We start from the raw sequence: 109,996 nt of genomic DNA on the forward strand, positions 1-109,996 counted from the left end.
GCTGCTGAGCAATTTCTACCAGCGCCGCAGCCTGGAGCAGGCTTACTTGAATGCGCTGGCGCTGTTGCCTGAGGACAGTGCACCGTCCCCCGAGGAGCGCTGGTTGCTGCTGGAAACCCTGCAAATGCTCGACGAACTGCTCGACGGGCTGCCGCCGGTGGTGCGCCGGGCATTTCTCTGGAGCCAGCTGGAAGGCCTAAGCTATCAACAGATCGCTGAGCGTTTGCGGGTGTCGGAGCGCACGATCAAACGCTACATGGCGCAAGCCTACGAGCATTGCCTGCTGGTGGCGCTGTGATCAAGCCGGGGCTCTCGGCCGAAGCCCGCCAAGTGGCGCGGGCTGCCGCGCAGTGGCTGGCATTGCTGGAATCCGGCGGCGCCAGTGAGCAGGATCGAGCCGCCCTGCAGCACTGGCGCGACAGCTGTGCCAGCCACGAACAGGCCTGGCAGAAAGCCCAACTCTTGCGTCAACGCTTTGCCGCGCTGCCTTCGGCCCTGGCCATGGGCAGCCTGGATCGCCCGGACTCGGGACGGCGCACGCTGCTCAAACGTGCCCTGGGCGTGGCGGTGCTAGTGCCGACCGCCGTGCTGCTCAGTCGGCAATTGCCCCTGGACACCTGGCGGGCTGACCTGCACACCGCCACTGGGGAACGCAGGCAAGTACTGCTGGCCGATGGCAGTACCCTGCATCTCAATACCGCCACTGCCGTCAATGTCGATCTGCCGAGCCGGCGCCTGACGCTGGTGGCCGGCGAAATCGCGCTGAAGGTATCAGGGGCTTCACTGTTGACGATCCAGACCCGGTATGGGCAGGTCATTGTCAGCCAGAGCGAAGTCTGTGTTCGCCAGAACCCGCACGGCTGCAGGGTGTCGGTGCTCAAGGGCGCGGTGCAATTGCGGCCATTGCAGGGCCCGGCCTTGACGTTGCGCGCAGGTCAGCAGGTCAACCTTCAGATTGCCGGCGTAGGCGTGCCGGAGCCATTCGATGTGCTTGCGCCAAGTTGGCGCGAGGGTGTGTTGGTGGTGCAGAACCAGCCTTTGGGGGAGTTCTTGCGCGAGCTGAGCAGTTATCGGCCGGGCGTGCTGCGCTGGGAACCGGAGCTTGAATCCCTGCGGGTCACCGGCAGTTTCCGCCTGGAAGACACCGATCGCATCCTCGCCTTGCTGGCGGCCAGCTTGCCGCTGGAGGTGCATTCACGTACTCGTTATTGGGTCACGCTGCTGCCGCGAAAAAATAGTGTGTAAAGCGTGACCCCTTTTTTCGCTTCGCTTGTCATTAAGGCAAGTGAAACGAAATCAGAGAGATTCTCAATGCCCGCATCGCCCTGCAGTACGCGTCTGGCTTCTTCCAGGTTGCGCCCGTTGTTGCACCTGAGTCTGCTGTTGAGTCTGAGTGCCTGCCCGTTGTTTGTCTCGGTCAGTTCGGCCGAAGACAGCCCTCGGCGCAGCTACCAGGTGCCCGCCGGTAGCCTCAGCGCCGCGTTGACCCGCTTCGCCGGATTGGCCGGGGTCAACCTTTCGTTGGACCCCGCACTGGTCAGCGGTCGCAGCAGTCCCGGGCTTTCCGGGGAGTATGCGGTCGAGGAGGGCTTTGCCCGGTTGCTGCAGGGTTCCGGTCTGCAACTGCAGCCGGTGGGCGAACAGGCGTACACCCTGACCCCGGCGCCAGAAGGCAGCAGCCTGCAACTGGCCCCCACCTCGATTCTCGGTACCACTGGCTCGGCGGACGGCGATCCGTATGCCGGAGGCCAGGTCGCGCGCCGCGGTTCGCAAGGCTTGCTGGGCTCGCGAGACTTCATGGAAACGCCGTTCAGCATGACCACCTACACCAGCGAGGCGGTCAAAAACCTGCAGGCTCGTACCTTGGGCGACCTGATCGCCAGCGATCCCTCGGTTCGCGCCACCAACCCGGCGGGTGGGCGTTATGAGCAGTTCACCATTCGCGGGTTGAGCCTGTTCAACAGTGATGTCGCCTACAACGGTCTCTACGGCGTCCTGCCGACCTATACGATCGACATGGAGATGGCCGACCGCGTCGACGTCATCAAAGGCCCGACCCAGCTCATCAATGGCATCTCGCCGCGGGGCAGCGTGGGTGGCGGGATCAACGTGGTGCCCAAGCGCGCGACCGACAAGCCCATCACTTCGTTTACCGGTATGTACGCTTCCGACAGCCAGGTCGGCGGTGCCGTGGATGTCGGCCGGCGCTTTGGTGAAGACAACAAGTTCGGCATTCGTTTCAACGGCGTCAAGCAGTCCGGCGACACCGATTGGGATCACCAGAATGTCGATCGCGAGATGGCCGTGCTGGGCCTGGATTTTCGCGGTGAACGCCTGCGGCTCTCGACGGATATCGGGCGCACCGAGCGTGATACCGACGCCCCGCAGGAGCGCGTGCAGGTCGGCCCCAACGCGCGGGTTCCGCATGCCAGCGATGTGCGCCACAACTATGCGCAGCCCTGGAGCAAGGCGAGTACCAACGACACTTTCGGCACGGTGAACGGCGAATTCGATGTCAGCGATTCCGTCATGCTGTACGGCGGTGTGGGGGCGCGTAAAAGTAACCATGACTTTCTCCGACATGCCGTTGCGGTCACCAACGACGCTGGCGATTTCAGCGTTCTACCGCGTGACTTCACCCGTGACGAAAATGTCCGGACGGCCACGGCGGGGGTGCGCAACTGGTTCCATACCGGCCCGGTGAGCCATGAAGTCAACCTGGCTGCCAGCTATTTCTACATGGACTTCGAAAATGGCGGCGCCCGTTATGGGGCGGCCCCCAGCAACATCTATGACCCGGTGGTAACCCCGACCCCAAACATTCAAACGCGACCGGATGACAAGGTCTACACCGAGAACCGCTTCAGCAGCGTGGCATTGTCCGACACCCTGGGCTTCTTCGATGACCGGCTGCTGCTGACCCTCGGCGCCCGCTGGCAGCGGGTGAAGGTTGACGACTGGAAGAATGACGTCAAAGGCGCCACCGCCTACGATGAGGAAAAAGTTTCGCCGTCGGGCGGCCTCCTGTTCAAGGCCACCGACAAGCTATCGCTGTATGCCAACTACATGGAAGGCCTGAGCCAAGGCAAGATCGCGCCGACGGCCTCTGTGAACAGCGACGAGATCTTCCCGCCGTTCATCAGCCGCCAGGTCGAGGTCGGCGCCAAGTATGACGCCGGTGCGTTCGCCATGACCGCCGCGGTGTTCCGGATCAAGCAGCCAGCCTACGAGACCAACGCCACGACGCGCGTCTTCGGCCCGAACGGCAAGCGTGAAAACACCGGTGTGGAACTGAGCGTGTTCGGTGAGCCGCTCGACGGTTTCCGCCTGCTCGGCGGTGTCATGTACATCGACAGCGAGTTGAACGACACCACCAATGGCACCTTCGACGGCAACCGGGCGCCTGCCACGCCGAAATACAACGTCAACCTGGGCGCCGAGTGGGACGTGCCGACCGTACAGGGCCTGACCCTGACCAGCCGCGGCCTCTATTCCAGCTCGCAGTTTCTGGACCAGTCCAACAACAAGGAAATCGATTCCTGGGAACGTTTCGACGTGGGCGCACGCTACGCGTTCAAGGTCGACCAAAAGAACATCACCCTGCGTGCCAATGTCGAGAACGTGGCGAACAAGGCCTACTGGAGTTCGGCCGGGGCCTCGGATGACAGCGAGCCTGGCTTGACGCTGGCAACCCCGCGCACTTACCTCCTTTCGGCAACCGTCGATTTCTGATTCGCCCATACCGAGTCGAAAATCTGCTGACTGCGGATCGCCTTATGGCGATCCGCAGGGCAGGAGTAACTAATAGGCTGGGTAATGTTATTTTGCAATCATCCATTTTGTTTAAGTTTGTGATGGGCGTCATGAAATAAGGAAGTTACTGTAGGTAATTTCCTTATTTGATTATGAACTTTTCACTGAATACCAAGTCGCCGGCCTGGTTTTATCTGTATCCGGATGATCTCCGGGCTCTGGTGATTGCGTGAAAGTTGCAGTTGGTTCGGAAATACCTTGCCATGCGCAATTGATAATGATAATAATTCCGCTATGGATCTTATCAGGAGTCGACATATGTTTAGTGAAAGCTTGTTGCAGTCTGCTCAGCTTCATCGAAGTAACGCTGATTATCTGGCTCGCCAGGGCAAGTTCGAATCCAATGTCCGCAGCTATCCGCGCAAACTGCCATTGGCTATTGCCAAGGCGCAGGGTGTTTGGGTAACGGATGTTGAAGGAAAGACCTACCTTGATTGCCTGGCTGGGGCCGGCACTTTGGCATTGGGGCACAATCACGATGAAGTTGTCAGCAGCATCCAGAACTTCCTGGCGACGGGAATGCCCATGCATACCCTCGACCTCACGACTCCGCTGAAAGATGCCTTCAGTGAAGTGTTGCTGGCATTGTTGCCGGGCAATGGGCGCGACTACTGCCTGCAGTTCTGCGGGCCCTCCGGTGCCGACGCGGTAGAGGCGGCGTTGAAGCTGGCGAAAACCGTCACCGGGCGCAGCAACATCATCAGCTTCTCGGGTGGCTACCACGGCATGACCCATGGTGCGCTGGCGGTGACCGGCAATACCGGGCCGAAGAACGCCATCCATACGCTGATGGCAGGCGTCCAGTTCCTGCCGTATCCCCACGAGTACCGTTGCCCGCTGGGCATTGGCGCAGAAGCCGGGGCACAGGCCCTCGCGTACTATTTCACGCAGTTTATCGAAGACGTTGAAAGCGGCGTTTCCTTGCCGGCCGCGGTGATCCTCGAGGCCATCCAGGGCGAGGGTGGAGTGAACCCCGCGCCAATCGCCTGGTTGCGCAAGATTCGCGAAGTGACCCGCAAGCACGGCATTGTGCTGATCATCGATGAGGTACAGACCGGCTTTGCCCGTACCGGCGACATGTTTGCTTATGAACATGCCGGCATCGAGCCCGATATCATCGTGATGTCGAAGGCCATTGGCGGCGGACTGCCCCTGGCGCTGCTGGGCATCAAGCGCGAGTTTGACGCATGGGGGCCGGGCAACCACAGCGGCACCTTCCGTGGCAATCAGATGGCCATGGCCACTGGCATGGCGACCCTCAAGGTCCTGCAACAAGAGGATCTGGCGGCTCAGGCTGCGCAGCGCGGCGGCTGGCTGAAACAGCAGCTTATGCTTTTGCAGCAACGCTATCCGGCACTCGGCCAGGTCCGGGGCCGCGGGTTGATGCTGGGGATCGAAATTGTCGACGAGCGCCAGACAGCGGATGCGCTGAACAGCTTCCCGATGGATGCCGCGCTGGCCGTAGCCATTCAACAACACTGTTTCAAGCAGGGCTTATTGCTTGAACGCGGCGGACGCAACGGCAATGTGATGCGCCTGCTACCGCCTTTGATTATTGACGACGAGCAGTGTGGATTGGTTATTGCCCGATTCGAAAAAGGGCTGACTTCGGCGCTGGCACAACTGCGGGCGTGATGATTGTTGCTGCACATCAAGTTTAACTAATGAACTTTCGTAACGGGCCGCTTATATCCAGTGATGCTGGTTATCGGGCTGATGCTTTGCTGTGCATTGAATAGTTCATTACTTCCGGCGCACAGATCGGACCTGAGTTGAATTTCTCCGGTCGCGATAGAAGTTGGTGCCGGGATGGCACATTGATTTTTGATGGTATTAAAAGGCCACTTAGTCTTCACCGCTAAATAGCGTACCGGTGTCCTCGAATGCTACTGCGGAGCAGATATGAATAATCCAGATCGTGCAATTTTATCCAGAATAGTGAGTGAGTCGGCGACTGCCCATGCCTTGCTTAATTGTCTGATAAAAGAGTTCGCGTTACCCGAAAACTGCCTGAGTTATACCTGGCCGCAAGACATGAATGGCATCGCGCCAGGCAGTTACTTCGATGGTGCCGAGTTGAAGGGCATACCGCTGACCATCAGCCTGCCCAACCAGCAGCAGTTCTTCGTGCTGGTCGATCGTCGTGACTTGCTCGGCAGTCATCGGTATCTGTCCGATGTCTACGCCCAGCAGGAAAATGACCCATGGCTGTGCCCGGATTTTCCGGCTTTTGCTGAACAGTTGCTGACAGCCTGCGAACACATGACCAGCGCCCGTAACGATGAGCTGATGAATCAGATCCTGCAGAGCCAGGGCCTGACTGCAGATATAGTCCGGCACAATCTGCTAACGAAGTGCCCGGACCCGCTGAGCGGCTACCTGGCCAGCGAACAGGGTTTGTGGTTCGGCCACCCGAACCACCCGGCACCCAAGGCCCGGCTGTGGCCGGAGCACCTGGCACAGGAAACCTATGCCCCGGAATTCCAGGCCCGCACCCCGTTGCACCTGTTCGAAGTGCCGCTGGAAGGGCTGAGCATCGGCGCCAATGGCCTGAGCGATGCGCAAGTGCTGGCCGGTTTTGCCGATCAGCGCCCGGCGCGGGTAGGGCACGCGATCATCTGCATGCATCCGGTGCAGGCAGAGCTGTTCATGCAGGACGACCGCGTGCAGCGTCTGCTGGAGTCCGGCGCCATCGTTGATCGCGGCGCCACGGGACTGATGGCCAATCCCACCGCGTCGATCCGCACCTGGTACATCGAGGGCCATGATTACTTCATCAAGGGCTCGCTGAATGTCCGTATCACCAACTGCGTGAGGAAAAACGCCTGGTACGAACTGGAAAGCTCGCTGATTATCGACCGATTATTCCGGCAATTGCAGCGCACCCAACCTGACACCCTCGGCGGGCTTTCGGTGGTGGCCGAACCGGGCCTGTTGAGTTGGGCTCCAGAGCACGCCAGCGAAGCCGATGGCCACTGGTTCCGCGAGCAAACCGGGGCGATCCTGCGGGAGAATTTCTGCCTCGATACCGGTACCGACTGCAGCATCATGGCCGGTACCTTGTTCGCCCGCGGGCTGCATTTACGGCCGCTGGTGCATGAATTCCTGCAGCGCTTCAACGGTAACGAGATCAACGACAAGCAGCTGTTGAGCTGGTTCAGCGACTACCAGGCGCTATTGCTGCGCCCGGTGCTGGCGCTGTTCTTCAATCATGGCATCGTGATGGAGCCGCACTTGCAGAACAGCGTGCTGACCCATGACAACGGCCGCCCGCAACAGCTGCTGCTGCGGGATTTCGAGGGGGTCAAACTCACCGATGAACTGGGCATCTCGCGGATTGATGCCGAGATTCACCCGCGGGTACGCCAGTCGCTGCTCTATTCCCGCGAGCAGGGCTGGAATCGCATCGTGTATTGCCTGTTGGTCAACAACCTTTCCGAGGCCGTGCTGGCCCTGAGTTGGGAGCGCCCGCACCTGGCGCCGCTGATGTGGCAGCGCGTCGAGCAGCAGCTGGTGAGCATCCGCGCCGAATTGAAGGGTGCCGCGCCCGAGCTGGACGCACTGATCGCCGGCCAGCCGATTGCCTGCAAAACCAACCTGAAAGTCCGTCTGGCGGCCAAGGCCGATCGCCAGGCCAGTTACGTCCGTCTGGTGTCCCCGTGGGGCAAGGCGGCCAATCATGGATAAGTTGCCCGCAGCGGTATTGGCCGCGATTGATCAGGCGCGGGTGCAGCATGAGGACCCGCTGGCATTGTTCATCTACGATCTGGACGCGCTGAAACAGCACGTCACTCAAGTGATGGCGGCGTTGCCGGTTGGGGTCGAGTTGTACTACGCCATCAAGGCCAACAGCGAAGCGCAAATTCTGTCCGCTCTGGCGCCGCTGGTGGACGGATTCGAGATCTCGTCCGGCGGTGAAATCGATCGCCTCAAGGACTGCCCGACACCCAAGCCTTTTGTCTTCTCCGGCCCCGGCAAACTGGATTCCGATTTGCGCGCGGCACTGGCGCAGCAGGTCGAAGCCATTCATATCGAAAGCCTGAATGAAATCGCGCGACTGCAGCGCCTGGCGCAGGAGGCGGGGCGGGTACAGGCGGTCTATCTGCGAATCAACCCTGAACTGCCGCCGCCGCTTTCCAGCAAGCTGGCGATGGCCGGCGTGGCCACGCCGTTCGGGATCGATGAGTCGGAATTGGCGCTGGCGGTGCAGCAGGTCGACAAGGCCAGCCATTTGCTGCTCAAGGGTTTCCATGTGCATGCGATGTCCCATCAGCCGCTGGTGGAGCGCCATGAGCAGTTGCTCGATCTCTACTTGCAGCGCTGGCCGCAATGGAAGGCGCTGTCGGCAAACCCTGAACAGATTACCCATCTCAATGTCGGCGGTGGCATCGGGGTCAATTATCTCGGCGCGCAGCAGTTCGACTGGCAGCGGTTGTGCGCGCACTTGGAGCAGAGCCTGGCGGCCTGTACCGATGCGCCGATCGTGCGCTTTGAACCCGGTCGCTTCATCAGCGCCTTTTGTGGCTATTACGCCATTGAAGTGCTGGACATGAAAGTCAGCCACGGCAAGCACTTCCTGGTGTGCCGTGGCGGCACCCACCAGTTCCGCCTGCCGGTCGCCCAGGGGCATGATCACCCGGTCATTCACCTGCCACGGCATCCACAAACAGCGGCCATGGTGACGCAGGCCTGGACAGTCGTCGGCCAGCTCTGCACACCCAAGGATGTACTGAGCCGCGATTGCCCGCTCAGGGGCGTCAGTATCGGCGACATGCTGGTGCTGCCGTTGGCCGGTGCCTATGGTTACAACATCTCCCATGCCGATTTCCTCTGTCATCCACGGCCGCTGCAACTGTTCCTCGGAGCAACGCCAAATACAGGAGCCGCGCAGTGCGATTGATGGTGACAGCACCGCGCTGGTTGGTGGTGGTCAATGTGCTGCTGGGCACACTGACGGTGAGCCTCAACAACAGTTCGCTCAACCCGGCGCTGCCGGCGTTCATGAGCGCCTTCGATATCGGTCCGCTGCTGGCCACCTGGATCGTTGCGGCCTTCATGGTGAGCATGGGTATGACCATGCCCCTGACCAGCTTTCTCGCCCAGCGAGTGGGGCGCAAGCGCCTTTACCTGTGGGGCGTGGCGCTGTTTGTCTGCGGATCGCTGCTGGGGGCAATGGCCAATTCCATCGCGCTGGTGATTGCCGCCCGCGTGGTGCAAGGCATTGCCAGCGGGCTGATGATTCCGCTGTCGCTGGCGATCATCTTCTCGGTCTATGCCAAAGGCGAGCGGGGCAGGGTCACTGGTTTGTGGGGGGCGGCGGTGATGCTGGCGCCGGCACTGGGGCCCTTGTGCGGCAGCCTGATGCTGGAGTGGTTCAGTTGGCGCTCGCTGTTCCTGATGAATGTGCCCATCGGACTGCTGGCGCTGATCCTCGGCATCGGCGTGCTTCCCGTATCCGCTGCGACCGAGCGCAAACCTTTCGACCTGGCCGGCTACCTGCTGATCGCCACCGGCATCGGCTTGCTGATGGTCGCCATCGGCCGGCTGCGCCACGCCCAGGCGCTGCTCGATCCACTCAACCTCGGAATGTTGCTGGTGGCGATCCTGTGCCTGGTGGCGTTTGTGCGGCTGGAACTGCGCCGTTCGGCACCGCTGCTCAACCTGCGGATTTTTGCCCTGCGCGGTTATCGCCTGAGTGTGATTATCGCCGTGGTGCAGTCGGTCGGCATGTTCGAGTGCCTGGTCCTGCTGCCGTTGCTGATTCAGCTGGTGTTGGGCTACAGCGCCATCTGGACCGGCCTGGCGCTGCTGTGCACGGCAGTCTTCGCCAGTCTGTTCGGGCATATCGGCGGCAAGCTGCTGGACCGTCATGGTCCGCGCGGCGTGGTGTTCTGGGGCCTGCTGCTGACCGGTGCCTCCACCCTTGCAATCGGCATGCTCGGTAGCGAGGCGACGATCGGGATGATCTTTTTCCTGATGATGGTCCGTGGTGCGGGGCTGGGACTTTCCTACATTCCGGTCACTACCGCCGGACTCAATGCACTCCCCGAACCGATGGTCACCCAGGGCGCGGCGATGAACAACATTTCGCGGCGCCTGGTGGCCTCGCTGGCCATCGTCATCGCTTCGTTATGGCTGGAGTTTCGTCTGGCCGCCGAAGTGGGAAGCGCGACTTATCAGGCCGGCACCCTCGGGGCCATCAGCGAGGTTTTCGTCGCGACCGGCATCCTGATTCTGCTGGCCTTGCCCTGTGCCTGGCGTTTTCCGGTCCGCACAGCCGACGAGCCGGCGCAAGTGCTGCCAAAAGCCATCGAACAACCCTGATTTTTCAACTTACAAGGTATCAACATGACCACCTCTACACAGGCAACACCGCAGGGCGCGGGTTCCACGCCAGGCTTCTGGTTGGCAAATGCCGACGCCCGACACTATCAGCAAGTAGAGCAGCGTGTAGTAGGGCAACTGCTGCAAACCCTGCTGTATGAAAATGTGCTGCCGTACCGCCATTCGCCTTTGGCGGACAACCAGCAGCGTTTTATCGTCAGCGCTATCGATGCGCAGCAGGCGAGGGTGGAGTACCACTGCAATGGATTTCTCAGCGCCAGCTTTGATCTGATCCGCCTCGATTGCGCCAGCCTGGAACGCGTGGATGCCGCGGGTGTGCGCAGCAAGCCGCAACTTCATCAGGCGTTGGCCGAGCTGTTGAGCGAGCTACAGGACAGCCCGCACCTGCCGCGGTTCACCCATGAGCTGGAGCAGACCTTGCTCAAGGATTTGCAGTCGCGCAGCCAGCATTACCGGGCGGCGAAACCGGCTCATGAACTGGATGCCGATGCGCTGGAACAGCATTTCATGGACGCCCACAGCTATCACCCTTGCTACAAATCGCGCATCGGCTTCTCGTTGGCGGACAACGCCCGTTACGGGCCGGAGTTCGCCGCGCCGATCGCCATTGTCTGGCTGGCGGTGGCCAAGTCCTGCGGGGTGATGAACCATTCGCGGCACTTGAGTTTCGACACGTTTATCCAGCAGGAATTCGGCGCTCAGCGCTGGCAGCAACTGTCCACGGCGCTGACCAGCCAGGGCAAGGCGCTGGATGATTATTGGTTGCTCCCGGTGCATCCATGGCAGTGGGAAAACATCATTGCGCCGACGTTCTACCCTGAATTGCTCAGCGCCGAGCTGGTCTATCTGGGAACCTCGGATGATCGCTATCAGGCGCAGCAGTCGATCCGCACCCTGGCTAATGTCAGCGAAAAACAGCGACCTTATGTGAAGCTGGCACTGAGCATTACCAACACCTCGAGTACGCGAATCCTGGCCAGGCACACGGTCATGAACGGGCCGATCATCACCGACTGGCTGCACCAGTTGATCGCCAGCGACAGCACGGCTCGGGACCTCGGCTTCGTGATCCTCGGCGAAGTGGTCGGTGTCAGTTTCGACTATCAACACCTGCCCGCCACCCGCATGCCCCAGGCCTACGGGACCCTGGGAAGCCTGTGGCGCGAAAGCATTCACCAGTATCTGCAGGACGATGAGCAGGCGGTGCCCTTCAACGGGTTGAGCTCGGTGGAAAATCGTTATGCGCAGGCAGCGCAGAAACCCTTCATCGACGCCTGGATTACTCAATACGGCCTGCAAGCCTGGACGCAACAGTTGTTGCAGGTCACGGTCTCGCCGATCATTCACATGCTGTATGCCGAAGGTATCGGCATGGAGTCCCATGGTCAGAACATTGTCCTGATCGTCAAGCAGGGATGGCCGCAACGCATTGCGCTGAAAGATTTCCATGACGGCGTGCGCTATTCACCGCAGCACCTGGCACGCCCCGAGCTGTGCCCGACGCTCGTGCCGCTGCCCGCCAGCCATGCCAAGCTCAACCGCAATTCGTTCATCCTCACCGATGACGTGAATGCGGTGCGCGACTTCTCTTGTGATTCTTTCTTCTTTATCTGCCTGGCCGAGCTGGCGATCTTCCTGCATCAGCAGTATCAGCTGGAGGAGGCCGCGTTCTGGCAGATGACCGCCGAAGTGATCATCGATTACCAGGCCGCGCATCCGCAGCACCAGGCGCGTTACGCGCTGTTTGATGTGTTCGCGCCTTTCTATGAGGTGGAAGAATTGACCAAGCGCCGGCTATTGGGCGATGGCGAAAGCCGGATCAAAGCCGTGCCGAATCCACTGCATGCTTTGCGGCCGCAAGCATGCTGAGGACTAATCAGCTCAAGCTGAAACTCGCCACGGGTGAGCCGGCTTACGGCCTGATCAGTTCGATTCCTTCGCCGGCGGCAATCGAGCTGATTGCCGAGGCGGGTTTCGATTTCGTGATCATCGATACGGAACACGTGCTGATCAATCCTGAAACCGTGGAGAACATGATCCGCACCGCGGAGAGTTACGCCATCACGCCACTGGTGCGGGTGGCGGATCTCAATCCGAAGACCATGCTGCGCCTGCTCGATGGCGGGGCCCAGGGCATCGTTCTGCCGATGATCGAATCGCCCGAACAGCTCGCCGAGAGCGTTCGCGCCTGCAAATACCATCCGTTGGGCAGCCGCAGTCTGAATGCCGGACGCCCCGGGGCATTCGGCAAGCACAGCCTGGCCGAGTACATCGGTCTGGCCAACGCCCAGATCCTGCTGGTAGCGATGATCGAAAGCGCCGAAGGCGTGCGACGTGCGGCTGAAATTGCCGAGGTGCCCGGTCTGGACATGATCCTTGAAGGCGCTGCCGATTTATCGCAATCGCTGGGCATGCCCTGGCAGATCGACCAGCCGCCAGTGCAGCAAGCGCTGCTCGCCAGTTGGCAGGCGGCCAGCGCCGCGGGAGTGCCGTACTGCGCCATCCCGCGCCAGCCTGGCGACCACGAACGCTGGTTGGCTCGCGGTGTGAAAAGCTTTGTTTTGGGGGACGAACGCGGCATCGCCTTTCGCGCCCTTCAGGCCAGATTGGCCACAACTTCAGTAGAAGGAAAGTAATCCGATGAACCTCAGCACAACAGCCGCCGATAAGGTGATGCAGGATCTGCTTGATTGCCTGCTGGCAGAACATTTTTTCGGCACTGAGCCGCTGCAACTGGTGACGCCGGTGCAATGGCAATCGGCGCATCAGCAGACGCTGCCGTTTACTGGTTTGAGTGCCGGGCAGGTTGTCTGGGAATGGTGCTGCGAAGTGGATGAGCAGCGTTTTATCGTTGTGGCACTGCGTCCGGGCATCACCCAGCAATGGGAGAAAGTACCGGGGACACCGGTACTGGCTCGTCAGGGCGAAAGCCTGACGGCGTTGTCACCGGAAGACTTCATGACGCTGGTGCTGGCCGGGATGACCGATCGTTACCCGGGTAATGAAAAGGGCTTTGCGCTGTTTCAGGATGTACTGCGCACCAGCGTCAAGCAAACCGGGCTGTCCCTGACCCATCGGGTCGATAGCGAAGGCTTGCTGGAAAAAGACAACTGGCAGTTTTTCCTGACGATGGAGCAGTGGGCTTCACTGCGCGATCGTCCCTATCATCCCTTGGCAAAAGCCAAGCAGGGGTTGAGCGAGACCGAGTATCAGCACTATCAGGCGGAGTTTGCCCGGCCGGTGGCGCTCAACTGGGTCGCGGTGGCCAGTACCCTGCTGCAATGCGGGGACGGCGTTGCGGACCTGACCCAGAGTTATCCGGCGCACTATCTGTTGCCGCAGGCGCTGCAAGCCAGCCTGCAACAAGAGATGCAGGCGCGTGGCATTGCCGACAGCCATATCGCGCTGCCGGTTCATCCATGGCAGCTCGAACATGTGTTGCAAGCACAGCTCGGTGCCGCGTTCGACAAGGGTGACTGCCAGCGCCTGGACTTCACTGAAGGCGATTTTTTCCCTACCTCGTCGTTGCGCTCGATGACGCCCTGCTTCAACAGCGCCGATTACCTCAAGTTGCCGATGGCCATCTATTCACTGGGTGCCTCGCGGTATTTGCCCGCGGTGAAAATGATCAACGGCGGCCTGAGCGAGACGCTGCTGCGCCAGGCGCTGGGCAAGGATGAAACCCTGCAACAGTCGCTGCACCTGTGCGACGAGAGCAAATGGTGGGCGTTCATGCCGCCCGATGCCACGCTGTTCGATGAAGCACCGCGACATCTGGCGGCCATGGTGCGCGGCTATCCGCCAGCGTTGCTCGAGGATGCCGATTGTCGTCTGATACCCATGGCCGCGCTGGGAACGCCGTTGCCTGACAGCGACCGGCACTTCTTCGATGACTGGATGCACTACCGCAACCTGCCAGCCGATGCCACGTCGGTGATGACGCTGTTCCGCGAACTGTGCCACAGCTTCTTCGACATCAACCTGCGGATGTTCCGCCTCGGCATGCTCGGTGAGGTTCACGGGCAGAATGCGCTGCTGGTATGGAAGGCCGGTCATGCCCAAGGCCTGCTGCTGCGCGATCACGATTCATTGCGCATCTACGTGCCGTGGCTGGAACGCAATGGCATGGCCGATCCGGTTTACCGGCTCAAGAAAGGCCACACCAACACGCTGTATCATGAGCGCGCAGAAGATTTGCTGTTCTGGTTGCAGACGCTGGGAATTCAGGTCAACCTCCGCGCGATTATCGATACGCTTGCGCAGATCTACTCACTGCCGGTCACAACGTTGTGGACAGCGATGGGCGAGGTGCTGAACGAGCTGATCGACACCATAGATTTTGACGCTGACGCTCGGGCCATGCTCAAGCAACAGCTGTTCGAATCGACTCACTGGCCACAGAAGCTCTTGCTGACGCCGATGATTGAACGCGCAGGCGGCCCGGGCAGCATGCCGTTCGGCAAAGGCGAAGTGGTAAACCCTTTTCACAGGCTGACTCGTGAAGCATGAAAACCCGCTGAAACCCTCCAGGCGCACGTTGTTGCGCCTGTCCCTGGGCCTGCTCGCATTCAGGTCGCTCGCGCCAGAGTTCGCGCAGGCGGGCGTTGCCCCTTTGCGGGTGATCACCCTGTTCCAAGGGGCTACCGACAGTGCCGTGGCACTGGGGGTAATCCCCTGCGGCATTGTCGACTCCTGGAGCGAGAAACCGACTTATCGCTATTTGCGCTCCGCGTTGGAACATGTCCCCCATGTCGGGCTGGAAACCCAGCCCAGCCTGGAAGACATTGTCTTGCTGAAGCCGGACGTGATTGTCGCCTCGCGTTTTCGCCACCAGCGCATAGTGCCGTTACTCGAACAGATCGCCCCGGTGGTGATGCTGGAGGAAGTGTTTGAATTCAAAAAAACCCTGGCGCTGATGGGCGCGGCACTGCACCGGCAGCAGGCGGCCATGGATATTCTGGCGCAATGGCAGCAACGGGTGACGCTACTGCGTCAGCAACTGCAGGAAAAACTTGCCGGACGCTGGCCGCTCACGGTGTCGATTCTGGATATTCGTGAAGACCACATTCGCAGTTATCTGCCCGTCAGTTTCGCCGGTTCGGTGCTCAGCGAACTGGGCTTCATCTGGAGTGAGGCCAGCCGGGAGGCGAGTGGGGTGTCGTTGAAACTCACCAGCAAGGAGAGCCTTCCCGTGGTGGATGCCGAGCTGTTTTTTGTTTTCATGCACGGGTCGAGCGCGGCGGTGCAGCGCAACTATGAAAGCCTGGTGCAGCACCCGCTGTGGCAGCAAATGCGCGCGCCGCGGGAGCAGCAGGTCTGGCAGGTCGATGGCGTGGCCTGGAGCCTGGCGGGCGGGATGCTCGGGGCGAATCTGATGCTCGACGACATTGCTCGCCTGACCGCCGCGGGTGCCTCATGAGCAATGCTTTGAAACTGGGGTTCGCGGCGATAGGGCTGCTGGTGTGCAGTGTCTTGAGCCTGGCCGTCGGCGCCACCTGGATTCCGCTGTCGCAGGTAGCTGCGGCCTTTGTCCATCCGGATGCCTTGAGCACCAGTCATACACTGGTGACCACCACGCGCCTGTCACGCACCTTGATGGCCATTGCCGTAGGAGCCAGCCTGGCGGTGGCCGGGGCATTGATGCAGGCGCTGACCCGCAACCCGCTGGCCTCTCCCGGGTTGTTTGGAGTCAATGCCGGGGCGACCTTCTTTATCATCCTGTTTTCCTCGATCTTCTCTTTGTCATCACCGGATGCCTGGTTGTGGTGCGCGTTCCTCGGTGCCGCGCTTGCCGGTTGTCTGGTGTGGCTGATTGGCAACATGGGGCAGGGCAGTCTCAGCCCGCTGCGCATCGTGCTGGCCGGCGCTGCGATTGCCGCGCTGTTTTCCGCCTTCAGCCAGGCGCTGCTGGTGGTCAATCAGGATGGACTGGACACCGTGTTGTTCTGGATGGCTGGTTCGCTGACCGAACGCAGCCTGTCGATCGCCGCGCCGCTACTGATGTGCAGCGTGCTCGCGTTGCTGGGGTCACTGTTGGTGGCGGGGCAGGTCAATGTGTTGAACGCCGGGGAGGAAATCGCCACCAGTCTCGGACAGCGCACCGGTTTGATTCGTCTGCTGCTGAGCGTGCTGATCGTCTGCCTGGCGGGCAGCGCCGTGGCATTGGCCGGCAGCATCGGCTTCATTGGCCTGCTGGTGCCGCATATGGTGCGCAAAGGGCTGTCCATCGATCATCGCTGGCTGCTGCCGGGCTGCGCGTTGCTCGGCGCGATCCTGCTGCTGTTGGCCGATACCCTGTCGCGGGTGTTGATTCTGCCCCAGGAGGTGCCGGTCGGGGTGATGACCGCACTGTTCGGTGCACCGTTCTTTATTCTCCTGGCCCGCCGTGGAGGTCGTTATGGATAAGGTACTGACCTGGCGCCTTGGCGGGTTTTCCCGCCGGGTCAATTTTTCCAGCGTGTCGCGGCTGGTGGGGGCATTGGCGATGACCTTGCTGGTGGTCCTCGGCTCGCTATCCCTGGGAAAAATCACGCTGTCGCCCATGGCGGTGCTGCGGATCCTGTTTTCCAGCGAGGACCCGAGCCTGACGTTTATCGTCGAGCAACTGCGTTTTCCGCGCATCGTGCTGGCCGCGCTGGTCGGTGCCGCGCTGGCGATCTCCGGGCTGATCCTGCAAGGCATCATCCGCAATCCGCTGGCGTCACCTGATCTGCTGGGGATTACCAGCGGTGCCAGTGCCGCGGCGGTGCTTTACCTGTCGTTTTTCTCCGTGGCCCTGGGCCAACAGTTCCTGCCCCTGGCGGCGATGCTCGGTGCGGGGCTGGCTACGCTGGCGATCTATCTGCTGGCCTGGAAACAGGGCGCATCGCCACTGCGGCTGGTGTTGATCGGGGTGGGTGTTTCGGCGATGTTGACGGCTGCCACCACCTTCATTCTGGTGTTCAGTCCGCTGACCACCACGCTGTCGGCCTACGTCTGGCTGACAGGCAGCGTCTACGGTGCCAGTTGGCCGGAACCGCTGGCGCTGGCTGGCTGGTTGCTGGGGATATTCCCGCTGTTGGTGCTGCTTGCCCGTCAGGTGATGGTGCAACAGCTGGATGACAGCCTGGCCCAGGGCATCGGCGTGCGCGTGCAGTGGCTGCGGGCCGGGTTATTGCTGGTGAGCGTGGCGTTGGCCGGTGCGGCCATTGCCTGGGGCGGGGCGATTGCCTTTGTCGGCTTGATTGCCCCGCATATTGCCAAACGCCTGGTCGGGCCGGGTTTCGCCGGGCAGGCAGTGATGGCGGCATTGGTCGGGGCGAACCTGGTGATGCTCGCGGATCTGGCCGGGCGCACGCTGTTTTTGCCACTGGATTTGCCGGCGGGCATTTTTGTCGCGGTGCTCGGCACACCGTTCTTTCTTTATCTGTTGATCAAGCAGCGTCATTAAGGAATCCAACGCATGACGTCGATTGCAAGTCGCGGCCTGACCCTGAGTTATCAGCGCCAGGTGATTATAGATGAGCTGGATCTGCAACTGCCCAAGGGCAAGGTCTCGGTGCTGATTGGCAGTAACGGGTGTGGCAAAAGCACCTTGCTCAAATCCTTTGCCCGGCTGCTCAAACCGACCCACGGCACGGTGATTCTCAATGGTGTGGATATTCGCCAGAAATCCACCGCGACCGTGGCCCGTGAGTTGGCGATTCTGCCCCAGATGCCCACGGCGCCGGAGGGCATTACTGTCCGCCAACTGGTGGGTCTGGGCCGTTACCCTTATCAGAGCTGGATGCAGCAGTGGTCGGCTGAAGATGAAGCCATGGTCCAGCGAGCGCTGACCCAGACCGGGCTGGAGGCACTGGCCGATCGGCCGGTGGATGCGCTGTCCGGCGGGCAGCGCCAGCGGGCGTGGATTGCCATGACGCTGGCGCAGGATACCGGCATCGTGCTGCTGGATGAGCCGACGACCTTTCTCGATCTGTCGCACCAGATCGAGGTGCTGGACCTGTTGCGCGACCTCAACCGGCGCGAGAACAAAACCATCGTCATGGTCTTGCACGACCTCAATCTGGCCTGTCGCTACGCCGACCACATGGTCGCGGTGCATAACCGCAGCGCCTTTGCCCAGGGCCGGCCCGAGGAGGTCTTGACCGAGGCGCTGGTCAAGACGGTGTTCGACCTCAATTGCCGGATTATCCCCGATCCGTTCTTTGGTACGCCGATGTGCATTCCGTTTGGCCGGGAACTGCCGCAATGAGTCTGGCCCGTCATTTCACAGCGCCAGAGTGGGCAGTGCTTAGCGCAGGTCTGCGTCTGAAGGAAGCGGCAGAGCGCGATCCGCTACGTTCGCTGACGGCACGGGCCTTGTTGCAGGAGGATGTCTGTTTACGTCTGCTGGACGAACTGACGCCAGTCATCGGTTCACCCTCGCGCAAGGTCACCGCCTCGTTGCTGGGCAAACGGCTGTCATTTCTGGCGACCGGCGCTTGTTTGTACGCCATGTCGGTGTACGACAAGGGGCTGCTGCTGTCGCTGGACAACACGGTGATCGAATACGGGCACGACGAGGGCCTCTGGACTTCCTCGATGCCACTCCATCAAGAGCTGCCGTTTGCCTATGCGGCCGGTGAACGCGATGCCTGGCGCGAAGCCATTGTGCACTCACTGTTTGCCGGATTGCTGCAACCGCTTTGGCAAACCTTCTACAGCGTCAGCGGCGTTTCCCGGCGTATTTTGTGGGACAACACCGCGGTGCGGGTGTATTCGCTGTATGAAAAGCGCATGGCAAAGATCGAGGAGTCGCCGATACGTGAACGCCATGAAGCGGATTTCAGCTGGCTGCTGACCCAGGCACAGCCGGCCTTGTTTGGCCTTGATTACAATCCGCTGAGCCATTTTCGCCTTCCACCCACGCTGGTTGACGATGGACAGCGCAGCATTCGCTTTCGTCGAACCTGTTGCTTCTACTATCAAGCCAGCGAGCCGGTTGAATACTGTTCGACCTGTCCATTGTTACGCCCGAGGAAATGCCGATGAATGACCGGGTAGCGCCGCGCCGCCAGCTCGTCAGCGATGAGTTGCTGGGCGAATACCGCAAAATTGCGTCATCGACCATCGGCCATTTGACGGGCAGTGGTTTCCTGCGAGGCATCAAGCCGCTGTTCAACGGCATCCGGATGGTCGGCAATGTGGTCACCGTCAAGGTCTTTACCCCCGATGGCAGCGTTCTGCGCGAGGCGTTGTTGCTCAGTCAGCCGGGTGACGTTCTGGTCATCGAGTGCGTTGGCGATGCCGAATGTGCCTGTTGGGGCGAGTTGCGCACCTTGGCCGGATTGATCAAAGGGCTGGCGGGGGTGGTGGTGTCGGGTGCCGTTACCGACGTCAACGCATTGCGTCTGCACAAGCTGCCGGTGTTTTGCCGCGAGGTCAGCGCTTTCACCACCCGCAGCATCGGCTTGCAGGGAGAGGTCAACCAGCCGATCAGCGTCGGCGAGGTCCGGGTGCAGCCAGGGGACATCGCCATCGGTGACGATGACGGAGTGTTTATCCTTGATCCGCAACAGGCTAATGCATTGCTTCCCGAGCTGTTGGCCAAAGAGACAATGGACCGGGTTCGCCGGGAGGAGTTTTTGCAGAGGTTGGCTGCCACATCCCCGGTCGGTTCCGGCGAAGAGTGAGCATCCGGCAATCGCCCCGTGACGACTTCGCTTGCTTGGCCATCTCCCGCTTCAAAATGCCCTTGGCAAGGACATTCGGGACGCAAAGCCCATGTCAGCGGAGGTTGCAGATACGATAGGTGGCTGTCGCCGTTGCCAGGACCTTGCCGGCTTCATTGATCAGCCTGCCTGAGGTGAAGCAAATCGCGCCCATTGCATGATCGACCCGGCCCCATCCGATAATTCGACCTGGCGATGCGGGGCTGACGAAATTGGTTTTCGATTCGATCGTCACGGCGATTTGGTTAATCGGCAAGTTTGCGTATACGGCTGGACCCATGCAGTCGTCCAGCATGGCTGAAAGCATTCCGCCCTGAATATCGCCCATTGGATTGGTCAACGAAGCCGTGGCGTCAAACTCGATATGCGCTTCGCATTGGTCTTCATCGTAATCGACGAATTTCCACCCCAGCAAGAGGGCGGCATTCGGCAACGGAAGTTCACCAGTGACTACTTTCCAAAATAACGCATCGCGATTCATGGTTGGCTACCTTCGACTGTGGGGGATCGGGGTGTCTTACGTCGGTGCTATAGGTACCGACCTGAAAGCACTGCAAACGTGAATCCAAGTAATGACAGAATCACTAGAAAAACAGCGCTTCGAATAGGCGTCGGTGCATTGGTTTTCTTTCGCACATAGGCGGCCACCGCTACGGAAGGGGAAAGGGCAATCAGGCAGAACAATTGAAATACGATCAATTGGACGAACTTCCCATTACCGGAGAACAACAGGTACAGGAGGAAAAATCCCGCCAGCGCCAATGCCAGCCAAGCCGCCCCGGTGACCTTGATCAGCGCCAGGAGCAGCACCTGAGTACGGGGTTCGACTTCGCTCCAACGACGGCCAATGGCGATGCCGTGGTAGGGCATGAAGTCAGATCGCTTCAAGTAAGCAATCGAGAAAGCTACAACGATCAGAAAAGCCAGCGAGTAGCTGACGAGCGCAAGCCAGGCAAACATGTTCATGGCAAGTTCTCCGGTCAGTATGACAGGGGACACGATTGACGATCGCGGAGCACCTGTCTGGAAGACTGCGCCGTTATGTGCTCATCGGTACGGGGAGGCGTGTCAGAGGCGTGCGCATGCCATCTCTGGAATCGAGCCCGCTTGTGCGAATGATAAACCCCGGTTTTCAGCCAAACGCCGTCCTGGCTGAGGTCAATGGGCGTTAACAAACCACTTTGACTGGTTTCCATAGCGTTCACCTCGTTCGAAAGCCTGTCTGGCCCGAGCACGATCTAACCTAATTTGTGGTTTTACGGTTGTCTACTGTCAGAAATAACAGGTGGTTAGCTATCCATGGGTTCAGAAATGTGGGACGAACACATGTTTTTTTGCACAACAGGTCGTGTTTTTTTGCGCGGTATTATTTTGCCAGCGTCCACCTATACTCGGCTTCGTCTGGCTTGAACCAGGCCCGCACAGAATATAAATGGGCACACAGGATGAACCCATCCACCCGTTCCGACGCTTGCGCCGTCTGAATCCACCTGGCACCAACGCCGGGGTTGTCTGATATTTCTGTTCGCTTTTTGATCTGCTGGTCCGTATTAGACTTTCGTAGCGTGTTGTCGTTTACGTAAACGTAATAGTGTCTGCAGCGCCATAACCAATAAAAACAATCAAGGTTAGAGGGCTCCACATGTCACCAGAGATCGTGTTGGAAACACGTGGCTTGACCAAGGAATTTCGCGGTTTCACCGCAGTGGATTCGGTCGATCTACGTGTGCAGAAGGGGCATATCCACGCACTGATCGGACCCAATGGGGCCGGTAAGACCACTGTTTTCAATCTCCTCACCAAGTTCCTCCCGCCCACTCGTGGCGAAATCCTCTACCTTGGCGAGCCGATTACCCATCTCAAACCCAATGAAATCGCGCGTCTGGGACTGGTGCGGTCATTCCAGATATCCGCAGTGTTCGGCCACATGAGTGTGGTGGAGAACGTCCGCGTGGCGCTGCAGCGCAAACAGGGCAACTCCTTCCATTTCTGGAAGTCCGAGCGCAGCCTCGATGCACTCAATGAGCGGGCGCTGCAGATGCTCGATGAGGTCGGTCTGCTCGACTACGCCGACACCCTGACTATCGAGCTGCCGTATGGCCGCAAGCGCGCTCTGGAACTGGCCACCACCCTGGCACTCGACCCCACGGTGCTGCTGCTCGACGAGCCGACTCAAGGCATGGGCCGCGAGGACGTGAACATGGTCATTGGCCTGGTGCGCCGTGCCGCTGTAGGGCGCACGGTGTTGATGGTCGAACACAATCTCGGGGTGGTCAGCGAACTGTGCGACCGCATTACCGTGTTGGCCCGGGGTGCGATTCTCGCCGAAGGCGACTATGCCAGCGTTTCCGCCAATGCACAGGTGCGCGAGGCCTATCTGGGCAGCGAAGCCGTCAGTCTTGAGGGGGCACACCCATGAGCAGTCTGCACACCCCGGATTTCGAGCAACTGCGGGTCGGCGACCTGCATGCCTTTTATGGTGAATCGCACATCCTGCATGGCATCGACCTGCAGGTGCGGCGCGGCGAGCTGGTCACCCTGCTTGGACGCAACGGCTCGGGGCGTTCCACCACCCTGCGCGCGATCATGAATATGGTCGGCCGTCGCACCGGTTCGATCGTGGTCAACGGCAACGAGACCATTGGCCTCGCCGCGCATTTGATCCCGCGTCTGGGCGTTGGCTACTGCCCGGAAGAACGCGGTATTTTCGCCAGCCTCAATGTCGAGGAAAACCTCCTGCTGCCACCGATGGTGCGCAGCGACGGCATGAGCCTCGACGAAATCTACGAGATGTTTCCCAATCTTTACGAGCGACGTTTCAGCCAGGGCACACGCCTGTCCGGCGGCGAGCAGCAAATGCTGGCCATGGCGCGGATCCTGCGCACCGGCGCCAATCTGTTGCTGCTGGACGAGATCACCGAAGGCCTGGCCCCGGTGATCGTGCAGAAACTGGCCGAGGTGCTGATCAAGCTCAAGAAGAAGGGCCTGACCATTGTGTTGGTGGAGCAGAACTTCCGCTTCGCCGCACCTCTGGCTGACCGCCATTACTTGATGGACCACGGTCAGATCGTGGAAGAAATCAGCGCCGCTGAACTGGAGTCGAAACAGGAGCTCCTGCAGAGCTGTCTCGGCGTCTGAGACCCGTTTTACCCCTCGCAATGTATATGTCGGCGCGGCTCCCTGCCTGCCGGCACGGGGTTGCTTTGCCCGGAACAACAACAATAACTGTGGAAAGTGGGTGAACTAGATGAAGGTTTTTCAGAAGACTGCACGTGCCATCCTCGTCTCCAGCCTGATCGTCAGCGCCGCCCAGGCACAGATCAGCAACGACGAGATTCGAATCGGCTACCTGGCCGATATGTCCGGGACTTACCGCGACCTCTCAGGCCCCGGTGGCCTGGAAGCGCTGAATATGGCCGTCGAGGACTTCGGCGGTGAGGTCAACGGCAAGAAGATCGTGGTCTTCAGTGCCGACGACCTGAACAAGCCGGATGTCGGCGCCAATACCGTGCGCCAGTGGGTCGATGAGCGCAATGTCGACATGGTCACCGGCATGGTTGCGTCGTCGGTGGTGCTGGCGGCGAGCAAGGTGGTGGAGCAGGCCGGCAAACTGGCGCTGATTTCCGGCGCGGCGGCTTCCAGCCTGACCAACGAATTCTGCTCGCCCAATCACATCCACTGGACCTACGATTCCTACTCGCTGGCCAACGGCACCGCCAAGGCCGTGCTCGCTTCCGGCGGCAAGAACTGGTTCATCCTGACGGCTGACTATGCCTTCGGCCATGCGATGGAATCGGACATTACCAAGGTCGTCGAGGCCGATGGCGGCAAGGTGCTCGGCAAGGTTCGCCACCCGTTCCCGAGCAGCGATTTTTCTTCCTATATCTTGCAGGCCCAAGGGTCTGGCGCTGATGTGATCGCCTTTGCCAACGCCGGTTCCGACACCATCAATTCGCTGATGACCGCCAGCCAGTTCGGCATTGCGCAGTCCGGGCAGAAGCTGGCCGGCATGGTGGTGTTCCTCAACGACATCCATGCCATGGGCCTGGCCGTGACCCAGGGGCTGATGCTGACCACCGGCTGGTATTGGGACATGAACGAGGAGAGCCGCGCCTGGGCTCAGCGCTACTTCAAGCGGACCGGCAAGATGCCGGGCATGGTTCCGGCGGGCATCTACTCGGCGACCATGAACTACCTGAGCGCGGTCAAGGCCAGCGGTAGCGACGATGCGCCGACGGTTCGCACGCAGATGATGGCGACCCCGGTCAACGACATGTTTGCCAAGAACGGCACGATCCGCGCCGATGGCCGCATGGTCCACGACATGTATCTGGTCCAGGTCAAGACCCCGGCCGAATCGAAGGGGGAGTGGGACCTGTACAAAATCGTCCGGACCATTCCGGGGGAAGAAGCCTACCGTCCGCTAGCCGAAAGCAAGTGCAAGCTGCTGACGAAAAGCTGATCGGCATGTGACTCCAGCTACTTACCCGGCTGCTGGCAGCCGGGTGTCACGGACTTTCAGCGGGTGGTAAATCATGACGATCGTATTCGGTATTCCCCTGAGCGTGCTGTTCGGCCAGGTGCTCCTGGGGCTGATCAACGGGGCCTTCTATGCCTTGCTCAGCCTGGGCCTGGCAATCATCTTCGGGCTGTTGCGGATCATCAACTTCGCCCATGGTGCCCAATACATGCTCGGGGCTTTCACTGCCGTGCTCGGGCTCAACTACCTGGGCGTGAATTATTGGCTCGCGTTGGTGCTGGCGCCGCTGGTGGTCGGCGTCCTCGGCATGCTCATCGAGCGCGGCCTGTTGCGGCGGATCGCCGGTGAGGATCATCTCTACGGCCTGCTGCTGACCTTTGGCCTGGCGCTGATCGTCGAGGGCTCCTTCGTCAAGCTGTTCGGCGTCTCCGGGTCCTCCTACCCGATGCCGGAACTGCTCAAGGGCGGCTACAACCTTGGCTTCATGTTCCTGCCTGCCTACCGCGCCTGGGTGGTAGTGGCGGCGCTGGTGGTGTGTCTGGCCACCTGGTTCATGATCGAGCGCACTCGTCTGGGCTCCTATCTGCGTGCCGGTACCGAGAATCCGAAGCTGATGCAGGCGTTCGGCATCAACGTGCCGCTGTTGATCACTCTGACCTATGGCTATGGCGCAGCCCTGGCGGCGTTCGCCGGCGTGCTGGCCGCGCCGATCTACTCGGTCACGCCGACCATGGGCGCCAACCTGTTGATCGTGGTGTTCGCCGTGGTGGTGATTGGCGGCATGGGCTCGATCATGGGCGCCATCGTTACCGGCCTGGCCATGGGTCTGATCGAGGGGGTGACCAAGGTCTTTTATCCTGAAGCGGCCAATACCGTGGTGTTCCTGGTCATGGTGCTGGTGCTGCTGGTTCGTCCCGCGGGACTGTTCGGAAAGGAGGCATAAACATGACGAGTCTGGAAATCAAGCAGGGCGCTCCGGTTCTGCAACCGCAGGTGGTCCAGGAGCGGCGTCAGGCTGCCGTACGGCGCAAGCGTTGGTTCTATCTGGCGCTGTTTGCCGTAGCGCTGGCCGCGCCGCTGGCGGTGTACCCGGTGTTCCTGATGAAGCTGCTGTGCTTTGCCCTGTTCGCCTGCGCCTTCAACCTGTTGCTCGGCTACGCCGGTCTGCTGTCATTCGGTCATGCCGCCTTTCTCGCCAGCGGCGGCTATGTCACCGGTTATTTGCTCAGTCACTACAGCGGCCTGGGGACCGAGTTGGGCATTCTCGCCGGGACCCTGGCATCCGCCGCGCTCGGCCTGCTGTTCGGCCTGCTGGCGATCCGGCGCCAAGGCATCTACTTCGCGATGATTACCCTGGCGTTGGCGCAGTTGGTGTTCTTCATCTACGTGCAGGCGCCTTTCACCGGCGGCGAGAACGGTTTGCACGGCGTACCTCGTGGCCAATTGCTTGGCCTGTTCGACCTGAACAACAACCTGACGATGTACTACTTCGTTCTTGCGGTTTTCGTGTTCGGCTACGCCGTCATCCAGCGCACCATCCACTCGCCCTACGGTCAGGTGCTCAAGGCGATCCGCGAGAACGAGCCACGGGCGATTTCCCTCGGTTACAACGTCGATGCGCACAAGCTGTTGGCCTTCGTCATCTCCGCCGCGCTGACCGGCCTGGCCGGCTCGACCAAGACGGTGGTGTTCCAGCTGGCGTCGTTGACTGACGCCCATTGGCACATGTCCGGCGAGGTGATCCTGATGACCCTGCTCGGTGGAGTGGGCACCGTGCTCGGCCCGTTCGTTGGCGCCACGGTAGTGGTCACTCTGCAGAGCTACCTGTCCAACGGACCGCTGGGCGAATGGGTGCATGTGATCCTCGGAATGATCTTCGTCATCTGCGTGCTGCTGTTCCGGGTCGGCATCGTTGGCTGGGTACTGAAGCTGGCTCGGCGAAATTTCTAGGGATTGACCTGCTCCTGCCTTGACCGACACAAATCCAGTTATCTAACAAGAAGAGAGATTTATGCACGTCATTCGTTCTGCCCGTGTTCTTCTGTTGCCCGGCCTTGCCGGAGCCATTGGGGTCTGTTCACCCGCGTCGGCCGAGTTCCTCGCCGACAGCAAGGCCAGTCTGGACATGCGCAACTTCTATATGAACCGAGACTTCCGTCAGCCAGCGGCCCCACAAAGCAAGGGTGAGGAGTGGGCGCAAGGGTTCTTGTTGCGCTACGAGTCCGGTTACACCGAGGGGCCCGTGGGCGTCGGCGTCGATGCTCTGGGTCTGCTCGGCATCAAACTCGATTCGAGCCCGGATCGCGCCGGTGCCACCGGCCTGCTGCCACGTGGCGCCGAGTCGAGGCGGGCAGCCGATGACAACAGCGAGCTTGGCCTGACCGCCAAGCTAAGGGTCTCCAAGTCCACCCTCAAGGCGGGGACCTTGATTCCCAAGTTGTCGGTATTGCAGCCCAACGATTCGCGCCTGCTGCCGCAGACCTTCCAGGGTGGTTGGCTGAACTCGACGGACCTCGCGGGTCTGACCTTCGACGCCGGTCGCCTGACTCAGGTGAACCAGCGCGACTCGACCAACCGCGAAGACATGACTCTCATGAAAGGCCCTCGGCGCAACATCGTGACCGGGGCGAAGGCTACCACCGACCAGTTCGATTTTATCGGTGGCAGCTATATGTGGAGCAAAGCGCTGAGCACGGGCTACCACTATGCGCAGCTGGACGATCTGTACAAGCAGCATTACCTGACGCTGGTGCATGTGTTGCCGGTTGCCGAAGGGCAAGCGTTGAAATCCGATTTGCGTTGGGCACGTTCGACCGATGACGGCAACAGCAATGTCGACAACAACATGCTCGGCGCCATGTTCACCTACTCACTGGGCGCGCATGCCTTTGGCCTGAGTTACCAGAAAATGAGCGGCGATACCGGGTTCGCCAACGTTCAGGGCACTGACCCGTATCTGGTCAACCTGTTGCAGATCAACGACTTCGGCAATCAGGACGAGCGCTCCATGCAAGCCCGTTACGATTTCAACTTCGCCGGCCTCGGCATTCCCGGCCTGACCTTCATGACTCGCTATGTAAAAGGCGATCAGGTCGATCTGGGGGCCGCGTCGGGAACCGGCAAGGAGTGGGAGCGTAATACCGACATCGGCTACGTGATCCAGAGTGGCTCGCTGAAAAACCTTGGGATCAAATGGCGCAACGCGACCTATCGCTCCAGCTTTGCCAGTGACATCGACGAGAATCGCTTGATCCTCAGCTACAGCCTGCCGATCTGGTAGGGCTGTCTCGTCAGTCAAATGAAAGTCGGGTACTGGACTTTTACTCCAGTACCCTCTTGAGCACCATTCTGGCGGGGCTCTGCTGGCTCGTAATCATCTTCCGGTTCAATAATGCCGTCCTCGCTTTCCGAGTGAAGCCTTAATTGCGATATGACTTGCTTGCCGTTGGCATCATATTCACTTTTATAGCTCTCAATGGTCACACTGCCAGCAAAGTATTCATCATATCCCATCGCATAAACAGGCATGGCCGCGATCATTATTGCTGCTCCTCTTGTAAGTTGTTTGCCAATCCACAGCAAAGCAGAATCGTTCACTTTGGTCTCCTCGCAATAGGTGCGTATAAAATTGATACTTGATTGAATTTCAAGCCTTCATCAGGAGGATTGCTGACCCTGGTCTTGATTTTTTCCGGTCTCGATGTGTGTCGAGACGGCCGTCGGGGAATAATCAATGACCCAGCCGAATGCCATGCCACTCGAATAGGCAAGAATAGACAGGATGATTTTATGCTTGAGTGATAGATTTTTTCGACGAAATTTATACATGGCAACCTCCAGATAAATGCCTGAGGGGTAGCAGGCAGAGTGGAGGTGGTATTTTGCGAGCGGAGGTGGATGAATAAAAATTATTAATTGTGATTTGTGTGGTGCGCAGGAGCTTGATCAAGATTGCAGCGCAAGGAGATAGATGTCGGAATTTATCTGTGGTAGCTATGTCGGTAGGGAGGTGTGTGTTGTTGAATGCCATTTCCGAACCGTTAATGTGACGTGTTGGAAAATGGCGTTTCGTATGTTGACGAAATGAGCGGCTCAGAGATTCATGCAGCGTGTTCGTTTGAATTCAAGGATGTAATAGCATATGGCTTTTTCATCGTTCGATGGGAGGAACACATGCGTTATAATGGATCCTTCTTGAAAGGCATATTGGCGTCGGAAAAAAAGCTCCGGAGTTTTTTCAATGGCAAACAGTTCGGTGTCCTGGCTGAGTTTCACATTGGTGATTTTAAGCTGGATACCATTTTTGTCGGTTCGAATAACCTCTGCCGATAAGGTTGCATTTCGGGTCTTGCCATTCATGCTTTCGATAGTGGATTGTGTGAAGCGGTCACGGCCAATGGTGAGGTATTCTTTTGTACTTAGCTGGTTCTGGCCTTCAAGCCAATGCCGACTGACGGTGTGATAACCCGTGTTCTCTTTGTAGGGGGGCGAAGGGCGGTTCAGGATGGCAATGCAGGCGAGGGTGACAATGCCCAAGGCTATCCAGTGAGCGGTCTGTTTTGACAACGGCTTCATAGGGGTAGCTCCAGACATTGTTGAACCATCTCGACCATTGCCTGGTCCTTGCTGAATTGCAGGTTGACGGTGCTGTGATCCGGACGAATGCAGGAAACCGTATAATTGGCTTGAAACTGACTAATCCAGACGTCACCCTTTAGCTGTTTTGGGAGTTGTTGTAGCTGGTTGCTCAAAGTGTCCAGGAGTGATTGTGCATCGCTGAGGTCTTCGTCTACGGCATGCAACTTCACATCACCACTCTGGAAATTGACGATCTGGATTTTTGGTGTTTCGACGGAGAGACCAAACTGGATCAAGGTGGCGGCGATCAGTATGACTGTCGCGGCATAAGCGATCATCAGCTTTTTTGCCGGATAGTCCGATTTTTTCAACGCGTCAGGTGGAAGATTATCGGCTGTGCTGTCCACGTGAGGTTGTTCCGGCGCGGCTGGGCTGTTCGGTTCATCCTCATCTGGCATTGTTGTTTGATGCACTGATTCATCGATTAAACAGTTTCGATTGAAGCGATAACCGCGACGAGGCACCGTCATTAAAATTTCATGTTCCCGGCCATCGTTGAGTGCGTTTCTAAGAGAAAATACCGCTTGATTGAGGCTGCCCGAGGCAACGATACGGTCATTCCAGGTGTAGTCGACGATTTCATCGCGGGTTCTGGTAACGCCCGGTTCCATGAGTAACAAGTTGAGCAGGCGGGATTCGGCTCTGCCAAGCGTGGATTGACGAACCTCGCCATGGCTGCTGGTAATGGAGAGTATAGAGTTCTCCGGGTCGAAAATAGCGACATCACCATTTTTCAACTTGAAAGAGTAGCTCATCTGCGGTCTTCCGTTCAGAAAATCAAATCTTGATTCGCGTTAATAGAGAGTGGTAGTGGTGTGCTTGAGAGGCGTTCTATTGACTTCCTGAAATGATAATTTTTGATTTGATCTTTTAACTCTCGCGGCGGATATTACCAGTTAACGTACGCTCAGGATAGGTTTTCATGGCCGGCTCATTGCTTCCACTTCACGGTATTGTTGAAGCGTTACACGAAAACAAGTCTGTGATTGTGTCCAGCTCAACGGTCGGATGCAGCGCTCATACGTGGCGGGGCTGAGCCGGTTGATGGTGAATATACCCGTTTCGATACTGTGCCCGGAAGTACCGTTGCTCCATGAAGGAGTCGAAGTCAACCTGGGAGCAAGTCAGTACATTCGCTTAAGGCGAGAGGCTTGGGCGTGGTGGTGGGCCGAATTGACAGGCGAGGTAACTTATCGTTATCCCGTTAGTTGAAGTGATGTTGATCGCGGACTGGTTCTGGATTGAACGGGATGGCTGTTTGGCCAGATGTGGCATCAAGGAGTATTAGTTAGAGATGATGACCCTGGCTGTACGTGAGAGCAGTGCCATTGCCGGACGAGTCAAGACAATCCGTTGTCTTGACGTTGCCAGAGAGGATTATTGGCTGGCGAAGGCTTTGTCCGCTCGCTCTCTCAACTGTATGGCCCAAGCGTCAAGGGCCGGGTAGATGTCCTCGACTTTTGCCTTGCTTGAAGGAGAAATCTCGTTGCCTGTGGTCGCGCTGACGGACTGGGCCAGTAACTCCCCGGTTTGAGCATCGCGCAATTCGCTTTCAAAGAAGATGCGGATGCTCTCATCGCGAGTGCCAGTCAGGTGCATGACGCCACCCACCACAAAGCCGATCGGGAGGTATTCCGGCACCGACAGGTCTCGAGGTGTGCGTTCGCTACCGGTGATAGCGGTGCGCAGCCGAAGGGCTTGTGGTTCAGGTTTGGCGGCCACTTCATAGCCTGAGGTCAGGAATTGATGAAGGATGGCCTGGTTCAGGTATTTAAGCATCGCATTCACATCGGATGGACGCTCTGTCGCGAGTTGCAGATCCTTGCCTGTGAAATAGTAACGAGGCGGTTCCAGAAAGATTATTTTTTTATAGGTGTGTTTTATATCCAGCGTTGGTTTGACCCAGTATTCGCTCTTGGACCATTGCGGATCTTTACTCAGGCGACTGTAATCATCGAGAAACCCCGAATGGTGGGTTTCAGGATCCGGCATTGTGGTACAACCCGCCAGGCTCACTAGAAGTATTGCGGGAATCACACGATAGATGCGCATTGCCAGGGTACCCATGGGGTTTTAATAGTGAAGTGGCTGTGGTGCTCGTGTTACAGGCACTCGATACCGAGGCGGGTTACCAAAGAAGAAATACCGACGCCGACGTTTGATTCAGATTGATGTTTCCAACTTCCAGTATTTCATATTCGGCGCGTATACCCACGTTGCGAAACACCTCCAGTTCGACACCGGCGCCATAGGTCAGGTCGAACCCGCGGTCGTCGCCAGCCATAGTGCTGTCGGAGTCCCATCCATGAGCGCCAACACTGCCGAACATACGTACTCTTTGCCCAATAGGGAAACCGATATGGGCTGCAACTTGTGCGGATTTCCCTTCGAATTCCATAGCATGTTCCTTGAACTTCCCGAGGTTGACGATGGCACCTTCAAAGGCCAGGTATTCATTAGCCCGATAGCCGGCATAGAGTTTGTAACTGTTGTCCTCATCACCCAGGGCGCGCTCATCAATTTCAAGGCGGGTCACACCTGCGCCAACATACAATCCCTTGTCATCGGCGAACGCCTGGAGTGGCAACAATGAAAGCAGCGATGCGAGTGTGAGGTTTTTCAGTTGCATGTGCAGAGGGTCCCTTGTTAGCGGTTTTGGAGAGTGGGCATTTTCTGCTGTCGGGTGCTTTTGATTGAAATTAATAAGCATTATTTATAGTGGTCGGTTGGCCAGACGGAGGGATATCCGGATTATTGATTTCAATCCGCACAGTGGCGCGTGTAAGTTTTTGCCAAGTGCTGATTATCAGCTGATGGGGTGTTGGACTGTGTGGGTGACGGCAGGCGATGAGGTTGGGTGTTTTGCGAGTGCCAGGTAAAAAATACAGCATGGCAGGGGCGATCTTGATGGTTCTTGGATTCTCGTTGTTCATGGTGCGTGTTGATATAGTGAAGGGCTATCAAATGTTGCATGCTCAGGTTGCACCGGGTGGGTTGGCAGAAAAAAAGGCGCCTGCGAAAGTAGACCCGGGGGCGTTGCAGTTTACACGGAATTTGCTTGAAGATGATTATCTGGTGGCACTTGCAGGAGGCGAAAAATCAATCCTGGAGAGGGTTAATATCGTCAAGCCAGTCACCCGGATTTCAAGTCGCGAGTTAGTCGGTCGTTTTGAGGATAATGAGCTGGTTGCCCATCATCTTTTCGCTGACAAGTCATTTGTGGTCACGGGTTATATTGCCAGCGTGAGAAAAAATACTTCAAACAAACCGGTAGTAGAACTTGAAGGGGTGAGGGATTTGTTTGAAGTTCAAGCCGAAATTGCAGCGCCTCACGAAGCGGCAGCCTATGAGTTGCATGCAGGGAATGAAGTGCAAATGGTTTGTACAGTCAAAGCCTATCGGCTCCAGGTGTTGCATTTGGCCGATTGTTCACCGGTGAACTTTCGCGAAGAGGCAAAAGTGTTCGCGGATGACACGGTCGAGAAATTGCGCGTATGGCTGGTGAACGGCGGGCAACCTCACTTTGAACATGATCAATATGATGATCTGGCGCGATTTCTTGTCTCGCTGTACCTGGTAGGTACCGGTCTTCCAAAAGACAGTCCCTGTGTTCTGGACAGTTCAAACCTGTCGCAAGCCTGTGCAGTTGTGTTGTCTGGATTTGACTTCAATACGTTCTTTGCAAGCGTGAACGATGACGTTGCCCCCTGGTTCGAATGGCTTTCTCTGTCAAAACCATGGAGCGATGCGTCGTAGACAGCCCGGCCAGAGCAAGTAACCGCCTTATCCCGGCAACCCTATTGAGCGTCTATGCTGGGCTTACCCCTCTCAAACCTTTGCAGCGATCTTCCAGGAGGCATTAAATGGTGCCCACGACCACTTCCCAGAAAGCCTTTTCCAGCGGTCTGCTCGATGTCCTGATTCGAGCCGGACTGATTGTCGTTCTGGTGCTGTTCTGCTTCGAGATATTCCGTCCGTTCCGTGACCTATTGCTCTGGTCGCTGATCCTGGCGATCACCCTCTATCCACTGCAAGGCCGGCTCAAGGGCATGCTCGGCTACAAGGACGGGCTTGTCGCGACGCTGATTGTGTTGATCGCCATCGCTATCCTCATGGTGCCGATCTACCTGTTGGGCACCTCGATTGCCGACTCGGTCGAACATGCCATAGGCGTGGTCAAGAGTGGCAGTTTCCATATTGCTCTGCCGGCCGATTCAGTCGCCGATTGGCCGCTGGTGGGCAAGCGCCTGCATGGCCTCTGGCTGCAGGCTGCCACCGACCTTCCGGGGCTGACAGAGAAGTACATACCGCAGATCAAAGGTATCAGCCTGATCCTGTTGAGCAAGCTCGCCGGGATCGGTATGGGTTTCCTGATTTTCATCTGCGCCCTGATCATCGCCGGGATCTTCATGGCCTATGGCGAGGGTGGCAGCCGCAGTGCGGTGCAGATCGCTTCGCGCATCAGCGGTCCGGTCAAGGGGCCGCAAATCGCCGCGCTGTGCACCGCGACCATCCGTGCGGTAGCGCTGGGGGTGGTCGGCATCGCGTTTATCCAGATGCTGCTGGTTGGCGTCGGCTTCGTGCTCAAGGGCATCCCCGGCGCCGGCCTGCTGGCCCTGGCGGTGTTGCTGCTGGGCATCATGCAGTTACCGGCAACGCTGATTACCATTCCGGTGATCGTCTTCGTTTTCGCCACCGAGGGGATCAGCACGGCGGGCATCGTATTTTCCATTTATGTCTTTGTTGCCGGCCTGGTGGATAACGTGCTCAAGCCATTGCTGTTGGGGCGCGGCGTCGATGTGCCGATGCCAGTGGTGTTGATCGGGGCCTTGGGGGGCATGGTCACTGGTGGCATCATCGGCCTGTTTATCGGCCCGGTGGTGCTTGCGGTCGGCTATCAGCTGTTCTGGCAGTGGGTGCAGGACCAGCCGCAAGGTGTACCAGACGACCAGCCAAAGACCTGACGGGCCCATGTTTCCTTCATTTCACCGAGGCCGGTTACTCCTGATGGGAGGGCTCCTGATGGGGGGACTGGGCCTCAGTGGCTGCGTGCGCCTGGGACCGGATTTCCAGGCGCCAGGCGAGGCCTGGATCGAGCACTGGAACAGCCCTGCGCTCGAGCAGGCCAGCCAGCAGCGTCGACAACCCGATATACGTGAGTGGTGGCAGGTGTTCGCCGATCCGGTGCTCGACCGTCTGATTGCCGAAACCGATGCCCATAATTCCAGCCTGAAAATTGCCGGCCTGCGGGTGATGGAAGCCCGTGCCCAATTGGGCATTGCCCAAAGCGGGCGTTATCCGCAACTGCAGCAGGCCAGCGCCGACAGCCTGTACTTCGACCGCAATCAATCCGGTGGGCGCAACCCGCAGGACAGCCATTTCTGGCAACACAGCGCCGGCTTCGACATCGGTTGGGAGCTGGATTTCTGGGGGCGCTTCAGTCGTGCCATCGAGTCGTCCGATGCCAGTTACTTCGCCGCCCAGGCCAACTATGAGGACGTGCTGGTGCTGCTGCGGGCCCAGGTCGCCGACACTTACTTTGTGCTGCGTACCACTGAAGCGCGTTTGCGCGTCGCCCGCGAAAACGCCGGGCAGCAAAAGCGCAGCTATGAGATCACCGAGAAGTTGTTCAACAGCGGGCAGACGGCCGAGCTAGACCTGCAACAGGCCAAGACCCAGTACCTGGGCACCCTGAGCAGCATCCCGGATTTCGAAGACCAGGTACTGCGTACCCGTAATGCCCTGGCGGTGCTGATCGGCCGACCGCCCGGACCGCTGCCGCAACTCGCCGAGCAAGAAGGGCTGATCCCGCTGGTCGACCGTTCGGTGCTGCAGGATGTACCGGCCAACCTGCTGCTGCGGCGGCCGGACGTACGCGCCGCCGAACTGAATGTCGCGGCCCAGTCCGCGCTTATCGGTGTGGCCGAAAGCGATTTCTACCCGTCACTGACCCTGCTGGGCAGCATCGTCTGGTCCACCACCTCACTGAGCGGTGCCTCCAACACCCTCGACCTGGTCGGCGGGCCCAGCCTGCGCTGGAATCTGTTCGATCACGGACAAATCAGCAATAACGTACGGGTGCAGGATGCCCGTTTGCAGCAGTTGATCGAGGTTTACCGCGACCAGGTGCGCCAGGCGGCGCGCGAGGCCGACGATGCCGCCAGCGGCCTGATCAAGTCGCTGGAACGCGAGCGCATCCTGCGCGAGGCGGCAGTGTCCGCCCAGCGTTCGCTGGTTCTGGCCAACGCCCAGTATCGCGAAGGCTACTCGGACTTCCAACGGGTGCTGGATGCCCAGCGTGCGCTGCTCCAGCAACAGGACAACTACCTGCTCAGCCGCAGCAATGCCGTGAGCAATCTGATCGCCCTGTACAAGGCCCTGGGGGGTGGCTGGTACAGCGCCCTGCCGAGAGTTGATCAGGCCACCCGCGAGCAGATGCAGCAACGGACTGACTGGGGTGATTTGCTGGATGAGCCCGCACCCCCAGCCAGCCTCGTCCCGACTCCACACAAGGTAAGAAACGATGAGTGAAGCCTCGCAGCCCGTCCCCGGGGAGCCCGCCACCCAAGCGCCTGAACCTGCTGCCGATCCGGTGCGCAAGGGCACGAAACGGGTGGTGTTGCTGATCGTCCTCAGCCTGCTCTGGTACCTGCTGGCTGACCGCTACACGCCCTATACGCAACAGGCCCGGGTGCAGGCTTTTGTCATTCCGGTGGCGGCGGAGGTGGCAGGAAGGGTGACCAGCGTGCAGGTGCGCAACAATCAGGACGTCAAGGCCGGGCAGGTGCTCTTCGAGGTGGACCAGCAGCCGTACCAGATCGCCGTCGACCGTGCGCGCGCCGACCTCGAGTCGACCCGCCGACAGATCGGTGCCAGCACCGCCGGTATTGCCTCGGCGCAAGCTTCCTTGCGGGCCGCCCAGGCCAATGAACTCAAGACGCGCCAGGACAATCAGCGCCTTGAAGGCTTGTATCGCGAAGACCGCGGAACCATTTCCGTGCGCCTGCTTGAAGTGTCTCGTGCCAATCTCTCACAGGCCGTCAGTCAGGTGGCGGCCGCCCGTGCCGAAGTTCAGCGTGCACGTGAGCAAGAGGGTGGCAGCGAGGAAGACAACGCCCTGCTGCGCAGCGCCACCACCACCCTGGAAAAAGCCCGGCTGGACCTGGCCAACACTCAGGTGCGCGCACGCTCCGCCGGGTTGATCACCGATCTGCGCACCGATGTCGGACTGTTCGCCGCGGCCGGCAGTCCGGTCATGACCCTGATTGCGATCCACGATGTATGGATCAGTGCGGAAATGACCGAGAACAACCTGGGCCTGGTCAAGCTGGATACCCCGGTTGCGATTGTGCTGGATGCGCTGCCCGGCGAGGTGTTCGAGGGGCGTGTGCGCAGCGTCGGTTACGGTGTCAGCGTAGGACAGAGCACAGCGCCCGGAACCTTGCCCAGCGTGCAGAACAGCCGCGACTGGCTGCGTCCGGCCCAGCGCTTCCCGGTGATTATCGAATTTTCCCCTGACGCGTTGGCCAGGCTGCGCGATATCCGCGGCGTCCGCGCCGGTGGGCAGGCCGAAGTCATGGCCTTCCCCAGTCCCGGCAATCCGCTGAATCCGCTCGGGCGCTTGTTCCTGCATCTGATGAGCTGGTTGTCCTATGCCTACTAAACGCGAGCCGCGGGTTCAGCGTGCGCTGCGCCTGGCCAGCGGCACCGCGTTGTGTCTGGCGGCCAGCTTCGGACTGGAACTGCCGCTCCCATTTATCGCTCCGGTGCTGAGTCTGCTGCTCGCCATGGGCAACCGCCCGCTGTCACTCAAGGCCGGGCTGGGCCTGGCGCTGGTGGCGATGCTGACCACTGGCTGCGGCCTAGTGTTAATTCCGGTGCTGCATTATTACCCCGTCAGCGGCGTGCTGTTGATCGGCCTGGGGCTGTTTCTGGCCTTTCGCTTCGGTCTGCGTGGCGGTAATAACCTGATTGTGACCTTTCTGGTGATGGGCCTGACCATGATCAGTGCAGCCGGCACTGCCGATTTCGGCCTGGCCGTGATGGTTATCAGTGCCCTGGTCAAAGGCCTGCTCCTTGCCGTTGTGGCGTTGTCCCTCAGCCATTGGCTGTTTCCCGAACCGGTCAGCGGGCAGGCGTTGCCGGTCGCCCCGGCCGCACCCAGCGAAGAACAGCTCGGTTGGTTGGCTCTGCGGGCCGCCCTGGTGGTGCTACCGGCCTACCTGTTGGCGCTGATCGATCCCGCCAGCTACCTGGCGATCATCCTCAAGTCGGTCAGCCTCGGCCAGCAAAGCTGCAGCACCACGGCTCGCAACGCCGGCCGTGAGCTGCTCGGCTCGACCCTGCTCGGCGGCCTGCTGGCGATCCTGTTCTGGTGTGCCCTCAGCCTGTTTGTGCATCTGTGGATGTTCTTCCTGTGGATGCTGCTGTTCGGGCTGCTGTTGGCGCGCCGGCTGTATGCCTTGAGCCCGACCCGGCAAAGCCCGGGTTTCTGGCTTAACACCATGATCACCCTGATTATCCTGCTCGGTCAGTCGGTACAGGACAGCGCGGCCGGCAAGGACGTCTACACCGCTTTCGCCGTGCGCATGGGCCTGTTCATACTTGTGACTTTATACGCTTGCCTGATGGTCCATCTGCTCGACCAGCGCCGCCGCGTGCGCCAGTCCGTCCGCTGAAGCGCTGATCAAAGAAGCGCTGCTCTAGCGCGGAGAATCCGAAGCCAAGCCATTTCTTGAGTGAAGCACGGCTTTCAATCGAACCCCACTTTACCTTGCATACGAAAAAACATATATTCGAAAAAACATATATAAATTTGGGTTTCTTCATCAACACATCAAGATGTTCGTCCTGATGAAGTTCAGCCCCCTCGAGAACTGCAATGGCAGACCACCTGACCCCGACCACTATTTTCAAATGCCTGGCCGACGACAACCGGGTGCGCATGATGCTGCTCATCGCCCACGAAGGAGAGCTCTGCGTCTGTGAGCTGACCTGTGCACTGAATGAGAGCCAGCCCAAGGTCTCCCGGCACCTGGCCCAGCTGCGCAGTGGCGGATTGCTGATGGATCGTCGGCAAGGCCAATGGGTTTACTACCGTTTGCATCCGAACCTGCCGGATTGGGTGCGCGGCGTTCTAGACACCACCTTGCAAGCCAACAAACACTGGCTGGACCCTGAAGCGAAACGCCTCGGTGAAATGGGCGACCGCCCGCAGCGCACCGCTGCTTGTTGTTGAACCATAATCATCAGATTTGACCTCGGGTCGAACTCCCACTGACAGCAGATACAGAGCACAACAACATGGCTATCAAAGTTGGCATCAATGGTTTTGGTCGAATCGGTCGGCTTGCGCTGCGTGCAGCCTGGGGTTGGCCGGAGTTTGAATTCGTGCAAATCAACGATCCGGCAGGTGATGCGGTGACCCATGCGCACCTGTTGAACTTCGACTCGGTGCATGGTCGCTGGCAGCATGAGGCCGGCGCCGAAGACAGCTGCATTGTCATCGACGACAAACGGATCAAGGTCAGTGCCAATAAAGCGCTTGCCGATACCGATTGGTCGGGCTGCGATCTGGTGATCGAGGCCAGCGGCAAGATGAAGACCGTTGCCGTGCTCCAGGCCTACCTCGACCAGGGCGTGAAACGCGTGGTGGTCAGTGCCCCGGTGAAAGAAGCGGGCGCGTTGAACATCGTCATGGGGGTCAATCATCAGCTGTTCGATTCCGCTGTTCATCCGATCGTCACGGCCGCGTCATGCACCACCAACTGTCTGGCACCGGTGGTCAAGGTGATCCACGAGAAGCTCGGTATCCGCCACGGCTCGATCACCACCATTCATGACCTGACCAATACCCAGAGCATCCTCGATCAGCCACACAAGGATCTGCGACGTGCCCGGGCATCGGGGATGAGCCTGATCCCGACCAGCACCGGTTCGGCCACCGCCATTGCGGAAATTTTCCCGGAGCTGCGCGGACGCCTGAATGGACATGCGGTACGAGTGCCGCTGGCCAACGCTTCGCTGACCGATTGTGTGTTCGAGGTCGAGCGCGTCACCTCCGTCGAGGAAGTCAATCAACTGCTGAAGAACGCCTCGGAAAACGAACTCAAGGACATCCTCGGCTACGAGGAGCGGCCGCTGGTCTCGATCGATTACCGTACCGACCCGCGCTCGGCGATCATCGATGCGCTGTCGACCTTGGTCATCAGTGGCACCCAGGTCAAAATCTATGCCTGGTACGACAACGAATGGGCCTACGCCAACCGCACTGTCGAACTGGCCAGGATGGTTGGTCTGGCGGTCGAAGGGAGCGGCCAGTAAGGTGTTGTCGGCTCTCGCTCCAGAAGTGCGGCAGTACCTGCTCGTCACCGGCAATTACTGGGCTTTCACCCTCACCGACGGTGCCTTGCGGATGTTGGTGGTGCTGCACTTTCACGCCTTGGGCTACAGCCCGCTGCAAATTGCCGCGCTGTTTCTGTTCTATGAACTGTTTGGGGTGATCACCAATCTGCTGGGCGGTTATTTAGGGGCACGGCTGGGCTTGAACCGGACCATGAATATCGGTCTGGCGATTCAGGTCGTGGCCTTGCTGATGTTGACGGTTCCGGCGGCCTGGCTGAGCATCCCCTGGGTGATGGGGGCCCAGGCGTTGTCGGGGATCGCCAAAGACCTGAACAAGATGAGCGCCAAAAGCTCGATCAAGCTGCTGGTGCCCGATGGACAACAGGGCAAACTCTATCAATGGGTGGCGATCCTCACCGGTTCGAAAAACGCACTCAAGGGCGTCGGGTTCTTTCTCGGCGGGGCCTTGCTGGCGCTGCTGGGCTTCAAGGGCGCGGTGCTGGCCATGGCCGCCGTTCTGGCGCTGATCTGGATCGGTAGCCTGGTGTTCCTGAAGAAGGATCTGGGCAAGGCTAAGGCCAAACCCAGGTTTCGCGAAATCCTTTCCAAGAGCCGGGCAGTAAATATTCTCTCGGCGGCACGAATGTTTCTGTTCGGTGCCCGCGATGTCTGGTTCGTGGTGGCCTTGCCGGTTTACCTGAGCAGCGTCTTTGGCTGGGATTTCTGGAGCGTCGGCGGGTTTCTGGCACTGTGGGTGATTGGCTACGGCGTCGTGCAATCCCTCGCGCCGAGGATCACCGGCAAGCGCGGAGGGCAGTTACCTGATGGTCGCACCGCTGGTGTCTGGGCGCTGGCACTGGCCGGGCTGCCTGCCGCGATAGCCCTGGGGTTGAATACGGAGCTGTCCGAACCGCTGGTGCTGGTTGGTGGATTACTGGTCTTTGGTGCGTTGTTCGCGGTGAACTCTTCGCTGCACAGCTACCTGATCGTTTCCTACGCCAAGGAAGACGGTGTGTCGCTGGACGTGGGTTTCTACTACATGTCCAACGCCATGGGGCGTTTGATCGGTACAGTGCTCTCCGGGTGGGTCTACCAGGTTCATGGACTGGTGGCGTGCTTGTGGATTTCGAGCGCTTTTGTGTTGCTGGCAGCGTTGATCTCCATGGCATTGCCCAGGCATCCCGAGTAGTTGCATGAGAGTGACTGGCTGTCCTCCACTCAAGGACAGCCACCTGCTCATCCAGTTGTCAGAGACTGAACGCCCTTGACTCAGCTTGATTGAACGCTGTCGTCCTCGGCGCGTTCGTCCAATGGGTCGGGTTGCTCTGGCGATTCGGTAGTCACGCTGAATTCGCTCACTTCGATGGCGCCCAGTCCATGGCCCAGCAGGTGGAAGGAGAAGGCCTTGCGGGTTTGCGGATTGTCGAAAGCGAAGTCCATTTCCAGCGGTTGGTCGGGCGTCAGAACGATCTTCGCCGGGAAGTCCAGCGCCACGTCCTGCTCAAGTTCCTTGGCCTTGAGCAGCTGATAGGCATTCTCTTGGGTCCCTACGGAACGAACCTTGATCCGCACACGGGTCTGCGAGCCTTTGGGCATCTCCAGGTATTGCGCGCCAATGAGGTTGTCGGCCCAGTCGTCCTTGATCCGCTCGTGGAGGGGGATCTGGTCGGTGCTGCCAAACTGGTAGCGCTGGTTCAGCTGGGTCCGCAGCAACGAATGATCCAGCGCCGCGGCGCGTGCGCTGATCTGCCGAGCGCGCTGGCTGCTGGATTGGCCAAGGAAGGCCGTGCGCTCACCGAGAAAACCCTCACTGGCATAGTGCCGGCAGCGTTGCTGGAAGTCGCATTCGGTAAAGGTCCCCTGGCCATCGTGGTAGCGCAGCATGCCGTTGGTGAAGGACATGATTTCCCGACCCTGCGCGTAGTCGCGAAACAGTGAGCGGCCACTCAGGGTTGAAGGCACCGCAAAGTCGAAATAGTCGAGAACCGACGCACTCAGATCGACATGGCCGTAGACCCCGGACTTGACCCTCGGCAATTGGGCTTGCTCCGGCGCCAGGAGCAGGTTGAAACCCCAGGCCGACGCCAGGCGCACGTCATCGATACCGTGGGACTCGTCGGAGGTGATGATCACCAGCGTATCCTGCAAGACACCCTGGCGCTCCAGAGCCGCCAGGAACTGCTCGAGGGCATCGTCCAGATAGCCTACCGCCGCCTGCTTGGGCGTGGCATGGCGTTGCAGATAGTCTTCGGGGGCGGAGTAGGGTTGATGGGTGCCGACCGTCAGCAAAGTGAGCATCCAGGGCTGATCATGCTGCTGCAATTGCCCGACGTAGTTCAGCGCTCCTTCGAAAAACGCCTTGTCGTCCATGCCCCAGGGGAAATCCAGGTAGCGAGGATTGCTGAACCACTCCAGACCGAGGGTGGTGTCGAAGCCAATGTGCGGCATGATCTTGTCTTTGGCCATGAAACGCAGGCCAGCGCCTTGCAGATAGTGAGTAGCAAAGCCGTGCTCGCGCAACTGGGCCGGCAGGCACGCCTGGTTGCGCTGGCTCAGGTTGAGCATCTCGACGCCCTTGGGGGTGCCGTTGTCGAGCTTGTCGTAGTCACCGCACAACATGGAGTAGAGGCCGCGAATGGTCTGGTGGGTGTGCAACACATAGTCAGGAGTGTTCATGCCGCGCTCGGCCCAGCGGCTCAGGTGCGGCATCAGGTTTTCCTGATAGCCACTGTTCAACGCCTGGCGGTCGACGCCGACATAGGCGCCCGGAATGCCTTCCAGGGCCACGATCAGCACATTGCGTGCGCGCCCGGGGGCTTGCAGCAACTTTTGTCCATTCAGGTCAAGCCGGGTGAGGCCGGCCATCTGCGCAGGGAGGTCAACCTCAGGGTCGCCGAACCATTCCCGGGCGCGGTCCTGGCCCTCTCCAAGGCCGGCCATCAGCAGCTGATGCGGCAGATTGAACTGGCGCCATTGATCCGCTTCACTGGGATGCAGGTATTGCACCCCGCCATGGGCCAGCAATAGCAGCAGCGGCACGCTCCAGGCATGTCGAGGCAAGGCCGCGGTATCGCGGCGACTGGCGCCCCACTGGGTCCCTAGCCAGATCAACAGAGCTAGCAGCAGCGCTCCGGCGAGCCATGGATGGCCAAGGCCGCCGCCGCCGGTGGAGTTTTCCAGAAATTGCGGATCGATCAGGTAGTTAATGTCGGCCAGGGTCGGTAGCCGGCCGACCGCGCTGACCAGTTCGGTTGCCGCCAGGCTCAGCAGGCACCAGACCATCAGCACCGGCAACGCCAGCCACCATGGGCGCCGATACAGCAGTACGATCAGCAAGCCGGCAATGCCCAGGTCCGATAGATGACCCAGCGGGTTGTTCCAGCCCAGGGCCATTCGAGTGCCCAGCGGCACCAGCAGAACCAGCCCGGTCAGGCTCACGAGAGAGGCCATGGGATGTCGTAACCAGCGCTGGATGAAATTCACAAAAAACCTGCTCTTCATTAAAATGTAATACAGATGTGCAGGATGGTATCAAAGGTGGGGAGCAGCAGCAGAGGTTAAGCGTGTGCAGATGCGTAGGCTCGCGACTCCGTTCGACAGGGGGGCTCATCAATAATCCAGCCAGCTCCTTGCGACGCGAATCAATCGGGTTTACCGGCTTCAGGAGGTCTTCAATGTCCTATTCTTCTTCTTCGCAATCCGCTCTGAGAGACAGGAGGGCCGCAGGCCAAAGTCTGATACAGCCACTGCTCGGATACCGTCGCAGAGCCGATGTCATCGTCCTCGGCTTGCCCCGTGGCGGCGTTCCGGTCGCTTATGAAGTCGCCACCGCCCTGGAGGTACGCCTGGACCTGATGCTGGTCCGCAAACTCGGTGTTCCTTCTCATCAGGAATACGCCATGGGTGCCATCGCCAGTGGCGGCATACGGGTACTCAATGAGGAAGCGCTGCGTTATCACCATGTTGATCAACACACGCTCGAAGAGGTTGTCGCGCGGGAAGCCCGGGAGCTGCTGCGTCGCGAGAGCGTCTACCGCGCAGAGCGTCCACCGCTGCAGCTGCAGGACCAGGTGGTAATCCTGGTCGACGACGGGCTGGCCACCGGGTCGACGATGCTGGCGGCGATACAGGCTGTGCGCCAGCAACAGCCATCACGCATCGTCGTCGCCGTACCGGTGGCGCCGCCTGATACCGTGGCGGCGCTACGCCGTAAAGTGGATGAGCTGGTGTGTCCGCTCATCCCCGACTGGATGATGTCCATCGGTCATTGGTACCTGGACTTTACCCAGACCTCGGACAAAGAGGTCATTGACCTGTTGCAGCGCGCCTGGGAACGCGAATCGCAGGCGGGGCAGTGAATGCTTTGAGGTAGATCCAATGCTGAATTCACAGAGTCGAATACTGGATCTGGCTGACGTCGAGTTAGCCGCTGATTTACGTTTGCCTGCATACGCCAGCGGATTGGTAGTGTTTGTCCATGGCAGTGGCAGCAGTCGTTCTAGCCCACGCAACCAGCAGGTTGCACAATCTCTGGCCGAACGAGGGCTGGGCACGCTGCTGTTCGATCTGCTCACAGAGCCGGAACAACGCGTGGACCACCTGACCGGGGAGTTGCGCTTTGATATCGCTCTGCTTTCCAGGCGGCTGGTGGAAGTGATCGACTGGATAGGGCGTAGCGCGCAATTGCAATCGTTGCGCATCGGACTGTTCGGCGCGAGCACCGGGGCCGCAGCGGCGTTGTTGGCAGCGGCGCTACGCCCGGACGTGGTGCACGCGGTGGTTAGCCGAGGAGGGCGGACCGACCTGGCCGGAGCCGCGCTGGCCTTGGTGAAGGCACCCACCTTGCAAATTGTGGGAGGCCAGGACCTGACGGTGCTCGGCCTGAACCGCCAAAGCGCCCATGCCCTGCAGTGTGAACAGCGGCTGGAGGTCATAGCCGGCGCCACCCACCTGTTTGAAGAACCAGGGACCCTTGAGGCGGTTGCCAGACTGGCGGGCGACTGGTTTGAGCTGCATCTGCACACAGCGGTAAAAAAAGCTCCGGGCGAATGAAGCGCCCCTCCGTTGCCGATTATCACACACCAAACGGAAAGGTTTCGTCTTCCGGTTCCAGTTCCTGGCTTTTTGGCAGGTGCAGTGCCGTCACCGCGTGCGTCTGTTCAATCCAGACCATGGCGTCGAACTGCTCGGCCAGCACCGCCTGGAAATAGTGGCTGCTGCGCTCGCTTTCCGGCCGGTAAATCACCCCGATGGCCCGTTCCAGCAGCGGCTCGCAGAGGGCCTGGCGCAACGTTTCACGCTGGGGATCGCGCCAGTCGGTCAGTGACGCGGCGACGCCCGCCTCAACGAACTGATGCTCCCAACTGTCCGCACGAGAGGGCAGGACGGTCTTGATGCGCATTTCGCCATCCCAGTCATCGGCCGCCGCCACCTGGCCACGGTCGGTGCTCATGCCGATCAGCACCACGTCACGCCCATAGGCGCTGCGGCACAGTTGGCCGATATTGAACTGGCCCTTCCAGCCCATTTCCGTGGCGGCGGCGTTGCCGATATGAGAGTTGTGCGCCCACACCACCGCCTTGGCTTGAGGCCCTCGATGTTCGAGTAACGCCCCCAACGTGTCGAACATGTGCCGGTCACGCAGGTTCCAGGAAGCGGTCGAGCCTTGATAAATGGCTCGGTAGTATTGCTCGGCGGCCCGAACGACCTGGGCGTTTTGTGTCGCATTAAACACCGCTTCATCGTCCTGGGTACGGTCCGCCAACTGTTCCGCGAGCATGATATCGAGCTGCTCGACCACCGCTTGCTCACAGGGCATCGCGCCGCCACGTTCGACAAAATGGCCGTACAACGCCGGATCATCCTGCCAGGGCGTCAGACAGCCATAGCGCTGCCGTGCTTCGTGGGCGAGCTGAGAATCGACCCCGTCCAGGTAGTTCAAGACTTCGCGAATGGAGTTATGCAGGCTATATACATCCAGCCCGCGAAACTCGACACGCAGCCCGGGCGCTTGCTGGTGGTTGTGCTGATGAAGCCAGTGGGCGAAAGCTCTTACATCGGTATTGCGCCACATCCAGGTCGGGAACCGGCTGAAGATGTGGCGTTTCCAGGCCGTAGGTGCCAGCCCGCGGACATAACGGTCAACCTGGCCCGCATCCGGCCAGTCCGCCTCGACGGCAACGATATTGAAGCCATGCTGCTCGATCAGCCGCCGGGTGATGGCGGCGCGGGCGCAATAGAACTCGGCGGTACCATGGCTGGACTCACCGATCATCACCACCCGCGCATCGGCATAACGGTCGAACATTGCGCCAAAGGCCTCTGAGCTCCGTTCCGGCAGCGGCTCGGCGTATTGGCGCAGCAGGGGGACAATGGCGGTCGACGCACCGTTGGTACGGGAACCGTAGCGTTTTTTCAAAAAATCCTGGCAAGAGTTCATGAGCGTCATCCCCGTGAGAGGGCGAGCCGACGTCACCGCTTGAAGCGTACCTGTACCTGAATGCCGGCGGGTCAGTTCAGTTGTATCAATGTTACACCTCCGGCGGGGATAAGCCGGGCGGTCGAAAGAATGGCCGATACGGTTGATTTTTTGTTGCTTGAATTCGCCATGGTCTGTATTTGTCTGCGCCTGGACCAAGGCAGACCCCATGAAAAAGATCTTCACCGTTTTATCAGCGCTTGCCATCGCCGCCGCGCTCGCCGGTTGCATTAGTCAGCCGATCGCACTGACGTCGCAAACCGAACAACGTTTGCAATCGCAACCGCCAATCCGTTTTCTGCTGACCTTTGACGACGGCCCAAGCGCCTCCGGGTTTTACAATCCGACTCAATCGATTCTCGATGACCTTGCCGAGAATCCGCTGCAACCGGGCATCAAGGCGGTGTTTTTTGTGCAGACTCGTGCGTCGCGGGCGGGGGGCAGTGAACTGGGCGGCAAAATAATGCGCCGCGAACAGGATGAAGGTCATGTGCTCGGCTTGCACACGGCCACGCCGGGGCACACCAATCATCGTTCGCTGAGCCCGGAGGCGCTGGAACAGTCGCTCACCGATGGCAGCGCGGACATAGCCGCCATCACCGGAGCGGCGCCGACACTGGTGCGCCCGCCATTCTGGAACTACGACAAACGCACCTTCGCCGCGTATCAGCGCCATGGCCTGCATGTCTTGCTGACCGACCTGAGCGCCAATGACGGCAAGATCTGGGGCTACAATTTCAGCCTGCGCAGACGTTCGAACATGCTCAGGCAATTATCCGAGGTCCGCGAACGAATCGCCGCTGGCGAGCTACCGGTGGTCGATGCGGCTATTCCGGTGGTGGTGACCTTTCACGACCTCAATCGCTACACCTCCCGGCATATGCAGGAGTATCTGCAAATCCTGCTCGACAGTGCCCGCGCGACGGGTCTGGCCACCGCCGCCAAACCGTTTTACGACGATCGATCAGCGTTGCAGCGTGCCGCCATGGCCCGCACGGTCAGCGCCAGCTCCGAACCCGTGCAGTTGCCGGGATTCTGGAACTGGCTGTGGAAGGGCAATTCGGATTAATGACCCAGGCCGAACCTGTCCAGAGCCGTTGGGAGCAGCGTCGGCACTGCTTGCGCAAGCGTTGTTATAGTGGTCGGGCACGGGCGCGAGCCAGACGTGCGCCTCAAGTGGAGGTTTCGTCATGCAGATCACTCCCTACCTGTTCTTCGCCGGACGTTGTGAAGAAGCGCTGAAATTCTACGAGTCCGCCGTTGGCGCCAAAATCGAATTCCTGTTCCATTCCCGGGAAGCTCCTGAAAGGCAGCAGATGCCCGATCCGAACAGTGTCATGCACGCCAGTTTCCGTCTTGGCGAAAGCCTTATGTATGCCTCCGATGGCTGTGGCGACAACAGCTCGACGACCCGGGTGTTCCTCTCCATCGGGGTAAAGGACACTACCGAGGGGCAGCGGGTGTTCGATGCGCTGGCGGTCGGTGGCACCGTCAGCATGCCATTCGGCAAAACCTTCTGGGCGGAAGGTTTTGGCATGCTGGTCGATCAGTTCGGCATCAGTTGGATGGTCAACTGTGAATCGGGGAAACCCTGAAAGGACCTCGTCCGGTTTGAACAGGCCGTCTTGCTGTCGATCACATCCCGCTGGCGAGCAGTTTCAAGTACTCCGGGCTTTGCGATATAGAATTGTGGTCGGTGCCGGCAATCACCTTGAGCGAGGCCACGCCAGGGGAGAACTGCGCGTAGAGTTTCTCGGAATTGGCCCGAGGTATGATTTCGTCGTGTTCCGCGGCGATCAACAGCGTCGGGATGCTGATGCGCGGGGCGTACTTCGAGGATTCGAACTTGTCCTTGAGCAGCCAGCGCACCGGGAAAAGCGGCATTTTGATTGCGGCCAGGTCTTCCAGGCTGCTGTATGGCGTGATCAGGATCAGCCGCGATGCTGGCCGCTGGCTCGCCAACTGAACGGCGAGGCCGGTGCCCAGGCTGCGGCCGACAACCACTATATCGGGATGCTCGGCGTGGACCCTGTCAAACAACGCCAGGGCATCACGCTGGAGGGCCTCCTCGGAAGGCGATCCGGAACTGCCGCCGAAACCTCGGTAATGCAGCAGAAAGATCGCCCGATTCGGGAACGCTTGCGAAAACTCGGGCAAGTTCCGCGACACATCCTCGGCATTGCCGCCGAAATAGATCAACGCATCCGGACCGTCGCGGGGCCTGGTTGAAACCAGCACCTGGGCGTCGGCCACCGGCAGCGTCAGAATCGTCGCAGCAATGCCCGGGGTGCGAGGTTGCGGAAAGTAGATGAGCGCACGCTGAAACACAAACAAGGCGGCACACAGCCCGAGGTACAAGGCTGCAATCACTGCGAGAAGTACGATGACGGTTCGTGGCATGGGACTGAATTCTTCCAGGGCTATCCATCACAAGCCTGATCCACAGTAAAAGCTGGCGCTGGCAGCGCAAGTGTAGTGTTATCTTCGGGGCATCAGTATTTCCCCATTGATCAGCTATTGGCTGTCGCAAATGTGCCAGCAGTCGCCTGACGCAGGGGCAGAGGCGTCAGCCGTTTGACCTGTTATTAATTTTTTTCTGACGGTTCTTGACATGTCCTGCGAACAGGTCCAGAATTGCGTCCATTCCTGGTACAGGAAATAGAAAAACCCCTTAGATTTCAAAGGGTTGAGAGCTAGATTAGAGTCTCGTTTTCAGCTCTAATGTGTACACGTTTGATGTAGATGGAAATGACATCGAACGTTTGAGGCCGAGTAGCAAAATGGTTATGCAGCGGATTGCAAATCCGCCTACGCCGGTTCGATTCCGACCTCGGCCTCCATCATAAACAGGCTCCGTAGATCTATGATTTACGGAGCTTTTTTATTTAAGCTTCGGCGCAAGATTTTGTCTCGTATTTGACGTCGACAAACTTGCTTCGAAGGGAAGGGATGTATATATTTCTTCCTTTGCTGCACAAACGTTTAAGCTGCTTAATCGTTATTTAAAGTGCTGCAGACCGCTTCACCGCGCTACCGCCCGAATGGCGAAACTGGTAGACGCATGGGACTTAAAATCCCCCGCTCGTAAGGGCGTGCCGGTTCGATTCCGGCTTCGGGCACCATCTTAAATCAAGGGTTTGCGGGCGAAAGCTAATGCAAACCCTTGTTTGTTTCTGGTCCGCTATTTTGGAGTTGGCCCCCGCAATTCACTTGGTAGGAGTGACTTTCTTGCCCATGCGGTTCCGGATGTACTGCTCCGTCATCACCACCGTCGTATGCCCAAGTTGATCTCTCGCCTGCAAGATATCGCCGCTGGATTCGGCTTTATCCGTACCCGCCTTGGCGCGCAAATCCCGCATCTGAAACTCAGATTTTGCGACACCGGCCGCTTCCCTGGCCAAATCAAACCTTCTCCGCAGCATCGCCACCGTCATTGGTGTGCCGTCCTCTGTAACGATCAGCCGCGTCGAGCGGACCTTGTGTTCTGACTTTCTGGACATGATTCGATCAATCAAAACCTTAAGCTCGCCCGTTACCTCAATACGGCGCTTCGCCTTCGTTTTGCCCTGCAACACCCAAATCTGCCCGTCGCGCACATCTCGTTCATCCATCAGCCTGGTGTCGGTCACCCGCTGCCTGAACAGCTTTACAGATACCGCACAGGCTAAGCACTGGTCTGTAAAGATCACGCCAGTCGAGGAAGCCTTGTTGTTTCTTCTGATTCTCGATCTCAAGTGATCGCCGGCTGGCGCGATTCGTTGAAGTGGGGTATTTGTGTTCGGCCCGGCATGGAGCCGGATCATGCCAAACACAGCAAATGTGCTCATGGTGTATCTCCAGTCAGGCGCCGCTCTCCGAGATCGGATACGGTGGCGAGATTTGAGTTTGTGGGCTATTGGTTGATGACCCGGCATGAGCCAGGAAGACAGGGAGCTACTAATGAAAACGCTGATAGTTGATCACTCTTGGACCAAAATCATCGAGCGAGATGAGTTCGCCAAGGTCACGCTGGCGGCAAAGATTGAGCAGATCGAAGAAATCGAAGATGCCATTCGAGCGGTTGAAGGTGAAGAGGCAGCCCGCAATGCTCTAAAGGATGGCTTGATAAAGCATGCATTAACGCGCTGCCTGGAGAACTTGCAGGGATCCGCATCCGTAACAGAGCAGGACTACTGGGTCTGTTACGAGTTTGCGACAACCGCTGCGAAGAATGCAGAGCGAATCATTGACGAAGAGCTTTCGCACGTAGGGTCGTGATGGTAGGCGCCGCCCTCCGTGACCGGATGCGACAAATTGGCGAGGCTATTCGTAGTGGCAACGTGCTATAAGTTTCCGCTTCGATCACGCCTGCATGGCGACAACCTGAAGGGATTAACATGAAGTCGATTTTTGCTGTGCTTGCGTTGGCCGCCGTCTTGGCTGGTTGTTCAACTGCCGGCCCGTATATCACCAGTATTTCGAGTGACGGCCGCAACGGCCTGAATATCGAGAAGTGCTCCATGCAGATGAATGCATTCATGAATACGGTGAGCAACACCGACTGCACTACCCAGAATCTCCAGTTGAGCCGCAGTAACTGATCGTAGGAAATCACCGATCAGGGCGCGAGGTCTTGCAGTCCTCGGTCATTGGATGCGACAGGGTATAAGTAAGCTATAGGTTGAAGGGGCAATCCGTTGTAACGAACGGGTCACCTATTCTTCACTTTGGATCGAAGGTATCCAGCGTCAGCTTGGCGTGGATATCGACGGCAGCATCCAGAACAGACTTAAACTCCTGCGCGATCTCTTCGCGCTGAACTTCTTCACCAACCCAGCGCAGTTTCAGCACCGGCTGTGCGCCACTGGTGATGACCGACACGCGGAAAGTGAAGTCACGAGCCTACAGTCCTTCGAATGGAACCGCCGAGAACACCAGGTTCGCTGGCAAGCTCTCTTTGCTGCGGGCTTCGATCTGATCCATCGAGCTGCGGCTGGAGCTGGTCTCGCCTACGGCGTGCTCGTTTTCCGAAGACGCTTTGATCGTAATGGTTCGAACAGCGGCGATCGCCTTCACGATACTCATCGTCTCGCCGGTTTCGCTGGTCGCGCGGAGAACGGTGTTCCAGTCCTTGATCCAGTCACTCAAATCCTTCTGCGACATGGCGCGTCCGCCGATTGCCTGGACCGCCTTGTATGCCGCGGTTGGCTTCAGCTTCAGCACTGCACGGTCATCAGCGTGGCCGGGGAGGCTGTCGGTGCCGAGCTCCGTGGGATAGGCCGGAGGAACGATCGACCACATCAACGGTGTTCTTGCCCAGTGGCACGACGTTGAAGCGTGGCGCACTTACCGGCTCTTCGCGACCGATCATCTGGTACATCTCCGAGGTAGACAGAGAGAGGCGATCCCGCAACACCCGCAGGACTGCTTGTTTTTGGCGAATGGTCTGATTCATGACGATTCCTTTTGGTGGGTTGCGGTTATTCGTCAACACTCGGGCCTCCTGCTGGTTGCCGTTGCGCGCAGGGGTGAGTGCTGACGAATAAAGGCAGGCGTAAAAAAGCCCGATCGGAACCGGGCTTTTGTCTCGCTCATGGTTGATTACCTGTCGGTTGTCATCCCAAGCAGCCCTCAGTGGAAGGCTGCTCAGTGATGCTGTCCATCAGCGGCACGGCTGCTACCCGTAGCGCGCGGTTGGGGCCGGTCATCACTCCGGCTTTTGATCGACCGTCACTTCCTTCCAGCTGTTGTCCGGATCAAAGCGCTTCATCGACTGCGCCAGTTTGTCACCGTGGGGGCCCAGGTCTTTCTCGAACACTTGTCCTTCATGGCTGATCATGAAGCTCATCACCCCGGTGTCATCGTATTTTGCCGGCCAGGCGACCAGTGCGAAGCCGCGGCTCATTTTGTCTCCGATCAGGTAGCTGTAGGCACCCCCCGGTGCCGAGGGGCCTTGTCCCTTGAGAATGCGAAAGTGGTAACCGTGCCAGTCTTCACCGACAGTGGCGTTGCCGAACAACGGACCCAGCGGGCTGATTTGACCACTGTCGTCATCCGCCCAATAGAGTCCGTCGTGTGTGCCGGGTGTACTGAAGATGTTCTGCGCGTATTCGAGCGCGCCGTCACCGTCACGGTCCACCGAGGCATAGTCCATCTGGGTGTCGTGATAGGTCAGCACCGATTGCACCGTGGAGAGTTCGTTGCGGCCGATTCGACGTGCACGGATTTCAACGCTGCCGGCCTTCATGTCGAACCGCCAACCGTTTGCCCCTTTAACCATGGCGATAGGCAGTGTCCAGTGGTCACTGCCGACCGACAGGATTGCCTTGCGATCACTGGGTTTTTCGATGTGGTGTTGCTCGTGATATTGCTTCAAAAACGCATCCACATCGCTGCGTTGCACACCTTCGCGGGGAATGACGCTGCGCCAGTCTTCTCCCAGCAACTCTGTCAGGCGTGCCTGATCGGCGTGTTCCTTGCCGAGCGCCTTGACGAACGCTTCAGCGGCCTTTTCCGGCGTTGAGAATGCCTGCTGCGCCGTCGCCATGCACGACCACGCCAAGCCTGCGGTGATCGCCAGAGCCGATGGCAGCAGGTTCATGGGCATTTTTACTCGGCGTTGGCTTTTCACCGACGGCCCCCCCTCGAACGCATTGGGCTGGACGGCCGGCTGATCTGATGGCCGGCAGAACGCATGGCGCTCGGACGCTGGGCGGAAGCCTGGCTGGCCCGGCCACGCAAGGCTTGCGCATTGGACTGGGACGGTGAACGCACGCCGGCGAATGCATTGTTTCGGGCACTGCCGGGACTGACGGCCGGTCGATTGTGCGTACCCCGGCGCGTCTGGGAGAGGTCCTGCCTGCGCTGATTCACCTGAGCATCCTGTCTCCTGGGCTGCTGGTTTTCGCGAATGTTTCTGGCATCGCCCTGGCTTCTGTCAGCCATTCTCGGTCTGTCTGCGCCTGCCTGCATTCGATTGCCTGCCGAGATTCCCGACTGCGCCTGGCGTGCTTGATCACGGGCCTGTCGGTTGCTGGTGGCCGGTCTCTCGAAACCGCTTCTGTCCATGGCGCTACGGGCATTCTCACGGGCCTTGGCGCGCTGAGCATCGTCCCCCCGATAGGCCTGGCGCTGGTTGGCACCGTTGAGTTGGCGGCCGTATTCCTGGCGGCTTCTGTTGTCTCGATAGGGAACGCCATCGCGATGTACTGCGTTGTGCTGCCACTTGTTCTGATTATTGGTGATCTGGTTGTTGCGATTAATGTTGTTGTAGCGATTGACGTCGATGTCGATGTCGTTATTGCCCCAGTCACAGTCGCCCCATAGCGAGCCGATGATCGCTACGCCGGTACCGAACGCCAGCCCGGCCAGCAATGCCGAACCCGGGTAATAGGCGGGTGGCGGTGGGTAGTAGACGGGGGGCGACGCCGGATAGGCCCAGGTGCCGTAGGTGGTTGTCGGGTTGTAAGTGGGAACGTACACCACCTGCGGATCGGCGGGCTGAATGATGATGGTGGAGGAGCTCGCCGGGGCCAAGGATGTGGTTGTCGATGGCGATGCAGGTGCCGGGGCGGGGGCCGTCACATTCTGCACCGTCACGTTCTGATACTGGTTGCTCTGCAGGTTGCCCGCGGCCTGCGCTTGATGCCGCAAGCGTTGCACGCCCCCCATCACATCGTCGGGCTGCGCCAGAAAGGCATCGCCCAGTCGCTGAACCCAAACGGGATCCTGCCCCAGGGTCGCCAGCACCTGCGGGAAGGCGACCAGCGCTTGCACGCTTGGGTCCCAAGGCTGACTTGCCACTTGTTTGACCGCATCATCGCCTTTGGCTTTGGGGTTCGCTTTAGACCAGGTGACGGCCTCGGCGACTTCCCCTGGGTAGGTGCTGGCCATCAGCACCTGTGCAAGGAGTGGGTCAGGATAAAGGGCAATGGGAGCCAGCATCTGATCCAGCTGCTCCTGAGTGAAGACCGCATCCTTGGCAGCCGCCGCGACGGGTGGCGTATCGGCAGCGGTGGCATCCGATGGCTGCGCCAGGCAAGCAGAACCATGTAAAAACAGTACAACTGACACCGCGTAAAACAATGGAATGCGCATCGCGCCCCCCATGTGGCCAGGCAGGCTGGCGATGATCGGATAACTCTCAGTACAGCTGACTTTCAGACGCTTTGCAGAGTAAAACCCGGCCATTCATCCAGCGGTACTCATAGAAAAGGCTCTCGAAATTACTGAGGGCGGAGCAGGTGAGCGTTACTGTCGATGATGGTTTGGATTATTTCCACCGAGCCATTAATGGCGAATTGCGCGCCCATGCATACCAGAAGGAAACCCATCAGCCGTGATATGGCATCAATGCCGGACTGTCCCATTATTCTCATGATTACTCCTGAGCCACGCAGACATACCCAAAGAATAAGAGCGGTAAACAGGAAGATTAACGGAGGGGCTATTAATAAGACCCAGGCAGGAAATAACGTACTGTGTTTGATAGTGGCGGCGGAACTTATGATCATTGCAATGGTGCCAGGCCCGGCCGTACTGGGCATGGCCAGCGGGATGAAGGCAAAGTTCGGTTGTTCAGTTGCGCCGTGGCTGGAAGCAGAGGGCTGAAGAGACGGCGGAAACAGCATCTTCAAGCCCATGATGATGAGAATTCCGCCACCGGCCATACGCAAGCCCGGTATGGAGATATTAAACGCATCCATAACAAACGCGCCTACATAGTAAGTGAGCGTCATGATCAGAAAGACATAGAGTGACGTCAGAAAAGCCTGTGAATTTTTTTCCTTGTGACTCAGCCCCTTACTCAGGGCGAGAAACAGCGCAACTGTCGTGGGAGGGTTAGTCAATGGCAGCAACGCCAGTAACCCAAGGCCGATTGCATTGAACAGATCTGTCATGTCGAACTCAAGTCCTGTTGTTCGAGGCCACGCTTGTCGGCGAACGTCGCTAGCGTGAAGTTTTGACCTTCAGGACTTCGGTATAAATGGCATCGATCGTTTGACCCACCTGGAGTTTCTTCATTCGTTCCTGAAGCTTCGGGTCTTCGACTTTCAGGACAGTCACTTTTCCCTCTGGCGGAAGCAAGGTCACCTCATGCTTTTTCAAGTCAATGTGAGTGATCTTCGACGTGACCTTGACCTGGCGAACCGCTTCACCTCCGGGATTGGGATTGTCCTTGGTGGCGCGGATGGTCATAGATTCATTAGTGACGCCCGGTGCACTGCCAACATCGGTGTCAAGCACATAGGCGACCGAGCGAATCACATGAATATCGACAGTGTCGCCGACTTTCAAATTGTGCAGGTTTTTGGCCTGGTCGGTGAGCTGGATGGGCACTGGATTCTTGTCGCGACCTTCGATGGTGACCTGGTAGTTCGCGGGATCAACGGCCAGTACGCGTGAAACGATGTGACCTTCCATGGCACTGCTGCCCAACGGTATATCAGCGGCATGGGCCGACAGGCAGGCGGTTGAGAGGAGTGAGGCGAGGGCAACGGCGCAGGCAAGGGAGCGGATTGGTTTCATGGGTCTGCTTTTCCATAGATGGTTGACAGAACGAATCCAGGCATCGCGATAGTCATACCCGTGTAACGTGCGTCGACTTCGACCTGGGTCAGCAGGGTGGCGAAAGGGACTTCGAAGGCCAACAGGTTGCCTATTCGATGATGTAGCCGATCATGCCTTCGGTTTCGGCACCGAGCACGTCCAGCGGGTGAGGGGACACAGGTCACGAATGGCCTCCTCAATCGTCTTGTCGGTCCAGCTGCTGATGGCCTTTGCTCCTGACTCTGTGTCTATTGCGTATCGGTTAGGCGCTGGTCACTGGCGAACACAAGCGAACAGATAAACATAGAGGATAAGACAAGACCATTGATTTACAAGGGAGTTTCCTAGACTTAAAAACACTGGCGAACATAGCCGGACGGCATTAACAGGGACTTAAGATTTCCCCGCCCGTAAGGGCGTGCCGGTTCGATTCCGGCTTCGGCACCATCTAAAATCAAGGGGTTGCGAGCGAAAGCTAACGCAAACCCTTGTTCGTTCTGGTCCGCAATTCACTTTGTTGGCGATACTTTTTTCCCTTTGCGGTTGCGAATGTACATAACAACTGTCGTATGTCGGCGCTTGATTCGGCCTTGTCCGTGCCGGCCTTTGCGCGCAAATCCCGCATTTGGAACGCGCGCGCCAGTGAGCTCGCAAACATCATCGAGGGAAAGAAACTGAATGGTCATGGAGCCACCCTCCGGCCCCAGACACAAACAGGGCTATCCTGGGTTTGAAAGAGAGACCTCTAAAGAGAGGTCTGCTCGGATGCGTCAGTTGCAGCCGAATGGGTTACACCGGTAGTTGTAGGTGTTTCCTTTGGAGTTCGTACCGTTGTGAAAGGTCGTATTAACGCCAAAAGCGCTCCGACCGGTCAGCCCTTCACGCACACGACTTGGCGCAAGGTATGAACGATCTCAATCAGATCGGCTTGAGCGGCCATCACCGCGTCGATGTCCTTGTACGCGGCCGGAGTTTCGTCGATGACGTCCTTATCCTTGCGGCATTCGATGCCCTTGGTGGCTTCGATGTGGTCCTCAACCGTGAATCGGCGGAAAGCATCGCCACGGCTCATGGCCCGGCCAGCACCGTGGGAACATGAGCAGAAAGAGTCCTTGTTGCCCTTGCCGCGCACGATGAACGATCGAGCGCCCATGCTGCCGGGGATGATGCCGAAGTCGCCTTCCCGCGCACGCACCGCACCTTTGCGGGTAACCATCACGTTCTCGCCGAAGTGGTTTTCATGGGCGACATAGTTGTGGTGGCAGTTCACCGCATGCTTGCCGATGGCGAACGGCTTCAAGTGCTCGCGCAGCACGCGCAGGACCGCCTCCATCATCTGGTTCCGGTTTTCGAGGGCATATTCCTGCGCCCAGTCCAACGCCTCGAAGTAGTCGTCGAAAAGCGCTGTGCCCTCAACCAGGTAGGACAGGTTATTGTCTGGCAGGTTGATGAAGTGGCGACGCATATCCTCTTTGGCCTTCTCGATGAAGTACCGGCCGATGATGTTGCCAGGCCCGCGACTCCCCGAGTGCAGCATTACCCAGACGGTGTCACGTTCGTCGAGGCAGACCTCGATAAAGTGGTTGCCCCCGCCCAGGGTGCCCATCTGGGAAAGCGGGCTCTTGTGGTCGATCTTTGGGTGCTTGGCGACCATCTCTGCATGGCGCTCGCCAAGGCTGCGGTAGCGGGTGATCGCCGAGTCTGGCGCGACGTGCCAGCCGCCCTTGATAGCCCGGCCCGGGGTGGTGACGAAACCGTGCGGGACTGCGCGCTCAATGCTGGTTCGGATCGCCAGCAGCGAGTCAGGCAGGTCTGATGCCGTCAAGGTGGTTTCAACCGCCATCATGCCGCAGCCTATGTCCACGCCCACGGCGGCCGGAATGATGGCCGCTTTGGTTGCAATGACGCTTCCGATGGTGGCGCCCATGCCCCAGTGAACATCCGGCATGACCGCGATGTGAGAGTGTATGAAGGGCAGGCCCGACAGGTTGCGCAGTTGCTGCTTCGCCGAGTCCTCGACTGGAACGCCGCGAGTCCAGGCCTTGATCGGCTTACCATTGCTTTCGATGAGTTCAAAACTACGTGTGGTCACGGTAGATCCTTCGCGCACTTGACGCCGCTCTCGATTGGTTGCGCTTGAAAGGCCCGAGCATGGCGGGCCTGCCGTGGATATATTAACTTCCTACAGCATTTCGACCATCCGCTCAGGCCTTCGAATGGCACCACCGGGAAGATCAGCGACGTGGGCAGCGTTTCTTTGCTGGTTGCCTAGCTGGTGCCCACGCTGGCTGCCGTGCGCAGCATCGAAGCGCGCTTCGGCGGCCTGCGCGGCGCCTCTCAGGCAATCAATGCCCTGAGTGTCGACGGTTGGGCGGCAATAGTTATTTCCGGTGCTAATCTCTCCGGTAAGGACGCCGACGCGGTGCCCGAGAAAGTTTGGCAAGCTGGTGTGTTGGATGTGTCCGTGCAGCTCAACACTTACCACGCGGCACTGTACAACCCTGAGGGCCCTGATTCGGGAAAGGCTCCGGCGGTGAAGGAGTAAACGTTGTCGAGGACAGCAGTTATGTCGATCGGCTTTACTCGATTGCCACCGGCTGGCTTGGATGGTCTCCGGATCTCGCCTGGCGCATGCCGCTCCCGAGTTGTTCCTGGCGGTGGATGCGCGAATCGAATGGGCGCGGATGACCAACCCCTTCGGCGGCGGCAAGGCCGGAGCGAAAAAGGACAAGCCGAAGCCCTCGACTGTGGCCGCTAAGTTGCGGCAGGCACTCACGGGCCGCCGTAGCGGATGACTGAGGTGTCGCGAAGTAATTTAATAGGCTGGCTGTTGAATGGGGGCAAATCCGATGCTGATCCTGATATTTTTTGCGCTTCTGGTACTTATTGCTTTCCTGGCGCCGTGGCTGATCAGTGCATTCACCGCTCTTTTAGCATCAGTCGCAACGTTGGCTCTTTTCGGGGTTGTTTTGGCCTGTGGGGTAATAGCTTGGAAGAACTACTCCAGCGACCTTGAAAAGCAGCAAGCGAGGTTGGAAAAGCGCATAAAGAAAATCACTGATGCGGCCAATAAGGCCAACAGTCAAAAGGACTGATGCCTCGAGTTTCCGGGCTATGCGATCACGATCTACCGCAAAGAGATACGGGTGCGAGTTGCTGTTCCAAAATCGGGGTTCTGGGCAACGTCATTCTTGAAAAATCCATTACCTTAACGCAATGAAAAATAAGTACAGAGACATGGTTTATTCTTCACTTGGGACCCTGGAAGAAAATACAAACGAATTAAAATTTTTAGTTGTCAACCCTTCAGGTGTCGACCTGAGTCAGGTTATATTAGCTATTCGCAATGGACACAATAGGCGTGATCCCGATCGATGTAGTCAAACTTCTGACCCGGTACCAGGTGATTGCGGATGTGCCCGCCGTACTTTGTTTAATGTTGACCAGCAGGTCGCCGACCTTCATGCCTACCGAAGCCAAGGAAGGCGAATCACAACTTGCACCGGTAAAGAATCCTGAAGTCGATTCAATCGCCGCGTGCGCCGGCTCCGATGTGCGCCTTAATAATGCCGAATTAAAGGGGAATCAACACATATAGACTGTATATGACTGATATAAAACGCTTTTTAATTACGTCTTACTCCGCCTGCGTCATGTCTGAAAGCGTCTATGCTGATTCCTTGCTTATGCAGGAGCATAAGTCGGTTGCACATCAATTTCACTCATAAGGAAATCGTCATGCAGAACGTCGACTTACCGAAGGGACGCGTAAACTTTTCCGTTAATCACCACCTGCAGCTGTTACGTTTAAAGGCAGGTCTTGGCGAAGATGTGCTTCCGGGCGTAGAGGCCATTGGACTGGGCTACAACCCGTTCCTGAGCTACGCAAGTGTGAATAGCGGAGCCGTCCAACTCTTCGACTGGTACGGTGCGAAGAAGAAAAATGTGTCGTTCAAGCCAGGCTTTGTCGTCCCAGAAATCGTCGACGTTCAGCAGAATGACAGTGCAAGCTACAGAAACATCAGTGGCAGCACTGTTTCCGAATACCAGAAGAACCTTGCCACCAGCGTTGCCATTGAGGGGAAGTACAACTTCTTCAGCGGATCGCTCTCCAGCGACTACGATGAAAACTCATTACGTAATGCCGAAAGCGAGTTTAGCCGCATCCAGCAATCGATTAATCTCTGGTCGCTGCGACTGCCATCGGTGAAGTCACTACGCAACCTCATGCTGGTGCATATGCGCGAGCAGTTGGACGAGCTGGATGTGACGAAGCCGAAGGCCATCAGCAAGTATTTTGATGATGTGGGCAGCCACTTCCTGACCGGCATCGTGATGGGTGGATGCGCCATACTCGCCTCATCGACGAACAAGCTGAAGGTCAAACGCGACTACTCGATTTCGGTCGTCGCCAAAGCCAGCTACGAAGGTCTGACCGGTCAGTTGAGTGCAGAAGCCAAGGCCAAGTACGGCGAATCCATCAGCAGCTTCACTCAGAACTCCAATACCCACCAGGAAGTCCGCGGCGGCGACGGCACCAAGGCGCATGGCGTGTTCAACGGCCAGGAAGGCTACCAGGCATGGGTCGACAGCGTTGGTGCATCGCCCGATTTCGTAGACTTCGTGCCGACGATTCCGATGCAGGAAATCTGGAGCTTGTGCGAAACCGAAGCACAAGCTGACGCGATGAAACTGCATTACGAAACGGTATGGGCGCCCGCACAATCGGAGAAATACCGGCTCAAGCCGAACTACATCGACCAACTGGTGGTGATTACCGGCGGTAGTTCGACCATCGAACCGCCTGCTGGCTATACCAAGGTTCCCTACGACCTCAATTCTAAGGCCGGCGGCGATTTCATCTACCTTTGCTACCACGAGCAAGCGTGGGAGCCGGACAACCTTAAACCGGCCGTGACCGCGATCAAGATCATTTATAACCGGGAGGCGACACCGGAAGGCTACACCAAATTGCCTCAAGACCTGAACAAAGGCGCAGGCGGTGATGATGTGTATCTCTGCTACAAAACCGAGACCTACGACATCAACAATGCGGTCAACAAAGTCACCGTTATCGGCGGCAACAACGCCGATATCAATGCGCCCTATGGTTACGAAAAGGTGCAGGGAGATTTGAACAGAGATGCCGGTGGCGAATTCGTCTATGTTTGCACGTTTGTAGGCAAATAAAGCGCGGCATCGACATCACGACCCCAACACCGGATGGGCCTTGGCCTAACGATGCATAGCGTCTAAAATCAAGGGTTTGCGAGCGAAAGCTAATGTAAACCCTTGTTCATTTCTGGTCGGCAATTCACTGTGCTGACGATACTTTTTTCCGGGGCTGATCAGACCTGCCATCCGTAGCGAAACCAACAGCGCCAAATCAATTCTTGCACTCGGCCAGCACTACCTTGCAGGTGTTCGGAGTTCCACCGGATCGGCCTGCATAACGTCGGCAATTATTGATTGAAGAGCTGCGGACCTGTTGCAGATTGGGACCCCATGCCAGGCTTCCCTCCCCAAGTGTGGGCATAGCCTTGGCGAAGCAGTTGGAACCCCGGGTCGGAGTTGCAGAGCGCTCCTCGGCATGTTTACTTGCGCAGCCTGCAATAAACGAAAGACTGACAGCCAAAACGGATAGAAAAACCAGCAGCCTGATTTTTCGCGGTGCTTGTCTGGACATTCCATTTCCCCTGTTCATGAGGTTTGTGGCTGTCGTCCATGGCAGTCCTGTTGATTGCAGGAGCTACACTTTCTTGAGAGTGCCAGATCTATATTAGTAGGGATTGTCTCTTGCGTTGGATGGGAGCCTGTTCGTTCGGCAGGATTCCGTTGGAAGAACTCAAGGTGCCATGTATATCAATGACTTGCAGGGTATATCTGATGCTGAACGTTATGCTTTTGGAGCGCAATCATGATGTGTCGGATGGCTGCAGGTTTACGGCTCTCACGTCCATTCGTCAGCCGTTTTGCACTCTTGAGCCCGCCCAGGATCTTAGCTACAGGCCCCAAACACTTGGGCCGCAGGCAAGAGGTGCATATGGCTAAAACTCCGGATCTCCCAAAAGACCCAAGACCCTCTGAACCACCGTCAGCCGCAGAGGAGCTAGGGTTCGATCCTGACTCGCCGGACCTCGCAGATCCGCAAGTCGATCCCATAGGGCCGGCGAAAATTCCCGGTAAGGATCACGGTGCCGATGGACAGAGACCTGTGCCCAAACCCTATGATCCACTCGCCAATCTGCGAAATGATTAATCAGCCTGGCCGAGAAGCCCTGCGGGTATATCCATGCAGGGCTTTTTAATTCCAGTCAGGCAAGGGTGTGCTCAATACATGGACAAAGCTGGTTTTCGATCAACTTGGCAAGGTGAACGGCAATGACTACCGAGGACGAGTTCAGGACCAAGGCCCACAGGCTGCTGGTCGAGCTGGATGCGGCGACGTCAGAGATGATGCAGCTGATATCGGCGCATCAAATGAGTGGGCCGGAGTGGGAAGAAACCTGCAAGCGGCAACATGAAGCTTATGAGCGGTGGGTGGAATATTTGAATGAGCGCTCGTAGCTCATGTGCGGCAATGAATGCGACCTGAGTACGCTTGCGTAGTTTGTCGGCTCGTCAATCGCGGCGCTATTTAAGCCGGCCCTTATCGGCGATCCGGCGCTACACCGATCTTGTTGCCGGTGGGGCTGGGCCAGTTCAGAAGTTTTCTCTCCATCAGGATATTTTCAAGTGCCTGGCGGGCTGAAGGGTTCAGCTGATGTTCTCGGGCCTTGAGTTCAAGCAGGATCGGGCTGGACCAGTTGCGATAGGTCTGTTCGGCAGTATGTACGGCGCTCATTGATTTCACCCTCACTTAGGTGTCGGCGAATAAACAGCGGCAAGTTTCCAGGTGGCGGGGAGGCTAGTAGGGAAAGTTGATTGCCGCCAATAAGCAGAGTCTGGATGAGTTCTGTGACAAGCGTGTTTCCAAAATAAACTATGCTCAATTGGTTTCATCGCAGGGCAAACCAGAACCGTGCAGGGTCTTGGATTGACTGAAAACAAATGGCCGTTCGCGGCCACTGGCAGGGTCTCGGTGCATGGGCTATTTCTATTATCCCGGCGCGGGGCCGGATCAAGGAGATCTCCATGCATTTGGCTGTGGAAAGACCTTATCCCGTGGATTACATCCATCCAAACGGAGTGCAGGCAAAGATAGATTTCTTATGGGGGGATCCGAAAAACCGGTCACCTGTCGGAATTGTCATCTGGCTCAAGGAAGGCGATGGACGGGTCAAGCTCGGCGAGGAGCTGGGCGAATGGAACAGTTATGGCGACGCACTACGGTTTGGTATTGCCCTGGCCAGCATCTGCCTTGGTCGGCTGGGTTGATGGGCCGGGCATTCAGAACAAAGTGAGTGGATTGAGGCGGTTCTCATTTCCAGCTGATGCGGGAAACGCTATGGCGCGGCGATGTTGACCCTCGCCAGGGTGTGGCGTGACTGCCGGTTTTAAACTAATGCTTAAGTCAGAGCACATCACTGGGTATCAGGGAGAGCGAAATGGCACCCGTAGACAGACCGCAATCGGTTAGGTACGTCCACCCGGACGGCAGAGAGGCGACTATTGATTTCGAATGGGGCGACTCAGCTGATCCGACCCCGACAGGGCTTCGTATCAATGTGAAGCACTCCGCAGACTATGCTCAGAACCTGCATGAAGTGGCGAATTACAAGAACTTCGACGATGCCAAAAACCAGGGCCTCAAGCTGGCAAAAAACATGATCGAACAGGCCGACCGCTTGTAGCCAGTCATTCGAGCATCATGTGTCCCCGAAAGATCGCAGCCTGCGGCAGCTCCTACGCCTCGGCTGCGATCCTGGCGATCTTGTGCGCCGAAACTCTATGGCTTACATCGACGCTATCAATAAATCCCGGGTATCAGCCGCCAGGTGCTTGCGCAGTAGGCGTCATACTCACTGCCGAACTGCGCGCGTAACAGCGCCTCCTCGGCGTGTATGCGGGCAATCAGCGGAACCAGCGTAAGTGCCGTGAGCAACAACCCGACCACCGAACGAAAGGCCAGGGCCCAGCCCAGGGAATTGATCAGCAGTCCCAGATAGCTCGGGTTACGCAGGATCTTGTATACGCCATCGGTGACCAGCGTATGCCCGGGCTGGATGGCAACCAGGCCGCTGAAGCGCTTGCCGAGCACGAAGACTGGCCAGATCCGCAGTGCACCACCGGCGATGAAGAGTGCGACGCCGACCCAGCGCAGCCCCTCGCCCCCGATTGTCCAGAACCCGATCCGGTCGGTATAGGCCGGTAGAAAGGCGCTCAACAGGCCGATCAGGCCAAAGACCGGAAGAACCCAGCGGTTGCCCCTGTCTTCGCGTTCTCCCGGGCTCAGATTACCCTCGGTGAACAATGCGACGACCGCCATCGCCAGGGTTGAGATCGCAATGACGACCAGTGCCGGATGGGAAAAGAAGGCGACGAATCCACCCCGGCCCAGGATCGCAAGCCCGAGATAGGCAAGGGTCGCCGCCACGCTGATAAAGGCCATTCTGGCTGTGAATTTCATGGCTTACACTGAGTACAGTCGCTCACAGTCAGTGTAGACAGTAGGGGTTCGCGGCTCGGGGTTGATTGTGGCCGCACCCTTGCACGGTGAATGCCTGGCCTCGATCGGATGCAGCTGGTCGCTGAGATGCCCGGTAGTCGGGCCGTTCGTCTACTCGATAGCACCTTGGTCAGCAGTCAATTTCCAATTTATAAGGCCCAGATTCGCTGGACTTCATTCGGAGGTGTGTATGTCTACCGATTCGAGTTTTCAAGACGAAACCCAAGGCAGTGTCCCCTCCAAACCTGAACCCGGTATGGATGAACCGACAATGGACCCCGATGCCCCAGGTAAAATCGACCCTCTGGCAAGGCCCGATGTAGTCACCCGGGAGCGTCCGCAGGATCGTAAAGACCCGAGTGCCGGGGACGGCATTCCGGATGACGAGGACATGCCGCTGCCAAACGATTAGCGTTGAAGGGGTCCAGCCTGCGTGAAGTTCGGGCACCCCAAACCGAACCGATGAGTTTGTTCTATCCTTAAACAGCGAAGACCAATTCTTAAGGAGGGGAGGTGGGCATGACAATTGAACGCAAGCCCCAGAATCAACCAGATACGGAAGACGAGCCTACAGAGGAAGAAATCGAGCAAGAACGGCACCGTGAGCCGACCTGGAAACATCCGGACGATGGTAAAGAGTTGTCCGAGCGCGATGTAGAGCGGCCACTGAAGCCCTGACACCCATCAGCCCCGCCCCTGAGCGGGGCTTTGTTACCTGCAGCTCTCGAACAGTGGGAGAACCTGGTTTACCGACCATCTGCGCAAGGGTCGTCATCGAGTACGGGCAGGGTGTATGGTGGTTCTGGCAACCCTGAATAATCGCTAGCGATAGGGAGGTATTTATGAGCGTTCCGATGCTGAGCAAATTTCAAGTCAATGGTTATGAGTTGATCAGCATAAACAGTGGCCCGTGGAAAGTGTGTACCAAAGGTGACCGATTCGCCTCCTTCGGCACCCGCGAGGAAGCGGTGGCTTATGCGGCCACTTTACCCGTTTACCAGGCCAGGTCGAAAACCCCGACCACCAGCAAATAGCTCGATTTTTAAAACACATTTCCAGCCTTGGCCATGCCGGGGCTTTTTTTTGTCTTGCGCTGTTGATTACCCTTTGAACCAAAACGCTAGCGCTTAGGTTGTTCCGGGTTGGAATACACAGTGATCATTGCGGAACATCCCAGCGTACTGGCATTGGTGATCTTGTAGGTAATGCTCAATTTCGAGTAATCCAGGGCTTTCTTGATTACCTTCGAGTCGGGACTGTCGAACAGCGTGGTTTCGATGCCGGTAATGCCTTGCTCGAGTTTTGCGCCTGTTTGAAGGCGCGTATCCACACCGGAAGCGATAAGCAGGGCGGTGAGATCCTTTGCCAGATCCAGGGTTTCCAGATTGTTTGACGCGGCTCTTATGATGACGAAAGTTGAAAACGTATGTTTGGCCAATGTGCTCGCTATTGTATTTCTGGTGCCGCTATCGAGGAAAAAAGCAGGCAGGTTTTTTTGCAGCTCCTGCAGTTCCTTGCGCTCTTTTTCAAGTTGAACGGAAAGCTTGATGTTGACTTTAGTCATCATCTCGGCCGTGGCGTTGGCTTGAGCGGTCTGTTTATTTGCCTGAGCGCTTGAGGCGCTGCTTTGAGCGAGGCTTTCCTGCGAGTGCTTGTTCTGGATTGTATAGGCGACAAGTGCCAGGCCGCCAGAGAGTGCCGCAACAGTAGCTGCGGAAATCGCCACGAGTAAGGCGGGGGTAAAAAGGGCGCTGGCAGTTTCTAAAGATAGATCGAACATGGTTTGGATTTTCATGTATTGGATTTTTTAAGCTTGAGGAACGAGATCATCAAGTGGGCGGTTCGAGGAGGGTGTAATAACCAGCAGTTCAGAGAACCACCATCGCTAAAAGCCGGGCGGTAACAGGGTGAAGGCGGAAGGCTATCACGAATGATCCTACGTTGGGCTCTGGGTTGTTATCTTGCTGATGGCGGCGTTCACCTACGCCTGGTTTTGCCGACTCAGCAAAAGCTTGACGCCAAACGCGACGAAGACGCCTCCAGTCAGTCGATCCATGGTTCTCATGACACTGCCCCTGGAGAGGAAGCGGCCAAGAGGAACGGTGGCAGCAATCAATGCCGCGAACCATGCAAGCGTCAATGCGACATGGATGCAGGCCAGCAGAAAGGTAAATTGCGCCAGGTTGACTCCCGCAGGCACGAACTGCGGAAGGAAAGTGACGTAGAAAACGCCCACTTTGGGATTGAGGATGTTTGCAAAAAAACCTCGGCTCAAGGCTTGAAGACCGCTTTCCCTTGACCCGGTTGCAAGATTTTTATCAGCAGCAAGTTCAGCGCGCGGCTTGAGCAACAGGCTGACGCCCAGCCACAGAAGGTAGCCTGCACCTAGCCATTTGACGATGCTGAAGGCTGTGACCGAGGCGGCGAGCAGGGCACCCAGCCCAAGCGATGCCGCCGCACCCCAGGCCAGGCATCCCAGCGCGACACCCAGGGCGGCGAGGAACGCCTGACGCGCGCCATTTGCCGCCGCGGTGCGCAAGACCAGGGCGGTGTCGATGCCCGGGGTCACTGCAAGGATGCTGGCAGCGACTAAAAATGCCAGTAGCGATTGGCTCAGGGTCATGGGGCCTCAAACGGGTTCTTTGCAGGGATCACGGATAAACGATTATGCAGGCCGCGACAATCCAGGCAATGCCTGTGACGAACATAAGGGTTAAAAGCCAGGGACGCTCAAGCATGCGTATCACTCCTTTTAACGTGGCTTGGCTGTTTTGGGCATGTTCCGGGTATGGGTCATGAAGGTTGAAGATTAGCAGCAGGATCTTAAGGTGGAGGGCAAGGTTGGCTGCTTATGAGCGGATGGGTTTGGAACCACGGTCGAGACTGGTCAGCTGGAAGCGACAGACCTCACCACCACGCACCATGCATTCCAGGTGATCCACATCGCCGCCGCCCAGTGCGCCAATCAGCGCCAGATCAAGCTCGCAGACCTGCGGATGGGTGCTGGCCAGGTTATGGAAGACGCAGTTGTGTGCAACGATTTGCTTTTCACCCGATGAGCGAAAAAACACCTGCGCTTCATAGCCCGCTTGGTTCATGTGGGTGACGATTTGCTCCTCGCTGACCGGTTTTTGCTCCAGCCCGGCGGCCATTTTCTCGCCCAGGCTGCGCATCAGTCTGACCAGCTTGTCGTGGCCGATCATCTCTGCCACTTCGCCAATCAGCAGATTTGCCAGGAGCTGGTATTGCCGGGGAAATAGCTCTCTGCCCGCGGAGGAAAGCAGGTACAACTGCTCGGGTCGACGCCCCGTGGGCCGGGTTTGCCCACGCTGGATCAACCCGTCACGTTCCAGCGCCGCAAGGTGTTGGCGAATGGCCGTGCGAGTCACCGCAAGGTGACTCGCAAGGTCATCAATACTCATACCTTGTGGCTGGTACAGCAATGCGGATAACAGATCCTGCTGTGTACGACCCATCCCCTGAAGCATTCTGCCAGCCCCTATCCTAGAATTTGTCCGGAAACTGTTTGACCAGGGCCGACGTCAAGGTATCGGCGAGGACAAGCATATGTTGACGCATTTGCGCCCAGGTATTGGCTTCGGCGGCGTAATCTTTTTTACCGAGCTGGTCGATCTGCGCGACGTGATGGCTGCCGTGCGCGCTGAGCATTGTCACCAGAGTACCTTCGGGCAGATTTGGATTGGCCTTGGCCAGGAATTGCGCAATCGCCTTGGCATTGCTGGTCAACTCGGCAACGGCTGCGTTTTTACCGGCTGCATCCTTGCCCACGGAGGCGTCACTGTAATGTTTCACTGCGCCCCAGTGGCCTGCCAGGAGCTTGAGCAACTGATCCGCCGCTGGTTGGCCGTACAGCGGGGCGATGCTATTGGCAATTGAAGTGGCGTTGCTCACCACCTGAGTGGCAGCGGTGTCCGCCTCTTTGCGATCTCCTTGCTGATTGGCGAGCACGTAGTTTCTCACCCAGAAAATATGTTCCACCCACAAATCGCGTAATGCCAGACGCGTACTGAGTCCGGCCGGGTCTGATGGGGAAACGGCTGCATGGCTTTGTGCTGCCTGACTCCAGGCAGGTTGCAAGCACAGCGCGATGAGCAGTAAACACAGGGTTTTGATGTTCATTTCGAGGCACCTGAAGTGATGGATGACGTATCAAAAGTATAAATGGCATACGTATATGTCAATATAAAAAACAGGCTCTCCTCAGTGAAGTTCTTGAATATCTCCGTATCCCGTTAATTCAGATGGTTTTTTGGCTGGGAAGAATTATCGCTGATATAGATACGCCGGGCCTTTTCGAGCTTACACCGCGCTCTGGGCGCTTTGTTCAGTAATGCCTGGATCGACTAGGGGGTTTTGTGCCACCTCACGTCGGTAACCCCGCTACGCCTGACAAAGTCCTGCATGGAGCGGGATACACCGGTGCAGGCCATGCCCTGTTCAGGAATGCAGCCCGCATGCAGCAGTGCCAGGTAGCAGGCATCAGTGTCAGTGAGGCTCGATGATAAGTAGCTAAAGATAAAACGGGCGCCCTGGAAGCTGTAGCAAATGGTAAATGCTGCAGGATTCATGGTTTCGCTCCAAGAGCCACTGGCTAGTGGCCACTAACCCTAATCCGGATGAGGGGCAATAGCTGTAGCCGTCGGTCCGAATGATATGAGCCTTGCTGACAGCCACCTCGGCAGCGCCCCGAATTTGCCAGGCAAAGGGTTATTCCCTGAGCGTATATCCCTAGGACAAAACGTTACTAGACCACCAGGGGAGGCTTTGCTAGAACTGTAACTGCACGGCTCCCACCTTGAAGGAAACAGGCTGGGGTGAGAGCGGGCTGCAAGACCTCCATTTATTGAAATGGAAACAGTCCAACATTGAGTTGGGCAATGATCAATGAGTCTGATGCCGACCTTCGGGTAAAATCGCTGCGCATCTGGCCAACTGCTCGCGCACCTGTGCATAGGGCTCATTGATCGCTTTTATCTTTTCTTCCTTTTCTTGTTTCCTCATAGCGCTGCGCGATTGTGCGTTGGCTCGTTCGTGGGTTTTGATTTAATACGTCGAGCGCATCATTCGAGGCGAGGGGCCGGCCTGTTTCTTGAGGGTGTACATATCCATTTCTGCGATAACGGCAGATCTGCGAGGTACCGACCGACCTGTTTTTGTGGGGTACGGATTCCCCCCGTAGGAGCTGCCGCAAGCTGCGATCTTTTGATCTTGCTTCGGGCACTCTCCAGAACCGCTAAAAGATCGCAGGCTGCGCCAGCTCCTACGCCGACCGTGGTTGATCAGGAGATGTGCGAGGTACCGGCCGACCTGTTTGGGGGGTAGGATTCCCCCGTAGGAGCTGCCGCAGGCTGCGATCTTTTGATCTTGTTTCGGGCACTCTCCAGAACCGCTAAAAGATCGCAGGCACCGCAGGCTGCGATCTTTTGATCTTGTTTCGGGCACTCTCCAGAATCGCTAAAAGATCGCAGGCTGCGCCAGCTCCTACGCCGACCGTGGTTGACCCAGAGATCTGCGAGGTACCGGCCGACCTGTTTGGGGGGAGTAGGATTCCCCCGTAGGAGCTGCCGCAGGCTGCGATCTTTTGATCTTGTTTCGGGCACTCTCCAGAATCGCTAAAAGATCGCAGGCTGCGCCAGCTCCTACGCCGACCGTGGTTGATCAAATTTTTCGGGGCTCATGGAACTGACTGGCTGGCATCGCAGCCATTGGTCGGGCTTTCCCTTCGCTCACCCACAGCGACAAATTTCCAGCTAGGCTCAAGCATCTTGATGGTCAATATTTTCTCAGGCAATCAGGCGCTTGCTGGTATTGATCAGGTGTAAGAGGGGAACCAATTGATGAGTGATCCGTACATCGAGGACAATGGGGACGAGTATCCGATCAACAGCTGCATAGGTTGTGGTCAAACGCCTTACAAGGTTGATTTCGAAGGTGCGACAATCGACGATTCAGCAGGCAAGAGCAAGTCCGGTGTGACGCCGGGAATTGGCAAAGCGAAGTTTCTTCCGAAGATAATCGACCGTCGAGAAAACAGTTAAATCGCAGACAGGCCTCGTCACAGCACGAGGCTTTTTCATTTCTGGCGTGCGGGTCAGCGAAGCCACTCCAGTCATAAAAATCTCCGGCTACCGAGCCTTGGTTCTTGTCAGAAAGCCCCGCTCAACTGTTCACTCGGTGCGACGGTCCTGGAAGCCGTTGTACTGCTCAATCCGGACGCACCCAGGAAGTAAACTCTGATCAAGCGTACTGCCAATCGCTCAGTAGCGCCTGCCTGATGGTACAGTCGCTTTTTTTTCAGCTCGAGGCTAGGTCATGCGGATTTTGATAGGGGCTTTTGGCCTGCTGCTGTTAGCAGGGTGCGCGACGTCCGCGATGAATGAGGCTCGCTCGAAAAGCCCATACAAGACCCTGAATTCGAACAAGCCGGACAAAGTTGTTGCCCAGTGCACGCAGGCGGCCTGGCAGGAGGAGGCGGTGTTCGGCGTCGACGCCGGGGCGTTCCTGCAGCCGGGCAACACTGCCGGCTATACGGTTTACACCACCGCGGCCGAGTACTTCGTCGACGTGCAGAGCACTGACTCCGGAACGGTAGCCACTTACTACGCAAAGTCCGACACCTGGGTCGCCAAGCGCAGACTTGCCGCACTTGCCACTTGCCTGTAATCCGCTTGAGTACAGCCTGACAGCCCGTTGGGCAAGACGAAACACGACGCAGGTTTTTACTCGCACAGCTGCTGATCAACCGGCATTTTTGGACTGGATGCGAATTGTCGACTATGACTTATCCCAGTGGTAACCATTACCCGGGGGGTGAGCATGAATGGGTTGATCGAGATGGTTGTCGTGGGCTCTTTGCTGTTACTGCTGGTCACGACATTCGTGTCACTGCTGGGTTGGGTCGATCATTTCAGAATTGAAGGGGAAGCGGAATACTAAAAAGGCCTGGGTGAGATACTCACTCAAGCCTTTAGTGTGTTTTCGGCATATTCGACGTGCTCCGCAATCAATCATATTGTCGGCGTAGCTGATTCCCTGGCTCTCGCAATCCCCATCAGGCCCTTGGGTCGATTCGGGGGCGCTTGCCGTTACCTGAATCGAGGCAGAGGTGGCTCTACAGGTTTCAAAGAGGTCAACGCACTTTTAACCAGCGGCGCTTCGGTCTCTATCTCTCTCAGACGGTCACGTATGCGCAGTGCGGTGGGATGGCCACCTTGATGGTCGACCCAATCTGCAATTTCCTTGCAGGCAGCGGCCAGTCGGACCTGACGCGAGTCGAGGAGTGTCAGCAGTGTGGTGATGGACTCTTTTTCGGACATTTGGAACGCCTCCATTAAGTGAGAATCTGCCTGGACTAACAAAAAGCCCGCGATGAGCGAGCTTTCTGCCGAAGGGGCTGATCCTTCAGCTGAAATCAGTATAGACCCGGTAAATGCTTGCGGTGTCTGTCAACGACAACGAGATGAAACGCGGATGCTGGCTGCATTCAGTCGCTGGCATTCAAGCTCGGCTTGCGCTTGGCGATCATAACCATCGCCTATGAAGCCGCCGGTGCGGGTGTCGGCTATCCGGTACCAGTCGATTGCCGGAACCACATGGGAAGCCTCGCCCGCTCTGCGGCCCTGAATGATGATCTTGTTGCAACGCTTCACAACGAAAATGTCTTCCATGGCGTCACCGGTATGATTCGTGTCAGGATAACTATAGAAGCAAGTCAGAATCCTGCAAAACCCTGTGCCGGGCGGTCTTGTCGCTAATGCGTCGATAAAGGCCAAATTGATCAGGCAGCTGTTGGAAACACCATCGCGCCGTCTCCCACTTCAAGCAGTACCTTTTGCCAATTGCTCGAGGAACATCGCCAGCCTGACTTCTTCTGCTTTCAAGCCTCTGCGCACCTTGGGTTTGGGTAGATCGGCCAGTGCACCCAACAAAAAACCCTCCAGCAGCGCCGGGTGGATATAGCATTTGCGGCACACGGCCGGTGTATTGCCGAGCTGTCTGGCGACGCATTTGACCATTTCGACAATCTGCTTTTTTCCATCCGATTCGGGCTGCCAATGCAGTTTGCGCAGTACGGCCAATGCCTGGGCGCTGCCGGCCCACGTGCGATAGTCCTTGGCGGTGAAATCGGCGCCGGTGAGTGTCTGCAGGTAGGCGTTGACGTCTGAGGAACTGACGCTGCGCCGTTCGCCATTCTCGTCCAGGTACTGGAACAGGTTTTGCCCCGGCAGCTCCAGGCAGCGCTTGATGATTCGCGCCAGGCGCGGGTCCTTGACCGTGACCTGGTGCTCGACGCCGCTCTTGCCGCGGAACTGGAAAAGAATCGCGCTGCCTTTGATTTCAACATGCCTGGTGCGCAGGGTCGTCAGCCCGTATGAGCGGTTGTCGCGAGCATATTGAGTGTTGCCAACGCGAATCAATGTGGCATCGAGCAAGGTGATCACGGTGGCCATGACCTTGTCGCGGCTGAACCCCGGGGCAGCCAGCAGTGCTTCAAGCTGTCTGCGCAGTTTCGGCAAGGCCATGCCGAACTCGAGCAGGCGTGAATACTTGTCGGCATCCCGTACTTCACGCCAGCGCGGGTGATAGCGGTACTGTTTGCGGCCGCGGGCGTCGCGGCCGGTGGCCTGCAGATGACCGCAGGGGTCGGCGCAAATCCAGACATCGGTGTAGGCGGGCGGTACGGCCAGGGCATTGATGCGTTGGATTTCCTGCGGGTCGCGGATGCGTTGGCCCTCAGTGTCGAAGTAGCTGAACTTACCCCGCTGCAGTTTTCGCCGGATGCCGGGCTGAGTGTCATCGACATAGTGCAGGTCGCGAGGTAGATCGGGCAGCAGCGAATCTGGCATGGCGGTCATCCCGTGCAGCAAATCAGGGCCTGTTATGCCATTGACCGCACGGGGTTGCAGACGTGCCAGTTATTCACGCCAGGACCGCCACCGCCTTGATCTGCGCCCAGAGTTGCTGACCCGGTTGCAGGTCCAGTTGGTCGCGGGAATAACGGGTGATCCGCGCCAGTAACGCGGTGCCTGCGACATCCAGGCGTACCAGCACATGGGCGGCGTTATCGGCGGGGATCTGGCTGATCACCGTGACCGGCAGCCGATTGAGAATGCTGCTGTGCCCGGCATCCTGCAGGCTCAGGCTGACGTCCCGCGCCTGAACCTTGAAGCGCAGAGTCCTGGCGCTGGCGAGTGGCAAGTGGGTGACTCGAATGCTCAGCTGGCTGCCCGGCAATTGCAGGGTCAACAGTTGATAGTGGGCGTCGTAAGCGCTGACCTTGCCTTCGATCACCACGCCGGCATCGTCACCCAGCGCCAGGGGCAAATCGAGGCGCGCGAGGGTTTCGCCGATCGGGCCGCTGGCCACGGCTCTACCCTCGCTGAGCAGGACGATATGATCGGCCAGCCGCGCGACCTCATCCTGGGAGTGACTGACGTACAGCACCGGAATCTCCAGCTCGTCGTGCAAGCGCTCGAGGTAGGGCAGGATTTCGTTTTTACGCTGAGTGTCCAGCGCCGCCAATGGCTCATCCATCAGTAATAACCTGGGGCTGGTCAGCAAGGCGCGAGCGATGCCGACGCGTTGACGTTCACCCCCCGACAGATTTTGCGGATGGCGATCGAGCAAATGGCCGATTCCCAGCAACTCGGTGGCGTGGGCCATGTCGACTCGCCGTTGCTCGCGCGGGATGCGCCGCAGACCGAATTCCAGGTTGGCCAGCACCGACAGATGGGGAAACAGACTGGCCTCTTGAAAGACGTAGCCCAGCGCGCGTTTATGCGGGGCGAGGAAGATTTTTTTGCTGCTGTCTTGCCAGACTTCGTCGTTGATCTGGATAAAACCCTGATCGGCTTTTTCCAGGCCGGCGATACAGCGCAAACAGGTGGTTTTTCCCGAGCCGGAATGCCCATACAACGCTGTGACCCCGCGTCCCGGCAGTTGCAGGTCGAGGTCCAGCGAGAAGTCGGGATAGCTCAGTTGCAGGCGAGCGTGAATCAACGAAGTCATCAATCAGCTCCAGCCGGCTTTGGTTTTGCGGCTCGAATAGAGCGCGAGCAGAATCAGGAACGAGAACACCAGCATGGCCCCGGCCAGCCAATGGGCCTGCAGATACTCCATGGCCTCGACCCGGTCGTAGATCTGCACCGAGACCACTCGGGTTTTTTCCGGGATATTGCCGCCGATCATCAACACCACGCCGAACTCGCCCACGGTATGGGCGAAGCCGAGGATCGCCGCGGTGATGAAACCAGGCCTGGCCAACGGCAGGATGACGCTGAAGAAGGTGTCCCACGGGTTGGCGCGCAGCGTCGCGGCGACTTCCAGCGGGCGGCTGCCGATGGCGGAAAAAGCGTTCTGCAACGGCTGCACGACAAAGGGCATCGAGTAGATGACCGAGCCGATCACCAGGCCGCTAAAGCTGAAGGTCAGGGTGCCCAGCCCGAGAGACTCGGTGAAGCGCCCGACAAACCCGTGAGGACCGAGGGCCAGCAGCAGGTAGAAACCGATCACGGTTGGCGGCAGTACCAGGGGCAGGGCGACTATCGCGCCGATTGGCCCGCGCAGCCACGAGCGGGTGCGCGACAGCCATAACGCAATCGGGGTGCCGATCAGCAACAGGATGACCGTGGTCAATGACGCCAGTTTAAGGGTCAGCCAAATGGCGGAAAAATCGGCACTTGATAGCGGCATTTAGAGTTGGTAACCGTAGGATTTGATGACGGCTGCGGCTTTCGGGCCCTTGAGGTAATCAACCAATGCCTTGGCGGCCGGGTTGTCTTTGCCTTTGTCGAGAATCACCGCGTCCTGTTTGATCGGCTCATGCATCTGGGCCGGAACGATCCACGCCGAACCGTTGCTGACTTTGCCGTCTTTATAGATCTGCGACAAGGCGACGAAGCCCAGTTCGGCGTTGCCGGTGGAGACGAACTGATAGGCCTGAGTAATGTTCTGGCCTTCGACGATCTTGGTCTTGACCTTGTCAGTCAGCCCCAGCTTGGTCAAAACCTGAGTGGCGGCGAGACCGTAAGGGGCAGCTTTTGGATTGGCGATGGACAGGTGCTGATACTGGTTGTCGGTGAGTACTTTGCCCTTGGCATCGACGTAACCGTCCTTGGCCGACCACAGCGCAAGGGTGCCGATGGCATAGGTAAAGCGCGAGCCTTTGACGGCGTCGCCTTCGCTTTCGAGTTTCTGCGGGGTCGTGTCATCGGCGCTGAGGAACACTTCGAACGGCGCGCCATTCTTGATCTGGGTATAGAACTGTCCGGTTGCCCCATAAGCGGCGACCAGTTTGTGCCCGGTGGCTTTTTCGAAATCGGCGGCGATCGCCTGAATCGGCGCGCTGAAGTTGGCCGCTACCGCCACCTGGACTTCATCAGCCCGGGCCGATCCGAAAGCGCAGACTGCGAGAAAGGATGCCAGGCAGGCAGGGGCGAAACGTGAGGCACGAATAGTCATGTAGCGGCTCCGTTGGGACGAGTGTGGTGTGCAGGTTGTTATTGGAAGTCGACTGCAAACAGCTATGGCTCGGTCATCAGGTTCTTCATCGCTTGAATCTCTTGATGAGCCTGAATCAGAGCATGGGCTAATCGCTATATATTTAAATATATAGCGAATCGTCAGCGAACGGAACTGGAAGCATTGACGCAGGGGGTGAAGCGCAGCTCAAGTACAGCGACGCGCAGGTCCAGAACGATTTCGCTCGGGTCTTGACCATACCGCTAGGGGACGGTTGCGATGTGTTGGCGCATCTATCAGACGATTGCGAATCTGGCGTAGGAATGAGGGATTTCAGCGGATGGGCGGATCCAAATTGAAATAAGCACGTGACGCTCATCGCAAAGCGTTATAGCGGACTGTCATTTATGACAGTAGGCGAGAGTGGGAGGGGCAGGTATTTTGAAATGGTGGCGGGGGTTTCGCGAAAGGATTCAGTAAGCGAGGTGGTCAGGATGAGTGATATCGACGTGCGTGTTAAAAAAATGGTTGCCGAGCAGCTGGGCGTGGAAGAGTGTCAAATCGCTGGCGAAATGGCTCTTGTTGAGGACCTTTACGCGAACTTCCTGGATGGGATGGACCTTGCAACAGCTCTGGAGAATGAATTTGGCATCTTCATTCCAGATTATGTGGTTCCGTACATGAATACCGTGCAGGACGTTATCGCCTATGTGCAAGCTAACCATAAGGATCAACGGCGCCCTCGACGCCGTTATGCTTTTTCCTGGTGATAATCTTGCTGCAACAACCAAGTGCTCACAGAGCAAACCGAATTAATGCACGCCTCCTAACCAGGTTTAATGCGCAGTCAATTTAGCCAACGCCTGCGCGGCCAGCAGTTTTGTCAACTCTGCTGTCGGTAGCTCCAGACCCAGACCCAGACGCACGGCCTGGCCTGACCAGAGGCTGCTGAATTCGGCTTCGTCCTTGGCGCGCAGCGGCATCAAAGCGCCGCCGGCAAGAGGGAAGGCCGGAGCCTCCGGACTGATCGGGCCGAGCTCGCGCATCACCCGGTTAAGAATCCCCCGAGCCGGACGCCCGGTGAAGATATTGGTCAATGCGGTTTCGCTTTCCTTGGCGCTGCGCAGGGCTTTACGGTGGGATGCTGTCACTTTCGCTTCCGGGGTGAACAGATAGGCCGTACCTAATTGCACCGCTGAGGCGCCGAGCAGAAAAGCCGCGGCGATCCCTCGGGCATCACCGATCCCGCCCGCGGCGATGACTGGAACGCTGACGGCATCGACGATCTGCGGCACCAGGGCCATGGTCCCGACCTGACTGTTGAGGTCATCGCTGAGAAACATCCCGCGATGGCCACCGGCTTCATAGCCCATGGCGATGATCGCGTCGCAACCGTGCTGTTCCAGCCAGATCGCTTCATCAACGCTGGTGGCCGAGGAAAGAATCTTTGCGCCGGTGGCTTTGACCCGGTCCAGCAGCGACTGTTCCGGCAGGCCGAAGTGAAAGCTGACCACTTCCGGGCGAAACGCTTCGAGCACTTCGCAGGCGGCGTTGTCGAAGGGCGCACGGTTGGAGACGGGTGTGGGCGCGTCGAAATCGACACCCAGTTCGCGGTAGTAGGGTTCCAGCAGGTTCTTCCAGTCGCGCTCGCGACCGGTATCGGCGGTCGGTGGCTGATGGCAGAAAAAATTCACGTTCAGCGGGCGCTGGCAGTGTTGGCGAATGAACTTCAGCTCCTCGCGCAACTGCTCGATGCTCAACATCGCCGCAGGCAAGGAACCCAATCCCCCGGCATTACTGGCGGCGATGACCATGGCTGAAGTGGTCGCGCCGGCCATGGGCGCTTGAATAATCGGCAGTTCGATGCCTAGCAGGTCAAGAATTCGGGTATCGGGCCACTGGCTCATTTCTGGATGTTCTCCGGCGTCAAACACGATAAGGACGGCAACAGGACGTTTGTATCAGGAGTGATTGGCGCAGGGCCAGTCGACTTTCCGCTGGGTTGTCGATTATTGCCTTTGGCTCAATTGACTTGCGGGATGATAAGTCTAATGTCCCTGTCATGACGATGAATGCCACGTCAGCCAAGGTGTTCATCACCCACCATCGCGTTGCCGGGAGGCGCTATGTTCAAGGGTATTTTGATCGAGAACGATGAACAGGGTTATCGGGCCAATCTGAGCCAAATCAGCGAAGATCAGTTGCCTGAAGGCAATGTCACGGTGGCTGTGGCCTATAGTACCTTGAACTTCAAGGATGGCCTGGCCATCACCGGCAGCAGCCCGGTGGTGCGTAAATTCCCCTTGGTGCCGGGGATCGATCTGGCCGGAATCGTCGAAGTCAGCAGTCATCCCGATTACCAGGTCGGGGACAAAGTATTGCTCAATGGCTGGGGTGTCGGCGAAAGCCATTGGGGTGGTCTGGCGCAGAAGGCCCGCCTTGATGGCGACTGGCTGATTCCCCTGCCTGCGGCGTTCACCCCGGCCCAGGCCATGGCGATCGGCACCGCGGGTTATACGGCGATGCTCTGTATCCTGGCGCTGGAACGCAATGGCGTGACCCCGGAGCAGGGCGAAGTGCTGGTCACCGGCGCCAACGGCGGAGTCGGCAGCTTTGCCATCGCCTTGTTGCACAGGCTTGGTTATCAGGTCGTGGCGTCCACCGGGCGTGCTTCGGAGCACGCTTATCTGCAACAACTGGGCGCTGACGAAATCATCGACCGCGCAGCCCTGTCCGCGCCGGGCAAGCCGTTGGCCAAGGAACGCTGGGCGGCGGTGATCGACTCGGTGGGCAGTCACACCCTGGCCAATGCTTGTGCCAGTACGCGCGCCAATGGCACCGTGGCGGCCTGTGGCCTGGCCCAGGGCATGGATTTCCCGGCGTCGGTGGCGCCGTTCATTTTACGCGGCATCACCCTGGCCGGAATCAATAGCGTGACCCAACCCAAGGCCAACCGTATCCTTGCCTGGAATCGCCTGGCCAGGGATCTGGACTTCGGCTTGCTGCCGCTGATCAGTCATGAAATAGCCTTGAGTGAGGCCATAGAGGCTGCGTCGCGGTTACTCGCCGGTCAGCTGCGGGGCCGGGTGGTGGTGGATGTGAATCGTTGATCGAGGCGTTGCGAGGCTCGGGTTAACGCCGATTTTGGGTTGAGCATTGTTCCCTGTGGCGAGGGGGCTTGCCCCCGTTCGGTTGCGCAGCAACCGCAAAACCTGTAAATGCGGTGTGCCTGACAAACTGTGATCGCAGGTTTTAGGGCCGCTCCGCGACCCAGCGGGGCGGTGCGGCGTTCCGACAAGCCCCGCTCATCACAATTGATCGTCCGACCCCAGGATTTTCCAAGCCTGGCTCTCCCGCTCCAGCAACTGGCGTTTGCGCTCCACGCCCCAGCGATAGCCCGAGAGGTTGCCGTCGCTGCGCACTACCCGGTGGCAGGGGATCGCCACTGCCAGACTGTTGGCGCCGCAGGCCTGGGCCACGGCGCGGAATGATTTTGGGGCGCCGATACGCTTGGCGATTTCAGCGTAGCTGGCGGTGCTGCCCGGCGGAATTTCCCGCAGCGCCATCCACACCCGCTCTTGAAAGGCCGTGCCGCGCAAGTCCAGCGGCAGATCCAGGCCAATGGCCGGTGCTTCGATAAAACCCACGACCTTGGCGATCAGTTGTTCAAAGTCGTGGTCGGCGCCAATCAGATTGGCGCGGGGGAATTTGTCCTGCAGATCATGGACCAGGGCATCGGGATCATCCCCCAGCAAAATGGCGCAGACTCCGCGGCTGCTTTGTGCAACCAGTATCGCGCCCAGTGAGCACTGGCCGACGGCAAAGCGGATGTCGGTGTTTTGCCCGCCGGCGCGGTAGTCGCTGGGTTTCATGCCGAGCAGGTTATCGGCCGACTCGTAGAAGCGGCTGTTGGAATTGAACCCTGCGTCATACAGCGCGTCCGTCACCGAGTTGCCGCCTTCGAGCTGCTCGCGGACTTTGCGCGAGCGGTGACCGCTGGCGTAGCCCTTGGGCGTCAGGCCGGTGAGTGCTTTGAAGACCCGATGAAAGTGAAAGCTACTCATCCCCGCCACCTGTGCCAGTTCTTTCAGGCTGGGCAGGGTGTCGGCGGACTCGATCTGCCGACAGGCTGTTGCCACCACCGCCGCGTGTTGCGCCGCGACATCCGTCTGGTCCTTTGCGGCGCGTTTGCTCGGGCGATAACCGGCGGCCTGCGCCTGTTCGGGAGTGTCGAAGAATTCGACGTTTTCCGGCTTGGGCAGACGCGCCAGGCTGCTCGGCCGGCAATAGATTCCGGTGGTTTTCACCGCGTAGACAAATTGACCGTCCGCGCGCGGATCGCGTGCCAGCACTGCTGACCAGCGTGGATCGTTCTCTGTGGCGGTTTTTGTGCAGACGCAGGTCATGGTGTTCCACTCGATTACAGGTTCAGGTCAGGTTAGCCCGCGAAAAAGGGCAGGGCACTCCGGGTCTTGCGGTCAAATTCCTTTGAGGGCTTTTTCAACCGGCGGTACGAAAGGTGAAATTGATCCGTTGCGCGCCAAGTTGCGAGTGCTGGCCGTCCTTGAGCGGCAGTATGCCGTGATAGCGCAAGCGATCCATGCCGCCCCAGACCACGATGTCTCCATGAAACAGCGGCACCCTCTGGCTTTTGTCGCTGCGTTGATGCCCGCCGAACAAGAATACGGCCGGTAACCCCAGGGACACCGAAACGATCGGAGCACTGTAGTCTCGTTCGTCCTTGTCCTGGTGCAGGGACATTTTCGCTCCCGGCACATAACGGTTGATCAGGCAGGAGTCCGGCATGAAGTCGCGAAATCCAGCTGCCAGCGCCGCGGCCTGGGCCAGCTCGAGGAACACCCCTGGCATCGCCGGCCATGGACGGGCGGTTTGCGGGTCGGTAGGGGTGTAGCGGTAACCGCTTCGATCGGTGGTCCAGCCGAGCGCACCGCAACTGCTCAAACCCACCGACATGGTAAATCCGCCAGGGGTGATCATCTGCCGAAACGGCGCAGCCCGCAGAACGGCTTCCAGCGCCGGCAACAAGCGATCGAGCCAGGGCAGGGCAAAGCCTCTGAGAACGAAAGACTGCTCGCCGATCTGTTGGCTTGTTGCGGGTTGCCGGACCTCTGCATCGGCAAACAGATCCAGGGTTGTCGGCTTCATGTGATCACTGCGCATCGTGAAATATGACTCCAAGGGTATGCCGTTTTCCTGAATGCAGGCGACTCACGCCGTGCCGCAAGGTGACTCGGTAGAAGCCCCGAACACCTTGCACCGGCCGCTGATTCACGGCAAAAATCACTGCGTCGCCTTTGTTCAGACCAATAACCTGTGGCCGCGACTGCATCCGTGGGCGTTGTTCCGTGATGACAAACTCACCGCCGGTGAAATCTTTTCCAGGTTCGGACAGCAAGATCGCCACCTGCAGCGGGAAGACATGCTCGCCGTACAGATCCTGATGCAGGCAGTTGTAGTCCTGCGGCCCATATTGCAGCAACAGCGGAGTCGGTCGTTGCTGTCCGGCTGCATGGCAGCGCTCGAGGAACTCCTCGTGCTCCTGGGGATAGCGAACGGGCAGATCCATCTGTTCATTCCAGCGGTTGGCCAACCCGACAAGCCGGGGATACAACTCGCCGCGTAATTGCGCCACGAGGTCCGGCAGCGGATAGCGAAAGTATTTGTACTCGCCCTGACCGAATCCGTGGCGGGCCATCAGCACATGGGAGCGGAACAACGCCTGGTGCTCATACAGAGCACTCAGGTTATCGCAGTCAGTGGCGTCGAGGATTGCGCTGAGGATGGCGCTGCCGTCGCGGTCCAGGCTGTGCTCGACAGCGGTCCAGTCCAACGCCGCAAGACGTTGCGCAAGAAGCTCTTCGCTCATCGCCGAGCCTCGCCCGACAGGCGTTGGTTCAGGTCGGCTTCGAGAGCGGCCTGGTCTTCGCCGAGCAGCAAGGCGCAGGCGCCGTACTCGCTATACGCCAACAGTACCAGGCCGAGACTGGACGGACCGCAGGTGTAACGAACAGTCGCGAGGGGGGAGTTTGAGGTGGTTTGTGCAAGGGACATGGTCTGACTCCTGAACCAGAGGTTGAGGTTTGCCAGTCTAGGGAGCGTCGCTGCTGCCAACACTCCGGCGCTTGCGGTCGAATTTCCGGGTGGATGCGCGGGAGTGGTGAACCAGGACAATCTGCAGGAGCGGGACGTCCCTGTTGCTCCAGTGCGCTTTACAACGCCTTGCTCACATTGACATCGCTGATGACATCGTCGGTTTGGCCATGAAGGGCCTCCAGCGCGGCCTTGGCTTCATCCACTGTGCCAGACTCGAGCTGAGCGAATTCGAAACGACGCTCGCCATTGAGTTTGTATTTGATCACGTACTTGGTCGTCTGGGTCACGGTCGTTCCTGTTCCTGTCTAGTCGTGGGGCGGGCAGTGTGGGCAGGTTTCAGCGCAGTTTCGAGCTGGAGCGGCGAATGATCTTGATCGAGTGGGTCAGGTTCGGTTTGCGGGTCACGCTGATTGCGCGGTTGCTGACCGTATCGATGGTGATGTTCCAGAAACCGGTGCTGGGTGCGGTGATTTTCGCCGGAAACTTGTCGAACGCGCCGCCGTGATAGGTGTGACGACCGCCATTTTTGAAGCTGCGGAAATTGGCGTCGTTCATCAGCCGGATGTTGCATACCTGGGAGCATTCGATGACGACTATATCGTCTTCGTTGAGGTGCTCGCGCTGGTGGATAAATTTCATGGGCGCCTCCAGAAGGGCTTTTTCTACAAAATCAAAACGATAGCATGGGCTATGGGGGCAGTTTATCAGCCCGAACGGATTATTATCGGGCCGGTGCCGGGGGCTTTGACAATAAAAAATAGTTATACGGGTTTTTGTGCGAGATAAATCCATGTACCCCGGAGAAAAACCGCATTTGCGCTGTCGGAGGGTCTTTATCGGAGGTTTATATGAAGCGAGTCGTGTGGGTTCTGACCTTGGCTATGAGTGGTTGCGCGACCGTCTCGGATATTCACCAGACTCCGCCGACCATGAGCGTGATCTCGGGGAAAAATCCGCAGGACTACGCCAAGTGTGTGGTCGACAAACTGGCCAGTAGCCGTGGCGCCTTGCAGATCGAGCCAGTCAAGGAAGGGGTGCGGGTGATTGTTCCGCAAAAGCTCTCGTCGGCCCCGGCCGCCATTTTTGATATCGGCGAACGCTCCGGCGGCAGCAGCATCAAGCTGTATGAGCGGATGGGCAACATGCCGCTGCGACCCGCAGATGTGGGCGAGGCCGCCAACGAATGCATTTCCGGCGGATTGCCACGCAAACTGGCATCGTCCTCGGTTTTTACTGCCTGAAGAACTACAGACACGCCTGTTGGTAGCTCAACAGGTGTTTTTGTTTTTAGCGGATTTGCGGCATGCCCGATTTGCTGCCGGCAACGTCGAGCCCCGACAAGCCTGGCTATCCGATAAACTGCGGTTATTGGGCACAGATGCCGTCGAAACCGGCGTTTGTGCTGCGTGATGATTTTGGGAGTTGGCAATGAAGCGTGAGCAGGTAAGGGTGCGGCATGCCGAGGGGCATATCTCGGCGACCCATGTGATTCAGAATCCGGCCAACCCGGAGGAGTGGATCGTGTTTTTCAAGAAGAGTGCCGGGCGCAGCTATTTCCTGGTGGATGACAGCGATGAAGTCGAATCCTTTGAGCGCCTGGATGATCTGATCGAGACCGTGCGCGGGCTCGGGATCAAATTTGCGGAAATTCATATGTAATCACGCCAAGCCTGCTGTTGCGTGCTTACTTGCAGACCACCACCACGCTGCGGCTCTTGTAGTTGCCCAAGTCGGCCCCCAGGGTCTTGTCGCTTTGCGTGAGTGCTGGCGTGCCATCGGTGCCAATGATGTTGTAGCCAGTTCCAGCGCATGAGCTATCGGCTTTTTCATAGCAGGTGGCCCAGGAGTTGGCCTCCCCGGAACAGTCAATCGTCAGGCCTTGCTGGCCGTTGTTCAGATAAATCTTTTCGGCACTGGCACAGCCGCCGAGAGCGGCCAGTGTCGCACTGATGAAGAGGATTTTTTTCATGGGGGGTCGTCGTCGAGGTGTTGAAATAGAGGGCGGGTACGGTGAGGCCAAGGCCGAGAGATTATATCGAAAGGACATTTACGTATAGATAAACACCGAAAAGCCCCGCGCTAGTGTTACTGCGGCAGGGCCGGTGTCGAGGTTGGACCTTGCTCAGGGCTTGGAGTTGCGTCGCCGGGCTGGCGGCGCCGGCTGGTCCTGCAGCACCTCGGCAACTTCGCACGCCAAGGCTTCGGACGGGAAAGGCCCGGCGATGTTTTCGCCGCTGGCGCTGTCTACCCACCATTGGCCATCTTTTGCCTGATTGATCAGGTAACCGTTCACGCTTTTTACTGCCGACATCTATCTGTCTCGTTGGCTGGGTCAAGGAATCAATGATAGCGCCAAATGCGCTCCAATAGCGTGTTTGGCTATTTCTCGCCATTTGCCAGGGTAAATCCACTCAATAGCATCCATCCCCTTTAAAAGCAGGGGCGGGAGGCAAGAAGGTGATTTACGCCGGGCTCGATATATAAGATGCTGCGGAACTATCGGTCTTAATATTTCTCTATGATGGCATCGGTTAACCCGTGGCGGGCATTGAAAGGTGTCCGCCGCCTGATTAGACTGCGCCAAATTCGTACGTACAGCCCTTTTAAGGACTCATATGATCAAGAAATGCTTGTTCCCAGCAGCCGGTTACGGCACTCGCTTCCTGCCAGCGACCAAGGCCATGCCTAAAGAAATGCTGCCGGTGGTGAACAAGCCACTGATCCAGTACGGCGTTGAAGAAGCACTGGACGCTGGCTTGACAGAAATCTCCATCGTTACCGGTCGTGGCAAGCGTGCCCTGGAAGACCACTTCGACATCAGCTATGAGCTGGAAAACCAGATCAAGGGCACTGACAAGGAAAAGTACCTGGTCGGCATCCGCAAACTGCTCGACGAGTGCTCGTTCTCCTACACCCGTCAGACTGAAATGAAGGGCCTGGGCCACGCGATTCTGACTGGCCGTCCACTGATTGGTGATGAACCATTCGCGGTAGTGCTGGCGGACGACTTGTGCGTCAACCTGGAAGGCGACGGTGTGCTGACCCAGATGGTCAAACTGTACAAACAGTACCGTTGCACGATCGTCGCGATCCAGGAAGTCGACCCGCAGGAAACCCATAAATATGGTGTGATTGCCGGCGATTTGATCGGTGATGACCTGTACCGCGTACGTAACATGGTCGAGAAGCCAAAACCTGAAGATGCGCCGTCCAACCTGGCGATCATCGGTCGTTACATCCTGACCCCGGACATCTTCAAGTTGATCGAAGAAACCGAGCCGGGCAAAGGTGGCGAGATCCAGATCACCGACGCCCTGATGAAGCAGGCGCAAGACGGTTGCGTGATTGCCTATAAGTTCAAAGGCACGCGTTTCGACTGCGGTGGTGCTGAAGGCTACATCGAAGCCACCAACTTCTGCTTCGAGCACTTCTACAAGACTGGCAAGGCTTACTGATAGCGCTTCGCCGTCCTGTTCTGGAAAGCCACCTTCGGGTGGCTTTTTTATTTTCAGGGCACATACATATAGTTCGCAGCGCTGCCCAAAAAAGCCGAAGCGGTTATGCTTGTGGCCTGCCGAGGAGATTGAAATGGCCTACGATTTTGACCTTTATGTGATTGGCGCCGGTTCCGGCGGTGTGCGTGCTGCACGGTTTGCCGCGGGTTTTGGAGCGAAAGTGGCTATAGCCGAGAGCCGCTATCTGGGCGGCACCTGCGTCAACGTCGGTTGCGTGCCGAAAAAATTGTTGGTGTACGGCGCGCATTTCGCCGAAGACTTTGAGCAGGCCAAGGGTTTTGGCTGGTCGCCCGGCGAGGCCGAATTTGATTGGCCGACGTTGATTGCCAACAAGGACCGCGAAATCAATCGATTGAACGGTATCTACCGCAACCTGCTGGTCAACAGCGGGGTGACCTTGCATGAAGGTCACGCCAGGCTGATTGATCCGCACCAGGTTGAAATCAATGGTGAGCGCTTCACCGCCAAACACATTCTGATCGCCACCGGTGGCTGGCCGCAGATTCCGGACATTCCGGGTCACGAACATGCCATCAGTTCCAACCAGGCGTTCTTCCTGAAAGCGTTGCCCAAGCGCGTCATGGTGGTCGGGGGTGGTTACATCGCGGTCGAATTCGCCGGAATCTTCCATGGCCTGGGAGCGGAGACCACGCTGTTGTATCGCGGCAACCTGTTCCTGCGCGGCTTCGATGGCGCCGTGCGCACGCATTTGCAGGAAGAGCTGGCCAAGCGTGGAATGAATCTGCAGTTCAATGCGGACATCGAGCGCATCGACAAACAAGCCGATGGCAGTTTGAAAGTGACGCTCAAGGATGGTCGCCAGCTGGAGACTGATTGCGTGTTCTATGCCACGGGTCGCCGTCCGATGCTGGACAACCTGGGCCTGGAAAACACCTCGGTGAAGCTCGACAAGCGCGGGTTCGTCGAAGTCGATGAGCAGTATCAAACCAGCGAGCCGTCGATTCTGGCGATCGGAGATGTGATTGGCCGCGTTCAACTGACGCCGGTTGCGCTGGCTGAAGGCATGGCCGTGGCGCGCCGCTTGTTCAAGCCGGAACAATACCGTCTGGTGGATTACCGGATGATCCCGACGGCGGTGTTCAGCTTGCCGAACATTGGCACGGTGGGCCTGACTGAAGAGCAGGCCAGGGAAGACGGTTATAGCGTGCAGATTTTCGAAAGCCGATTCCGGCCCATGAAGCTGACTATGACCGAGTGCCAGGAGCGCACATTGATGAAGCTGGTGGTCGATATCAAGACCGACAAGGTGCTGGGTTGCCACATGGTCGGCCCGGATGCCGGCGAGATCGTCCAGGGATTGGCCATTGCCTTGAAGGCGGGCGCGACCAAGCGCGATTTCGACGAAACCATCGGTGTGCATCCGACGGCCGCCGAAGAATTCGTCACCATGCGCACACCGGTGGCCAGCTAAGCGTCTTTGGCAGGTTCGGTATCCGCTTGCTTGATCGCCACGAACGCCAGGTGCAGGGCCAGGGCGGCGCTTCGAATCTTGCCTCGGCACGGTCGATCGGTTCCTGGGCCTGTTCCTTGGGGCGTTGGGCGATGCGCGCAACCAATCCCGTCAACTCCTCGTCGATCTGCTCCTGTGGGGCGCCGAGGCGTTGCTCGCTGTCATCCAGCTCCTTCAGGTAGCGATGGATAGTGGTTTTCGAGCCGGTATTGCCCATCTCGATCCGTACCGCATCGATGCCTGGATGCTCGCTACGAGCGCCGCCGCCACGTGCCATGTTCTCTTCGTCGAGTTCGTACTGTGGTACATACTACGGATGTACGCAATTCTGTAGGAGCTGCCGCAGGCTGCGATCTTTTGATCTTCCCAATGGGCGACTCGTCACTTGAACTGGCGCCAAAGTCAAAAGATCGCAGCCTTCGGCAGCTCCTACACAGGTCCCATTCCCATGAGCGATCTGGTTCGCAGCCCGTTTCTCGGGATGACCCGGGTCGCCGGGAAGCCTGTTGCTTAGAGCTTTCTTCTATTAAAAGAGTCTGCTAATAGCCAAAGTCAATCAGTGGCATCAGCTTTGCCAATGAGCCATCAGTGGTTCGAGTGGGTAGGATTCTTCCCATCAACTTTACAACCACTGACGGAGAGTCACTGATGCCTATCATCAACAGCCAAGTTAAACCGTTCAAAGCTACCGCCTACAAAAATGGCGACTTCGTACACGTGTCGGACGCTGACCTGAAAGGCAAGTGGTCTGTCGTGTTCTTCTACCCTGCCGACTTCACCTTCGTTTGCCCGACCGAACTGGAAGACCTGGCTGACAACTACGACGCGTTCCAGAAGCTGGGCGTCGAGATATACAGCGTTTCCACCGATACCCACTTTGCCCACGCTGCCTGGCACAACACTTCGCCAGCCATCGGCAAAATCCAGTACACCATGATCGGCGACCCGACTCACGCTATCTCCCGCAACTTCGACGTGCTGATCGAAGAAGCGGGTCTGGCTGACCGTGGCACCTTCGTGATCAACCCGGAAGGCCAGATCAAAATCGTCGAACTGAACGACGGCGGTGTGGGTCGTGACGCTTCCGAACTGCTGCGCAAAATCAAGGCTGCTCAGTACGTCGCCGCTCACCCAGGCCAGGTTTGCCCAGCCAAGTGGAAAGAAGGCGAGGCCACTCTGGCTCCGTCCCTGGACCTGGTCGGCAAGATCTAAGTCTGTGAGCAACTCCAGGGCGGAACTCCGCACCTAAGTAAGCTGCACCGCCCTCAAAACGCCCGGGCGAGATTCGCTCGGGCGTTTTTTTTCGACACGAACAAAGGAAATCGCCCGTATGTTGGACGCCAATCTTAAAGCCCAGTTGAAGTCATACCTGGAACGGGTCACCCAGCCGATCGAGATCGTTGCCTCCCTCGACGACGGTGCGAAATCCCAGGAAATGCTCGCATTACTCAAAGACGTTACCAGTCTTTCTACCCACATTACGTTGCTCGATAACGGTGACGATGCGCGTAAACCATCGTTCTCGATCAACCGCCCAGGGGCCGATATCAGCCTGCGTTTCGCCGGCATCCCCCTGGGCCACGAATTCACTTCACTGGTGCTGGCCCTGCTGCAAGTCGGCGGTCACCCTTCGAAGGCCAGTAGAGACGTGATCGAACAGATCCGCTCGCTCGAAGGCGAGTTCAGCTTCGAGACGTATTTCTCGCTGTCCTGCCAGAACTGCCCGGACGTGGTCCAGGCGCTGAACCTGATGGCCGTGCTGAACCCGAACATCCGCCACGTTGCCATCGACGGCGCGTTGTTCCAGGACGAAGTCAATGATCGGCAGATCATGGCCGTGCCAAGCCTGTACTTGAACGGTGTGAACTTCGGCCAGGGTCGCATGGGCCTGGAAGAAATTCTCGGCAAAATCGACACCAGCGGCATCGAGCGCCAGGCCGAAAAAATCAGCGCCAAACAAGCTTTTGATGTGCTGGTTGTCGGCGGTGGCCCGGCCGGTGCTTCGGCAGCGATCTACGCTGCTCGTAAAGGCATTCGCACCGGTGTGGCCGCTGAACGTTTCGGCGGACAGGTGCTCGACACCATGGCCATCGAGAACTTCATCTCCGTGCAGGAAACCGAAGGGCCGAAACTGGCCGTGGCGCTGGAAGAACACGTCAAGCAATACGACGTCGACATCATGAACCTGCAACGCGCCGACAAGTTGGTGCCGGGCAAAAATGGCGAGCTGCATGAAGTTCATTTCGCCAGCGGTGCTTCGCTGAAAGCCAGGACCGTGATCCTGGCGACCGGTGCGCGGTGGCGTGAAATGAACGTTGCGGGTGAGCAGCAATACCGCAACAAAGGCGTGGCGTACTGCCCGCACTGTGACGGTCCGCTGTTCAAAGGCAAGCGTGTGGCGGTGATTGGCGGCGGAAACTCCGGCGTCGAAGCTGCCATCGATTTGGCCGGCATAGTGTCCCACGTGACCCTGCTGGAGTTCGACGTGCAGTTGCGTGCCGACGCGGTGTTGCAGCGTAAATTGCACAGCCTGCCAAACGTCACGGTGATCACCAGTGCACAAACCACTGAAGTTACCGGCGACGGTCAGAAGGTCAACGGCTTGCGCTACAAGGATCGCCAGTCGGGCGAGGAGCGCGCTGTCGAGCTGGAAGGGATCTTTGTGCAGATCGGCCTGCTACCCAACACCGACTGGCTCAAAGGCACCATCGAGCTGTCGCCGCGCGGCGAGATCATCGTCGATGCCCGTGGCGAGACTTCGCTGCCAGGGGTGTTCGCCGCCGGTGACGTGACCACCGTGCCGTACAAGCAGATCGTGATTGCGGTGGGCGAGGGCGCAAAGGCTTCCCTCAGCGCGTTCGATCACTTGATTCGGACTTCCGCGCCGGCATAATCCGATATCGAAAAAAACAAAACCCCATGAGCGATCATGGGGTTTTGTCGTTAGACGCCGCCTGGCGTTCAGCCGCGGGAGGTTTTCGTGGTTTTTTTTGCCGGGCTGGTTTTGCCGGCGGCTTTGGTACTGGGTTTACCTGAGGCTTTACCCGCCAGGCTGCGCTTGAGCAGCTCGGTCAGGTCGATAACATCGGCGGTTTTACGCGCCTCTTCAGCGGTGCCGGTTTCGACGTCCTCGATCTTGCCTTCGTGGGCCTTCTTGTCGACCAGTTGCATGATCTTGTCCTCGAAACTGTCGCGGTATTCCTCCGGTTGCCAGTCGGCGCTCATGTCCTCCACCAGGCGTCTGGCCATGTCCAGCTCGCCCTTGGCCAGGTCAGGTTTGGTCACTTCGCTGCCCAGGGCCAGTTCGTCGAGGCTGCGCACTTCGGCCGGCCAGCGCAGCATCACCAGCACCAGGGCTGATTCGAGCGGCATCAACGCCGCCAGGTGCTGACGGGTGTGCAACACCACCTGGGCCAGGGCAACCTTGTCGGTTTTGCTCAGGGTTTCGCGCAGCAGGGCATACACCTTGCCGCCGCGCTTGTCGGGCGCCAGGTAATACGGGGTGTCGATGTTTTGCAGGGGGATCTGTTCGCTGTCAACAAAGGCAAAGATGTCGATGGTCTGGGTCGACACGGGATGCGCCGAGCGGATTTCCTCTTCGCTGAGCAGCACATAACGACCTTTTTCGTACTGCACGCCTTTGACGATGTGTTCCTTGGTCACTTCCTTGCCGGTGACCTTGTTGACCCGCTTGTAGCCCACCGGGTCCATGCTGCGTGAATCGAGCCAATCGAAATCGACCCCATGCGAGGAGGTCGCCGAGACCAGCGCCACCGGGATATGCACTAGCCCGAAACTGATTGCGCCTTTCCAGATTGCCCGTGCCATAGCGATGTCCCCTGAAGTGACTGGTGTTCAGGTGACCTGTGGCGCACGGCAAAAGTTTCCGCTGGTTGCAGTCCGGGGTTTGTCGACGGATCAGCGGTCCGGAGAACTGGTGTTACATGTTCTGCGGGACTATTGGGTTAACAAGTCCGAACCCTGCGCGTAGCCTGTTATCGAAGGTGATGTCTGTGAAAAGAGAGAGGTTCCCATGAACAGGCTTGTGCTTGGCTTCACAGCGCTGGCATTGAGTGGCCTGCTGAGCAACCTGACTCAGGCCCGGCCTGAAGCAGTCGCGCCACAACATGCCGAATCCCGCCCTATGTCACTGGCCCAGAACCTGCCGGGCAGGAGCGACAACCCTTACAACAGCCCGATCCGCCGGGCCAACCCCAACAGCATGCAGGGCACCCAACCCAACGTCCCGGTGCCACGCTCACCGAACACCGTGCCGGTGCCGCGTCCACCGACCCTGGATAACGGCGGCATCCGCAACGGCTATCCACGCAGCGTTCCTGCGCCGGGCTCGGTCAAGCCGACCCTGGAACCCACCAGGCCTGCCAGAGATTCGAACAACAGCAATCGTTGAAGGCTGATGGCGTTGGCCATCGGCGGCATTTTTACGACAGAAGGAATCGTGCATGTTGCGTAAAACTCTCCTGGCAACATTCTGTGCCAGTGCACTGATGGCGGGCGCAATACCAGTCTTTGCGGCGCAGAGCCAACAGTTCCAGAGCGAGCAGGGCCCCCTCAGCGTCACCCGGATCAGCGAGGGGCTCGAACATCCCTGGGCGCTGGCGTTCTTGCCGGATAAACAAGGAATTCTGGTCACCGAGCGTCCGGGCAACCTGCGCATTGTCAGCCAGGGCAAACTCTCGGCGCCGCTGAGTGGGGTACCGAAGGTCTGGGCCAAGGGCCAAGGTGGCTTGCTGGATGTGGCGCTGTCGCCGGCCTTCAACGAGGACCGCATGGTCTATCTCTCTTATGCCGAAGGTGGCGGTGAGGGCGGTACCGCGGGAACAGCGGTGGGGCGCGGGCGATTGTCCGAAGACTTGAGCCGCCTGCTGGACTTCAAGGTGATCTTCCGTCAGGAGCCGAAACTTTCCACCGGCAATCACTTTGGTTCAAGGCTGGTGTTCGATCGCGACGGTTACCTGTTCATTACCCTGGGCGAGAATAACGATCGGCCGACCGCCCAGGACCTCGACAAACTGCAAGGCAAGATCGTGCGGATCTACCCGGACGGCAAGGTGCCGGACGACAACCCCTTTGTCGGCCGGCAAGGCGTGCGCCCGGAGATCTGGTCCTATGGCCATCGCAATCCCCAGGGGGCGGCGCTCAATCCCTGGACTGGCACGCTCTGGGACAACGAGCACGGCCCCAGGGGCGGTGACGAAGTCAATATTATCGAGCGCGGCAAGAACTATGGCTGGCCATTGGCGACACACGGGATCAATTACTCGGGTATGCCGATACCGGAAGCCAGGGGCAAAACCGTCGAAGGCGCCGTGACGCCCCGTCATGTCTGGGAAAAATCCCCGGCTATCAGTGGCATGGCGTTCTACGACGGCGATCGCTTCAAGGCCTGGCAGCACAATCTGTTTATTGGCGCGCTGGTATCACAGGAACTGATCCGGCTGCAATTCGATGGCGACAAGGTCGTCCACGAGGAACGGTTGCTGGGAGAGCTGAACGCGCGAATCCGCGATGTGCGGCAAGGGCCCGATGGGTATCTGTACGTGCTGACCGATGAGGCGGATGGGGCGTTATACAAGATCGGGCTGGAATGAATCCCTTTGTGGCGAGGGGGCAAGCCCCCTCGCCACAGATTTTTGCCAGACCACGGATCTGAGTTAACCGGCGGGAATCGGCGCTCGCCCCCGAATCCCCCGCACCACCAGGTAAAGCAACGGCCCGATCGACACGAAAACTGCGGTAATCAACAAATAAGGCAGCACCGAAAGCCCCGACACACCGCGACTGCGCGCATCCTTGTACATCCAGACCCCAGCCAGCGTGGCCAGCAGATAAAGGTCGATCACCACCTGTGAGGTATCCGGCCGGGACATCAGGCTGATGCCGAAATCAATCAGCGACTGCTCGGCCTGCAGCATCACCGACAGGGTGTAGCCGGCGAATGCGATGAGGGCGATCAACGGGAGTGCGACAGCTTTCATGTTTTCCTTCCTTGGTAGATGAACCGGGCATTCAACGTGGCTGGGGAGCCATCAAGAGAGCAATGGGCGCAGGAATGTGCGCTCATAGCTGAGGATGAATTTTTTCTCCACCACCGACGCTACCAGAGCCGTGCTTTGCGGATCGCTCATGGCGACATTGCGGTAGCTCTCGTAGTCCGCGAGAGAAGGAAAGCTGAACAGGCAGTAAGCAATGTTGCTCGCGCCTTCCGAGGGCAGAAAGTACCCGTGGTGAGTACCGCCCAATCGTTCGACCACACCGATCCAGGCCTTGGCGTAGGCTTCAAAGTCGGCAAGCTGGTAGGGATCAATCACATATTTGACGTGGCAGGTAATCACTCCGGGTCTCCTGTTTGGCTACCGCCTTATTCCTGGCGGGCTTTTTCGACGGTGTTCGAGGCCGACCAGATTCGATAGCGGACTTCAACCCCTTGGGGCACATACACCACGATCGGCAGTTTGCTGTTGTAACGCAGCATAAAGCCATCACCGATCACCGGAACGAAGTCTTGCCTGCTCTTGCCGTCCGGGCAAGCCATCAACGTGCTCATCGGGCCGCTGACTTTTTCCAGTCGGTAAAACGGATAACCCCAGCCTTCGAGGTTTTTTTCTTCCAGGCTCCCGCCCAGGCGCTGACGGTTGCAGTCAACATTCAGGGTTTTGCCGGCTAAAACCTCAACCTTGTAGTTTTCTTCCTGTGGTTGCTGTGCAAGGTGGATGACCTGGCGGGTAAAGCCGGTTTCGGCCTTGGGGTAGGGCGCGACCTCTTCAAGGCTGGCCGCAGTGGCCAACGTGGACAGGCCAGACAGCAGCACGGCGGCCGCGATGGGTATGGATGAGCGCATGGCGCCTCCTTGCTCGGTTGAAGAATGAATACCCGCATCTGAGTGCCTCCAGGCATCTGCGCAGGCAGGGCATTCTTACTGTGTCATAGCGCGCAAAGCAAACCAGGGTGACGCGACCTCGGCAAATTGCAGGACGTCCAGCCAGGGGCCTTGCATCTTGCGTTTTCCGGGCGAGTGAAAGTGGTCAAGGAATTGCTGGAGCATCACATCGAAGAGGAGGAAACCGAAATGTTTCCTCAGGCTGAAAAACTCCTCGGCAAGGCGACGCCGGAAGCGCTTGGCGCGCAAATGGAGGCCTTGAAAAGCCAAATGAAAAAAGAACTTACCGGGATCGGAAAAGCGGCCTAATCTAGGGAGTGGCATTGCTCTCCAGGGCCGGTTGGGCAATACAGGAAGTTTCTCCGCCCAAGGGACTTTCCAATACACATGGTACTGACAACAACTGATTGGCAGTCGCACATCATAAAGGAGGGTCACAATGTTTCTTTCTGCCTTGGAACTGCGCAGCATCATTGAAAACAGTTTTTTGCCCAAGCGTTGCCAATGTACCTTGTCTCCGGATCTATCAATGACGGTAAAGGTCTTTGGCGACCACGAAACGGACCGTGTCGAGATGGTAGTCACAGGCATAAAGGCTGAGGGCCTCAATGGATGTCGCGAAATCAACGATCTGATCACCGAGTTACGCTACGATCTTGAGCACAAACCGGGTTGCCAGCATCTCGAGCCCAGAGTTAAAACGCATTAAACCGTTGTTTCCGTACCTTCGATAGCCACGCGCCTGGTCTGGGTGAATCCCGGGCCAGGCGCGACTTCGACTCCTGCCGCCAGTAGGATCCCGGGCCCGGCTTGACCATTGAGCCATTCGCCGAGGCCGGACGTGAGGCCGAAACATCCGGCGGCAAGTTCGGCGCAGGACAAACCTGCGCTGAACGGGACGTGTCACTCAGCTTTGATAACTGCAGGCATCAGACAGCTTGCTGTAGGTGATTGCCTGGAGCTGGCCCGCAGTGTTGATAAAGGTCATCTGCGCCGTGATGACTTTGCATTCCATCGTTTCCGGTTCAGTCAGGGAAACAACCTTGGCGACGTGCAACGGCATCCCGTAGTGATAAGGAACGGGCTGGACGGTGGCGTCCTGCGCCTGTACTGCACCGGTAAACCCGGAAAGGGCGAGGACTCCTGCAGCCAGCAATATACGACTGTTCATGAAAATTCTCCGATCTGCTCTGAATCGTCAATCCGGCGCAATAACGGCGTCGGACCGTCCGCGCAGAGCGTCAGAAAATTCCTGCGCCAACGCGGTCCTGTCCAATTTTGGACCGCAGAATTAACCGATGATTAAGCGCAAACAGAGCTTTTTCGGCCTGATTTTGACGAGCGGCAGGTCGGCTCAGACCGGGGTTCGTGGTGAAGGATAAATTTCTTTCGCGGGCAAGCCCAATGCCGATCAGTTTCGACGGAACGCGAACCGTAGCAGCTGGCGAAGCCTGCGTCCGGCTGCGAAGCAGTCGCAAATCCTGCTTCCACGGTTTGTCTGGATTACCACAGTGCCTGATTTTACGACTGCTTCGCAGCCGGACGCAGCCTTCGGCAGCTGCTACGGGGAATGTGCGAAGCCATAAACTCCTTAACTGGCCGGCATTGGGCTTGCCCGCGATGACGGCAGTGCAGGCGACACAGATTCTGACCAGATCTCAACCCAGCTGATGCCGATAAGGCAAGTCCGGTCCGGTCTTGCTGCAGGTCAGGGCGGCGGCGCTGACGGCGAAGCTGAGCATGGCGGCTATCTGTTCGCGGCTCAGGCGCTGCAAACCCTCCACCGAATCCAGCTGCTGTTCGGTCAGCCAGGCGATCAGTGCCGCCTGGAAAGTGTCGCCGGCACCGACGGTATCGGCCATCGCCACGGCACGGGCCGGCACCGACCAGGTGCCATGGCGGCGGCTGAACACGGTCGCGCCCTGGCCGCCACGGGTCAGGAAGACCAGCTGGCAGCGCTGTTCCAGCCAGCCTTCGATCACGCTCTGCGGATCACGCTCGGGGTAGAGCAGGTCCAAGTCTTCGTCACTGACCTTGATCAGGTCGGCATGCTCGACCAGCGCGCCGATGCGTTCGCGCCACCGTTCGATATTCGGCTCCGGGTTGAGTCGCACGTTCGGATCGAGGCTGATCAGGCGTTTGCCGCTTTCCCGGCGGACCAGAGCGAGCAGGGTGTCGGCAATCGGCTGCACCACCAGCGAGAACGAGCCGATATGCAACCCGCGCACCTCGGCGCCCAACTCAGGCAAATGCGCCGGCAGCAGTTGGCGATCGGCACAGCCTTCGCCGCGGAAGCTGTACTGCGGCGAGCCATGGGCGCCGACGGCGACCATTGCCAGGGTGGTCGGTGCGTCGAAGTCCAGCAGATAGTCCGGGCGCACCCCTTCATCCTGCAGCACCTGCTGCAAACGCCGGCCCAGGTAGTCGTTGGATAGCCCGGCGAACAGCGCCACATCGATGCCCAGCCGCCGCAGGCCGACGGCAACGTTGAACGGCGAACCGCCGGCAATGGCCTTGTAATTCACTTTTGAAGCCTGACCGCTGGCGTCGTTCTCACTGAAGAAATCGAACAGCGCTTCGCCACATACCAGATACATAGTCGTTCGCTCTTTAAAGGGTCGCTACATGCTGTTGATAGCGCTCGTAGGCCTGTTGATAGGCCGCCACGCTGGCTGCGACGGGCAAGGTTTCGCTGGCCGGATCGAGGCTGACACAGCGCTCGCACAGTTCCAGCAGGTTTTGCTCTATCCCGGTTACCGCGGATTCACACCAGGCGGCCTGAATCGCCGCACCCAGGGCCGCGGCCTCGCTTTGTTCGGTGCAGACCACCGGGGTGTTCATGATATCGGCGACCATCTGTCGCCACATCGGACTTTTCGAGCCACCGCCAATCAGCCGAATGCTGCGACTCTGCACGCCACTGTTGCGCAGTAGATCCAGACCATAACGCAAGCCGAAGGTGGTGCTTTCGACTACCGCACGACAGAGATTGGCCTGGGTCAGGTTGCTCATGTTCAAGCCCAGCAAGCTGCCACTGGCATGGGGCAGGGCGGGGACCCGTTCGCCATTGAGGAACGGCAACATGCACACCCCTTCGGCACCGATGGGTGCCTCCTCGACCAACTGGTTGAAGCGCTCGATGTCCAGCGCCAACAGCTCGCGAATCACCCCCGTGGCGTTGGTCAGGTTCATGGTGCAGATCAGCGGCAGCCATCCGCCAGTGGATGAGCAGAAAGTGGCCACCGACGCCTGCGGGCTGACCTGTGGCTGTTCGGCATAGGCATACACGGTGCCGGAGGAGCCGAGGCTCATGGTGATCGCGCCGGGCTGGATATTGCCAGTACCAATGGCGCCCAGCATGTTGTCGCCGCCGCCGCTGGAGACCAGTGCCTTGGGGTTGAGACCCAACTGCTCGGCGATCTCGGGAAGAGGAGTGCCCACAGGCATATGGGATTCGATCAATTGCGGCAAGGCGGCCACCAATCGACCGCCGGGGTCGATATGGTTGAGCAATGCAATATCCCACTCTCGGCTGCACACATTGAAATAACCGGTGCCCGAGGCATCACCGTATTCGGCGCAACGGCGGCCGGTCAGCCAGTAATTGAGGTAGTCGTGGGGCAGCAAAATGCTGGCTATTTGCGCAAAAACTTCAGGATGCTGCTCTTTCGTCCAGAGCAGTTTCGACACCGTGTAACCCGGCGCGATCACGATGCCGAGTCGCTCCAGGGAGCCGCTTTCACCGCCCAGGTGAGCCAGCAGCCGATCGTTTTGCGCAGTGGATTCGGTGTCGCACCAGAGCTTGGCCGGGCGCAGCACCTTGCCCTGATCGTCCAGCAGAACCAGGCCGTGTTGCTGGCCTGAGACGCCGATGCCAAGGACCTCCTGACCGCTGACTTGCGCCGCCAGCAGTGCCTGGCGGGTAGCCAGGGTGAATGCTTCCAGCCACTGCGCGGTGTCCTGCTCGCGACGGCCATTGGCGCCGCTGAGCATGCTATGGGCGGCAGCGCCCTGGCCCAGGACCTTGCCACTGACTGAGTCGAGGACAATGGCTTTGGTGCCTTGGGTGCCGCAGTCGATGCCGAGGAAGAGCTTTTGGTTTGCCATAGTCGAGCCTGTGTAATTCCCATGAACGCCAAACCCCGCGTAGCAGGCTTCGCCAGCTGCTACAGGTTTGCCAACAAGCGCTCCAGCGTCCTGGTCACTCCATCCTCGCGCAAGCTGTTGAAACACTGCTCAAACGCGGCAACAAACTCCGCCGATCCAGGAATCGCCGTACCAAAAATCTCCTCGACCCCAAGCAGCCGCTGAGTGATCAGCCCGTCATCCGCCACCAACCCCTGACAGAACCCGGCCCGCGGATCCGCAATCGCATAACGATCGCCATTCTCATCGACTCCCTTCAGGTACAGCGCCCAGGCAGCAACCACCAGCGCCACACGCTCAGTCTCCTTGCCGTCAGCGATCAGGCGGTTGATGGTCGGTACAGTGAATTTGGGAAACTTTGATGAACCGTCAGAGCACACCCGTTCCAGCTGGTCGGCAATCGCCTGGTTGGAAAAGCGCTCTATCAGCGTGTCTTTGTACTGGGTCAGGTCGATCCCCGGTACCGGCGCCAGTTGCGGCGAGACATCCAGGTCCATGTAGGCGCGTATGTAACGCACGAACAACGGATCGTTCATGGTCTCGTGAACGAAGCGATAGCCCTTGAGGAATCCCAGGTAAGTCAGGGCCAGATGGCTGCCGTTGAGCAGTTTGATTTTCATCTCTTCATAGGGCGTGACGTCATCGGTGAACTGCACGCCGACTTTTTCCCAGGCCGGACGACCGTTGACGAACTTGTCTTCCAGCACCCATTGCGCAAAAGGCTCGCAGACCACCGGCCAGGCATCGTCGATGCCATGTTCGTCATACAGTTGCTGGAGATGGGCGGCGCTGGTCATGGGGGTGATGCGGTCGACCATGGCGTTGGGGAAGCTGACGTGGGCGCCGATCCAGTCGTGCAGCTCGGCATCGCGCAGGGCGGCGAAGGCCAGCAGCGCCTTGCGGGCCACCGCGCCGTTGTGCGGCAGGTTATCGCAGGACATCAGGGTGAAGGCCGGGATACCGGCGGCACGGCGCCTGGCCAGGGCAGCGCAGAGGAAACCGAACACGGTTTTCGGAGCGTCCGGATGAGCGAGGTCATGCTGGATCAGCGGCAAGTGCGCCATGAACTCGCCGCTGCTGTCGTCCATGCAATAGCCGCCTTCGGTGATGGTCAGCGAGACGATGCGAACGTCCGGGCTCGCAAGCTTGTCGACCAGCGCATCGGCACTGTCTTCGGCCAGCAGCATATCGCTGATGGCGCCGATCACCCGCACCTGGGCGGCGTCGCTGTCGCCCAGTTCAAGGAGGGTGAACAGGTAATCCTGGCCGGCCAGGTCATCCCGGGCGCGGCGATCCTCGGGGCGCAGACCGACCCCGCAAATGCTCCAGTCCAGGCCTTCTCCGGTATTCATCAAGGCATCGGTGTAATACGCCTGATGGGCGCGGTGAAAGCCGCCGACGCCGATATGCGCGATGCCTTGCCGGGTCTGTGCCAGGGCATAAGCCGGCACCGCCACTTCAGGCGCCAAACGGCTGAGGTTTTGTCTGTTCAGTTTCATCGTGAGCTCTCGGCGATCAGGCGGCGGCGCGCAGTGGGCGGGTAACCGCCACACCGTCGGCATCGAATAAATGACAGTGTTCGGCGTCCAGGTGCAGGCTCAGCTTCTCGCCGTAACGGCTGGCCAGGTCACCGCGGATACGCATGGTCAGGGCTTCGCCGGAGGCGGTCAGGACGTGGCAGAAGGTGTCGCTGCCCAGGCGTTCGCTGACGTCTGCAGTGACCTGCAACGCGCAGTCGCCGGCTTGCGCCAGGTTCAGGTGCTCCGGACGAATCCCCAGGGTGACCGGGCTGCCGACGCTCAAGCTCCGGCCGCTGAGCGGCAGGCTGATGCGGGTGCCGGCATCCAGTTCGACTTCACAACCCTGTGCTTCGATGCGGCTGACCTTTCCTTTCAGAAAGCCCATTTTCGGGGTGCCGAGGAATCCGGCGACAAACAGATTGGCCGGCTGGTGATAGAGCTCCAGCGGCGAGCCGACCTGTTCGACGCGGCCGGCATTGAGCACCACCACTTTGTCGGCCAGGGTCATGGCTTCGACCTGATCGTGGGTCACGTAGATCATCGTCGCCTGCAATTCCTTGTGCAGCCGCGACAATTCCAGGCGCATCTGCACCCGCAGGGCGGCGTCGAGGTTGGACAGCGGTTCGTCGAACAGGAAAATTTTCGGATTACGGACGATCGCCCGGCCGATGGCCACGCGCTGCCGCTGACCGCCGGACAGCTGTTTCGGTTTGCGCTCGAGCATCGGTTCCAGTTCGAGAATCCGTGCGGCGTCGCCGACTTTTTTATCGACTTCGGCCTTGGCCACACCAGCCAGGTCGAGGGCGAAGGACATGTTCTTGCGCACACTCATGTGTGGGTACAGGGCGTAGGTCTGGAACACCATGGCCAAGTCGCGTTTGGCCGGGCTGACTTCGGTGATGTCGCGGCCATCGAGCTCGATGGTCCCGCCACTGACTTCCTCCAGGCCGGCGATCAGTCGCAGCAGGGTCGACTTGCCGCAACCGGACGGCCCGACGAAGACCACGAACTCCCGGTCGTTCACTTGCAGGTCGATGCCCTTGATGATGGAAAAGCCTTCGAAACCTTTTTGCAGATTCTTGATTTTCAGGTTGGCCATGATGGGCCTCCGCTTTTAATTGTTCTGGTTGAGTTGGCGTACGCGCTGAAGATCAAAAGATCGCAGCCTGCGCCAGCTCCTACGTGGATCGTGTCCGGTTGGTGTTCGGCGACACGATCATGAAAATGTGCAACCCCGCGCGCCCGTAGGAGCTACCGCAGGCTGCGATCTTTTGATCTACTTCACGGCACCAAAAGACAAACCACGGACCAACTGTTTCTGACTGATCCAGCCGAAGATCAGAATCGGCGCACAGGCGAGGGTGGAGACCGCCGAGAGCTTGGCCCAGAACAAGCCTTCGGGGCTTGAGTAGGAGGCGATCAACGCAGTCAGCGGCGCGGCTTGAGATGAAGTCAGGTTCAGCGACCAGAAGGCCTCGTTCCAGCACAGGATCAGCGACAGCAACACGGTGGAGGCCAGGCCGCCCTTGGCGATCGGCAGCAGCACCCGGAGCATTTCCTGCCACAGCGTCGCGCCATCGAGGCGGGCGGCTTCGAGGATGTCCTTGGGGATGTCCTTGAAGTAGGTGTAAATCATCCAGACCACGATTGGCAGGTTGATCAGGGTATAGATGACGATCAGTGCGATCCGCGTATCCAGCAGGCCGAAACTCTTGGCCAGCAGGTAGATCGGCATCAGCACGCCCACCGGCGGCAGCATCTTGGTGGAGAGCATCCACAGCAGCGTGCCCTTGGTCCGTTTGGTTTCATAGAACGCCATGGAGTAGGCCGCCGGCACCGCAATCAACAGGCACAAAGCGGTGGCGCTGAAGGAGATCAGCACCGAGTTCCAGGCGAAGCTGAAGTAACCGCTGCGGTCTTCGATGTGCAGGTAGTTCGCAAGCGTCGGGGTGAAGATGAACTGCGGTGGCGTGGCAAAAGCGTCGATTTCGGTTTTGAAGCTGGTCAGCACCATCCAGAAGATCGGGAAGAAAATCAGGATCGCGATGGCCCAGGCCAAAGTGCCGAGCAGCAGGCTTTGCAGGCGACGGGATTGTTGAAGGGTCATGGCGCGGGCCTCAGGGCTTGTCAGTCAGGTTTTTGCCGATCATCCGGATCAGGACAATCGCCGCGATATTGGCGATCACCACCGCAATCAGGCCGCCGGCCGATGCCATGCCGACATCGAACTGCACCAGCGCCTGGTTGTAGATCAGGTAGGCAAGGTTGGTCGAGGCGTAGCCGGGGCCACCGTTGGTGGTGGTGAAGATTTCGGCGAACACCGAGAGCAGGAAGATCGTCTCGATCATCACCACCACGGCTATCGGTCGGGCCAGGTGCGGCAAGGTCAGGTGCCAGAAAATCGCGATCGGACCGGCACCGTCCAGGCGAGCGGCTTCTTTCTGCTCCTGGTCCAGGGACTGCATGGCGGTCATCAGAATCAGGATCGCGAAGGGCAGCCATTGCCAGGAAACAATGATGATGATCGACAGCAGCGGGTAATGGGCCAGCCAGTCCACCGGCTGGGCGCCGAACAGCTTCCACACCGCCGCGAGAATCCCCGAGACCGGATGAAAGATCAGGTTTTTCCAGATCAGCGCACCCACCGTGGGCATGATGAAAAACGGCGAGATCAGCATCACCCGGACGATACCGCGACCGAGGAACTCACTGGCCTCGAGCAGGGCGCTGATCAGTACGCCGAGCACCACGCTGATCAGCAACACACTGCCCACCAGCACCAGGGTATTGGTGGCGCCGGGCAGGAAGCCCGAGTCGGTCAGGAAGTAGCTGAAGTTTTCCAGCCCGACGAACTGGTTTTCACCAGGGTACAGCAGGTTGTAGCGGATCAGCGAGAAGTACAGGGTCATGCCCAGCGGCACGATCATCCATAGCAGCAACAGCGCGACCGATGGGCTGACCAGAAACCAGCCGGGATTGGTCAGGCGGTTTTTGCGAACCGGCTGGGGTATATCCATATGAGCTTTGAGCGTTGATGTGTTCATGGCAGTCAGGACCGTTTGGCGACAGGCAAATGAAGATTAAATGTGGGTTGCGGGGTTACTTGGGATAACCGGCGCGTTTCATCTCACGTTCGGTGGTTTGCTGGGCCGCCGCCAAAGCCTGATCAACGCTGGTCTGGCCGGTGAGTGCGGCGGCGAACAGCTTGCCGACCTGGGTGCCGATGGCCTGGAACTCGGGGATGGTCACCAGCTGGATGCCGATATAAGGCACTGGCTTGAGGCCAGGCTGGGTCGGATCGGCGACCTTCAGTGATTCCAGGGTCACCTTGGCGAACGGCGCGGCTTTCATGTAAGCCTCGCTGTAGGTCGAAGCGCGAGTGCCAGGCGGTACGTTGGCGATACCGTCCTTCTCGGCCACCAGGGCGCCGTATTCCTTGGAGGTGGCCCAGGCACTGAAGGTCCTGGCTGCGTCCTTGGCTTTGGAACTGGCCGGAATCGCCAGTGACCAGGAGTACATCCAGGCGGTGCCTTTGTCGGTCACCTGATGGGGCGCGTAGGTAAAGCCGACGTGCTCGCTGACCTTGCTCTGGGATTTGTCGGTGACAAACGAGCCGGCCACGCTGGCGTCGATCCAGATCGCGCATTTGCCGCTGTTGAACAGCGCCAGGTTTTCGTTGAAGCCGTTGCTGGAGGCACCGGGCGGGCCGGCTTTCTTCATGGTGTCGACGTAGAAGTTCAGCGCGCTCTTCCATTGCGCACCGGTGAACTCCGGCTGCCACTTCTCATCGAACCAGCGCGCGCCGAAACCGTTGGCCAGGGTGGTGATCAAGGCCATGTTCTCACCCCAGCCAGCCTTGCCCCGCAGGCAGATGCCGTATTGCTCCTGATCGGGCTTGGCCAGTTTGCTGGCGAATTCGCCGATCTGCTCCCAGGTCGGGTGTTCGGGCATGGTCAGGCCGGCGTCCTTGAACAGGTCGGTGCGGTAGTAGGTCATGGAGCTTTCGGCGTAGAACGGCAGGGCGTAGAGACTGCCCTTGACCGACAGGCCTTCACGCACCGAAGGGAAGATATCCTCAAGGTCGTAGGAGGCGGGCAGATCCTTCATCGGCTCCAGCCAACCCTTGGCGCCCCAGAGTGCGGCTTCGTACATGCCGATGGTCAGTACATCGAACTGGCCACCCTGGGTGGCGATGTCGGTGGTCAGGCGTTGGCGCAGGACGTTTTCTTCCAGTACCACCCAATTGAGCTTGATCTGCGGGTGCTCGGCTTCGAAGGTTTTCGAGAGCTTTTGCATGCGGATCATGTCGCTGTTGTTGACCGTGGCAATGGTCAGGGTTTGTGCGCCAAGACTGACGCCGCTGAGGGTCAGGCAGGTGCAGGCAAGCAGAGCTTTTACCGAGGGTTTCATCGCGCACTCCTCTTCTACGCCCGGCGGGCGGCAGAAGGACAGTTATTGTTTTTATGTCTTCCGCAGGTCAGGAAGAATGTGGGCTGATTACAGCCCTCAAACGAGGCGATGACAAATCATCCATGACACTTGAATCGATACTTTTTTGCACTGGGGGAAATGGCGGGGGGGATTTGGGATAAACGATTCGGGGGATTGGCGTTTATTCAGGGATTATGTGCTGCTGCAGGCTGCGTTCTTTGATGTTGTTCTTGATCTGGCTCAGCCCAGATTCTGCTCGGTCAACCGCTGCACCGCCAAACGCCGATAATGCGAAGGTGTCATGCCCTTGAGCTGCTGGAAACGCCGGTTGAAGTTGGAGATATTGTTGAAGCCCGATTCGAAACACACATCAGTGACGGTTTTGTCACCGTCCGCCAGCAGCTCGCAGGACTTGCTGATGCGCAAGCGATTGACGAATTCGATGAAGCAGCGGCCGGTAGCGTGCTTGAACACCCGGGAAAAATACGTGGGCTTCATGCCCAGGTGTTCGGCAACTTCTTCAAGGGGCAGTTCGCGGGTGTAATGAGCAAAGATGTAATCCACCGCGCGGTTGGTACGGTCGACGTTGTGTTCATCGGCCAGTTGCGTGGTGGTCGTGCCTGAGAGCAACTGATAATCGTCGGTCGCCGCCAGCAGTTCCAGCAGAATGAAAAAATGCCCGAGCCGGGTGATGCCTCTGGAGTCGGCGATGCACTGCATCAAGGTCATGGCCTGGCGGATCGTCTGCTTGCAGCGAAACTCTATCCCGTACTGCGCGCGTTCGAGCAAGGGCGTGAGGGCCTTCAACTCGGTAAAGACCTGATACCCGCTTTCAAACAGCTCGTCGGTGAAGTTCACCAGCATGTCGCGCTTGGGCACCACTTCGTCCTCGGCAATCTGGCTGATCCAGTTGTGCGGCAGGTTGGGGCCGGTGAGGAAGAGTGTTTCGGGGTAGAAGTTGCCGATGTAGTCGCCGATGAACACCTTGCCGGAGCTGGCGACGATCAGGTGCAGCTCGTATTCCTTGTGGAAATGCCAGCGCACCAGCGGGCAGGGAAAGCCGTGCTGACGGTAGATGATGGACAAGCCGTTACGGTCGTCCATCAATTCGTAGGACGGGTCAGTGATTCTCGCTGCTCGGGTCATGCCGGGGCCGTTTTATGGTTATCGCTGAAACGATAATGCCCCCTTGCAGCGAACCTCGCCAGCCCGGGACTTTCAACTGCGGTTTTTCGCCTCGATCCACTGCGCCATGTATTGGGTGCTTTTGTGGTGATGGTGACGCAGCATGCTGCCGGTGAAGTTGTCCCGGCGCAGCGACTGAAGATTCTCCCTGCACATTTCAAGCTGATTGATCAATGCCGGGCCGTGTACCTGTTGTTGGTAGCGGGCAGCCAACAACACGCGTCCCTGGTCCTGGGCCGCGGACCATGCGGCCTGGTCCTGGTACAAGCGGACTGCCGCCTCGGCGAGTGCCGTCGCGCTTTCGGCAATCGCACCCGGCCAGGGCATGTCGCCGTGCATGCCTTCAGCGCCAATCGGCGTGGTGACATTGGGGGTGCCGCAGAGCATCGCATCGACAATCTTGCCTTTGATCCCGGCCCCGAAACGCAGCGGAGCGAGACAGATCCGCGCGCCGGACATGACCTGCAAGGCGTCCTCGGCCCAGTTCATGATGTGAAAGCCCTGGGCCGGATTGTGCAACGCAGTGGCCTTGGGCGGGGTGTAGGCGCCATAGATATGCAGCTGCGCGCCAGGCAATTGCTGACGGATCAGCGGCCAGAGCGTGGTTTTCATCCAGAGCACCGCGTCCCAGTTCGGCGCGTGGCGGAAGTTGCCGATACTGAGGAAATGCGCGCGGTCTTCAAAGGGTGAAAATCCGGCCGGCTGATTGTCGAGCATCAGCGGGCACCAATGCAGCAGCGAGCGTGGCACCTGGAACTGCTCGACCAGCAGTTCGATTTCCACCTCGGAAATCATCAGGCACAGATCGCAGCGGTAGAGTGCGGCGATCTCCCGCCTGGCCAGGTCGGTGTCGGCCATGTGCTGGAATTCCTCGCGCAGGGCCGGGGCAAACAAGCTGCTGAAATCATCCTGGTCATCGCTGGCCTTCAGGCGATCCTTGAGTCGCTGGTGCCGGGCATGTCGCAGGCTTTGCAGGTCCGAGGTCTCCAGCACGCGCAGGGCATGCGGGCAGTGTTTCTCCACGCGCCAGCCGAATTGCTCTTCCATCATGAACTGATCGAACAGCACGATATCCGGTGCCAGCTCGGCCACAAAGGCGTCGAAACTGCTGTTATTCAGTTCGATCGGGCATTCATTGATACCCAGCGCGAGCAGGTCAGCCTTGTGCTCGCCGATGCCCGCGGGACTGCTGAAGGTGACATCCCAGCCCTGCTGCAAAAAAGTCTCGAGGATCTGCATCACGTGACCACTGGCAGCGGATGAGCGCGGCTCGGGCCAGACGTAACCAATGACCAGGACTTTGGTTGCGGCGGGCTGACTCATGGGGTAATTCCTTGATACGGGCAGGGCGGAGGAAGGTTTCGCGAGGGGCGCAATTAAAGCACAGGTGGACGCAGATGCCTGCAGCGGGCAATGACCGCCGATAGCTCATGGGTCCATCAAGGAAGATTCGGTGGTGACGTCAGTGGGTTTTCCGGTCGATGGCTAGGCCAGCATGCCGCGTACCTTGTCCCGCAGTTGATCGATAGAGAAGGGCTTGCCGATGACCGACATATCCGCAGGGATTTCGATGCTTTCGGCATAGCCGCTGGCAAACAGGATCGGCAACCCGGGTCGCAGCAGGCGAGCGCGGGTGGCCAGTTCTTTGCCGTCCATGCCAGGCAGCCCGACGTCAGTCATCAATAGGTCGATGTGCTGCCCGCTGTCCTCGAGAAGGCTCAAGGCGGCTTCGCTGCCATCGGCTTCAAGCACCTTGAACTCCAGTTCTTCAAGCACGTCAACGATCAGCATGCGCACGATGTTATCGTCTTCGACGACCAGGATGGTGAAGGTGTTGGCGGACATGAGGGGGCTCTCGAAAAATGAAGTCGCGGATGCCCGGCGGTGAAATAGCCCGGCCTTTTGTATGAGTAAATGGCGGATCCCGACAAGTTCCCGAAGCTGTACAAAAAAACATAGCCGTACAACGGCCTGCCAGAATAACCGGCCTGCCTGACACTGGGCAGCTACGACATAGGAAATTGCGCGCTAAGCTGTCAGAAAAATAGCTGCTGCATCCGACTTTGCGGCAAACTCCGTGGTTGTTAATCCTTGATCAAGGCCTTCAAATGACCCCTCCGTCTTCGATTGACGAGCAGAGTTTTCGCAAGCTGCTGGCCCGCAACGTCAGTCTGCCGTTGGGTGTCGGCGTAGTCAGCGCGGTTTTTTTTGTTTCATTGATCACTTATTTGCTCTCGGTGATCCAATGGGTCGAGCACACCGATCGGGTGATCAATAACGCCAATGAAGCATCGAAGCTGACCGTCGATCTGGAAACCGGGATGCGCGGTTTTCTGATCACCGGCGACGAGCACTTCCTTGACCCTTATGAAGTGGCCAAGCCGCGGATCATCAGCGAACTGCGCGGCTTGCAGCAACTGGTCGCGGATAACCCGGATCAGCTCGATCGGCTCCAGCGTCTGGAATCCTTGCAGAATGAGTGGAACGCCTATGCGCAGATGATGATTGACCTGCGTCGACAAAATGGTGATTACCGTGGAATTGTGCAAGCGGGCAGGGGCAAGCGGCTGACGGACGAGACGCGCAAGGAATATGACGAGTTCATTGCCTCGGAGCGGCAACTTAGGGTCAGCCGCAATGAGGAGGTCAGCCGCACCACTCTGATGACTGTCGCACTCTACTTGCTGTTCGTGCTCGGCCTCAGTGGCGCATTGGCCTATATAGGTCGAAGAGATTTGTTAAGTCTTTCAAATAGTTACAGAGAAAGCCTCGAGTCGCAACGCAAGAGTGCGCGGCGACTCGAACAACAAGGCTGGCTACGTAATGGTCAGACCGAACTGGCCGTACAGGTCCTTGGTCAACTGACGCTGAACGTGCTTGGGCGCAATATCCTGCAGTTTTGCGCGCAATACCTAGGCAGCGTTGTCGCCGCCATGTATGTACGCGAAGAACAGGGCGGTGGTCTCAAACGCGTCGCCTCCTACGGTTTCTCCCGCGAGCAGGAAGAGCGTGCAAAAACGATTTTCAGCGGCGAAGGCATTGCCGGCCAGGCGATCCAGCAAAACCGCATTCTGCGTCTGGACGATGTCCCTGCCGACTACTTCAAAGTCAGCTCCGCGCTGGGTGACGGGGCTCCGCGCTGTGTCCTGGTGGTGCCGACCAACAACGATGAGCAGGTCAATGGCGTCATTGAACTGGGTTTCCTGCGGGCGTTGACCGACCGCGATATCGAATTGCTCCAGTTGATTGCCGACAATATCGGCACCTCGATCGAAGCCGCCCGTTATCGGCAGCGCCTGCAGGAAGTGCTGGCCCAGACCCAGCAACTCAACGAAGAACTGCAAGTGCAGCAGGAAGAGCTCAAGACCGCCAACGAAGAACTTGAAGAGCAATCGCGGATTCTCAAGGAGTCCCAGGCTAATCTGGAGACCCAACAGGTCGAGCTGGAGCAGACCAACGAGCAGTTGGCCGAGCAGGCGCTGGCCCTGGCCGAACAGCGCGACGCGGTGGATCGCAAGAATGGCGAATTGAGTGAGGCCCAGGTACAGCTGGAGGAGCGCGCGCTTGAACTGCAACGCTCAAGCAAGTACAAATCCGAATTTCTCGCCAACATGTCCCATGAGCTGCGCACGCCGCTGAACAGTTCGTTGATCCTGGCCAAGTTGCTTGCGCAAAACCCTCAGGAAAACCTCAGTGCCGAACAGGTCAAGTTCGCCGAATCGATCTACTCGGCCGGCAACGATTTGCTCAATCTGATCAACGACATTCTCGATATCTCCAAGGTTGAAGCCGGTAAGCTGGAAGTGCATCCGGAAAACACCAATGTGGCGCGTCTGGTGGAAGGCTTGCGCGGGACGTTCCAGCCCTTGGCCGCGGACAAACAGCTGGAGCTCGCGGTCGAATTGCAGAACGGCGCGCCACAGATGATTTTCACCGACCGCCAACGACTGGAGCAGATCCTCAAGAACCTGCTGTCTAACGCGCTGAAGTTCACCGAAAAGGGCAACATCAGCCTGACGGTCTCTCGCCAGCCGGGCGAGGGCATTGCCTTCAGCGTGCGCGACTCGGGCATCGGCATTGCCTCGCAGCAGCAGCAAAGTATCTTCGAAGCCTTCCGCCAGGCCGACGGCACCATCAATCGTCGTTACGGTGGCACCGGGTTGGGTCTGTCGATTTCCCGCGACCTCGCGGCGCTGCTCGGTGGCTCAATCAGTGTCTACAGTGAGCCGGGGCAGGGCAGTATGTTTACCCTGGTGCTGCCAGAACAGTTCGTCGAACCGGCCCAGCAGCCCAGCGAAGCCCGGCAGGCCATGGCGTTCACTGGCGCTCCAGCCACGCTCACGGCTGCCCCCTTGCCGTTGATCAGCGAGGTCCCGATTCCGCGGTTTGCCGATGATCGCGACAAGGGTCCGTTTGCCACTCGCTGCATACTGGTGGTGGAAGATGAACCGGACTTCGCCCGCATTCTGTTCGATCTGGCCCACGAGCTCGGTTATCAATGCCTGGTGGCCCATGGTGCCGACGAAGGCTACAGCCTCGCCACCCGGTTCATCCCGGACGCGATCCTGCTCGACATGCGCCTGCCGGACCACTCAGGCCTGACGGTGCTGCAACGTCTCAAGGAGCATACCGAGACCCGGCACATCCCGGTGCATGTGATTTCTGTCGAAGACCGGGTCGAAGCCGCGATGCACATGGGGGCTATCGGCTACGCGGTCAAACCCACCACCCGCGAAGAACTCAAGGATGTGTTCGCCCGCCTGGAGGCCAAGTTGACCCAGAAGGTCAAACGGGTGCTGCTGGTCGAAGACGACGATGTGCAACGCGACAGCATCGCCCGGCTGATCGGCGATGACGACATCGAAATCACCGCGGTCGGCCTGGCCCAGGAGGCGCTGGACCTGCTGCGCAACAACATCTACGACTGCATGATCATCGACCTGAAACTGCCGGACATGCTTGGCAACGAGCTGCTCAAGCGCATGTCCACCGAAGATATCTGTTCGTTCCCGCCGGTGATCGTCTATACCGGGCGTAACCTGACCCGTGATGAAGAGGCCGAGCTGCGCAAGTACTCACGCTCGATCATCATCAAAGGTGCGCGCTCGCCTGAGCGCCTGCTCGATGAAGTGACGCTGTTTCTGCACAAAGTCGAATCCCGATTGTCCCACGAACGGCAGAAGATGCTCAGGACCGCTCGCAGCCGCGACAGAGTCTTCGAGGGGCGCAAGGTGCTGCTGGTGGACGACGATGTACGCAATATCTTCGCCCTCACCAGTGCCCTCGAGCAAAAGGGCGCAATCGTG

General features: G+C 58.5%; 116 protein-coding genes, 3 tRNA genes and 6 pseudogenes (2 of these 125 only partly in view). 65 read left to right on the forward strand and 60 right to left on the reverse strand.

Going from position 1 to position 109,996, the window contains the following annotated elements:
* From AC3IUA_RS13560 to AC3IUA_RS13635, 16 genes are all read left to right on the forward strand, one after another.
* Positions 1-298, forward strand: partial view of a sigma-70 family RNA polymerase sigma factor gene (locus tag AC3IUA_RS13560; protein ID WP_489361611.1) — the 3' portion only. It extends 212 nt beyond the left edge of the window; only the last 298 of its 510 coding nucleotides appear in the window; its start codon lies off the left edge, out of view; the stop codon is at positions 296-298.
* A complete protein-coding gene (locus AC3IUA_RS13565) occupies positions 298-1,245 on the forward strand; it encodes a FecR domain-containing protein (RefSeq protein WP_489362343.1) in 948 nt (315 codons plus the stop codon). The genes AC3IUA_RS13560 and AC3IUA_RS13565 overlap by 1 nt, the downstream gene beginning before the upstream one ends.
* A 66-nt stretch (positions 1,246-1,311) precedes the next feature.
* Positions 1,312-3,732 carry a TonB-dependent siderophore receptor gene (locus tag AC3IUA_RS13570; RefSeq protein ID WP_489361613.1) on the forward strand — a complete coding sequence of 807 codons (2,421 nt, stop codon included), beginning with the start codon at positions 1,312-1,314 and terminating at the stop codon, positions 3,730-3,732.
* A 339-nt stretch (positions 3,733-4,071) separates the two neighbouring features.
* The gene (locus tag AC3IUA_RS13575) at positions 4,072-5,448 is read left to right on the forward strand and encodes a diaminobutyrate--2-oxoglutarate transaminase (protein WP_489361615.1); all 1,377 of its coding nucleotides are present in this window, start codon (positions 4,072-4,074) and stop codon (positions 5,446-5,448) included.
* A gap of 267 nt (positions 5,449-5,715) precedes the next feature.
* The gene (locus AC3IUA_RS13580) at positions 5,716-7,500 is read left to right on the forward strand and encodes an IucA/IucC family protein (protein WP_489361617.1); all 1,785 of its coding nucleotides are present in this window, start codon (positions 5,716-5,718) and stop codon (positions 7,498-7,500) included.
* Positions 7,493-8,713: a type III PLP-dependent enzyme gene (locus AC3IUA_RS13585; protein ID WP_489361619.1), complete on the forward strand. Its 1,221-nt coding sequence runs from the start codon at positions 7,493-7,495 to the stop codon at positions 8,711-8,713. The genes AC3IUA_RS13580 and AC3IUA_RS13585 overlap by 8 nt, the downstream gene beginning before the upstream one ends.
* The gene (locus AC3IUA_RS13590) at positions 8,710-10,137 is read left to right on the forward strand and encodes a DHA2 family efflux MFS transporter permease subunit (protein ID WP_489362345.1); all 1,428 of its coding nucleotides are present in this window, start codon (positions 8,710-8,712) and stop codon (positions 10,135-10,137) included. The genes AC3IUA_RS13585 and AC3IUA_RS13590 overlap by 4 nt, the downstream gene beginning before the upstream one ends.
* Positions 10,138-10,161: 24 nt before the next feature.
* The gene (locus AC3IUA_RS13595) at positions 10,162-12,027 is read left to right on the forward strand and encodes an IucA/IucC family protein (protein WP_489361621.1); all 1,866 of its coding nucleotides are present in this window, start codon (positions 10,162-10,164) and stop codon (positions 12,025-12,027) included.
* The gene (locus tag AC3IUA_RS13600) at positions 12,021-12,794 is read left to right on the forward strand and encodes an HpcH/HpaI aldolase family protein (protein WP_489361623.1); all 774 of its coding nucleotides are present in this window, start codon (positions 12,021-12,023) and stop codon (positions 12,792-12,794) included. Before AC3IUA_RS13595 ends, AC3IUA_RS13600 begins: the two co-directional genes overlap by 7 nt.
* A gap of 4 nt (positions 12,795-12,798) precedes the next feature.
* Positions 12,799-14,667 (forward strand): IucA/IucC family protein, encoded by a 1,869-nt coding sequence (locus AC3IUA_RS13605; protein ID WP_489361625.1) that lies wholly within the window; start codon positions 12,799-12,801, stop codon positions 14,665-14,667.
* Positions 14,657-15,577: an ABC transporter substrate-binding protein gene (locus tag AC3IUA_RS13610; protein ID WP_489361627.1), complete on the forward strand. Its 921-nt coding sequence runs from the start codon at positions 14,657-14,659 to the stop codon at positions 15,575-15,577. The genes AC3IUA_RS13605 and AC3IUA_RS13610 overlap by 11 nt, the downstream gene beginning before the upstream one ends.
* A complete protein-coding gene (locus AC3IUA_RS13615; protein WP_489361629.1) occupies positions 15,574-16,563 on the forward strand; it encodes a FecCD family ABC transporter permease in 990 nt (329 codons plus the stop codon). Before AC3IUA_RS13610 ends, AC3IUA_RS13615 begins: the two co-directional genes overlap by 4 nt.
* The gene (locus tag AC3IUA_RS13620) at positions 16,556-17,587 is read left to right on the forward strand and encodes a FecCD family ABC transporter permease (RefSeq protein ID WP_489361631.1); all 1,032 of its coding nucleotides are present in this window, start codon (positions 16,556-16,558) and stop codon (positions 17,585-17,587) included. The genes AC3IUA_RS13615 and AC3IUA_RS13620 overlap by 8 nt, the downstream gene beginning before the upstream one ends.
* 12 nt (positions 17,588-17,599) lie before the next feature.
* Positions 17,600-18,391, forward strand: a complete 792-nt coding sequence (locus AC3IUA_RS13625) for an ABC transporter ATP-binding protein (RefSeq protein WP_489361633.1) — start codon at positions 17,600-17,602, stop codon at positions 18,389-18,391.
* On the forward strand, positions 18,388-19,170 hold the full coding sequence (locus AC3IUA_RS13630; protein WP_489361635.1) for an IucA/IucC family C-terminal-domain containing protein: 783 nt from the start codon (positions 18,388-18,390) through the stop codon (positions 19,168-19,170). The genes AC3IUA_RS13625 and AC3IUA_RS13630 overlap by 4 nt, the downstream gene beginning before the upstream one ends.
* Positions 19,161-19,811: an RraA family protein gene (locus AC3IUA_RS13635; RefSeq protein ID WP_489361637.1), complete on the forward strand. Its 651-nt coding sequence runs from the start codon at positions 19,161-19,163 to the stop codon at positions 19,809-19,811. Before AC3IUA_RS13630 ends, AC3IUA_RS13635 begins: the two co-directional genes overlap by 10 nt.
* Positions 19,812-19,905: 94 nt before the next feature.
* Here the strand turns inward: AC3IUA_RS13635 and AC3IUA_RS13640 are convergent, their stop codons facing one another.
* Both AC3IUA_RS13640 and AC3IUA_RS13645 read right to left on the reverse strand, forming a co-directional pair.
* Positions 19,906-20,331 carry a PaaI family thioesterase gene (locus AC3IUA_RS13640; protein ID WP_489361639.1) on the reverse strand — a complete coding sequence of 142 codons (426 nt, stop codon included), beginning with the start codon at positions 20,329-20,331 and terminating at the stop codon, positions 19,906-19,908.
* A gap of 47 nt (positions 20,332-20,378) precedes the next feature.
* The gene (locus tag AC3IUA_RS13645) at positions 20,379-20,816 is read right to left on the reverse strand and encodes a hypothetical protein (protein WP_489361641.1); all 438 of its coding nucleotides are present in this window, start codon (positions 20,814-20,816) and stop codon (positions 20,379-20,381) included.
* 676 nt (positions 20,817-21,492) lie between these two features.
* Between AC3IUA_RS13645 and AC3IUA_RS13650 the strand changes: the two genes are divergently transcribed.
* The 6 genes from AC3IUA_RS13650 to AC3IUA_RS13675 all read left to right on the forward strand — a co-directional run bounded on the left by AC3IUA_RS13650 (position 21,493) and on the right by AC3IUA_RS13675 (position 27,610).
* Positions 21,493-22,269 (forward strand): ABC transporter ATP-binding protein, encoded by a 777-nt coding sequence (locus AC3IUA_RS13650; RefSeq protein WP_489361643.1) that lies wholly within the window; start codon positions 21,493-21,495, stop codon positions 22,267-22,269.
* The gene (locus AC3IUA_RS13655) at positions 22,266-22,988 is read left to right on the forward strand and encodes an ABC transporter ATP-binding protein (RefSeq protein WP_489361645.1); all 723 of its coding nucleotides are present in this window, start codon (positions 22,266-22,268) and stop codon (positions 22,986-22,988) included. The genes AC3IUA_RS13650 and AC3IUA_RS13655 overlap by 4 nt, the downstream gene beginning before the upstream one ends.
* Before the next feature lie 109 nt (positions 22,989-23,097).
* Complete coding sequence (locus AC3IUA_RS13660) at positions 23,098-24,312, forward strand: ABC transporter substrate-binding protein (protein ID WP_489361647.1); 1,215 nt, start codon at positions 23,098-23,100, stop codon at positions 24,310-24,312.
* A gap of 73 nt (positions 24,313-24,385) precedes the next feature.
* Positions 24,386-25,273: a branched-chain amino acid ABC transporter permease gene (locus AC3IUA_RS13665; RefSeq protein ID WP_489361649.1), complete on the forward strand. Its 888-nt coding sequence runs from the start codon at positions 24,386-24,388 to the stop codon at positions 25,271-25,273.
* Positions 25,274-25,275: 2 nt separating this feature from the next.
* Complete coding sequence (locus tag AC3IUA_RS13670) at positions 25,276-26,280, forward strand: branched-chain amino acid ABC transporter permease (RefSeq protein ID WP_489361651.1); 1,005 nt, start codon at positions 25,276-25,278, stop codon at positions 26,278-26,280.
* Positions 26,281-26,341: 61 nt separating this feature from the next.
* Positions 26,342-27,610, forward strand: a complete 1,269-nt coding sequence (locus AC3IUA_RS13675; RefSeq protein WP_489361652.1) for an OprD family porin — start codon at positions 26,342-26,344, stop codon at positions 27,608-27,610.
* A gap of 14 nt (positions 27,611-27,624) precedes the next feature.
* Here AC3IUA_RS13675 and AC3IUA_RS13680 read toward each other — a convergent pair whose 3' ends face one another.
* From AC3IUA_RS13680 to AC3IUA_RS13705, 6 genes are all read right to left on the reverse strand, one after another.
* Positions 27,625-27,927 carry a hypothetical protein gene (locus AC3IUA_RS13680; RefSeq protein WP_489361654.1) on the reverse strand — a complete coding sequence of 101 codons (303 nt, stop codon included), beginning with the start codon at positions 27,925-27,927 and terminating at the stop codon, positions 27,625-27,627.
* Between the two features lie 60 nt (positions 27,928-27,987).
* A complete protein-coding gene (locus AC3IUA_RS13685) occupies positions 27,988-28,158 on the reverse strand; it encodes a hypothetical protein (RefSeq protein ID WP_489361656.1) in 171 nt (56 codons plus the stop codon).
* A gap of 264 nt (positions 28,159-28,422) precedes the next feature.
* A complete protein-coding gene (locus AC3IUA_RS13690; RefSeq protein WP_489361657.1) occupies positions 28,423-28,905 on the reverse strand; it encodes a hypothetical protein in 483 nt (160 codons plus the stop codon).
* On the reverse strand, positions 28,902-29,723 hold the full coding sequence (locus AC3IUA_RS13695) for a transcriptional regulator (RefSeq protein ID WP_489361659.1): 822 nt from the start codon (positions 29,721-29,723) through the stop codon (positions 28,902-28,904). The genes AC3IUA_RS13690 and AC3IUA_RS13695 overlap by 4 nt, the downstream gene beginning before the upstream one ends.
* Before the next feature lie 622 nt (positions 29,724-30,345).
* The gene (locus AC3IUA_RS13700) at positions 30,346-31,020 is read right to left on the reverse strand and encodes a DUF3313 domain-containing protein (protein WP_489361661.1); all 675 of its coding nucleotides are present in this window, start codon (positions 31,018-31,020) and stop codon (positions 30,346-30,348) included.
* Between the two features lie 76 nt (positions 31,021-31,096).
* Positions 31,097-31,597 (reverse strand): outer membrane beta-barrel protein, encoded by a 501-nt coding sequence (locus tag AC3IUA_RS13705; RefSeq protein ID WP_489361663.1) that lies wholly within the window; start codon positions 31,595-31,597, stop codon positions 31,097-31,099.
* A 239-nt stretch (positions 31,598-31,836) separates the two neighbouring features.
* On the opposite strand from AC3IUA_RS13705, the gene AC3IUA_RS13710 reads away from it, so the two are divergent.
* From AC3IUA_RS13710 to arsJ, 8 genes are all read left to right on the forward strand, one after another.
* Positions 31,837-32,724: an OB-fold protein gene (locus AC3IUA_RS13710; RefSeq protein ID WP_489361665.1), complete on the forward strand. Its 888-nt coding sequence runs from the start codon at positions 31,837-31,839 to the stop codon at positions 32,722-32,724.
* A gap of 107 nt (positions 32,725-32,831) precedes the next feature.
* Positions 32,832-33,932 (forward strand): AI-2E family transporter, encoded by a 1,101-nt coding sequence (locus AC3IUA_RS13715; protein ID WP_489361667.1) that lies wholly within the window; start codon positions 32,832-32,834, stop codon positions 33,930-33,932.
* A gap of 7 nt (positions 33,933-33,939) precedes the next feature.
* Positions 33,940-35,499, forward strand: a complete 1,560-nt coding sequence (locus AC3IUA_RS13720) for an efflux transporter outer membrane subunit (RefSeq protein WP_489361669.1) — start codon at positions 33,940-33,942, stop codon at positions 35,497-35,499.
* Positions 35,492-36,631, forward strand: coding sequence for an HlyD family secretion protein (locus AC3IUA_RS13725; protein WP_489361671.1), 1,140 nt, complete (start codon positions 35,492-35,494; stop codon positions 36,629-36,631). Before AC3IUA_RS13720 ends, AC3IUA_RS13725 begins: the two co-directional genes overlap by 8 nt.
* Positions 36,621-37,646, forward strand: coding sequence for a DUF2955 domain-containing protein (locus AC3IUA_RS13730; RefSeq protein ID WP_489361673.1), 1,026 nt, complete (start codon positions 36,621-36,623; stop codon positions 37,644-37,646). Before AC3IUA_RS13725 ends, AC3IUA_RS13730 begins: the two co-directional genes overlap by 11 nt.
* A gap of 203 nt (positions 37,647-37,849) precedes the next feature.
* Positions 37,850-38,206: a metalloregulator ArsR/SmtB family transcription factor gene (locus AC3IUA_RS13735; RefSeq protein ID WP_489361675.1), complete on the forward strand. Its 357-nt coding sequence runs from the start codon at positions 37,850-37,852 to the stop codon at positions 38,204-38,206.
* A gap of 65 nt (positions 38,207-38,271) precedes the next feature.
* On the forward strand, positions 38,272-39,291 hold the full coding sequence (locus AC3IUA_RS13740) for an ArsJ-associated glyceraldehyde-3-phosphate dehydrogenase (protein ID WP_489361677.1): 1,020 nt from the start codon (positions 38,272-38,274) through the stop codon (positions 39,289-39,291).
* A gap of 1 nt (position 39,292) precedes the next feature.
* Complete coding sequence (gene arsJ, locus AC3IUA_RS13745; RefSeq protein WP_489361679.1) at positions 39,293-40,501, forward strand: organoarsenical effux MFS transporter ArsJ; 1,209 nt, start codon at positions 39,293-39,295, stop codon at positions 40,499-40,501.
* Positions 40,502-40,581: 80 nt separating this feature from the next.
* Here arsJ and AC3IUA_RS13750 read toward each other — a convergent pair whose 3' ends face one another.
* On the reverse strand, positions 40,582-42,813 hold the full coding sequence (locus AC3IUA_RS13750) for an LTA synthase family protein (RefSeq protein WP_489361680.1): 2,232 nt from the start codon (positions 42,811-42,813) through the stop codon (positions 40,582-40,584).
* 173 nt (positions 42,814-42,986) lie between these two features.
* On the opposite strand from AC3IUA_RS13750, the gene AC3IUA_RS13755 reads away from it, so the two are divergent.
* The gene (locus AC3IUA_RS13755) at positions 42,987-43,670 is read left to right on the forward strand and encodes a phosphoribosyltransferase (RefSeq protein WP_489361682.1); all 684 of its coding nucleotides are present in this window, start codon (positions 42,987-42,989) and stop codon (positions 43,668-43,670) included.
* Positions 43,671-43,689: 19 nt separating this feature from the next.
* Complete coding sequence (locus tag AC3IUA_RS13760) at positions 43,690-44,364, forward strand: dienelactone hydrolase family protein (protein ID WP_489361684.1); 675 nt, start codon at positions 43,690-43,692, stop codon at positions 44,362-44,364.
* 22 nt (positions 44,365-44,386) lie between these two features.
* Here AC3IUA_RS13760 and AC3IUA_RS13765 read toward each other — a convergent pair whose 3' ends face one another.
* A complete protein-coding gene (locus tag AC3IUA_RS13765) occupies positions 44,387-45,751 on the reverse strand; it encodes an erythromycin esterase family protein (RefSeq protein ID WP_489361686.1) in 1,365 nt (454 codons plus the stop codon).
* A 208-nt stretch (positions 45,752-45,959) separates the two neighbouring features.
* On the opposite strand from AC3IUA_RS13765, the gene AC3IUA_RS13770 reads away from it, so the two are divergent.
* Together AC3IUA_RS13770 and AC3IUA_RS13775 are read left to right on the forward strand one after the other, a co-directional pair.
* Positions 45,960-46,859: a polysaccharide deacetylase family protein gene (locus AC3IUA_RS13770; protein WP_489361687.1), complete on the forward strand. Its 900-nt coding sequence runs from the start codon at positions 45,960-45,962 to the stop codon at positions 46,857-46,859.
* Between the two features lie 121 nt (positions 46,860-46,980).
* On the forward strand, positions 46,981-47,385 hold the full coding sequence (locus AC3IUA_RS13775) for a VOC family protein (protein ID WP_489361689.1): 405 nt from the start codon (positions 46,981-46,983) through the stop codon (positions 47,383-47,385).
* A gap of 40 nt (positions 47,386-47,425) precedes the next feature.
* Here the strand turns inward: AC3IUA_RS13775 and AC3IUA_RS13780 are convergent, their stop codons facing one another.
* Complete coding sequence (locus AC3IUA_RS13780) at positions 47,426-48,190, reverse strand: alpha/beta hydrolase (protein WP_489361691.1); 765 nt, start codon at positions 48,188-48,190, stop codon at positions 47,426-47,428.
* Between the two features lie 366 nt (positions 48,191-48,556).
* Here AC3IUA_RS13780 and AC3IUA_RS13785 point away from each other — a divergent pair.
* A tRNA-Cys gene (locus tag AC3IUA_RS13785) sits at positions 48,557-48,630 on the forward strand.
* 195 nt (positions 48,631-48,825) lie between these two features.
* Positions 48,826-48,912 (forward strand) — tRNA-Leu (locus AC3IUA_RS13790).
* Between the two features lie 84 nt (positions 48,913-48,996).
* On the opposite strand, the pseudogene AC3IUA_RS13795 reads toward AC3IUA_RS13790, so the two are convergent.
* Positions 48,997-49,425: pseudogene (locus tag AC3IUA_RS13795) on the reverse strand (tyrosine-type recombinase/integrase); the annotation flags it as partial.
* A 304-nt stretch (positions 49,426-49,729) separates the two neighbouring features.
* Between AC3IUA_RS13795 and AC3IUA_RS13800 the strand changes: the two are divergent.
* Together AC3IUA_RS13800 and AC3IUA_RS13805 are read left to right on the forward strand one after the other, a co-directional pair.
* Entirely contained in the window at positions 49,730-50,047 is a 318-nt protein-coding gene (locus tag AC3IUA_RS13800) for a hypothetical protein (RefSeq protein ID WP_489361692.1), read from the forward strand.
* A 119-nt stretch (positions 50,048-50,166) separates the two neighbouring features.
* Complete coding sequence (locus AC3IUA_RS13805) at positions 50,167-50,370, forward strand: hypothetical protein (RefSeq protein WP_489361694.1); 204 nt, start codon at positions 50,167-50,169, stop codon at positions 50,368-50,370.
* Positions 50,371-50,491: 121 nt separating this feature from the next.
* On the opposite strand, the pseudogene AC3IUA_RS13810 reads toward AC3IUA_RS13805, so the two are convergent.
* The 7 genes and pseudogenes from AC3IUA_RS13810 to AC3IUA_RS13840 form a co-directional block, all read right to left on the reverse strand.
* A pseudogene (locus AC3IUA_RS13810) lies at positions 50,492-51,034 on the reverse strand (DUF2303 family protein); the annotation flags it as partial.
* The gene (locus AC3IUA_RS13815) at positions 51,003-51,224 is read right to left on the reverse strand and encodes a hypothetical protein (protein WP_489361696.1); all 222 of its coding nucleotides are present in this window, start codon (positions 51,222-51,224) and stop codon (positions 51,003-51,005) included. The gene AC3IUA_RS13815 and the pseudogene AC3IUA_RS13810, both read right to left, overlap by 32 nt.
* Positions 51,225-51,476: 252 nt before the next feature.
* Complete coding sequence (locus tag AC3IUA_RS13820) at positions 51,477-52,370, reverse strand: DUF2950 domain-containing protein (RefSeq protein WP_489362347.1); 894 nt, start codon at positions 52,368-52,370, stop codon at positions 51,477-51,479.
* A 26-nt stretch (positions 52,371-52,396) separates the two neighbouring features.
* A complete protein-coding gene (locus tag AC3IUA_RS13825; RefSeq protein WP_489361697.1) occupies positions 52,397-53,866 on the reverse strand; it encodes a DUF3300 domain-containing protein in 1,470 nt (489 codons plus the stop codon).
* Positions 53,867-53,994: 128 nt separating this feature from the next.
* A complete protein-coding gene (locus AC3IUA_RS13830; protein WP_489361699.1) occupies positions 53,995-54,669 on the reverse strand; it encodes a MarC family NAAT transporter in 675 nt (224 codons plus the stop codon).
* Between the two features lie 49 nt (positions 54,670-54,718).
* On the reverse strand, positions 54,719-55,297 hold the full coding sequence (locus AC3IUA_RS13835; RefSeq protein ID WP_489361701.1) for a hypothetical protein: 579 nt from the start codon (positions 55,295-55,297) through the stop codon (positions 54,719-54,721).
* 65 nt (positions 55,298-55,362) lie between these two features.
* Positions 55,363-55,496, reverse strand: a pseudogene (locus AC3IUA_RS13840) (carbamate kinase); the annotation flags it as partial.
* A gap of 183 nt (positions 55,497-55,679) precedes the next feature.
* On the opposite strand from AC3IUA_RS13840, the gene AC3IUA_RS13845 reads away from it, so the two are divergent.
* Positions 55,680-55,765, forward strand: a tRNA-Leu gene (locus tag AC3IUA_RS13845).
* Between the two features lie 62 nt (positions 55,766-55,827).
* On the opposite strand, the pseudogene AC3IUA_RS13850 reads toward AC3IUA_RS13845, so the two are convergent.
* Positions 55,828-55,949 (reverse strand): annotated as a pseudogene (locus tag AC3IUA_RS13850) (integrase); the annotation flags it as partial.
* A gap of 240 nt (positions 55,950-56,189) precedes the next feature.
* Positions 56,190-57,410 carry an RtcB family protein gene (locus AC3IUA_RS13855; RefSeq protein ID WP_489361703.1) on the reverse strand — a complete coding sequence of 407 codons (1,221 nt, stop codon included), beginning with the start codon at positions 57,408-57,410 and terminating at the stop codon, positions 56,190-56,192.
* A 180-nt stretch (positions 57,411-57,590) separates the two neighbouring features.
* Here AC3IUA_RS13855 and AC3IUA_RS13860 point away from each other — a divergent pair, with 180 nt between their 5' ends.
* From AC3IUA_RS13860 to AC3IUA_RS13875, 4 genes are all read left to right on the forward strand, one after another.
* Positions 57,591-57,863: a hypothetical protein gene (locus tag AC3IUA_RS13860; protein ID WP_489362349.1), complete on the forward strand. Its 273-nt coding sequence runs from the start codon at positions 57,591-57,593 to the stop codon at positions 57,861-57,863.
* A gap of 61 nt (positions 57,864-57,924) precedes the next feature.
* The gene (locus tag AC3IUA_RS13865; RefSeq protein WP_489361704.1) at positions 57,925-58,113 is read left to right on the forward strand and encodes a hypothetical protein; all 189 of its coding nucleotides are present in this window, start codon (positions 57,925-57,927) and stop codon (positions 58,111-58,113) included.
* Positions 58,114-58,167: 54 nt separating this feature from the next.
* Complete coding sequence (locus tag AC3IUA_RS13870) at positions 58,168-58,413, forward strand: hypothetical protein (protein WP_489361706.1); 246 nt, start codon at positions 58,168-58,170, stop codon at positions 58,411-58,413.
* A gap of 643 nt (positions 58,414-59,056) precedes the next feature.
* On the forward strand, positions 59,057-60,508 hold the full coding sequence (locus AC3IUA_RS13875) for an MAC/perforin domain-containing protein (RefSeq protein ID WP_489361708.1): 1,452 nt from the start codon (positions 59,057-59,059) through the stop codon (positions 60,506-60,508).
* Between the two features lie 196 nt (positions 60,509-60,704).
* Here the strand turns inward: AC3IUA_RS13875 and AC3IUA_RS13880 are convergent, their stop codons facing one another.
* On the reverse strand, positions 60,705-61,004 hold the full coding sequence (locus AC3IUA_RS13880) for a hypothetical protein (RefSeq protein ID WP_489361709.1): 300 nt from the start codon (positions 61,002-61,004) through the stop codon (positions 60,705-60,707).
* A gap of 357 nt (positions 61,005-61,361) precedes the next feature.
* On the opposite strand from AC3IUA_RS13880, the gene AC3IUA_RS13885 reads away from it, so the two are divergent.
* Positions 61,362-61,577, forward strand: coding sequence for a DUF6021 family protein (locus tag AC3IUA_RS13885; protein WP_489361711.1), 216 nt, complete (start codon positions 61,362-61,364; stop codon positions 61,575-61,577).
* Between the two features lie 122 nt (positions 61,578-61,699).
* Positions 61,700-61,885: a hypothetical protein gene (locus AC3IUA_RS13890; protein WP_489361713.1), complete on the forward strand. Its 186-nt coding sequence runs from the start codon at positions 61,700-61,702 to the stop codon at positions 61,883-61,885.
* An 82-nt stretch (positions 61,886-61,967) separates the two neighbouring features.
* On the opposite strand, the gene AC3IUA_RS13895 is transcribed toward AC3IUA_RS13890, so the two are convergent.
* Positions 61,968-62,162 carry a hypothetical protein gene (locus tag AC3IUA_RS13895; RefSeq protein WP_489361715.1) on the reverse strand — a complete coding sequence of 65 codons (195 nt, stop codon included), beginning with the start codon at positions 62,160-62,162 and terminating at the stop codon, positions 61,968-61,970.
* 206 nt (positions 62,163-62,368) lie between these two features.
* On the opposite strand from AC3IUA_RS13895, the gene AC3IUA_RS13900 reads away from it, so the two are divergent.
* Positions 62,369-62,695: a hypothetical protein gene (locus AC3IUA_RS13900; RefSeq protein WP_489361717.1), complete on the forward strand. Its 327-nt coding sequence runs from the start codon at positions 62,369-62,371 to the stop codon at positions 62,693-62,695.
* Positions 62,696-62,865: 170 nt separating this feature from the next.
* Entirely contained in the window at positions 62,866-63,111 is a 246-nt protein-coding gene (locus AC3IUA_RS13905; RefSeq protein ID WP_489361719.1) for a hypothetical protein, read from the forward strand.
* 116 nt (positions 63,112-63,227) lie between these two features.
* On the opposite strand, the gene AC3IUA_RS13910 is transcribed toward AC3IUA_RS13905, so the two are convergent.
* Positions 63,228-63,887, reverse strand: a complete 660-nt coding sequence (locus tag AC3IUA_RS13910) for a methyltransferase family protein (RefSeq protein WP_489361721.1) — start codon at positions 63,885-63,887, stop codon at positions 63,228-63,230.
* 229 nt (positions 63,888-64,116) lie between these two features.
* Here AC3IUA_RS13910 and AC3IUA_RS13915 point away from each other — a divergent pair, with 229 nt between their 5' ends.
* From AC3IUA_RS13915 to AC3IUA_RS13925, 3 genes are all read left to right on the forward strand, one after another.
* Positions 64,117-64,338: a hypothetical protein gene (locus AC3IUA_RS13915; protein WP_489361722.1), complete on the forward strand. Its 222-nt coding sequence runs from the start codon at positions 64,117-64,119 to the stop codon at positions 64,336-64,338.
* Positions 64,339-64,445: 107 nt separating this feature from the next.
* Positions 64,446-64,604 (forward strand): hypothetical protein, encoded by a 159-nt coding sequence (locus AC3IUA_RS13920; RefSeq protein ID WP_489361724.1) that lies wholly within the window; start codon positions 64,446-64,448, stop codon positions 64,602-64,604.
* Between the two features lie 164 nt (positions 64,605-64,768).
* Positions 64,769-64,960, forward strand: coding sequence for a DUF2188 domain-containing protein (locus AC3IUA_RS13925; RefSeq protein WP_489361726.1), 192 nt, complete (start codon positions 64,769-64,771; stop codon positions 64,958-64,960).
* Between the two features lie 86 nt (positions 64,961-65,046).
* On the opposite strand, the gene AC3IUA_RS13930 is transcribed toward AC3IUA_RS13925, so the two are convergent.
* The 5 genes from AC3IUA_RS13930 to AC3IUA_RS13950 form a co-directional block, all read right to left on the reverse strand.
* Positions 65,047-65,721: a hypothetical protein gene (locus AC3IUA_RS13930; RefSeq protein WP_489361728.1), complete on the reverse strand. Its 675-nt coding sequence runs from the start codon at positions 65,719-65,721 to the stop codon at positions 65,047-65,049.
* A 186-nt stretch (positions 65,722-65,907) separates the two neighbouring features.
* Positions 65,908-66,549, reverse strand: a complete 642-nt coding sequence (locus AC3IUA_RS13935) for a LysE family translocator (protein WP_489361729.1) — start codon at positions 66,547-66,549, stop codon at positions 65,908-65,910.
* A 226-nt stretch (positions 66,550-66,775) separates the two neighbouring features.
* Complete coding sequence (locus tag AC3IUA_RS13940) at positions 66,776-67,414, reverse strand: helix-turn-helix transcriptional regulator (protein WP_489361731.1); 639 nt, start codon at positions 67,412-67,414, stop codon at positions 66,776-66,778.
* Between the two features lie 16 nt (positions 67,415-67,430).
* Positions 67,431-68,066: a hypothetical protein gene (locus AC3IUA_RS13945; RefSeq protein WP_489361733.1), complete on the reverse strand. Its 636-nt coding sequence runs from the start codon at positions 68,064-68,066 to the stop codon at positions 67,431-67,433.
* A 224-nt stretch (positions 68,067-68,290) separates the two neighbouring features.
* A complete protein-coding gene (locus AC3IUA_RS13950) occupies positions 68,291-68,515 on the reverse strand; it encodes a DUF6555 family protein (RefSeq protein ID WP_489361735.1) in 225 nt (74 codons plus the stop codon).
* 1,269 nt (positions 68,516-69,784) lie between these two features.
* Between AC3IUA_RS13950 and AC3IUA_RS13955 the strand changes: the two genes are divergently transcribed.
* Entirely contained in the window at positions 69,785-69,985 is a 201-nt protein-coding gene (locus AC3IUA_RS13955; protein ID WP_489361737.1) for a hypothetical protein, read from the forward strand.
* Positions 69,986-70,259: 274 nt separating this feature from the next.
* Positions 70,260-70,610 carry a hypothetical protein gene (locus AC3IUA_RS13960; RefSeq protein ID WP_489361739.1) on the forward strand — a complete coding sequence of 117 codons (351 nt, stop codon included), beginning with the start codon at positions 70,260-70,262 and terminating at the stop codon, positions 70,608-70,610.
* 422 nt (positions 70,611-71,032) lie between these two features.
* Here AC3IUA_RS13960 and AC3IUA_RS13965 read toward each other — a convergent pair whose 3' ends face one another.
* The 6 genes from AC3IUA_RS13965 to modA all read right to left on the reverse strand — a co-directional run bounded on the left by AC3IUA_RS13965 (position 71,033) and on the right by modA (position 75,407).
* The gene (locus tag AC3IUA_RS13965; protein ID WP_489361741.1) at positions 71,033-71,263 is read right to left on the reverse strand and encodes a hypothetical protein; all 231 of its coding nucleotides are present in this window, start codon (positions 71,261-71,263) and stop codon (positions 71,033-71,035) included.
* A gap of 129 nt (positions 71,264-71,392) precedes the next feature.
* A complete protein-coding gene (locus AC3IUA_RS13970) occupies positions 71,393-71,614 on the reverse strand; it encodes a hypothetical protein (protein WP_489361743.1) in 222 nt (73 codons plus the stop codon).
* A 150-nt stretch (positions 71,615-71,764) separates the two neighbouring features.
* Positions 71,765-72,793, reverse strand: coding sequence for a DNA topoisomerase IB (locus AC3IUA_RS13975; RefSeq protein ID WP_489361745.1), 1,029 nt, complete (start codon positions 72,791-72,793; stop codon positions 71,765-71,767).
* A gap of 73 nt (positions 72,794-72,866) precedes the next feature.
* Positions 72,867-73,955, reverse strand: a complete 1,089-nt coding sequence (gene modC, locus AC3IUA_RS13980) for a molybdenum ABC transporter ATP-binding protein (protein WP_489361747.1) — start codon at positions 73,953-73,955, stop codon at positions 72,867-72,869.
* A 3-nt stretch (positions 73,956-73,958) separates the two neighbouring features.
* Positions 73,959-74,639 carry a molybdate ABC transporter permease subunit gene (modB, locus tag AC3IUA_RS13985; protein ID WP_489361749.1) on the reverse strand — a complete coding sequence of 227 codons (681 nt, stop codon included), beginning with the start codon at positions 74,637-74,639 and terminating at the stop codon, positions 73,959-73,961.
* Entirely contained in the window at positions 74,640-75,407 is a 768-nt protein-coding gene (modA, locus tag AC3IUA_RS13990) for a molybdate ABC transporter substrate-binding protein (protein WP_489361751.1), read from the reverse strand.
* Between the two features lie 494 nt (positions 75,408-75,901).
* Here modA and AC3IUA_RS13995 point away from each other — a divergent pair, with 494 nt between their 5' ends.
* Positions 75,902-76,177, forward strand: coding sequence for an acyl carrier protein (locus tag AC3IUA_RS13995; RefSeq protein ID WP_489361753.1), 276 nt, complete (start codon positions 75,902-75,904; stop codon positions 76,175-76,177).
* 66 nt (positions 76,178-76,243) lie between these two features.
* On the opposite strand, the gene AC3IUA_RS14000 is transcribed toward AC3IUA_RS13995, so the two are convergent.
* Positions 76,244-77,314, reverse strand: a complete 1,071-nt coding sequence (locus tag AC3IUA_RS14000; RefSeq protein WP_489361755.1) for an NAD(P)H-dependent flavin oxidoreductase — start codon at positions 77,312-77,314, stop codon at positions 76,244-76,246.
* Positions 77,315-77,533: 219 nt separating this feature from the next.
* Between AC3IUA_RS14000 and acuI the strand changes: the two genes are divergently transcribed.
* Complete coding sequence (acuI, locus tag AC3IUA_RS14005; RefSeq protein ID WP_489361757.1) at positions 77,534-78,517, forward strand: acrylyl-CoA reductase (NADPH); 984 nt, start codon at positions 77,534-77,536, stop codon at positions 78,515-78,517.
* Between the two features lie 198 nt (positions 78,518-78,715).
* On the opposite strand, the gene ada is transcribed toward acuI, so the two are convergent.
* The 6 genes from ada to AC3IUA_RS14035 all read right to left on the reverse strand — a co-directional run bounded on the left by ada (position 78,716) and on the right by AC3IUA_RS14035 (position 82,160).
* Positions 78,716-79,813, reverse strand: a complete 1,098-nt coding sequence (gene ada / locus AC3IUA_RS14010) for a bifunctional DNA-binding transcriptional regulator/O6-methylguanine-DNA methyltransferase Ada (protein ID WP_489361759.1) — start codon at positions 79,811-79,813, stop codon at positions 78,716-78,718.
* A 94-nt stretch (positions 79,814-79,907) separates the two neighbouring features.
* Entirely contained in the window at positions 79,908-80,588 is a 681-nt protein-coding gene (alkB, locus tag AC3IUA_RS14015; protein ID WP_489361761.1) for a DNA oxidative demethylase AlkB, read from the reverse strand.
* Complete coding sequence (locus AC3IUA_RS14020; RefSeq protein ID WP_489361763.1) at positions 80,578-81,294, reverse strand: 2OG-Fe(II) oxygenase; 717 nt, start codon at positions 81,292-81,294, stop codon at positions 80,578-80,580. Before AC3IUA_RS14020 ends, alkB begins: the two co-directional genes overlap by 11 nt.
* Positions 81,291-81,479, reverse strand: a complete 189-nt coding sequence (locus tag AC3IUA_RS14025; RefSeq protein WP_489361765.1) for a hypothetical protein — start codon at positions 81,477-81,479, stop codon at positions 81,291-81,293. Before AC3IUA_RS14025 ends, AC3IUA_RS14020 begins: the two co-directional genes overlap by 4 nt.
* A 158-nt stretch (positions 81,480-81,637) precedes the next feature.
* Positions 81,638-81,808, reverse strand: a complete 171-nt coding sequence (locus AC3IUA_RS14030) for a hypothetical protein (RefSeq protein ID WP_489361767.1) — start codon at positions 81,806-81,808, stop codon at positions 81,638-81,640.
* Between the two features lie 49 nt (positions 81,809-81,857).
* A complete protein-coding gene (locus AC3IUA_RS14035) occupies positions 81,858-82,160 on the reverse strand; it encodes a DUF1883 domain-containing protein (RefSeq protein ID WP_489361769.1) in 303 nt (100 codons plus the stop codon).
* Between the two features lie 209 nt (positions 82,161-82,369).
* Between AC3IUA_RS14035 and AC3IUA_RS14040 the strand changes: the two genes are divergently transcribed.
* Together AC3IUA_RS14040 and AC3IUA_RS14045 are read left to right on the forward strand one after the other, a co-directional pair.
* Entirely contained in the window at positions 82,370-82,762 is a 393-nt protein-coding gene (locus AC3IUA_RS14040; protein WP_489361771.1) for a hypothetical protein, read from the forward strand.
* 187 nt (positions 82,763-82,949) lie between these two features.
* On the forward strand, positions 82,950-83,180 hold the full coding sequence (locus AC3IUA_RS14045; RefSeq protein WP_489361772.1) for a hypothetical protein: 231 nt from the start codon (positions 82,950-82,952) through the stop codon (positions 83,178-83,180).
* 25 nt (positions 83,181-83,205) lie between these two features.
* Here the strand turns inward: AC3IUA_RS14045 and AC3IUA_RS14050 are convergent, their stop codons facing one another.
* Positions 83,206-83,490, reverse strand: coding sequence for a hypothetical protein (locus AC3IUA_RS14050; protein ID WP_489361774.1), 285 nt, complete (start codon positions 83,488-83,490; stop codon positions 83,206-83,208).
* Between the two features lie 153 nt (positions 83,491-83,643).
* A complete protein-coding gene (locus tag AC3IUA_RS14055; protein WP_489361776.1) occupies positions 83,644-83,832 on the reverse strand; it encodes a hypothetical protein in 189 nt (62 codons plus the stop codon).
* A gap of 304 nt (positions 83,833-84,136) precedes the next feature.
* Between AC3IUA_RS14055 and galU the strand changes: the two genes are divergently transcribed.
* Positions 84,137-84,976, forward strand: a complete 840-nt coding sequence (gene galU, locus AC3IUA_RS14060) for a UTP--glucose-1-phosphate uridylyltransferase GalU (RefSeq protein ID WP_095108460.1) — start codon at positions 84,137-84,139, stop codon at positions 84,974-84,976.
* 133 nt (positions 84,977-85,109) lie between these two features.
* Positions 85,110-86,468: a glutathione-disulfide reductase gene (gene gorA / locus AC3IUA_RS14065; protein WP_489361778.1), complete on the forward strand. Its 1,359-nt coding sequence runs from the start codon at positions 85,110-85,112 to the stop codon at positions 86,466-86,468.
* Between the two features lie 70 nt (positions 86,469-86,538).
* Here gorA and AC3IUA_RS14070 read toward each other — a convergent pair.
* Positions 86,539-86,784 (reverse strand): annotated as a pseudogene (locus AC3IUA_RS14070) (DNA-binding protein); the annotation flags it as partial.
* Positions 86,785-87,155: 371 nt separating this feature from the next.
* Between AC3IUA_RS14070 and ahpC the strand changes: the two are divergent.
* Positions 87,156-87,719, forward strand: a complete 564-nt coding sequence (gene ahpC / locus AC3IUA_RS14075) for an alkyl hydroperoxide reductase subunit C (RefSeq protein ID WP_223513471.1) — start codon at positions 87,156-87,158, stop codon at positions 87,717-87,719.
* Between the two features lie 118 nt (positions 87,720-87,837).
* Positions 87,838-89,400 (forward strand): alkyl hydroperoxide reductase subunit F, encoded by a 1,563-nt coding sequence (ahpF, locus tag AC3IUA_RS14080; RefSeq protein WP_489361780.1) that lies wholly within the window; start codon positions 87,838-87,840, stop codon positions 89,398-89,400.
* A 68-nt stretch (positions 89,401-89,468) separates the two neighbouring features.
* Here ahpF and ku read toward each other — a convergent pair whose 3' ends face one another.
* Complete coding sequence (gene ku / locus AC3IUA_RS14085; protein ID WP_489361782.1) at positions 89,469-90,335, reverse strand: non-homologous end joining protein Ku; 867 nt, start codon at positions 90,333-90,335, stop codon at positions 89,469-89,471.
* Positions 90,336-90,540: 205 nt separating this feature from the next.
* On the opposite strand from ku, the gene AC3IUA_RS14090 reads away from it, so the two are divergent.
* Together AC3IUA_RS14090 and AC3IUA_RS14095 are read left to right on the forward strand one after the other, a co-directional pair.
* Positions 90,541-90,918, forward strand: coding sequence for a hypothetical protein (locus tag AC3IUA_RS14090; RefSeq protein ID WP_489361783.1), 378 nt, complete (start codon positions 90,541-90,543; stop codon positions 90,916-90,918).
* A gap of 97 nt (positions 90,919-91,015) precedes the next feature.
* Positions 91,016-92,119 carry a PQQ-dependent sugar dehydrogenase gene (locus AC3IUA_RS14095; RefSeq protein WP_489362350.1) on the forward strand — a complete coding sequence of 368 codons (1,104 nt, stop codon included), beginning with the start codon at positions 91,016-91,018 and terminating at the stop codon, positions 92,117-92,119.
* A 63-nt stretch (positions 92,120-92,182) separates the two neighbouring features.
* Here AC3IUA_RS14095 and AC3IUA_RS14100 read toward each other — a convergent pair whose 3' ends face one another.
* The 3 genes from AC3IUA_RS14100 to eco are packed head-to-tail and all read right to left on the reverse strand — an operon-like array spanning position 92,183 to position 93,369.
* Positions 92,183-92,506 carry a DUF2834 domain-containing protein gene (locus tag AC3IUA_RS14100; RefSeq protein WP_489361785.1) on the reverse strand — a complete coding sequence of 108 codons (324 nt, stop codon included), beginning with the start codon at positions 92,504-92,506 and terminating at the stop codon, positions 92,183-92,185.
* Positions 92,507-92,557: 51 nt separating this feature from the next.
* Positions 92,558-92,863: an NIPSNAP family protein gene (locus AC3IUA_RS14105; protein ID WP_489361787.1), complete on the reverse strand. Its 306-nt coding sequence runs from the start codon at positions 92,861-92,863 to the stop codon at positions 92,558-92,560.
* A gap of 26 nt (positions 92,864-92,889) precedes the next feature.
* On the reverse strand, positions 92,890-93,369 hold the full coding sequence (gene eco / locus AC3IUA_RS14110; RefSeq protein ID WP_489361789.1) for a serine protease inhibitor ecotin: 480 nt from the start codon (positions 93,367-93,369) through the stop codon (positions 92,890-92,892).
* 162 nt (positions 93,370-93,531) lie between these two features.
* Here eco and AC3IUA_RS14115 point away from each other — a divergent pair.
* Together AC3IUA_RS14115 and AC3IUA_RS14120 are read left to right on the forward strand one after the other, a co-directional pair.
* A pseudogene (locus AC3IUA_RS14115) lies at positions 93,532-93,717 on the forward strand (hemerythrin domain-containing protein); the annotation flags it as partial.
* A 130-nt stretch (positions 93,718-93,847) separates the two neighbouring features.
* Positions 93,848-94,117 (forward strand): DUF1652 domain-containing protein, encoded by a 270-nt coding sequence (locus AC3IUA_RS14120; RefSeq protein ID WP_489361790.1) that lies wholly within the window; start codon positions 93,848-93,850, stop codon positions 94,115-94,117.
* A 198-nt stretch (positions 94,118-94,315) separates the two neighbouring features.
* Here the strand turns inward: AC3IUA_RS14120 and AC3IUA_RS14125 are convergent, their stop codons facing one another.
* The 11 genes from AC3IUA_RS14125 to AC3IUA_RS14175 form a co-directional block, all read right to left on the reverse strand.
* The gene (locus AC3IUA_RS14125) at positions 94,316-94,579 is read right to left on the reverse strand and encodes a DUF2790 domain-containing protein (RefSeq protein ID WP_489361792.1); all 264 of its coding nucleotides are present in this window, start codon (positions 94,577-94,579) and stop codon (positions 94,316-94,318) included.
* Positions 94,580-95,066: 487 nt separating this feature from the next.
* Positions 95,067-96,005 (reverse strand): carbohydrate kinase family protein, encoded by a 939-nt coding sequence (locus AC3IUA_RS14130; protein ID WP_489361794.1) that lies wholly within the window; start codon positions 96,003-96,005, stop codon positions 95,067-95,069.
* A gap of 13 nt (positions 96,006-96,018) precedes the next feature.
* Positions 96,019-97,515, reverse strand: a complete 1,497-nt coding sequence (gene xylB / locus AC3IUA_RS14135) for a xylulokinase (protein WP_489361796.1) — start codon at positions 97,513-97,515, stop codon at positions 96,019-96,021.
* A 59-nt stretch (positions 97,516-97,574) separates the two neighbouring features.
* Positions 97,575-99,053 (reverse strand): mannitol dehydrogenase family protein, encoded by a 1,479-nt coding sequence (locus tag AC3IUA_RS14140; RefSeq protein WP_489361798.1) that lies wholly within the window; start codon positions 99,051-99,053, stop codon positions 97,575-97,577.
* Between the two features lie 16 nt (positions 99,054-99,069).
* Positions 99,070-100,173 carry an ABC transporter ATP-binding protein gene (locus tag AC3IUA_RS14145; protein ID WP_489361799.1) on the reverse strand — a complete coding sequence of 368 codons (1,104 nt, stop codon included), beginning with the start codon at positions 100,171-100,173 and terminating at the stop codon, positions 99,070-99,072.
* Positions 100,174-100,350: 177 nt separating this feature from the next.
* Complete coding sequence (locus tag AC3IUA_RS14150; RefSeq protein ID WP_489361801.1) at positions 100,351-101,181, reverse strand: carbohydrate ABC transporter permease; 831 nt, start codon at positions 101,179-101,181, stop codon at positions 100,351-100,353.
* 10 nt (positions 101,182-101,191) lie between these two features.
* Positions 101,192-102,118 (reverse strand): carbohydrate ABC transporter permease, encoded by a 927-nt coding sequence (locus tag AC3IUA_RS14155; RefSeq protein ID WP_489361803.1) that lies wholly within the window; start codon positions 102,116-102,118, stop codon positions 101,192-101,194.
* Between the two features lie 55 nt (positions 102,119-102,173).
* The gene (locus tag AC3IUA_RS14160; protein WP_489361804.1) at positions 102,174-103,484 is read right to left on the reverse strand and encodes an ABC transporter substrate-binding protein; all 1,311 of its coding nucleotides are present in this window, start codon (positions 103,482-103,484) and stop codon (positions 102,174-102,176) included.
* Between the two features lie 261 nt (positions 103,485-103,745).
* Positions 103,746-104,651, reverse strand: coding sequence for an AraC family transcriptional regulator (locus AC3IUA_RS14165; protein WP_489361806.1), 906 nt, complete (start codon positions 104,649-104,651; stop codon positions 103,746-103,748).
* A gap of 72 nt (positions 104,652-104,723) precedes the next feature.
* The gene (locus AC3IUA_RS14170; RefSeq protein ID WP_489361808.1) at positions 104,724-106,013 is read right to left on the reverse strand and encodes a glycosyltransferase; all 1,290 of its coding nucleotides are present in this window, start codon (positions 106,011-106,013) and stop codon (positions 104,724-104,726) included.
* A 162-nt stretch (positions 106,014-106,175) separates the two neighbouring features.
* Positions 106,176-106,535 carry a response regulator gene (locus tag AC3IUA_RS14175; RefSeq protein WP_489361810.1) on the reverse strand — a complete coding sequence of 120 codons (360 nt, stop codon included), beginning with the start codon at positions 106,533-106,535 and terminating at the stop codon, positions 106,176-106,178.
* Between the two features lie 263 nt (positions 106,536-106,798).
* Here AC3IUA_RS14175 and AC3IUA_RS14180 point away from each other — a divergent pair, with 263 nt between their 5' ends.
* A protein-coding gene (locus tag AC3IUA_RS14180) for a response regulator (RefSeq protein ID WP_489361812.1) crosses the window boundary here: on the forward strand, positions 106,799-109,996 show its 5' portion. Its footprint extends 297 nt past the window's final position; the window shows 3,198 of its 3,495 coding nt (coding positions 1-3,198); it begins with the start codon at positions 106,799-106,801; its stop codon lies beyond the right edge, outside the window.

This window comes from Pseudomonas sp. KH_050, from assembly GCF_057838875.1.

Bases quoted from the DNA above. Each gene is read 5' to 3' on its own strand.
- AC3IUA_RS13620 (WP_489361631.1), top strand. From the start codon at position 16,556: ATGGATAAGGTACTGACCTGGCGCCTTGGCGGGTTTTCCCGCCGGGTC.
- AC3IUA_RS13760 (WP_489361684.1), top strand. From the start codon at position 43,690: ATGCTGAATTCACAGAGTCGAATACTGGATCTGGCTGACGTCGAGTTA.
- eco (WP_489361789.1), bottom strand. From the start codon at position 93,369: ATGCGCTCATCCATACCCATCGCGGCCGCCGTGCTGCTGTCTGGCCTG.
- AC3IUA_RS13740 (WP_489361677.1), top strand. From the start codon at position 38,272: ATGGCTATCAAAGTTGGCATCAATGGTTTTGGTCGAATCGGTCGGCTT.
- AC3IUA_RS13920 (WP_489361724.1), top strand. From the start codon at position 64,446: ATGACAATTGAACGCAAGCCCCAGAATCAACCAGATACGGAAGACGAG.
- AC3IUA_RS14155 (WP_489361803.1), bottom strand. From the start codon at position 102,118: ATGAACACATCAACGCTCAAAGCTCATATGGATATACCCCAGCCGGTT.
- AC3IUA_RS13970 (WP_489361743.1), bottom strand. From the start codon at position 71,614: ATGGAAGACATTTTCGTTGTGAAGCGTTGCAACAAGATCATCATTCAG.
- AC3IUA_RS14000 (WP_489361755.1), bottom strand. From the start codon at position 77,314: ATGAGCCAGTGGCCCGATACCCGAATTCTTGACCTGCTAGGCATCGAA.
- AC3IUA_RS13915 (WP_489361722.1), top strand. From the start codon at position 64,117: ATGTCTACCGATTCGAGTTTTCAAGACGAAACCCAAGGCAGTGTCCCC.
- alkB (WP_489361761.1), bottom strand. From the start codon at position 80,588: ATGCGCAGTGATCACATGAAGCCGACAACCCTGGATCTGTTTGCCGAT.
- AC3IUA_RS13570 (WP_489361613.1), top strand. From the start codon at position 1,312: ATGCCCGCATCGCCCTGCAGTACGCGTCTGGCTTCTTCCAGGTTGCGC.
- AC3IUA_RS14165 (WP_489361806.1), bottom strand. From the start codon at position 104,651: ATGACCCGAGCAGCGAGAATCACTGACCCGTCCTACGAATTGATGGAC.
- AC3IUA_RS13815 (WP_489361696.1), bottom strand. From the start codon at position 51,224: ATGAATCAGACCATTCGCCAAAAACAAGCAGTCCTGCGGGTGTTGCGG.
- AC3IUA_RS13670 (WP_489361651.1), top strand. From the start codon at position 25,276: ATGACGAGTCTGGAAATCAAGCAGGGCGCTCCGGTTCTGCAACCGCAG.
- AC3IUA_RS14055 (WP_489361776.1), bottom strand. From the start codon at position 83,832: ATGTCGGCAGTAAAAAGCGTGAACGGTTACCTGATCAATCAGGCAAAA.
- AC3IUA_RS14120 (WP_489361790.1), top strand. From the start codon at position 93,848: ATGTTTCTTTCTGCCTTGGAACTGCGCAGCATCATTGAAAACAGTTTT.
- AC3IUA_RS13880 (WP_489361709.1), bottom strand. From the start codon at position 61,004: ATGTCCAGACAAGCACCGCGAAAAATCAGGCTGCTGGTTTTTCTATCC.
- AC3IUA_RS13730 (WP_489361673.1), top strand. From the start codon at position 36,621: ATGCCTACTAAACGCGAGCCGCGGGTTCAGCGTGCGCTGCGCCTGGCC.
- AC3IUA_RS13700 (WP_489361661.1), bottom strand. From the start codon at position 31,020: ATGCGCATCTATCGTGTGATTCCCGCAATACTTCTAGTGAGCCTGGCG.
- AC3IUA_RS13630 (WP_489361635.1), top strand. From the start codon at position 18,388: ATGAGTCTGGCCCGTCATTTCACAGCGCCAGAGTGGGCAGTGCTTAGC.
- AC3IUA_RS13975 (WP_489361745.1), bottom strand. From the start codon at position 72,793: ATGCCAGATTCGCTGCTGCCCGATCTACCTCGCGACCTGCACTATGTC.
- AC3IUA_RS13660 (WP_489361647.1), top strand. From the start codon at position 23,098: ATGAAGGTTTTTCAGAAGACTGCACGTGCCATCCTCGTCTCCAGCCTG.
- AC3IUA_RS13625 (WP_489361633.1), top strand. From the start codon at position 17,600: ATGACGTCGATTGCAAGTCGCGGCCTGACCCTGAGTTATCAGCGCCAG.
- AC3IUA_RS13580 (WP_489361617.1), top strand. From the start codon at position 5,716: ATGAATAATCCAGATCGTGCAATTTTATCCAGAATAGTGAGTGAGTCG.
- ku (WP_489361782.1), bottom strand. From the start codon at position 90,335: ATGGCACGGGCAATCTGGAAAGGCGCAATCAGTTTCGGGCTAGTGCAT.
- ahpF (WP_489361780.1), top strand. From the start codon at position 87,838: ATGTTGGACGCCAATCTTAAAGCCCAGTTGAAGTCATACCTGGAACGG.
- AC3IUA_RS14145 (WP_489361799.1), bottom strand. From the start codon at position 100,173: ATGGCCAACCTGAAAATCAAGAATCTGCAAAAAGGTTTCGAAGGCTTT.
- AC3IUA_RS14125 (WP_489361792.1), bottom strand. From the start codon at position 94,579: ATGAACAGTCGTATATTGCTGGCTGCAGGAGTCCTCGCCCTTTCCGGG.
- AC3IUA_RS13705 (WP_489361663.1), bottom strand. From the start codon at position 31,597: ATGCAACTGAAAAACCTCACACTCGCATCGCTGCTTTCATTGTTGCCA.
- AC3IUA_RS13695 (WP_489361659.1), bottom strand. From the start codon at position 29,723: ATGAGCTACTCTTTCAAGTTGAAAAATGGTGATGTCGCTATTTTCGAC.
- AC3IUA_RS13575 (WP_489361615.1), top strand. From the start codon at position 4,072: ATGTTTAGTGAAAGCTTGTTGCAGTCTGCTCAGCTTCATCGAAGTAAC.
- AC3IUA_RS13770 (WP_489361687.1), top strand. From the start codon at position 45,960: ATGAAAAAGATCTTCACCGTTTTATCAGCGCTTGCCATCGCCGCCGCG.
- AC3IUA_RS13865 (WP_489361704.1), top strand. From the start codon at position 57,925: ATGGTCTCCGGATCTCGCCTGGCGCATGCCGCTCCCGAGTTGTTCCTG.
- AC3IUA_RS13930 (WP_489361728.1), bottom strand. From the start codon at position 65,721: ATGAAAATCCAAACCATGTTCGATCTATCTTTAGAAACTGCCAGCGCC.
- AC3IUA_RS13685 (WP_489361656.1), bottom strand. From the start codon at position 28,158: ATGTATAAATTTCGTCGAAAAAATCTATCACTCAAGCATAAAATCATC.
- AC3IUA_RS13825 (WP_489361697.1), bottom strand. From the start codon at position 53,866: ATGCGCATTCCATTGTTTTACGCGGTGTCAGTTGTACTGTTTTTACAT.
- AC3IUA_RS13750 (WP_489361680.1), bottom strand. From the start codon at position 42,813: ATGAAGAGCAGGTTTTTTGTGAATTTCATCCAGCGCTGGTTACGACAT.
- modA (WP_489361751.1), bottom strand. From the start codon at position 75,407: ATGACTATTCGTGCCTCACGTTTCGCCCCTGCCTGCCTGGCATCCTTT.
- AC3IUA_RS14045 (WP_489361772.1), top strand. From the start codon at position 82,950: ATGAAGCGTGAGCAGGTAAGGGTGCGGCATGCCGAGGGGCATATCTCG.
- ada (WP_489361759.1), bottom strand. From the start codon at position 79,813: ATGACCTGCGTCTGCACAAAAACCGCCACAGAGAACGATCCACGCTGG.
- AC3IUA_RS13935 (WP_489361729.1), bottom strand. From the start codon at position 66,549: ATGACCCTGAGCCAATCGCTACTGGCATTTTTAGTCGCTGCCAGCATC.
- AC3IUA_RS13925 (WP_489361726.1), top strand. From the start codon at position 64,769: ATGAGCGTTCCGATGCTGAGCAAATTTCAAGTCAATGGTTATGAGTTG.
- AC3IUA_RS13600 (WP_489361623.1), top strand. From the start codon at position 12,021: ATGCTGAGGACTAATCAGCTCAAGCTGAAACTCGCCACGGGTGAGCCG.
- galU (WP_095108460.1), top strand. From the start codon at position 84,137: ATGATCAAGAAATGCTTGTTCCCAGCAGCCGGTTACGGCACTCGCTTC.
- AC3IUA_RS14170 (WP_489361808.1), bottom strand. From the start codon at position 106,013: ATGAGTCAGCCCGCCGCAACCAAAGTCCTGGTCATTGGTTACGTCTGG.
- AC3IUA_RS14160 (WP_489361804.1), bottom strand. From the start codon at position 103,484: ATGAAACCCTCGGTAAAAGCTCTGCTTGCCTGCACCTGCCTGACCCTC.
- AC3IUA_RS13655 (WP_489361645.1), top strand. From the start codon at position 22,266: ATGAGCAGTCTGCACACCCCGGATTTCGAGCAACTGCGGGTCGGCGAC.
- AC3IUA_RS13615 (WP_489361629.1), top strand. From the start codon at position 15,574: ATGAGCAATGCTTTGAAACTGGGGTTCGCGGCGATAGGGCTGCTGGTG.
- AC3IUA_RS14025 (WP_489361765.1), bottom strand. From the start codon at position 81,479: ATGTCCCTTGCACAAACCACCTCAAACTCCCCCCTCGCGACTGTTCGT.
- AC3IUA_RS14175 (WP_489361810.1), bottom strand. From the start codon at position 106,535: ATGTCCGCCAACACCTTCACCATCCTGGTCGTCGAAGACGATAACATC.
- AC3IUA_RS13945 (WP_489361733.1), bottom strand. From the start codon at position 68,066: ATGAACATCAAAACCCTGTGTTTACTGCTCATCGCGCTGTGCTTGCAA.
- AC3IUA_RS13995 (WP_489361753.1), top strand. From the start codon at position 75,902: ATGAGTGATATCGACGTGCGTGTTAAAAAAATGGTTGCCGAGCAGCTG.
- AC3IUA_RS14100 (WP_489361785.1), bottom strand. From the start codon at position 92,506: ATGAAAGCTGTCGCACTCCCGTTGATCGCCCTCATCGCATTCGCCGGC.
- AC3IUA_RS13645 (WP_489361641.1), bottom strand. From the start codon at position 20,816: ATGAACATGTTTGCCTGGCTTGCGCTCGTCAGCTACTCGCTGGCTTTT.
- AC3IUA_RS13905 (WP_489361719.1), top strand. From the start codon at position 62,866: ATGGCACCCGTAGACAGACCGCAATCGGTTAGGTACGTCCACCCGGAC.
- AC3IUA_RS14050 (WP_489361774.1), bottom strand. From the start codon at position 83,490: ATGAAAAAAATCCTCTTCATCAGTGCGACACTGGCCGCTCTCGGCGGC.
- AC3IUA_RS13675 (WP_489361652.1), top strand. From the start codon at position 26,342: ATGCACGTCATTCGTTCTGCCCGTGTTCTTCTGTTGCCCGGCCTTGCC.
- AC3IUA_RS13940 (WP_489361731.1), bottom strand. From the start codon at position 67,414: ATGCTTCAGGGGATGGGTCGTACACAGCAGGATCTGTTATCCGCATTG.
- modC (WP_489361747.1), bottom strand. From the start codon at position 73,955: ATGACTTCGTTGATTCACGCTCGCCTGCAACTGAGCTATCCCGACTTC.
- AC3IUA_RS13805 (WP_489361694.1), top strand. From the start codon at position 50,167: ATGAAGTCGATTTTTGCTGTGCTTGCGTTGGCCGCCGTCTTGGCTGGT.
- AC3IUA_RS13585 (WP_489361619.1), top strand. From the start codon at position 7,493: ATGGATAAGTTGCCCGCAGCGGTATTGGCCGCGATTGATCAGGCGCGG.
- ahpC (WP_223513471.1), top strand. From the start codon at position 87,156: ATGCCTATCATCAACAGCCAAGTTAAACCGTTCAAAGCTACCGCCTAC.
- AC3IUA_RS13965 (WP_489361741.1), bottom strand. From the start codon at position 71,263: ATGTCCGAAAAAGAGTCCATCACCACACTGCTGACACTCCTCGACTCG.
- AC3IUA_RS13605 (WP_489361625.1), top strand. From the start codon at position 12,799: ATGAACCTCAGCACAACAGCCGCCGATAAGGTGATGCAGGATCTGCTT.
- AC3IUA_RS14040 (WP_489361771.1), top strand. From the start codon at position 82,370: ATGAAGCGAGTCGTGTGGGTTCTGACCTTGGCTATGAGTGGTTGCGCG.
- AC3IUA_RS13635 (WP_489361637.1), top strand. From the start codon at position 19,161: ATGCCGATGAATGACCGGGTAGCGCCGCGCCGCCAGCTCGTCAGCGAT.
- AC3IUA_RS14130 (WP_489361794.1), bottom strand. From the start codon at position 96,005: ATGTATCTGGTATGTGGCGAAGCGCTGTTCGATTTCTTCAGTGAGAAC.
- AC3IUA_RS13800 (WP_489361692.1), top strand. From the start codon at position 49,730: ATGAAAACGCTGATAGTTGATCACTCTTGGACCAAAATCATCGAGCGA.
- AC3IUA_RS13665 (WP_489361649.1), top strand. From the start codon at position 24,386: ATGACGATCGTATTCGGTATTCCCCTGAGCGTGCTGTTCGGCCAGGTG.
- AC3IUA_RS13955 (WP_489361737.1), top strand. From the start codon at position 69,785: ATGAGTGATCCGTACATCGAGGACAATGGGGACGAGTATCCGATCAAC.
- AC3IUA_RS13820 (WP_489362347.1), bottom strand. From the start codon at position 52,370: ATGAACCTGCTGCCATCGGCTCTGGCGATCACCGCAGGCTTGGCGTGG.
- AC3IUA_RS13900 (WP_489361717.1), top strand. From the start codon at position 62,369: ATGGCCGTTCGCGGCCACTGGCAGGGTCTCGGTGCATGGGCTATTTCT.
- AC3IUA_RS13595 (WP_489361621.1), top strand. From the start codon at position 10,162: ATGACCACCTCTACACAGGCAACACCGCAGGGCGCGGGTTCCACGCCA.
- AC3IUA_RS13890 (WP_489361713.1), top strand. From the start codon at position 61,700: ATGACTACCGAGGACGAGTTCAGGACCAAGGCCCACAGGCTGCTGGTC.
- AC3IUA_RS13650 (WP_489361643.1), top strand. From the start codon at position 21,493: ATGTCACCAGAGATCGTGTTGGAAACACGTGGCTTGACCAAGGAATTT.
- AC3IUA_RS14140 (WP_489361798.1), bottom strand. From the start codon at position 99,053: ATGAAACTGAACAGACAAAACCTCAGCCGTTTGGCGCCTGAAGTGGCG.
- AC3IUA_RS14090 (WP_489361783.1), top strand. From the start codon at position 90,541: ATGAACAGGCTTGTGCTTGGCTTCACAGCGCTGGCATTGAGTGGCCTG.
- AC3IUA_RS13960 (WP_489361739.1), top strand. From the start codon at position 70,260: ATGCGGATTTTGATAGGGGCTTTTGGCCTGCTGCTGTTAGCAGGGTGC.
- AC3IUA_RS13895 (WP_489361715.1), bottom strand. From the start codon at position 62,162: ATGAGCGCCGTACATACTGCCGAACAGACCTATCGCAACTGGTCCAGC.
- AC3IUA_RS14095 (WP_489362350.1), top strand. From the start codon at position 91,016: ATGGCGGGCGCAATACCAGTCTTTGCGGCGCAGAGCCAACAGTTCCAG.
- acuI (WP_489361757.1), top strand. From the start codon at position 77,534: ATGTTCAAGGGTATTTTGATCGAGAACGATGAACAGGGTTATCGGGCC.
- AC3IUA_RS13725 (WP_489361671.1), top strand. From the start codon at position 35,492: ATGAGTGAAGCCTCGCAGCCCGTCCCCGGGGAGCCCGCCACCCAAGCG.
- xylB (WP_489361796.1), bottom strand. From the start codon at position 97,515: ATGGCAAACCAAAAGCTCTTCCTCGGCATCGACTGCGGCACCCAAGGC.
- AC3IUA_RS14035 (WP_489361769.1), bottom strand. From the start codon at position 82,160: ATGAAATTTATCCACCAGCGCGAGCACCTCAACGAAGACGATATAGTC.
- AC3IUA_RS13690 (WP_489361657.1), bottom strand. From the start codon at position 28,905: ATGAAGCCGTTGTCAAAACAGACCGCTCACTGGATAGCCTTGGGCATT.
- AC3IUA_RS13765 (WP_489361686.1), bottom strand. From the start codon at position 45,751: ATGAACTCTTGCCAGGATTTTTTGAAAAAACGCTACGGTTCCCGTACC.
- gorA (WP_489361778.1), top strand. From the start codon at position 85,110: ATGGCCTACGATTTTGACCTTTATGTGATTGGCGCCGGTTCCGGCGGT.
- AC3IUA_RS13720 (WP_489361669.1), top strand. From the start codon at position 33,940: ATGTTTCCTTCATTTCACCGAGGCCGGTTACTCCTGATGGGAGGGCTC.
- AC3IUA_RS13870 (WP_489361706.1), top strand. From the start codon at position 58,168: ATGCTGATCCTGATATTTTTTGCGCTTCTGGTACTTATTGCTTTCCTG.
- modB (WP_489361749.1), bottom strand. From the start codon at position 74,639: ATGCCGCTATCAAGTGCCGATTTTTCCGCCATTTGGCTGACCCTTAAA.
- AC3IUA_RS13835 (WP_489361701.1), bottom strand. From the start codon at position 55,297: ATGAAACCAATCCGCTCCCTTGCCTGCGCCGTTGCCCTCGCCTCACTC.
- AC3IUA_RS14150 (WP_489361801.1), bottom strand. From the start codon at position 101,181: ATGACCCTTCAACAATCCCGTCGCCTGCAAAGCCTGCTGCTCGGCACT.
- AC3IUA_RS13640 (WP_489361639.1), bottom strand. From the start codon at position 20,331: ATGAATCGCGATGCGTTATTTTGGAAAGTAGTCACTGGTGAACTTCCG.
- AC3IUA_RS14020 (WP_489361763.1), bottom strand. From the start codon at position 81,294: ATGAGCGAAGAGCTTCTTGCGCAACGTCTTGCGGCGTTGGACTGGACC.
- AC3IUA_RS13875 (WP_489361708.1), top strand. From the start codon at position 59,057: ATGCAGAACGTCGACTTACCGAAGGGACGCGTAAACTTTTCCGTTAAT.
- AC3IUA_RS13950 (WP_489361735.1), bottom strand. From the start codon at position 68,515: ATGAATCCTGCAGCATTTACCATTTGCTACAGCTTCCAGGGCGCCCGT.
- AC3IUA_RS13910 (WP_489361721.1), bottom strand. From the start codon at position 63,887: ATGAAATTCACAGCCAGAATGGCCTTTATCAGCGTGGCGGCGACCCTT.
- AC3IUA_RS13775 (WP_489361689.1), top strand. From the start codon at position 46,981: ATGCAGATCACTCCCTACCTGTTCTTCGCCGGACGTTGTGAAGAAGCG.
- AC3IUA_RS13755 (WP_489361682.1), top strand. From the start codon at position 42,987: ATGTCCTATTCTTCTTCTTCGCAATCCGCTCTGAGAGACAGGAGGGCC.
- AC3IUA_RS13735 (WP_489361675.1), top strand. From the start codon at position 37,850: ATGGCAGACCACCTGACCCCGACCACTATTTTCAAATGCCTGGCCGAC.
- AC3IUA_RS13715 (WP_489361667.1), top strand. From the start codon at position 32,832: ATGGTGCCCACGACCACTTCCCAGAAAGCCTTTTCCAGCGGTCTGCTC.
- AC3IUA_RS13830 (WP_489361699.1), bottom strand. From the start codon at position 54,669: ATGACAGATCTGTTCAATGCAATCGGCCTTGGGTTACTGGCGTTGCTG.
- AC3IUA_RS13780 (WP_489361691.1), bottom strand. From the start codon at position 48,190: ATGCCACGAACCGTCATCGTACTTCTCGCAGTGATTGCAGCCTTGTAC.
- AC3IUA_RS13885 (WP_489361711.1), top strand. From the start codon at position 61,362: ATGGCTAAAACTCCGGATCTCCCAAAAGACCCAAGACCCTCTGAACCA.